General features: G+C 72.6%; 97 protein-coding genes, 1 pseudogene and 1 riboswitch (2 of these 99 running past the window's edge). Of the genes and pseudogenes, 37 read left to right on the top strand and 61 right to left on the bottom strand.

Annotated features, from left to right (window positions below; genetic code table 11):
• The 3 genes from FB563_RS09955 to FB563_RS09965 all read right to left on the bottom strand — a co-directional run.
• On the bottom strand, positions 1-1,232 hold the 5' portion of the coding sequence (locus tag FB563_RS09955; protein ID WP_142218603.1) for a helix-turn-helix domain-containing protein. The gene continues 352 nt to the left of window position 1, outside the view; only the first 1,232 of its 1,584 coding nucleotides appear in the window; its start codon is at positions 1,230-1,232; its stop codon lies beyond the left edge, outside the window.
• 502 nt (positions 1,233-1,734) lie between these two features.
• A complete protein-coding gene (locus FB563_RS09960) occupies positions 1,735-2,226 on the bottom strand; it encodes a DUF3017 domain-containing protein (protein ID WP_142218604.1) in 492 nt (163 codons plus the stop codon).
• Complete coding sequence (locus FB563_RS09965) at positions 2,216-3,070, bottom strand: bifunctional methylenetetrahydrofolate dehydrogenase/methenyltetrahydrofolate cyclohydrolase (protein ID WP_055710169.1); 855 nt, start codon at positions 3,068-3,070, stop codon at positions 2,216-2,218. The genes FB563_RS09960 and FB563_RS09965 overlap by 11 nt, the downstream gene beginning before the upstream one ends.
• Positions 3,071-3,332: 262 nt before the next feature.
• Between FB563_RS09965 and FB563_RS09970 the strand changes: the two genes are divergently transcribed.
• The 4 genes from FB563_RS09970 to FB563_RS09985 all read left to right on the top strand — a co-directional run bounded on the left by FB563_RS09970 (position 3,333) and on the right by FB563_RS09985 (position 6,933).
• Positions 3,333-3,899 carry a hypothetical protein gene (locus tag FB563_RS09970; RefSeq protein WP_055710168.1) on the top strand — a complete coding sequence of 189 codons (567 nt, stop codon included), beginning with the start codon at positions 3,333-3,335 and terminating at the stop codon, positions 3,897-3,899.
• A 153-nt stretch (positions 3,900-4,052) separates the two neighbouring features.
• Positions 4,053-4,808, top strand: coding sequence for an FHA domain-containing protein (locus tag FB563_RS09975; RefSeq protein ID WP_055710167.1), 756 nt, complete (start codon positions 4,053-4,055; stop codon positions 4,806-4,808).
• Positions 4,805-6,346 (top strand): protein kinase domain-containing protein, encoded by a 1,542-nt coding sequence (locus FB563_RS09980; protein ID WP_142218605.1) that lies wholly within the window; start codon positions 4,805-4,807, stop codon positions 6,344-6,346. Before FB563_RS09975 ends, FB563_RS09980 begins: the two co-directional genes overlap by 4 nt.
• A gap of 116 nt (positions 6,347-6,462) precedes the next feature.
• Positions 6,463-6,933: a hypothetical protein gene (locus tag FB563_RS09985; protein WP_055706961.1), complete on the top strand. Its 471-nt coding sequence runs from the start codon at positions 6,463-6,465 to the stop codon at positions 6,931-6,933.
• A 67-nt stretch (positions 6,934-7,000) separates the two neighbouring features.
• Here the strand turns inward: FB563_RS09985 and purH are convergent, their stop codons facing one another.
• Positions 7,001-8,581, bottom strand: a complete 1,581-nt coding sequence (gene purH, locus FB563_RS09990) for a bifunctional phosphoribosylaminoimidazolecarboxamide formyltransferase/IMP cyclohydrolase (protein WP_055706932.1) — start codon at positions 8,579-8,581, stop codon at positions 7,001-7,003.
• A complete protein-coding gene (gene purN / locus FB563_RS09995) occupies positions 8,578-9,216 on the bottom strand; it encodes a phosphoribosylglycinamide formyltransferase (RefSeq protein ID WP_055706933.1) in 639 nt (212 codons plus the stop codon). The genes purH and purN overlap by 4 nt, the downstream gene beginning before the upstream one ends.
• Positions 9,217-9,520: 304 nt before the next feature.
• Between purN and FB563_RS10000 the strand changes: the two genes are divergently transcribed.
• Positions 9,521-10,360: a hypothetical protein gene (locus tag FB563_RS10000; protein ID WP_079048832.1), complete on the top strand. Its 840-nt coding sequence runs from the start codon at positions 9,521-9,523 to the stop codon at positions 10,358-10,360.
• 364 nt (positions 10,361-10,724) lie between these two features.
• On the opposite strand, the gene FB563_RS10005 is transcribed toward FB563_RS10000, so the two are convergent.
• Positions 10,725-12,875 (bottom strand): cell division protein PerM, encoded by a 2,151-nt coding sequence (locus FB563_RS10005; protein ID WP_244329014.1) that lies wholly within the window; start codon positions 12,873-12,875, stop codon positions 10,725-10,727.
• 96 nt (positions 12,876-12,971) lie between these two features.
• On the opposite strand from FB563_RS10005, the gene FB563_RS10010 reads away from it, so the two are divergent.
• Positions 12,972-14,039 carry a transcriptional regulator gene (locus tag FB563_RS10010; RefSeq protein ID WP_055706937.1) on the top strand — a complete coding sequence of 356 codons (1,068 nt, stop codon included), beginning with the start codon at positions 12,972-12,974 and terminating at the stop codon, positions 14,037-14,039.
• Positions 14,040-14,142: 103 nt separating this feature from the next.
• Here the strand turns inward: FB563_RS10010 and sucD are convergent, their stop codons facing one another.
• From sucD to FB563_RS10050, 7 genes are all read right to left on the bottom strand, one after another.
• The gene (sucD, locus tag FB563_RS10015) at positions 14,143-15,027 is read right to left on the bottom strand and encodes a succinate--CoA ligase subunit alpha (RefSeq protein WP_055706938.1); all 885 of its coding nucleotides are present in this window, start codon (positions 15,025-15,027) and stop codon (positions 14,143-14,145) included.
• A 28-nt stretch (positions 15,028-15,055) separates the two neighbouring features.
• On the bottom strand, positions 15,056-16,234 hold the full coding sequence (gene sucC / locus FB563_RS10020) for an ADP-forming succinate--CoA ligase subunit beta (RefSeq protein WP_055706939.1): 1,179 nt from the start codon (positions 16,232-16,234) through the stop codon (positions 15,056-15,058).
• Positions 16,235-16,660: 426 nt separating this feature from the next.
• Positions 16,661-18,793: a hypothetical protein gene (locus FB563_RS42840; RefSeq protein ID WP_055706940.1), complete on the bottom strand. Its 2,133-nt coding sequence runs from the start codon at positions 18,791-18,793 to the stop codon at positions 16,661-16,663.
• Positions 18,794-18,997: 204 nt separating this feature from the next.
• Complete coding sequence (locus tag FB563_RS10035; protein ID WP_063797089.1) at positions 18,998-19,915, bottom strand: hypothetical protein; 918 nt, start codon at positions 19,913-19,915, stop codon at positions 18,998-19,000.
• Between the two features lie 128 nt (positions 19,916-20,043).
• Entirely contained in the window at positions 20,044-21,222 is a 1,179-nt protein-coding gene (locus FB563_RS10040; RefSeq protein ID WP_055706942.1) for a VWA domain-containing protein, read from the bottom strand.
• Positions 21,219-23,687, bottom strand: coding sequence for a DUF5682 family protein (locus FB563_RS10045; protein WP_055706943.1), 2,469 nt, complete (start codon positions 23,685-23,687; stop codon positions 21,219-21,221). The genes FB563_RS10040 and FB563_RS10045 overlap by 4 nt, the downstream gene beginning before the upstream one ends.
• On the bottom strand, positions 23,684-24,847 hold the full coding sequence (locus tag FB563_RS10050; RefSeq protein ID WP_055706944.1) for an ATP-binding protein: 1,164 nt from the start codon (positions 24,845-24,847) through the stop codon (positions 23,684-23,686). The genes FB563_RS10045 and FB563_RS10050 overlap by 4 nt, the downstream gene beginning before the upstream one ends.
• 141 nt (positions 24,848-24,988) lie before the next feature.
• On the opposite strand from FB563_RS10050, the gene FB563_RS10055 reads away from it, so the two are divergent.
• Positions 24,989-26,344, top strand: a complete 1,356-nt coding sequence (locus FB563_RS10055) for an SWIM zinc finger family protein (protein ID WP_055706945.1) — start codon at positions 24,989-24,991, stop codon at positions 26,342-26,344.
• A gap of 55 nt (positions 26,345-26,399) precedes the next feature.
• Positions 26,400-28,094 carry a DUF5691 domain-containing protein gene (locus FB563_RS10060; protein ID WP_055706946.1) on the top strand — a complete coding sequence of 565 codons (1,695 nt, stop codon included), beginning with the start codon at positions 26,400-26,402 and terminating at the stop codon, positions 28,092-28,094.
• Here FB563_RS10060 and icmB read toward each other — a convergent pair.
• Positions 28,073-28,492, bottom strand: coding sequence for a coenzyme B12-dependent isobutyryl CoA mutase small subunit (icmB, locus tag FB563_RS10065; RefSeq protein ID WP_055706947.1), 420 nt, complete (start codon positions 28,490-28,492; stop codon positions 28,073-28,075). The two genes, FB563_RS10060 and icmB, sit on opposite strands and share 22 nt — an antisense overlap.
• A gap of 225 nt (positions 28,493-28,717) precedes the next feature.
• Between icmB and FB563_RS10070 the strand changes: the two genes are divergently transcribed.
• Complete coding sequence (locus tag FB563_RS10070; RefSeq protein WP_055706948.1) at positions 28,718-29,569, top strand: esterase/lipase family protein; 852 nt, start codon at positions 28,718-28,720, stop codon at positions 29,567-29,569.
• Positions 29,570-29,789: 220 nt separating this feature from the next.
• Positions 29,790-31,301 carry a M23 family metallopeptidase gene (locus FB563_RS10075; RefSeq protein WP_055706949.1) on the top strand — a complete coding sequence of 504 codons (1,512 nt, stop codon included), beginning with the start codon at positions 29,790-29,792 and terminating at the stop codon, positions 31,299-31,301.
• Between the two features lie 64 nt (positions 31,302-31,365).
• Here the strand turns inward: FB563_RS10075 and pcrA are convergent, their stop codons facing one another.
• Positions 31,366-33,858 carry a DNA helicase PcrA gene (pcrA, locus tag FB563_RS10080; RefSeq protein WP_055706950.1) on the bottom strand — a complete coding sequence of 831 codons (2,493 nt, stop codon included), beginning with the start codon at positions 33,856-33,858 and terminating at the stop codon, positions 31,366-31,368.
• Between the two features lie 211 nt (positions 33,859-34,069).
• Positions 34,070-34,239: riboswitch (cyclic di-AMP (ydaO/yuaA leader) on the top strand.
• Positions 34,240-34,246: 7 nt separating this feature from the next.
• On the opposite strand from pcrA, the gene FB563_RS10085 reads away from it, so the two are divergent.
• Positions 34,247-35,425, top strand: a complete 1,179-nt coding sequence (locus FB563_RS10085; RefSeq protein ID WP_055706951.1) for a C40 family peptidase — start codon at positions 34,247-34,249, stop codon at positions 35,423-35,425.
• Positions 35,426-35,548: 123 nt separating this feature from the next.
• A complete protein-coding gene (locus tag FB563_RS10090; protein ID WP_411573191.1) occupies positions 35,549-35,884 on the top strand; it encodes an SLAC1 family transporter in 336 nt (111 codons plus the stop codon).
• Between the two features lie 3 nt (positions 35,885-35,887).
• Here FB563_RS10090 and FB563_RS10095 read toward each other — a convergent pair whose 3' ends face one another.
• Positions 35,888-36,241 (bottom strand): hypothetical protein, encoded by a 354-nt coding sequence (locus tag FB563_RS10095; protein WP_055706953.1) that lies wholly within the window; start codon positions 36,239-36,241, stop codon positions 35,888-35,890.
• Between the two features lie 429 nt (positions 36,242-36,670).
• Between FB563_RS10095 and FB563_RS10100 the strand changes: the two genes are divergently transcribed.
• A complete protein-coding gene (locus FB563_RS10100) occupies positions 36,671-37,735 on the top strand; it encodes a C40 family peptidase (protein WP_079048835.1) in 1,065 nt (354 codons plus the stop codon).
• 17 nt (positions 37,736-37,752) lie between these two features.
• Here the strand turns inward: FB563_RS10100 and FB563_RS10105 are convergent, their stop codons facing one another.
• A complete protein-coding gene (locus FB563_RS10105; RefSeq protein WP_055706955.1) occupies positions 37,753-38,496 on the bottom strand; it encodes a LuxR C-terminal-related transcriptional regulator in 744 nt (247 codons plus the stop codon).
• The gene (locus tag FB563_RS10110) at positions 38,493-39,785 is read right to left on the bottom strand and encodes an ATP-binding protein (RefSeq protein ID WP_055706962.1); all 1,293 of its coding nucleotides are present in this window, start codon (positions 39,783-39,785) and stop codon (positions 38,493-38,495) included. The genes FB563_RS10105 and FB563_RS10110 overlap by 4 nt, the downstream gene beginning before the upstream one ends.
• A 211-nt stretch (positions 39,786-39,996) precedes the next feature.
• Here FB563_RS10110 and FB563_RS10115 point away from each other — a divergent pair, with 211 nt between their 5' ends.
• Together FB563_RS10115 and FB563_RS10120 are read left to right on the top strand one after the other, a co-directional pair.
• Complete coding sequence (locus tag FB563_RS10115; protein WP_055706956.1) at positions 39,997-41,448, top strand: PspC domain-containing protein; 1,452 nt, start codon at positions 39,997-39,999, stop codon at positions 41,446-41,448.
• Positions 41,435-41,644 (top strand): hypothetical protein, encoded by a 210-nt coding sequence (locus tag FB563_RS10120; protein WP_055706957.1) that lies wholly within the window; start codon positions 41,435-41,437, stop codon positions 41,642-41,644. Before FB563_RS10115 ends, FB563_RS10120 begins: the two co-directional genes overlap by 14 nt.
• An 86-nt stretch (positions 41,645-41,730) precedes the next feature.
• Here the strand turns inward: FB563_RS10120 and FB563_RS10125 are convergent, their stop codons facing one another.
• The 3 genes from FB563_RS10125 to FB563_RS10135 all read right to left on the bottom strand — a co-directional run bounded on the left by FB563_RS10125 (position 41,731) and on the right by FB563_RS10135 (position 43,901).
• Positions 41,731-42,261, bottom strand: a complete 531-nt coding sequence (locus tag FB563_RS10125) for a DoxX family membrane protein (RefSeq protein WP_055706958.1) — start codon at positions 42,259-42,261, stop codon at positions 41,731-41,733.
• Between the two features lie 142 nt (positions 42,262-42,403).
• Positions 42,404-42,598 carry a hypothetical protein gene (locus tag FB563_RS10130; RefSeq protein WP_142218606.1) on the bottom strand — a complete coding sequence of 65 codons (195 nt, stop codon included), beginning with the start codon at positions 42,596-42,598 and terminating at the stop codon, positions 42,404-42,406.
• Between the two features lie 22 nt (positions 42,599-42,620).
• The gene (locus tag FB563_RS10135; protein WP_055706959.1) at positions 42,621-43,901 is read right to left on the bottom strand and encodes a hypothetical protein; all 1,281 of its coding nucleotides are present in this window, start codon (positions 43,899-43,901) and stop codon (positions 42,621-42,623) included.
• Positions 43,902-44,091: 190 nt separating this feature from the next.
• Here FB563_RS10135 and FB563_RS10140 point away from each other — a divergent pair, with 190 nt between their 5' ends.
• Positions 44,092-44,979, top strand: a complete 888-nt coding sequence (locus FB563_RS10140; protein WP_055706960.1) for a DUF4429 domain-containing protein — start codon at positions 44,092-44,094, stop codon at positions 44,977-44,979.
• A gap of 15 nt (positions 44,980-44,994) precedes the next feature.
• Here FB563_RS10140 and FB563_RS10145 read toward each other — a convergent pair whose 3' ends face one another.
• Positions 44,995-45,789 carry a class II aldolase/adducin family protein gene (locus tag FB563_RS10145; RefSeq protein WP_142218607.1) on the bottom strand — a complete coding sequence of 265 codons (795 nt, stop codon included), beginning with the start codon at positions 45,787-45,789 and terminating at the stop codon, positions 44,995-44,997.
• Between the two features lie 149 nt (positions 45,790-45,938).
• Here FB563_RS10145 and FB563_RS10150 point away from each other — a divergent pair, with 149 nt between their 5' ends.
• Positions 45,939-46,403 carry a pyridoxamine 5'-phosphate oxidase family protein gene (locus FB563_RS10150; protein WP_055710461.1) on the top strand — a complete coding sequence of 155 codons (465 nt, stop codon included), beginning with the start codon at positions 45,939-45,941 and terminating at the stop codon, positions 46,401-46,403.
• A 21-nt stretch (positions 46,404-46,424) separates the two neighbouring features.
• Here FB563_RS10150 and guaA read toward each other — a convergent pair whose 3' ends face one another.
• The gene (guaA, locus tag FB563_RS10155; RefSeq protein WP_055710462.1) at positions 46,425-48,005 is read right to left on the bottom strand and encodes a glutamine-hydrolyzing GMP synthase; all 1,581 of its coding nucleotides are present in this window, start codon (positions 48,003-48,005) and stop codon (positions 46,425-46,427) included.
• Between the two features lie 1,185 nt (positions 48,006-49,190).
• Between guaA and FB563_RS10160 the strand changes: the two genes are divergently transcribed.
• Entirely contained in the window at positions 49,191-49,469 is a 279-nt protein-coding gene (locus tag FB563_RS10160) for a chorismate mutase (RefSeq protein WP_055704756.1), read from the top strand.
• A 743-nt stretch (positions 49,470-50,212) separates the two neighbouring features.
• Positions 50,213-51,250: an LAETG motif-containing sortase-dependent surface protein gene (locus FB563_RS42845; RefSeq protein ID WP_063797035.1), complete on the top strand. Its 1,038-nt coding sequence runs from the start codon at positions 50,213-50,215 to the stop codon at positions 51,248-51,250.
• Between the two features lie 83 nt (positions 51,251-51,333).
• Here FB563_RS42845 and FB563_RS10175 read toward each other — a convergent pair whose 3' ends face one another.
• The 4 genes from FB563_RS10175 to FB563_RS10190 form a co-directional block, all read right to left on the bottom strand.
• Positions 51,334-53,139, bottom strand: coding sequence for a GMC family oxidoreductase N-terminal domain-containing protein (locus tag FB563_RS10175; RefSeq protein ID WP_055704754.1), 1,806 nt, complete (start codon positions 53,137-53,139; stop codon positions 51,334-51,336).
• Positions 53,140-53,197: 58 nt separating this feature from the next.
• Positions 53,198-54,811, bottom strand: a complete 1,614-nt coding sequence (locus FB563_RS10180; RefSeq protein ID WP_055704753.1) for a succinic semialdehyde dehydrogenase — start codon at positions 54,809-54,811, stop codon at positions 53,198-53,200.
• Positions 54,812-54,947: 136 nt separating this feature from the next.
• Entirely contained in the window at positions 54,948-55,865 is a 918-nt protein-coding gene (locus tag FB563_RS10185) for a serine/threonine-protein kinase (RefSeq protein ID WP_055704752.1), read from the bottom strand.
• A 78-nt stretch (positions 55,866-55,943) separates the two neighbouring features.
• Positions 55,944-56,846: an MBL fold metallo-hydrolase gene (locus FB563_RS10190; RefSeq protein WP_055704751.1), complete on the bottom strand. Its 903-nt coding sequence runs from the start codon at positions 56,844-56,846 to the stop codon at positions 55,944-55,946.
• A gap of 144 nt (positions 56,847-56,990) precedes the next feature.
• Here FB563_RS10190 and FB563_RS10195 point away from each other — a divergent pair, with 144 nt between their 5' ends.
• Entirely contained in the window at positions 56,991-57,923 is a 933-nt protein-coding gene (locus tag FB563_RS10195) for an AraC family transcriptional regulator (RefSeq protein WP_055704750.1), read from the top strand.
• Positions 57,924-58,053: 130 nt separating this feature from the next.
• Here the strand turns inward: FB563_RS10195 and FB563_RS10200 are convergent, their stop codons facing one another.
• The 5 genes from FB563_RS10200 to FB563_RS10220 all read right to left on the bottom strand — a co-directional run bounded on the left by FB563_RS10200 (position 58,054) and on the right by FB563_RS10220 (position 68,906).
• Positions 58,054-60,021: a serine/threonine-protein kinase gene (locus FB563_RS10200; RefSeq protein WP_142218609.1), complete on the bottom strand. Its 1,968-nt coding sequence runs from the start codon at positions 60,019-60,021 to the stop codon at positions 58,054-58,056.
• Positions 60,022-60,107: 86 nt separating this feature from the next.
• Entirely contained in the window at positions 60,108-61,832 is a 1,725-nt protein-coding gene (locus tag FB563_RS10205) for a serine/threonine-protein kinase (RefSeq protein WP_055710278.1), read from the bottom strand.
• 149 nt (positions 61,833-61,981) lie between these two features.
• Positions 61,982-64,702, bottom strand: coding sequence for a protein kinase (locus tag FB563_RS10210; protein WP_142218610.1), 2,721 nt, complete (start codon positions 64,700-64,702; stop codon positions 61,982-61,984).
• 163 nt (positions 64,703-64,865) lie between these two features.
• Positions 64,866-66,986, bottom strand: a complete 2,121-nt coding sequence (locus tag FB563_RS10215) for a serine/threonine-protein kinase (protein WP_199832943.1) — start codon at positions 66,984-66,986, stop codon at positions 64,866-64,868.
• A 210-nt stretch (positions 66,987-67,196) separates the two neighbouring features.
• Complete coding sequence (locus tag FB563_RS10220; RefSeq protein ID WP_079048977.1) at positions 67,197-68,906, bottom strand: glycerol-3-phosphate dehydrogenase/oxidase; 1,710 nt, start codon at positions 68,904-68,906, stop codon at positions 67,197-67,199.
• 280 nt (positions 68,907-69,186) lie between these two features.
• Between FB563_RS10220 and FB563_RS10225 the strand changes: the two genes are divergently transcribed.
• Both FB563_RS10225 and FB563_RS10230 read left to right on the top strand, forming a co-directional pair.
• Positions 69,187-70,395 carry a nucleotide sugar dehydrogenase gene (locus FB563_RS10225; RefSeq protein ID WP_055708670.1) on the top strand — a complete coding sequence of 403 codons (1,209 nt, stop codon included), beginning with the start codon at positions 69,187-69,189 and terminating at the stop codon, positions 70,393-70,395.
• 169 nt (positions 70,396-70,564) lie between these two features.
• Complete coding sequence (locus FB563_RS10230) at positions 70,565-71,128, top strand: hypothetical protein (RefSeq protein ID WP_055708669.1); 564 nt, start codon at positions 70,565-70,567, stop codon at positions 71,126-71,128.
• A gap of 67 nt (positions 71,129-71,195) precedes the next feature.
• Here FB563_RS10230 and FB563_RS10235 read toward each other — a convergent pair whose 3' ends face one another.
• From FB563_RS10235 to FB563_RS10250, 4 genes are all read right to left on the bottom strand, one after another.
• Entirely contained in the window at positions 71,196-72,320 is a 1,125-nt protein-coding gene (locus tag FB563_RS10235) for a GuaB3 family IMP dehydrogenase-related protein (RefSeq protein WP_055708668.1), read from the bottom strand.
• 145 nt (positions 72,321-72,465) lie between these two features.
• Entirely contained in the window at positions 72,466-73,971 is a 1,506-nt protein-coding gene (gene guaB, locus FB563_RS10240) for an IMP dehydrogenase (RefSeq protein WP_055708667.1), read from the bottom strand.
• 164 nt (positions 73,972-74,135) lie between these two features.
• A complete protein-coding gene (locus FB563_RS10245) occupies positions 74,136-74,723 on the bottom strand; it encodes a sigma-70 family RNA polymerase sigma factor (protein ID WP_030641278.1) in 588 nt (195 codons plus the stop codon).
• Between the two features lie 936 nt (positions 74,724-75,659).
• Complete coding sequence (locus FB563_RS10250) at positions 75,660-76,271, bottom strand: response regulator transcription factor (RefSeq protein ID WP_003948568.1); 612 nt, start codon at positions 76,269-76,271, stop codon at positions 75,660-75,662.
• Positions 76,272-76,651: 380 nt separating this feature from the next.
• Between FB563_RS10250 and FB563_RS10255 the strand changes: the two genes are divergently transcribed.
• Positions 76,652-76,981: a WhiB family transcriptional regulator gene (locus tag FB563_RS10255; protein WP_055708666.1), complete on the top strand. Its 330-nt coding sequence runs from the start codon at positions 76,652-76,654 to the stop codon at positions 76,979-76,981.
• A 157-nt stretch (positions 76,982-77,138) separates the two neighbouring features.
• Here FB563_RS10255 and FB563_RS10260 read toward each other — a convergent pair whose 3' ends face one another.
• The gene (locus tag FB563_RS10260; protein WP_055708665.1) at positions 77,139-78,038 is read right to left on the bottom strand and encodes a LysR family transcriptional regulator; all 900 of its coding nucleotides are present in this window, start codon (positions 78,036-78,038) and stop codon (positions 77,139-77,141) included.
• Between the two features lie 80 nt (positions 78,039-78,118).
• Here FB563_RS10260 and FB563_RS10265 point away from each other — a divergent pair, with 80 nt between their 5' ends.
• The 5 genes and pseudogenes from FB563_RS10265 to FB563_RS10285 all read left to right on the top strand — a co-directional run bounded on the left by FB563_RS10265 (position 78,119) and on the right by FB563_RS10285 (position 81,994).
• Entirely contained in the window at positions 78,119-78,787 is a 669-nt protein-coding gene (locus FB563_RS10265) for an MOSC domain-containing protein (RefSeq protein ID WP_055708673.1), read from the top strand.
• A gap of 432 nt (positions 78,788-79,219) precedes the next feature.
• Positions 79,220-79,432: a hypothetical protein gene (locus tag FB563_RS10270; protein WP_142218611.1), complete on the top strand. Its 213-nt coding sequence runs from the start codon at positions 79,220-79,222 to the stop codon at positions 79,430-79,432.
• 21 nt (positions 79,433-79,453) lie between these two features.
• Positions 79,454-79,834, top strand: a pseudogene (locus FB563_RS45440) (histone H1-like repetitive region-containing protein); the annotation flags it as partial.
• A gap of 192 nt (positions 79,835-80,026) precedes the next feature.
• On the top strand, positions 80,027-80,800 hold the full coding sequence (locus FB563_RS10280) for an SDR family NAD(P)-dependent oxidoreductase (RefSeq protein ID WP_055709055.1): 774 nt from the start codon (positions 80,027-80,029) through the stop codon (positions 80,798-80,800).
• Between the two features lie 486 nt (positions 80,801-81,286).
• Positions 81,287-81,994 carry an ester cyclase gene (locus tag FB563_RS10285; protein WP_055709057.1) on the top strand — a complete coding sequence of 236 codons (708 nt, stop codon included), beginning with the start codon at positions 81,287-81,289 and terminating at the stop codon, positions 81,992-81,994.
• A 76-nt stretch (positions 81,995-82,070) separates the two neighbouring features.
• Here FB563_RS10285 and groL read toward each other — a convergent pair whose 3' ends face one another.
• The 4 genes from groL to FB563_RS10305 form a co-directional block, all read right to left on the bottom strand.
• Positions 82,071-83,696 carry a chaperonin GroEL gene (groL, locus tag FB563_RS10290; RefSeq protein WP_055709056.1) on the bottom strand — a complete coding sequence of 542 codons (1,626 nt, stop codon included), beginning with the start codon at positions 83,694-83,696 and terminating at the stop codon, positions 82,071-82,073.
• A 125-nt stretch (positions 83,697-83,821) separates the two neighbouring features.
• On the bottom strand, positions 83,822-84,130 hold the full coding sequence (gene groES / locus FB563_RS10295; RefSeq protein ID WP_039652762.1) for a co-chaperone GroES: 309 nt from the start codon (positions 84,128-84,130) through the stop codon (positions 83,822-83,824).
• Positions 84,131-84,488: 358 nt separating this feature from the next.
• Positions 84,489-85,265 (bottom strand): polysaccharide deacetylase family protein, encoded by a 777-nt coding sequence (locus FB563_RS10300; protein WP_244329046.1) that lies wholly within the window; start codon positions 85,263-85,265, stop codon positions 84,489-84,491.
• A gap of 80 nt (positions 85,266-85,345) precedes the next feature.
• Positions 85,346-86,260, bottom strand: coding sequence for a polysaccharide deacetylase family protein (locus tag FB563_RS10305; protein ID WP_055708845.1), 915 nt, complete (start codon positions 86,258-86,260; stop codon positions 85,346-85,348).
• 91 nt (positions 86,261-86,351) lie between these two features.
• Here FB563_RS10305 and FB563_RS10310 point away from each other — a divergent pair, with 91 nt between their 5' ends.
• Complete coding sequence (locus FB563_RS10310) at positions 86,352-87,521, top strand: class I SAM-dependent methyltransferase (protein WP_055708846.1); 1,170 nt, start codon at positions 86,352-86,354, stop codon at positions 87,519-87,521.
• A gap of 12 nt (positions 87,522-87,533) precedes the next feature.
• On the opposite strand, the gene FB563_RS10315 is transcribed toward FB563_RS10310, so the two are convergent.
• From FB563_RS10315 to FB563_RS10330, 4 genes are all read right to left on the bottom strand, one after another.
• The gene (locus tag FB563_RS10315) at positions 87,534-88,811 is read right to left on the bottom strand and encodes an RNA polymerase sigma factor (protein ID WP_055708847.1); all 1,278 of its coding nucleotides are present in this window, start codon (positions 88,809-88,811) and stop codon (positions 87,534-87,536) included.
• A 43-nt stretch (positions 88,812-88,854) separates the two neighbouring features.
• Entirely contained in the window at positions 88,855-89,211 is a 357-nt protein-coding gene (locus FB563_RS10320) for a YciI family protein (protein WP_055708848.1), read from the bottom strand.
• Between the two features lie 133 nt (positions 89,212-89,344).
• A complete protein-coding gene (locus tag FB563_RS10325; RefSeq protein ID WP_199832957.1) occupies positions 89,345-90,388 on the bottom strand; it encodes an LCP family protein in 1,044 nt (347 codons plus the stop codon).
• Between the two features lie 250 nt (positions 90,389-90,638).
• Entirely contained in the window at positions 90,639-91,676 is a 1,038-nt protein-coding gene (locus FB563_RS10330; protein WP_055708849.1) for a LacI family DNA-binding transcriptional regulator, read from the bottom strand.
• Between the two features lie 131 nt (positions 91,677-91,807).
• Between FB563_RS10330 and FB563_RS10335 the strand changes: the two genes are divergently transcribed.
• Positions 91,808-94,117: a beta-xylosidase/alpha-l-arabinosidase gene (locus FB563_RS10335; protein WP_055708850.1), complete on the top strand. Its 2,310-nt coding sequence runs from the start codon at positions 91,808-91,810 to the stop codon at positions 94,115-94,117.
• A gap of 149 nt (positions 94,118-94,266) precedes the next feature.
• Positions 94,267-95,157: a COG4705 family protein gene (locus tag FB563_RS10340; RefSeq protein ID WP_234357917.1), complete on the top strand. Its 891-nt coding sequence runs from the start codon at positions 94,267-94,269 to the stop codon at positions 95,155-95,157.
• Between the two features lie 201 nt (positions 95,158-95,358).
• On the opposite strand, the gene FB563_RS10350 is transcribed toward FB563_RS10340, so the two are convergent.
• Genes FB563_RS10350 through tsaB form a run of 4 tightly spaced genes read right to left on the bottom strand, consistent with a single transcriptional unit; the run spans position 95,359 to position 97,862 of the window.
• The gene (locus FB563_RS10350) at positions 95,359-95,616 is read right to left on the bottom strand and encodes a hypothetical protein (protein ID WP_055708851.1); all 258 of its coding nucleotides are present in this window, start codon (positions 95,614-95,616) and stop codon (positions 95,359-95,361) included.
• A complete protein-coding gene (gene tsaD, locus FB563_RS10355) occupies positions 95,613-96,701 on the bottom strand; it encodes a tRNA (adenosine(37)-N6)-threonylcarbamoyltransferase complex transferase subunit TsaD (protein ID WP_055708852.1) in 1,089 nt (362 codons plus the stop codon). Before tsaD ends, FB563_RS10350 begins: the two co-directional genes overlap by 4 nt.
• Entirely contained in the window at positions 96,694-97,188 is a 495-nt protein-coding gene (gene rimI / locus FB563_RS10360; protein WP_055708861.1) for a ribosomal protein S18-alanine N-acetyltransferase, read from the bottom strand. The genes tsaD and rimI overlap by 8 nt, the downstream gene beginning before the upstream one ends.
• Positions 97,189-97,205: 17 nt before the next feature.
• Positions 97,206-97,862: a tRNA (adenosine(37)-N6)-threonylcarbamoyltransferase complex dimerization subunit type 1 TsaB gene (gene tsaB, locus FB563_RS10365; RefSeq protein ID WP_055708853.1), complete on the bottom strand. Its 657-nt coding sequence runs from the start codon at positions 97,860-97,862 to the stop codon at positions 97,206-97,208.
• Between the two features lie 123 nt (positions 97,863-97,985).
• Here tsaB and FB563_RS10370 point away from each other — a divergent pair, with 123 nt between their 5' ends.
• Positions 97,986-98,537, top strand: coding sequence for a hypothetical protein (locus tag FB563_RS10370; RefSeq protein WP_055708854.1), 552 nt, complete (start codon positions 97,986-97,988; stop codon positions 98,535-98,537).
• Here FB563_RS10370 and FB563_RS42850 read toward each other — a convergent pair.
• From FB563_RS42850 to FB563_RS10405, 7 genes are all read right to left on the bottom strand, one after another.
• Positions 98,534-98,707 carry a hypothetical protein gene (locus FB563_RS42850; RefSeq protein WP_167528481.1) on the bottom strand — a complete coding sequence of 58 codons (174 nt, stop codon included), beginning with the start codon at positions 98,705-98,707 and terminating at the stop codon, positions 98,534-98,536. The two genes, FB563_RS10370 and FB563_RS42850, sit on opposite strands and share 4 nt — an antisense overlap.
• A 123-nt stretch (positions 98,708-98,830) precedes the next feature.
• Positions 98,831-99,343, bottom strand: a complete 513-nt coding sequence (gene tsaE, locus FB563_RS10375) for a tRNA (adenosine(37)-N6)-threonylcarbamoyltransferase complex ATPase subunit type 1 TsaE (RefSeq protein WP_055708855.1) — start codon at positions 99,341-99,343, stop codon at positions 98,831-98,833.
• Positions 99,309-100,565: an alpha/beta fold hydrolase gene (locus FB563_RS10380; protein ID WP_055708856.1), complete on the bottom strand. Its 1,257-nt coding sequence runs from the start codon at positions 100,563-100,565 to the stop codon at positions 99,309-99,311. The genes tsaE and FB563_RS10380 overlap by 35 nt, the downstream gene beginning before the upstream one ends.
• Positions 100,566-100,761: 196 nt before the next feature.
• Positions 100,762-101,925, bottom strand: coding sequence for an alanine racemase (gene alr, locus FB563_RS10385; protein WP_055708857.1), 1,164 nt, complete (start codon positions 101,923-101,925; stop codon positions 100,762-100,764).
• 54 nt (positions 101,926-101,979) lie between these two features.
• Positions 101,980-102,909 carry a L,D-transpeptidase gene (locus FB563_RS10390; protein ID WP_244329015.1) on the bottom strand — a complete coding sequence of 310 codons (930 nt, stop codon included), beginning with the start codon at positions 102,907-102,909 and terminating at the stop codon, positions 101,980-101,982.
• A gap of 311 nt (positions 102,910-103,220) precedes the next feature.
• On the bottom strand, positions 103,221-104,654 hold the full coding sequence (locus tag FB563_RS10400; protein WP_142218613.1) for an NAD(P)H-hydrate dehydratase: 1,434 nt from the start codon (positions 104,652-104,654) through the stop codon (positions 103,221-103,223).
• Between the two features lie 44 nt (positions 104,655-104,698).
• A complete protein-coding gene (locus FB563_RS10405) occupies positions 104,699-105,070 on the bottom strand; it encodes a holo-ACP synthase (protein WP_142218614.1) in 372 nt (123 codons plus the stop codon).
• Positions 105,071-105,176: 106 nt separating this feature from the next.
• Between FB563_RS10405 and FB563_RS10410 the strand changes: the two genes are divergently transcribed.
• The gene (locus FB563_RS10410; protein ID WP_055707781.1) at positions 105,177-105,956 is read left to right on the top strand and encodes an SDR family NAD(P)-dependent oxidoreductase; all 780 of its coding nucleotides are present in this window, start codon (positions 105,177-105,179) and stop codon (positions 105,954-105,956) included.
• Between the two features lie 31 nt (positions 105,957-105,987).
• On the opposite strand, the gene glmS is transcribed toward FB563_RS10410, so the two are convergent.
• The gene (glmS, locus tag FB563_RS10415) at positions 105,988-107,835 is read right to left on the bottom strand and encodes a glutamine--fructose-6-phosphate transaminase (isomerizing) (protein WP_055707782.1); all 1,848 of its coding nucleotides are present in this window, start codon (positions 107,833-107,835) and stop codon (positions 105,988-105,990) included.
• 222 nt (positions 107,836-108,057) lie between these two features.
• On the opposite strand from glmS, the gene coaA reads away from it, so the two are divergent.
• Entirely contained in the window at positions 108,058-109,026 is a 969-nt protein-coding gene (coaA, locus tag FB563_RS10420) for a type I pantothenate kinase (protein ID WP_055707791.1), read from the top strand.
• 22 nt (positions 109,027-109,048) lie between these two features.
• Complete coding sequence (locus tag FB563_RS10425; protein WP_055707792.1) at positions 109,049-109,996, top strand: DUF389 domain-containing protein; 948 nt, start codon at positions 109,049-109,051, stop codon at positions 109,994-109,996.
• Here FB563_RS10425 and FB563_RS10430 read toward each other — a convergent pair.
• From FB563_RS10430 to rplM, 4 genes are all read right to left on the bottom strand, one after another.
• The gene (locus FB563_RS10430; protein WP_142218615.1) at positions 109,993-110,526 is read right to left on the bottom strand and encodes a hypothetical protein; all 534 of its coding nucleotides are present in this window, start codon (positions 110,524-110,526) and stop codon (positions 109,993-109,995) included. The genes FB563_RS10425 and FB563_RS10430 overlap by 4 nt on opposite strands.
• Before the next feature lie 157 nt (positions 110,527-110,683).
• Positions 110,684-112,042, bottom strand: a complete 1,359-nt coding sequence (glmM, locus tag FB563_RS10435; protein ID WP_055707784.1) for a phosphoglucosamine mutase — start codon at positions 112,040-112,042, stop codon at positions 110,684-110,686.
• Positions 112,043-112,192: 150 nt separating this feature from the next.
• Entirely contained in the window at positions 112,193-112,705 is a 513-nt protein-coding gene (gene rpsI / locus FB563_RS10440; protein ID WP_030601145.1) for a 30S ribosomal protein S9, read from the bottom strand.
• 42 nt (positions 112,706-112,747) lie between these two features.
• Positions 112,748-113,191 carry a 50S ribosomal protein L13 gene (gene rplM, locus FB563_RS10445; protein ID WP_003998796.1) on the bottom strand — a complete coding sequence of 148 codons (444 nt, stop codon included), beginning with the start codon at positions 113,189-113,191 and terminating at the stop codon, positions 112,748-112,750.
• A gap of 256 nt (positions 113,192-113,447) precedes the next feature.
• On the opposite strand from rplM, the gene FB563_RS10450 reads away from it, so the two are divergent.
• Positions 113,448-114,323, top strand: coding sequence for a hypothetical protein (locus tag FB563_RS10450; protein ID WP_055707793.1), 876 nt, complete (start codon positions 113,448-113,450; stop codon positions 114,321-114,323).
• A gap of 70 nt (positions 114,324-114,393) precedes the next feature.
• On the top strand, positions 114,394-115,343 hold the 5' portion of the coding sequence (locus tag FB563_RS10455) for a glycoside hydrolase family 26 protein (protein WP_055707785.1). 418 nt of this gene lie beyond the right edge of the window; only the first 950 of its 1,368 coding nucleotides appear in the window; its start codon is at positions 114,394-114,396; its stop codon lies off the right edge, out of view.

A 115,343-nucleotide genomic window follows, 5' to 3' on the forward strand; every position in this document is an offset into this window, starting at 1 on the left:
GCGGTGGCGCTGGGGGACGGCCGCTTGCCGGCGTTCGCGTGCTTGGCGCCGCCCCGGTCGGTGAAGAAGAAGACGGCGCCGATGACGACGAGCACGCCGACGAGCCCCGCGAGGAACATGATCACCCGCTGCCGGCCGGCCTTCCCCGGTGCCGGGGTGCCGACGCCGGTGGGGCCGGGCTCAGCCGGCCGGCCGTCGTACGGGCTCGGGGTGGCCGCGGTCCAGCCGGGGCCCTCGGGCGAGCCGGCGGGCCGCGCACCGTTCGCGGCGGTGGCACCGGCCCCCGCGCGCGCCCCGGCTCCGGGGCGGGCGCTCGCCTTGGACGGGCCCTGATACCCGGCCAGACCCCAGGAGTTGGCGCCCGCGGCCCCGCCGCGCCCGGCGCCGTCCCGGCCGGCCGGACCCGGGCCCGCGTCGCCGGCCGGCCCCCGCCCAGCCGCATCGGCCGTCCCCCGGCCCGCTCCGTCGGCTGTACCCGGACCTGCCGCGTCGGCGGTCCCGAGGCCCGAGCCGCCGCCCGGCACCCCGGCCGCACCGCTCCCCGAACCGTCACCGGCCGAGCCACTACCCGAACCGTCGACCGCCCCGCGCCCCGCACCACCGGCGGAGCCACGACCGGAACCGCCGACCGGGCCACGCCCAGAACCATCGGCCCGACCAGAACCCTCGCCCCGACCGGAGCCGTCGGCCCGATCACGCCCCCCGGCCCGATCAGGACCTGCCGCCCGATCACGGCCGTCGCCCCGCTCACGCCCCGCGCCCTCCCGCGCGTCGGCGTCAGGGGCCGTCGGCTGGGCGGGGATCGTCGGGGAGACACCGGCCGGACCGGCGATCCCCGTGGCCGCGCCGGCGCCCTTGCGGCCGGACGGGCCGCCGGTCGCCTCCGCCGCGCCGAACTCCCCGAGCGCGGCGCGCGCCTGGGAGATGCGGATCGCCTCCATGGTGCGGTCGTGCCGCATCTCGGCCCGGCTCCAGGCGCGTTCGGCCAGCTCCCACATCGTGGTCAGATGCACCAGGTTGGTGCCGGTGACCTCGGCGAGCGCGACGATCGCCCCCTTGGGCGCGAGCAGCCGGCCGCCCAGGTAACGCTCCCAGGACGTCTTGCTGTAGCCCGTGCGGTCGGCGAGTGCCGCGACGCTCAGGCCGCTGCGGTCCACGAGCCGCCGCACCTGCTGGGTGAACTCCTTGATCTGCGGATCCAGTTCCTCCGGCAGATCTTTCCAACGAGGCATCGCTTCCCCCCTACTTTCCCCCGTCCTGGCTACCCACAAGGATGCACTCCCTAAGGATCCCAGTTCCCGGAGTGGGGGCGCGCGGGAGCACGGACGGCGCGCGGACACCGTAGCGGAACGGTCACTTCCGTGCCACAGCGCAAGGACAGCCGTTGAACAGGGGATTCACGGGCGGAAGGCTGAGTACGGCGGCGGTTCGCCTCCCTTCGGGGGTGGGGGCGAGCTGCCGCTCAGCCGCCCGGGCTCACCGTCCATCACGAGCGGGCGGGGCGTCAGCGGTCGCATCGCCGCAGGGTAACGCCCGAGGCCGGAGGCGGGAGTCAACCCTGGGGGGTAGTACGGAAGTTGCAGCGACCGGCGGCCCGCCACCCGGGGTGGTGGGGGAGTTCGGTCCGCCGGTGGACGCGGGGCCCGGGCGGGCGGCCGTACCGTCGGGGTACGGGGGAACGCCGGTGGCCCGCGTCCCGGGGGGAGGCGCGGGCCACCGGCGTCGCGGACTCGGCTATTTGTTGCTGATCGTGACGTGCAGGAGATCCTTCAGGAACGGGATCTCGAGCCACGGTTTGGGCTGGGCCATCATCGCCAGCAGGACGATCGCGAGGCCGAGGACGCCGTAGGTGGCGATGTCCGTGAAGCGGGAGCGTACGGCGAGCATGCCGACGCTCGGAAGTATCCAGCGCAGGACCGCGCCGGCCAGCAGGGCCGCGCCGATCAGCAGGGTGCCGGCGCGGAACACGTCGAGGGCGGTCAGCAGCAGACCGCACGCGACCCCGCCGAGCACCACGAGCAGGGGCCACTGCCGTGCCGGGGCCGGGGCGTCACCGGACGCGGCCCGGCCGCCGCCCTCGGGCCGCGCGGTGTCCCTGGTGATCCGTGGGAAGCGGCGGGTGGTCCGCTCCGGACGCTCCTCGGCGTCGTGCGCCCCGCGGGCGACCGCGCCCGCGCTCTGCGTGCCGCGGGTGACCGCCCCCGCGCGGGCTCCCTCAGCCGGCACTGCGCTCCGCCGCCTCGACCACGTTGACCAGCAGCTGCGCCCGGGTCATCGGGCCCACGCCACCGGGGTTCGGAGAGATCCAGCCGGCCACCTCGACGACGTCCGGGTGGACGTCACCCATGATCTTGCCCTCGGCGTTGCGGGAGACACCGACGTCCAGGACGGCGGCGCCCGGCTTGACGTCCTCGGCCCGGATCAGGTGCGGGGAGCCGGCCGCGGCGATGACGATGTCGGCCCGCCTCAGGTGGGCGGACAGATCGCGGGTGCCGGTGTGGCACTGGGTCACGGTGGCGTTCTCGCTGCGCCGGGTGAGCAGCAGCGGCATGGGCCGGCCGATGGTGACACCGCGGCCGACGACCACGACCTCGGCGCCCTTGATCTCCACCCCGTGGGCCCGGAGCAGGGAGAGGATGCCGTTCGGGGTGCAGGGCAGCGGGGCCGGCTCGTTCAGGACCAGCCGGCCCAGGTTCATCGGGTGGAGCCCGTCGGCGTCCTTGGCGGGATCCATCAGCTCCAGGATGCGGTTCTCGTCGATGCCCTTGGGCAGCGGCAGCTGGACGATGTAACCGGTGCAGGCCGGGTCCTCGTTCAGCTCCCGTACGACCGCCTCGATCTCCTCCTGGGTGGCCGTGCCCGGCAGCTCGCGCTGGATGGAGGCGATGCCGACCTGCGCGCAGTCGCGGTGCTTGCCGGCGACGTACTTCTGACTGCCGGGGTCGTCCCCGACCAGGATCGTGCCGAGGCCGGGCGTGACGCCCTTCTCCTTCAGCGCCGCCACGCGGGCGGTCAGATCGGACTTGATCGCGGCTGCGGTGGCCTTGCCATCGAGAATCTGGGCGGTCATGCCCCCATCCTCGCGGATGACCCGCCCCCGGTTCCAATCCGGGTGGCCGGACGTCCTGCGGCATTGTCAGCAGATGATCGATGATGTTGCACTTGCACAACACCTGCGGTATCCGGCTGGACAAGTCAGGAACCGGTCAAGAACGATGGACATCACAGTGCAGCGGGCAGCTCGACGGGGGGACGGACCGCATCTGTAGAAACTCTCCTCCGTGCAGTGCCGCGCCTCGTCCCCGCACTAGAGCAACGGAGGAACCACCACCATGAGCTTCGGCGACCCGAACAATCCCTACGGCCCCCCGCAGGGGCAGCAGCAGGGATACGGCTACCCGCAGGGCCAGCAGCCCCAGTACGGCTACCCCCAGGCACCGCCCGTCCAGCAGCCGTACGGCGCCGGCGCCCCGATGACCGCCATGCCGGGCAACGTCAGCGCGGCCCGCGTGATGATGTGGGTGATCGTCGGCCTGCAGGTGATCGGCGTGGCGCTGTTCGCGTTCTACGCGGCGGTCGTGAACCACGCGAAGAACGACAGCACCATGCAGAACGACGCCTCTTTCCAGAAGGTCATGGACTACGGGACCGGCGTCCTGGTGGCCTTCGCGGTGTTCGCCCTCGCCTGGGGTGTGTTCGCAGGCGTACTCGCGGCGAAGTTCAACACCGGCGGCAACGGCGTCCGCATCACCACCATGGTGTTCGCCATCATCACCGCGGTCCTCGGCCTGTACCCGTTCGTCGTCGTGGGCCTCGTCCACACGGTGCTGGCCATCCTGGTCGCCTGCTTCGTCGGCGGCTCCAACGGCAAGGCGTGGTTCAACCGCCCGCGCTACTGAACCCGCCCGCGCGACGGAACAGTTCGCGCCATTTCAACACCGAGGGCCGTGTCTCACCCGTCCAGGGGGAGGCACGGCCCTGGTGTGTCCCCCTAGGCTGGCCGGTGCGGCCAGACCCGGCCGGGGTGGCCGTCAGGCACGGGGAGACGCACCTTGTACAGCATCATCGTCGTACCTCCGCCGACCCCGGAGGACCGACAGGACCGCACCACCCAGATCCGGCTCGCACCCGGTGAGCGCCTCAGCTTCGGACGGGCGTCCGGCAACGATCTGACGATCCCGCACGACGGGGTCTCCCGCCGGGCCGGGGAACTCAGCGCCCAGGGCGCGTTCTGGATACTGAGCAACCTGTCCGCGCGGCAGACCTACGTGGTGGAGAACCCGGAGGGCGCCGGCGAGCACATCAAGGTCGGCCCGGGCCGGCTGGACGCGCCGATCCCCTTCGAGTTCTCGCGGATCGTGCTGCCCGCCGCCGGTGACCTGCTGACGATCGAGGTGTGGGCGCCGCGCCACGACTATCTGCGGGAGGGGGCCGGGCCGGACGGGGACACCACCGCGCCCGCCTTCTCCGTCGACCGCACCAAGCGCTACTTCGCCGTCCTGGCCGCCCTGTGCGAACCCCGGCTGCGCGGCGATCCGCACGCCCCGCTGCCCACGGTCGACCAGGTCGTCGACCGGCTGCGCCCCGCCTGGCCGGCCGCGTCGCGCACCTCGGTGCAGTGGAACATCGACTACCTGGCGGTGAAGCTGCGGCTCAAGCCCGGCCCGGAGACCGCGGACACCGGTCCCCGCCTCAACGGCAAGAAGGAGTCCCTGGTCTCCCTGGCCCTGCGCTTCGATCTCGTACGGGAGGACGACCTGGTGGTGCTGTCCGCCGCCTCCGCCGACGCCGGCCGTACGACCCGGTGACCGAGCCGTACGCCGTACCGGTGCCACGGGGCTACCGGGTCGGCGCCTGGGAGGTGCGCGAGCCGATCGCGACGGGCGCCTTCGGCAGCGTGTACGCGGGCCGGCGCACCGGCGGCCCGGCGGAGCTGCCCGCCACCGCCGCGCTGAAGTTCCTGCCCACCGGCACCGGCACCCCGCGCCAACTGGCCCATCTGCGCGACCTCATCGAGCGCGAGATCGACCTGCACCGGCGGCTCAGCCGGCCGCGGCTGATCCGGATGTACGAGTCGCTCGTCGTCGACGACCCGGACCGCCCCGAACTCGACGGCGCCACCGTCCTCGTCCTGGAGCGGGCCGAGGGCTCCCTGTCCGCGCTGCTCGCCGCCGCACCGCGCCCGGCCGCCGGTCCCGCCCTGCTCGCCCAGGTCTGCGAGGGGCTGGCCCAGCTGCACCGGGCGGGCTGGGTGCACGGGGATCTGAAACCGGCCAATGTGCTGCTGATGGCGGACGGTTCGGCGCGGCTCGCCGACTTCAACATGGCCGCCGAACTGGAGGGCACCCACGCCTACACCCCGGCCTTCTCCACCCCCGACTACACCCCGCCCGAGCTGCTGTGGGCGGAGATCGGCGAACGGGGCCGCCGTATCCGCCCGTCCGCCGACGTCTGGGCCTTCGGCGTGCTCGCCCATCTCGTCCTCACCGACTCCTTCCCGCTGTCCGGCGCCACCCCGACGGCCCGCCGCGACGCGGCCGCCGCGTATGCCCGCGGCACCGACGAACTGCGCCTGTCCCCCGAACTCCCCGACGCCTGGCGGGAGATCGTGCGGCACTGCCTGGCCCGCACGCACGCGGCACGCATCGGCACCGAGGCGCTGCTGCGGCGCGTCGAGGCGGCCGCCGGTACGGGCCGCTCGCCGCGCCTGCCCCGGCTGTTCCCGCGCCGCGGACGCCGGCGGGCGCTGGTCGCGGGCGCCGCGGCCGCCACCGCAGCCGTGGCGGCCCTCGGCTACGGCATCAGCACCTGGGCCGCGGGCGGCGGCCACGACACGCACGGCAACGCCCGCGACGCGTCCTACGGCGCCTCGGAACTGCGCACCGACCAGGGCATCCCGGTCGTCTACCGCAGGCTCGTCGTGGACTCCGCCCACGCCTGCCCCGAGCCCGACGTCACGCCCGCGCTCATGGCGGCGATGCTGAAGGCCGAGAGCAACTTCGACCCGAACCTCTCCGACCCGGCCAAGCACGAGTTCGGCATCGCCCGCTGGACCCCCGCCGTCCTGCGCTGGTACATGCGCGACGACGGTGTCCCCGCCTCGGCCACGCCCACCCCGCCCCTCACCCCCTCCGTCTCCATCCCGGCCATGGGCCGCTATCTCTGCTTCATCGCGCCCCACCTGAAGGCCGGCCTGCCCGGCGACAAGCGGGTGCTGCTCGCGGCCGCCTACCGGACGTCGTACGCGAAGGTGAACGACGCGGGCGGAGTTCCCCCGAAGTACCGCGACTACTGCGCCCGCGTCGCCCACTACCTCAAGGAGTACGCGCCCGAGGGCAAGAAGTGACCCTGAGACTTCCGAGGTACCGGCGCAGGGGTACGGCTGCGACGGTGGAACCACTCCGCCACGGACCACTCGGCCCGGCGGAACGACCGACACCGTTCGTTCACATGGGGGAACACGTGAACATCGCCAAGCCCGCCGCGCTGCTCGTCGCGGCCACCGCACTGCTCGCCGGCTCCACGGTCGCGGCCACCGCGGCCGCACCGGACGGCACCCGGGTCACCGGCGTCCAGCAGGTCGCCGACCAGGTCCTCGCGGGCCACCCGAAGCCCCTTTCGGCCTCCGCCGAGCAGGTCCGCTACGACGGTCTCACCCTCACCAAGGCCCCGAAGGGTCTGGCCGCCAAGAAGGACCTGGACTGCGCCTACGGCCACCTGTGCATGATCGTCAGGGGCACCAAGTTCGACTTCTACAAGTGCCAGACCTGGAACGTCACCAACTGGACCGGTGACGGCCCGTTCACCAACAACCAGACGCCGGGCACCGTCGCGAAGTTCTTCAACCAGGACGGCAGCGTCCGCTGGACCTCGACGGCGTACGAGGCCGGCACGGCGACGTGGGACCCGATCTGGTCCCTGCGCCCCTGCTGACCCGGACAGGCCGACGGCCTCCGGCTCCCTCGGGGGAGGGCCGGAGGCCGTCACGCGTACAGGGTGCTCAGTGGAAGAAGTGGCGCGTGCCCGTGAAGTACATCGTCACGCCCGCCTTCTTGGCGGCCTCGACGACCTGCTCGTCACGGATCGAACCGCCCGGCTGGACGATCGCCCGGACACCGGCGTCGATGAGGATCTCCGGGCCGTCGGGGAAGGGGAAGAACGCGTCCGAGGCGGCGTAGGAGCCGCGCGCCCGCTCCTCGCCGGCCCGCTCGACGGCCAGCTTGCAGGAGTCGACCCGGTTGACCTGTCCCATGCCGACGCCGACCGAGGCGCCGTCCTTGGCGAGCAGGATGGCGTTGGACTTCACCGCGCGGCACGCCTTCCAGGCGAAGGCCAGCTCCTTCAGCTCCTCGTCGCTCAGAGCCTCGCCGGACGCCAGCGTCCAGTGGGCCGGGTCGTCGCCCTCGGCCTGGAGCCGGTCGGTGACCTGGAGCAGGACACCGCCGTCGACCTGCTTGGCCTCGACCCGGTTGCAGGGCGCGCCCGGAGCCTTCAGGACCCGGATGTTCTTCTTCTTGGTGAGGGCCTCCAGGGCCCCCTCCTCATAGTCCGGGGCCACGATGACCTCGGTGAAGATCTCCGCGACCTGCTCGGCCATCTCCCGGCTCACCGGCCGGTTGACGGCGATGACACCGCCGTACGCGGAGACCGGGTCGCAGGCGTGCGCCTTGCGGTGCGCCTCGGCGACGTCCGAACCCACCGCGATACCGCAGGGGTTGGCGTGCTTGATGATCGCGACGCACGGGTCGTCGTGGTCGTACGCGGCACGGCGGGCGGCATCCGTGTCCGTGTAGTTGTTGTACGACATCTCCTTGCCGTGCAGCTGCTCGGCGTCCGCGAGCCCGCCGCTGCCGTCGACGTACAGGGCGGCCGGCTGGTGCGGGTTCTCGCCGTAGCGCAGCGTGTTCTTGCGCTCGTAGGTGGCACCGAGGAAGTGCGGGAACCGCGACTCGTCGACGGGGGCGTAGGAGGACGCGAACCAGCTCGCGACCGCGACGTCGTACTCCGCCGTGTGCCGGAACGCCTCGGCGGCCAGCCGCTTGCGGGCGGCGAGGTCGAAACCGCCGTTCTGCACGGCCGAGAGCACGTCGGCGTACCGCTCCGGGCTGGTGACCACCGCGACGGAGGGGTGGTTCTTGGCGGCGGCACGGACCATCGACGGGCCGCCGATGTCGATCTGCTCCACGCACTCGTCGTCCGAGGCGCCGGAGGCGACCGTCTCGCGGAACGGGTAGAGGTTGACGACGACCAGGTCGAACGGCTCGACGCCCAGCTCGGCGAGCTGCTCGCGGTGGCTGTCCAGCCGCAGGTCGGCGAGGATACCCGCGTGCACCCTGGGGTGCAGGGTCTTCACCCGGCCGTCCAGGCACTCGGGGAAGCCGGTCAGCTCCTCGACCTTGGTGACGGGGACGCCGGCGGCCGCGATCCGGCCTGCGGTGGACCCGGTGGAGACGAGCTCGACACCGGCCTCGTGCAGCCCGCGCGCCAGGTCTTCCAGCCCGGTCTTGTCGTAGACGCTGACGAGCGCGCGGCGAATGGCCCGCTTGGTGCTCTCGGCCGTGACTGTGCTCTCGGCGGTCACTGGATTACTACCTTTCGTCCCTCAATGCGATAGCCGTGGCGGGCGAGCCGCCCCACGACCTCGACGAGCAGCCTTCGCTCGACTTCCTTGATGCGCTCGTGCAGCGCGCTCTCGTCGTCCTCGTCCCGGACCTCGACCACGCCCTGGGCGATGATCGGGCCGGTGTCGACGCCGTCGTCGACGAAGTGGACGGTGCAGCCGGTGACCTTGGCGCCGTACGCGAGCGCGTCGCGGACGCCGTGGGCCCCCGGAAAGCTGGGCAGCAGGGCGGGGTGCGTGTTCACGAACCGCCCGCCGAAGCGCGCGAGGAACTCCTTCCCCACGATCTTCATGAACCCGGCGGAGACCACGAGGTCCGGCTCGTACGCGGCCACGGCCTCGGCGAGGGCGGCGTCCCACTCCTCGCGGCTCGCGTGGTCCTTGACCTTGCACACGAAGGTCGGCAGCCCGGCCCGCTCGGCGCGGGCGAGCCCCTCGATGCCGGCGCGGTCGGCCCCTACGGCGACGATCCGGGCGCCGTACTCCTCGGCTCCGGTGCGCTCGATCTCGTCCAGGAGCGCCTGCAGATTGGTGCCGGATCCGGAGACCAGCACGACGAGGCGCTTGACCGCTGGGCCGGCGGGGGTGGCGGCCACGATGGGGCCCTTTCTGGGGTGGCGACGGTTCGGGCCGGCGCTTTGTACATTCGTACGAATGCGTTACGCCCCTCGATACAGGGAAGTCTACGAAGCGGCCGACCGTCAGCAACGATACCGGCACTCGGGAAGGCCCCCACGGGACGGGGGCGTGGCCGGAAGGTAGCGTTCGCAGGGAATCACGCAAGGATCACGAAGGGCAGCCTCGGGAACGCGGTCGTCGTACGGTGCGTTGTCGGGGTGGAAGCTCATTTCGGACAGGCGTGTGCACAGCCGTATTCACCTAGGGGAAGACGCTCTTTTGATGCCCGATCGCAGCCTGCGAGTCCTCACGTTCCCTCTCGGCCCGAACCGGGGAGGCGAGCGTGGCACCGTGCTGCGAGAGCGGCCGGCCTCGCCGCCGGAGGCTCCCCGTGGCGGACAGGGCGGGCACTCGGGTTCCGGCGGGCACGGCGGCCCTGCGGGGCACGGTGCCCCGGGTGGTGACGGACGCGGCGGTGGGCGGCAGGACGACAACCCCTTCGCGCCGCCGCCCGAGGGCGCCCCGGACCGGCCCTGGCAGCCCCGCCACCCCGAGGGCTCCCAGGGCTCCGGTCACGGGACGGGCCCCGGGGGCGGCTCCCCGTGGGGCAACCAGTGGAGCGACCGCCAGCCCGGGCGCTCCCCCGGCGGTTTCGGCGAGCGGCCCGGCGGCGGCCCCCAGGGTCCCGGCGGAGGGGCCGGCCCCGGCGGCATGCGCTGGGATCCCACCGACCCCGCCCAGCGCCGTGCGCGCTACGCCCTGCTGTCCGGCATGTGGGCCGTCTTCTTCGCCCTGTTCAGCTGGCCCTACGTCTCCCTGCTGCTGGGCGCACTGGCCCTGTACTGGGGCGTCAGCGCCCTGCGCGCCAAGCCGCGCAGCGCGAACCCCGACACCCCGGCGCCTCCGCCGGGCGCGGGCCGGCCCCAGGTCACGGCAGCCGTCGGCGGCCTGGTCACGGCATCCCTGGCCCTGGTGCTGGTGGCCTCGACGTTCACCATCCAGTTCGTCTACCGCGACTACTACACCTGCGTGACCGACGCCTTGACGCACGAGGCGAAGCAGTCCTGCGACCGGCTCCTGCCGCAGGAGCTGCGCGGCGTCCTGGGAGCCGGGAACAGCTGAGGCTCCGCTTGGGGGCGCGGGTTGGGTCCAGTGGTGCTGGGGGCTGGATGGGGTCCAGATCCGCTGGGTGCCGGTGGGGCGAGGTGGGTCCCACAGGGCTGTTTGACCGCCGGTGGATCCGGCGGGGCCAGTCGGGGCTGCGGGTCCGATAGCGCCGGTGGCTCCGGCAGGGGCAAGGGGGGCCGATGGAGCCCCGTGAGTGTGACAGGCCCAGTCGGGGCTGCGGGCCCGATAGCGCCGGTGGCTCCGGCAGGGGCAAGGGGGGCCGATGGAGCCCCGTGAGTCTGGCAGGGCCAGTTGGGGATCCGATGGAGCCCGTGAGCCTGGCAGGGCCAGTTGGGGCCCTGGTGCCGGTCCAGCCGGGTCAATGAGGGGTCGCCGTGTCCGGGGGTTCCGGAGTGCCGGGGGATGGGTCGGCGAGGTCCGGCTGAGAGGCCGGCGAGGGTGTTGGCTCCGCGCCAGGGGTTGGCTCTGCAGGGGGCGTCGGCTCTGCGCAAGGCAGTGGCTCCGAAGGGTGCGGTGCCCCCTCGCGAGGCGTTGACTCGGCCAGGGGCTTTGACTCCGCGCGAGGCGTTGACTCGGCCAGGGGCTTTGACTCCGCGCGAGGCGTTGACTCGGCCAGGGGCTTTGATTCCGCGCGAGGCGTTGACTCCGCGCGGGGCGCCGGCTCCGCAGGAGGCCTTGACTCCGCGCGAGGCGTTGACTCCGCGCGGGGCGCCGGCTCCGCAGGAGGCCTTGATTCCGCGCGAGGCGTTGACTCCGCGCGGGGCGCCGGCTCCGCTACCGGCGCCGAAGGGTCTGCGGGGGCGGGTAGGTCGCGGGAGGCGGCTGCCTCTCGCAGGGCCGCCCAGCGTGACGCGCGGGCCAGGTCGTCGTGCCAGTCGGGCGGGAACGGGTCGTCGGTCGGAAGGACGTCGTACAGCTCCTCTTCGTCGGGCGCGGACACCTCCGGCCGGATGGCAGGGCTCCTGCTCTTGCCGGACTCGTTGCCCTGGGCCGATTCCTTGGCCTTCGCCGATTCCCTGCCCATGCCCGCCAGACCCTTGCCCTTGCCGTTGGCGGTCCCCTCGTCCGGCTCCGCCTTCTTGCCCTCGGCCGTGATCTTCGCCTGCGTCGTCCCCTGGTCCCTTCCGCTCCCGGAGTTCCCCGTCTCCGCCCCTGTCCCCTGCGTCGGGATCGCGCCGCCCCGAGCGCCGCGCCCACGCCACAGCCGCCACGCCCGTACGATCAGCGCCACCGGCATCCCGAACAGCGCCGTCCACGCCCCCGCCGCTCCCCCCGTCTGCCACCACACCGGTCCGAAGCGGGCCAGCGCGGACACGCCGAGCGGGCCGCCGGACAGGTCGGCGAGCAGGGCGAGAGCCGCCGCGCAGAGCACCGCGGTCAGCAGCACCATCCCGGCGGTACGGGCGGCCGACCAGCGGGCCGACGCCGGCGCGCCCGGCTCCGGCCGCCGCACCGCCCCGCGCGCCACGAACCACCCCGCCGTCATCCCCGCCGCCACCGGCACCAGCCCCGCCGCCCAGTTCGGCAGCGTCCCGGCCCCCGCGTCCGGCACCGCCGCCAGCAGGGGGAACGGTGGCAGCAGCGGGGCCGGGTCGGAGGCGAAGGGCTGCACCCCGTGCCCGACACCGAGCAGGAAGCCGGGGCCGAGGGCGTAGGACGCGGCCCACACCGCCGCGTTGGGGATGAGCGCGATGCCGAGCAGCAGCACCGCGAACCGTCCCGTCCAGCCCTCCGTCAGCAGGAGGAAGGACGCCTGCGCCACCCCGCCGTGCCACACCAGCGACACGGCGAGCGCCAGCGCCCCGCCGCCGAGGAGCACCGCCGTGGCCGCGCCGGTGGCCCGTACGGCCGTACCCAGCCGGGCGCGTGCGTCCTCGCCGAACACCATCCGCCGCACCGGTCCCGGCAGCACCACCAGCGCACTGAGCACCGGCTCGCGCGGACGGTCGTACGCCGCCCACACCCCGGCCGCCGCCGAGCCCGCCGCGACCAGCGGAAGACACACCGTCACCCACGACCAGGAGGGCTGCAGTTCACCGCCCGAGCAGTACAGCGCGACCGCGCCGCCGACGCCGAGGTAACCGAGGACGACCCCCGTCCACACCGTGTACGCCGGAACCGGCGGCGGTCCGTCGGCGTCGGCGGGGGCGTCCACCGCGTCCCTGGCCGCCCGGTACACCAGCCACACGGGCAGCGCCAGCAGCAACAAGGGGGTGACACCCACCGGCATGGGCGCGCCGGAGAGCGTGTCGGTGCGGACCAGTTCGACGCCGTGGGCCAGCAGCCACAGCGCGCCGGCGACATGCAACGCGCCGCCCGGACCGCTGTCCGGGTACGGCGAGCTGACCCACAGCACCATCAGCAGCGCGGCGAACGAGGCGAAGCCCAGTCCGGCCGCGACGGCGCCGCCCAGCAGGCTCGCGGCCAGTCCGGGCTCGCGGTCCCGCATCCAGGTCAGCAGGGGCGACAGCGAAGGTCGGCGAACGGTCATCGGGATCACGCACGCCATGCTCCCAATGACACACGCTTTCCGGTCGTAACAGGCGAACTTCCGTAGTGTCGCTCAAAATACGATTATGTTCTATTTCTCACGGAAGGGTGTGCGGTGACGACGCAGAGCACCGCCGGTCCGCTGCCACCGCCGAAGGAGCGCCGACGTCTGCGCCGTTCCCGGTCGCTGACACAGGCTCAGTTCGCCGCGCGCGTCGGCGTCCGCCGCTCGACGCTGCGCGCGTGGGAATCCGGCCGCCGCGTCCCGCAGGGCAGCGAGGGCGCGGCGTACGCCGGACTGCTGGCGACGTTCGCCCTCCAGGAGACGGCCGAGAGGGCGACAGCGGCCGACGCGGGCCGGGAGACACCCCCGGCCGGCACGCCCGGTCCCCTGACGCCCGCTCAGGCCTTCGACGAGCTGTACGCGTTCTGCGCCCCCGCCCTCGTACGCCAGGCCTATCTGCTCACCGGGCGCCGGGAACTGGCCCGCGAGGCCGTGGCGCGGGCGTTCCAGCTGGCCTGGCAGTGCTGGCCCGAGGTGGCCCGGGACCGGGATCCGGGAAGCTGGGTGCGGGCGGCGGCGCACGACTGCGCGCTCTCGCCCTGGCACCGCTTCCGGCCCCGGTACCGGCACCCGGAGCCGCCGCCCGCCGGCCCGGCCGACCGGGCGCTGCTGTGCGCCCTGCTGGACCTGCCGCCGACGTACCGGCGCACGCTCGTCCTGTACGACGGTGTGGGCCTCGACCTGCCGGAGACGGCGGCGGAGACGGAGGCGAGCACACCGGCCGCCGCGAAGCGGCTGACCCACGCCCGCGAGGCGCTCGCGGCGCGGCTGCCGGAGCTGGCGGACCCCGCCGAGCTGCATCGCCGGCTGCGGGCACTGGCCTCCGCGGAGCGCCTGCACGCCGCCCTGCCGGAGCCGGTGCGGCGGGAGGGCGAACGGCGGAACGCGTGGTGGAGCCGGGCGGCGATCGCGTCCACGGTGACGATCGTCGGCGCGACGACGCTCACGCTGTGGTCGGCGCCGACGCACTACGAGGCGCCGCTCGCCCCGGCGCAGGCCGTGCAGGGGGTTCCGCCGGTGGGGGTGATGGGACCGCTGTCGCGGGAGGAGCAGCAGCTGCGTGCGAAGTTGCGGGGGGCCGCCGAGGGGCCCGAAAGGCTGACACCGCAGCCCCGGTGAGCGCCGTGTCCCTGCGGGCGGACGAGAACGCCGGTGGGCCCGCCCCAGCCAAGGGAACGGGCCCACCGACGTTCAGCTCAGAGGCTGAGCGGCACTACGAGGTTCAGCCGCCCAGGATCTCGCGGGCGAGCTTCGCCGTCTCGGTCGGGGTCTTGCCGACCTTGACGCCCGCGGCCTCCAGGGCCTCCTTCTTGGCCTGTGCGGTGCCGGAGGAGCCGGAGACGATGGCGCCGGCGTGACCCATGGTCTTGCCCTCGGGCGCGGTGAAGCCCGCGACGTAACCGACGACCGGCTTGGTCACGTTCTCCTTGATGAACGCGGCCGCCCGCTCCTCGGCGTCGCCGCCGATCTCACCGATCATCACGATGAGCTCGGTCTCCGGGTCGTCCTGGAACGCGGCCAGGGCGTCGATGTGGGTGGAGCCGATGATCGGGTCGCCACCGATGCCGACGGCGGTCGAGAAGCCGATGTCACGCAGCTCGTACATCATCTGGTAGGTCAGCGTGCCGGACTTCGACACCAGGCCGATGCGGCCCGGCTTGGTGATGTCGCCCGGAATGATGCCGACGTTCGACTGGCCCGGGGTGATGATGCCGGGGCAGTTCGGGCCGATGATGCGGGTCTTGTTGCCCTTCTTGCCGGCGTACGCCCAGAAGGACGCCGTGTCGTGCACGGCGATGCCCTCGGTGATGACGACGGCCAGCGGGATCTCGGCGTCGATGGCCTCGACGACCGCGTCCTTGGTGAACTTCTCCGGCACGAAGATGACGGAGACGTTGGCACCGGTCTTCTCGATGGCCTCGGCGACGGTGCCGAAGACGGGTACCTCGGTGCCGTCGAAGTCCACGGTCTGACCCGCCTTGCGCGGGTTCACGCCGCCCACGACGTTGGTGCCGTCACCGAGCATGAGCTTGGTGTGCTTCATGCCGGTGGAGCCGGTCATGCCCTGGACGATGACCTTGCTGTCCTTGTTGAGCCAGATAGCCATGGTGTGTTGGTGTCCTCGTCCTGAGTGCTTACTTGGCGGCGGCCAGCTCGGCGGCCTTGTCGGCCGCGCCGTCCATGGTGTCGACGCGCTGCACCAGCGGGTGGTTGGCGTCGGTGAGGATCTGCCGGCCCAGCTCGGCGTTGTTGCCGTCGAGGCGGACGACGAGCGGCTTCTCGACCTTCTCGCCGCGGTCCTCCAGGAGCTTCAGGGCCTGCACGATGCCGTTGGCGACCTCGTCGCAGGCGGTGATGCCGCCGAAGACGTTGACGAAGACGGACTTGACGTCCGGGTCGCCCAGGATGATCTCCAGGCCGTTGGCCATGACCTGGGCGGAGGCGCCACCGCCGATGTCCAGGAAGTTGGCGGGCTTGACGCCACCGTGCTTCTCACCGGCGTACGCGACGACGTCCAGGGTGCTCATGACGAGACCGGCGCCGTTGCCGATGATGCCGACCTCACCGTCGAGCTTGACGTAGTTGAGGTTCTTCTCCTTGGCGGCGGCCTCGAGCGGGTTGGCCGCGGCCTTGTCGTGGAGCTCCTCGAAGTCGGGGTGACGGAACTCGGCGTTGTCGTCGAGCGACACCTTGCCGTCGAGGGCGATGACATCGCCGGAGGCGACCTTGGCCAGCGGGTTCACCTCGACCAGGAGGGCGTCCTCCTTGATGAAGGTGTCCCACAGCTTGACGAGGACGTTCGCGACCTTGTCCGCGACCTCGGCCGGGAACTTCGCGGCCGCGACGATCTCGCGGGCCTTGGCCTCGTCCACACCGTCGATCGGGTCGATCGGCGTCTTGGCGACGGCCTCCGGACGGGTGGCCGCCACCTCCTCGATCTCCATGCCGCCCTCGACGGAGGCGATGGAGAGGAAGGTGCGGTTGGCACGGTCGAGGAGGAAGGAGACGTAGTACTCCTCGAGGATCTCCGGAGCGGTCTCGGCGATCATGACCTTGTGGACCGTGTGGCCCTTGATGTCCATGCCGAGGATGTCCGTCGCGCGGGCGACGGCCTCGTCCGCGGAGGCGGCCAGCTTCACGCCACCGGCCTTGCCGCGACCACCGACCTTCACCTGCGCCTTGACGACGGACTTGCCGCCCAGACGCTCGGTGATCTCGCGCGCCGCCTCAGGCGTGTCGATGACTTCACCGGCCAGCACCGGTACATCGTGCTTGGCGAAGAGGTCCCTCGCCTGGTACTCGAACAGGTCCACGCGCTTCCGTCCCTATCAGTGATCTCGCGGTTCGTTGGATGCGTGGGCGTGCCGCGAAGGGCAACGTGACGTCCGCTTGTCACTAGGGGGGCGCACACGGTGTCCGAGCGCGCGGCATGTCCGTCTCGCAGGTTATCGCCGGTTGCGGGGGCTCCCTAAATCGAGGGTCACACCCGAGCGGTGATACCTGTCACATGATGCCGGGTTTCCTGACACGCCGTGCCGCAATCGGGGTGGTGTGCGAGGCCTCACCGGGCTGGGGTTGACCCGGTGAGGCCTCTGGGGCGGCCCCGGTGGTGCCGGGGCCGGGGCGGTTGATCCCCACCCCAATGGGGACCACCCGCCCGGGCCGCGGGGCCCCGGCCGGACGCGCCGACGGCATTCGGCCGTCCGGGTCCGGACACCCCGCGGAGCGGTTCGGGGCACTCAGCCCTGGTACTGGATGCCCTGTGCGGCGCCCGGCACGCCGTACCCGTCCGGGACACCCCGGAAGTGCGGGAGGTCCGGCTGCTCCCGGAGGCCCTGGAGGCTTGGGAGGCCGCGGGAGTCCTGGAGGTACGCCGGTACGGCCGTACGGGTGACCCCTGCGCCCCCGTCGACGGCGTGCCCCGCCAGCGAGCCGCCGGCGTCCCGCACCGTGCCATGGACGTCCTGGGCGAACCCTCCGGCCCGCTGGACGACCGGAGCTGCCGTACCGGCGACCCCGGCCACGAAGGGCCCGGTCCCGCCCGCGACGCCATGAGCCAGCCCGGTGGTGCTCCCGGCGACGCCGTCGGCCACCGGCAGCACGGTCCCGCCGACCTGACCGGCCACGGGAGCCACGGTCCCGGCCACCTGGTACGCGGTGCCCGTCGCGGTCCCGGCCACCTGGTACGCGGTGCCCGTCGCGGTCCCGGCCGCCTGGTACGCGGTGCTCGTGGCGGTGTCCGCCGTCTGCGTGACCGTGGACGTGACGGTGCCGGTGAGCGGGGCCGTCGCGCCGGTGACTCCGGCCGCGAAGGGCGGCACCTGAGCGGTGACGCCGCCGGCGAAGGCTCCGGTCTGCGCGGTCAGACCGTGCGCGAGCGGGGGTACGGCGCCGACGGCACCGCCCGCGAAGGGCTGGACATCACCGGCCACACCGTGGCCGAGGGCGCCCGCGTCCGCGACGGCCTGCCCGGCGACCGGCACGACCCCGTGCACGGCACCGGCGGCCACCGGCGGCAGCACCGCGTCCGTGGCGTCCTGCGCGACCTGCCCGGCCAGTCCGCCGGCGTACGCCGTGGCACCCGCGGCCACCGGCCGCACATCGCCTGCGGCGCCCAGGGCGACCCCGTGCACCCCGGACACGGCGCCCCCGGCCGTCCCGTACGCACCGGACACAGTGCCCCCGGCAGTCCCGTACGCACCGGGGGCGGTGTGCGCGGCGGTTCCGTATGCCCCCGACACGGCGGCCCCGGCGGTCCCGTACACCCCCGATACTGCGCCCTCGGCGACGCCCAGTGCCCCGGAGACCGTGCCCCCGGCGGCCGAGTGCACGGCGGGCACGGCGTGCCCGACGGTCCCGTACCCGCCCGCCGCCGCGTGCGCTGCCGTGCCCCGCAGGCCCGTCACAGCCTGGCCGGCGACCGGCACCGCACCGTTCAGTGCCGTGGCGGCCACCGGGGGAAGGGCGGCGTCGGTCGTCTCGTCCACCACCGGGGTGACCGCACCGGGCACGGCCCGGACCGTGCCGACGACCCGCTGCGCGGCGCCCGTGGCCGTACCGGTGATGTGCGCGGGCACACCCGCGACGGAGGCCTCGGCCGCGCCGGCCGCCCCGGCCGCCATTGCGCTCACGGCGTGCGCGGCACCGGCGGTCCGGCCCTGCGCCGCGGCGACGGTCTGCTGCGCCGTCGTCCGTACGGCGCCCTCGACACCCTGCGCCTTCAGGCGGGCGGCCGTCTGGGCGGCCTGGAGCTTGGTCTGGGCGGCGGCCAGCGCCTGCTCCAGCTCGGGCGCGAAGGAGGAGAGCGGGCCGAAGAGGTAGTCGATCTCGTCCTGCGGGGTGACGTGGGGGACGGCCCGGGAGGCGGTCCGGGCGGCGTGCGCAGCCGTGTGGGCGGCATGGGCGGCGGGTCCGGTGACGTGCGTGCCGTCGGCCTGGACACGGGCCTGCACGTGCGGCTGCGCCTTACGGGCCGCCTGAGCGCCCTTGACCGCCTCGGCACCCCGGATCTTCGCGGCGGCCGGGACCTTGGCGTCGACGTAGCGGCGGGCCTGGTCGGCGGTGCCGGTGGCGGTGGACGCCGTCGAGGTGAGCGAGGTGGAGGAGGCGGCCGGGGCGGCGGGGGTGGCCGCGGTGGCCGTGCCGGTCAGGCCGGAGACGGTGCCTGTGACGGTGTTCTGAACTCCGGACACGGTGTCATGGACGCCGCTGAGGACGCCGTCGACCGTCCCGGCGACGCTGTCGGTGCCCGCGTCCGGGACGGAGACGGAGCTGGTGGACAGCTCGTCGGCGCTGGCGACGGCCGAGCCGAGCGCCCACGCGCCGGTGACACCGGCGGCTATCACGATCGAACGGCGGATGTTCTTGTTCATTGCGTGCGTCAAGTCCTTTGGACATGGCCGGAAACGGCCGGGATCGGCTGGGGGTGCCGTCCGGAGACCGCTGAACGCCGGTCGCGCTGACGCTTCGACGGCTGACGGTGCTCGACAGCGCTGATCGCTGGAGGGTCCGGACGGACGGGCAGACCTGTTCCGCCCCCGCTCGACAGGTCCGTGGCGGGAGGTCGGCCCTGCTGCCTAGCCGGGGAAGACGGGGATGTCCCGGTGCCGGTCCCGGGTGCGGGGCGCGTCGACGCGCGCCGTGGCGCCGGGCGCGAGCCGCAGGGGCGCCCGGTCGTCGAGGGTGACGGCGTGCGCGTCGCCGTGGCGGGACGCGCTGCCGTCAGCGGCCTGCTTGCCCAGCACGCCGTCGGAGTCTCCGCTGGGCGCGGGCCGGCCGGGAACGCCCGGGACGGCGGCCCGGTGGCGCGCGAAGGTGCGCGCCACGCGCTGCGGCACGGCGACGGCCACCGGGCCGTACACGCCGCCCGGCGCCGGTGCGCCGACGGCCGTACGACCCTGGGCGCGGGCATGCCCCTGCTTCGGCCGCTCCACCGGAGCGGGCGCCGTCGTACCGCTGGGCCTTTGCGGGCCCGGCGCCGTGGACTTCGGCCCGGGCGCCAACCGGGTCGGCGCGCCGGCGACTTGAGCGAGGCCGGGCAGGGGCAGGGAGGGCGCCGAGGTCCTGGGCCGGTCGGCCACGGCCACGGCTTGGGCGGCCGAGGCCTCGACAGACCGGGAAACGGTCGTGAGCACGTCGCGTACGGGGGTGACGGCCTGTCCGCCGACGGTGGGGACCTGCACGGTGCCCCGCTCGACCGCCGTGCGGACCACCTGCACCGCAGGTACGGCCCGCACCGCAGGTACGGCCTGTACTGCCGGTACGGCCTGTGCCACACCCTCGTGCCCGGCGGTCCCCTCGGACCGCGCGGAGGCCGCCTGCTGCGGCGACGACGCCGGTGCCGGCGCCCCGTCGGCCGCGTGCGCCTGTTCGCCGCAGAGGAAGCCCAGCGCGAACAGTCCACCCACCAGCAGCGTCAGTTGGAGCGCACGCCGCCCGGCCGCCGTACGCAGCACGCGCACGGTGGTACCAAGGAGGGCTGCTGGGAAGGTCAAGGAGCTGAATCCTCGGCTCGGCACGACATGGGCTCCGCCGATCCTTGCACGCGACGCCGGAGCCCGCGCAAGCCCCCTGTTACCGATGGGTAGTCATGTCCCTTTTCTCGCCCCTTTCGTGTCCGGAGTCACACCGTGTCCGGTATGGGAAGCGGCCGCTTCTCCAGTGCGGCGGCCATGACCTCGGGGAACAGGTCCGGTGTGCACGCGAAGGCCGGTGCGCCGAGCGCGGCGAGCGCAGCCGCGTGCTCCCGGTCGTACGCGGGCGCGCCCTCGTCCGACAGCGCGAGCAGCGCCACGAACTGCACCCCGGACGCCTTCATCGCCGCCACCCGCTTGAGCATCTCGTCGCGGATGCCGCCCTCGTAGAGGTCGCTGATCAGCACGACCACGGTCTCGGCGGGCCGGGTGAGCTGTGACTGGCAGTAGGCCAGCGCCCGGTTGATGTCCGTGCCGCCGCCGAGCTGGGTGCCGAACAGGACGTCGACCGGGTCGTCCAGCTGGTCGGTGAGATCGACCACCGCCGTGTCGAAGACGACCAGCCGAGTGCTGATCGACCGCATGGAGGCGAGGACCGCACCGAACACGGACGCGTAGACCACGGACGCGGCCATCGACCCGGACTGGTCGATGCAGAGGATGACTTCCTTCTTCACGGACCGGGCGGCCCGCCCGTATCCGACGAGGCGTTCCGGCACGACCGTGCGGTACTCGGGCAGGTAGTGCTTGAGGTTGGCGGCGATGGTGCGGTTCCAGTCGATGTCGTGGTGGCGCGGGCGGCTGATCCGCGCGCTGCGGTCGAGGGCGCCGGTGAGGGTGGCCCGCGTACGGTTCGCGAGCCGCTTCTCCAGGTCCTCCACGACCTTGCGCACGACCGCGCGTGCCGTCTCCCGCGTCGTCTCCGGCATCGCCTTGTTCAGCGAGAGCAGCGTGCCGACCAGGTGCACGTCCGCCTCCACCGCTTCCAGCATCTCCGGCTCCAGCAGCAGGGCGGCGAGGCCGAGGCGGTCGATGGCGTCGCGCTGCATGACCTGGACGACGGAGGACGGGAAGTACGCACGGATGTCCCCGAGCCAGCGCGCCACCGACGGCGCCGAGGCCCCGAGCCCCGCCGAACGGCCGTGCCCCGCCTGCGGCTTGTCGCCCTTGCCGTAGAGCGCGGCCAGCGTGCCGTCCATCGCCGCGTCCCGCCCGGACAGCGCGCATCCGGTGCCGTCCGCCTGCTCCCCACCGAGCACCAGCCGCCAGCGCCGCAACCGCTCCCGCGCCGGGTCGAGCACCTCGGTCGATGTCGGTCCGGTCGTCATGTGCCCACCTCCACAAGGCGTTTGGCGTCTGCCGTCTCGGGCTGTCCGTCCAGGCCGAGCAGCAGCCGCAGTACCGGTAGTACGGCGTCGGCGCGCCCGGTGTCCGGCTCGGCGGCGAAGCCGGGGGTCACGGCTCCGTGGGCCGCCTGGTCCCCCGGTCCGCGCCGGACCAGTTCGCCGAGCGTTCTGCGCACCCCCGGCTCGTACGCCGCGAACGTGCGCCGCAGCAGCGGCAGTACGTCCGTGAACGCCTCCGCCGGCACCCCGGTCAGCCAGCCGTCCACCAGGCCTAGCAGCCGCTCGTCGTGCACCAGCAGCAGTCCGCCCCCGCCGCCGACGAAGCCCTCGATCCAGGCGGCGGCGTCGGCGGGCGGCGTCCCCGGCGACAGCGCGAGCCCCATCAGCCGCGCCGCCTCCTCGGGTCCCAGCTCACCGTCGTCCAGCAGCAGCCGCACCGCCCGCCCCCGGAGCACCCCGGGCACACTGTCACGCGAGGACAGGATCCGCAGCACCGCTCGCCAGCGGCCGCGCAGTTCACCGTGCCCGGCACCGGGGACGGCACCGCCATCCGCACCGCCCCCGATACGCCCACCGGCCCCGGCGCCGGTCGCGGTCGGTGTCTCCGCCAGCAGCCCCACCGCTGTGTGCACGCCGTCCACATGGCCGCGCATCTCGTTGGCCGCGTCCGTGTCGAGCGCGGCGCACGCCGGGGGCAGGCCGACGAAGACGCGTTCGGCGAGGCCCACGGCCACGCCGGCCAGCGCGCGGGTGTCGGTGCCGCGCACGTCGCCGTACCGCAGGGAGCGGACCAGGGCGGGCAGGGCCTGGGCGAGATGGCCCACGTCGGCGTCGAGCGCGGCCCGGTCGGCGAGCACCCGCATGACCACGGGCAGGGCGTCCGGCAGCCCGGCGAGCAGGCACTGCTCGGCGAGCGCGGTGACGTCGGCGAGAGTGCGCGCGGCCGTCGCGTCCGCCTCGGCCTTCGCCTGTGCCGCGCCCAGTACGGTCGTCCCCCACACGCCCGCCTCGGCGACCCGCACCGACAGCTCGGGTTCCCAGCGCAGCCGCCACGTCTCCCGGAAGGTGCCCGTGCTCCCGCGTGACCGCGTCGGCTCGCCCCAGTCGACGCCGAGCAGCCGGAGCCGGTGCAGCAGCCTGCTGCGGCCGGCGTCGGTGTCGCCGCGCAGGTCCAGCTCGAGTTCGCGCTCCAGCGCCTCGGGTTTGAGCCGCAGCGAACGCTGCTGCCGCGTCAGGTCGCGCTGCAGCGGCACCGCGGGCGCCGACTCCGGGACCTCCCCGAGGACGTCCCCGACCACCAGCCGGTCGTGCACCAGCGCCAGCGGCACGTCCGAGCCGTCGCCCATCACCGCGCGCACCGCGTCGGTGGTCTCACCCAGGCCGGGCAGCGGGCGCCCGCGCAGTGCCGCCAGGGTCTCGGCGAGCCGGACGGCCTCGATGACGTGGGCGGAGGACACGATCCGGTCCTCCTCGCGCAGCAGCCGCGCCACCTTGGTCAGCCACCGCTCGACCGGCCGGTCGGGGGCGTGGAACAGATGGCCGTACCAGCCCGGCGAGTCGATGCCCGCGCCGTACCCGCTGGACCGGGCGAGCCTGCGGTGGGTCCAGGGCACCCAGGTCAGGTCCGCCTTGACCTTGGGCAGCCCCTTCAGCAGGGACCGGTCCGCGGTGACCGTGGTCCTCTCGCGCAGGGCGGGCACATGCCAGGCCCCGCAGACCACGGCCACCTCGTCACCGAACTCCTTGCGCGCGGCGCGCAGCCGGAGCCGCATGTGCGCCTCGCGGACCAGGTCCCGGGAGTGCCCGCCCACGCCGTACCGCTCGCGGAGGGCGCCCATCGCCTCCTCCAGTGCGCCGAAGGGCGAGAAGGGGTCCCGCTCCCCCGGGCCCCGGTGCTCGACCACGTCCTCCCACCAGCGTTCGGGATCGTCGTACCCGGCGGCCTCGGCAAGCACGGCGAGCGGGTCGACCCGGACCTGCTCACCGCCGTCCCGTCCGTCACCGGCGCGCTGCGGATCCTCCGCGGTGCTCTTCTCTTCCTCCCCCTCCCGCTCGCTCCCCCGCCTCTCTTTCTCCTCCCTCTCTCTTCCCTGCCATGCGAGCGTGTGCGCGGCCGGCAGGTCGATGAAGTGGGCCGGGACGCCGTGCCGCAGGGCCCAGCGGATCGCCACCCATTCGGGGCTGAACTCGGCGAACGGCCAGAAGGCCGAGCGGCCCGGCTCATCGACGGCATGGGCGAGCAGGGCGACCGGGGGCCGCAGTTCGGGGTCGGCGGCCAGCGGGATCAGCGCGTCGGCCTCGGGCGGCCCCTCGATCAGGACGGCGGCGGGCCGGGCGGCGTCCAGGGCGCCGCGCACCGCGCGGGCGGAGCCGGGGCCGTGGTGCCGCACGCCCAGCAGGAGCGGTCCGCAGCCGTGCGCCCTCGGCCAGCGCGTGTCGTCGGTCATGCGCTCACCTCCCGGCAGGCGCGGTAGAAGTCCGTCCAGCCCTCGCGCTCGCGGACGACCGTCTCCAGGTACTCCTGCCAGACGACCCGGTCGGCCGCCGGGTCACGCACGACGGCACCGAGGATGCCGGCGGCGACATCGCCCGGCCGCAGCACACCGTCCCCGAAGTGCGCGGACAACGCCAGACCGTTGGTGACGACGGAGATCGCCTCTGCCGTGGACAGCGTGCCGCTGGGCGACTTCAGCTTGGTGCGGCCGTCGGCGGTGACGCCGTCGCGCAGCTCACGGAAGACGGTCACGACCCGGCGGATCTCCTCGATGCCGTCGGGCGCGGCCGGCAGGTCCAGCGAGCGGCCGATCTGCTCGACCCGGCGGGTGACGATGTCGACCTCGGCGTCGGCACTCTCCGGCAGCGGCAGCACCACGGTGTTGAAGCGGCGGCGCAGTGCGCTGGAGAGGTCGTTGACCCCTCTGTCCCGGTCGTTGGCGGTGGCGATGAGGTTGAACCCGCGGACCGCCTGGACCTCCTGGCCCAGCTCCGGGATGGGCAGGGTCTTCTCGGACAGGATCGTGATCAGCGTGTCCTGGACGTCGGCCGGGATACGGGTCAGTTCCTCCACGCGGGCTGTCATGCCCTCAGCCATGGCGCGCATGACGGGGCTGGGCACGAGGGCGTCGCGGCTCGGCCCGTGCGCGAGCAGCTGCGCGTAGTTCCAGCCGTAGCGGATCGCCTCCTCCGGGGTGCCGGCCGTGCCCTGCACCAGCAGGGTGGAGTCACCGCTGACGGCGGCCGCGAGGTGCTCCGAGACCCAGGTCTTGGCGGTGCCGGGCACGCCGAGCAGGAGCAGGGCGCGGTCGGTGGCGAGTGTGGTGACGGCGACCTCGACGATCCGGCGCGGGCCCACGTACTTGGGGGTGATCACGGTGCCGTCCGGCAGGGTGCCGCCGAGCAGGTACGTCGCCACCGCCCACGGCGACAGCTTCCAGCGAGCCGGGCGCGGACGGTCGTCCTGCGCGGCGAGTGCGGCGAGTTCGGCGGCGAAGGCGTGCTCGGCGTGCGGTCGCAGCGCCTGCGCGGTCCCGGACGCGCCCTCACCGGCGGTCGGTTCGGCGGTGGTCGGTCGCACGGGCGCAGACGCAGACGTGGCAGAAGCAGACATGGCTGACATGGCTGAGGCCCCCTCCAGCTCGGCCGGTTCGGATCTGGCATCCACCGTGCACCACGCCACTGACAATCGCCCTGACCTGCGCAAACGCCCACGTCGGACGGATTGTCAGTGGCGGGACCTACCGTCGGAGACATGACTGAGCAGGGGGTGCGCTGGACCGCGGACCAGGTGCTGTCACTGGCGCCTGACGCCGCGTCACGCAAAGCGGGAGGCAAGCTCGGCACGGCCGGTCCGTGGTCCGAGGCGGGGAGCGGAGAGGGGACGGTGTGGGGGCTGTGCAAGGGCAGCGGCAGCAGGCCTTACCAGACGGTGGTCGATCTCGCCGACCCGGCCGGACCGGCGTACAAGTGCAGTTGCCCGAGCCGTAAGTTCCCGTGCAAGCACGCGCTCGGACTGCTACTGCTGTGGACGGGAGACGACGGCACGGTGCCTGCGTCCGCCCAGCCGCCGGACTGGGCCGAGCAGTGGCTCGCGGGCAGACGCAGGCGCGCCGAGAACAAGCAGGGCCCGGGCGAAGGCAGTTCCGCGGGCGGGGCCGCCGATCCGGAGGCGGCCCGGCGGCGGGCCGAGCGCCGGGCCGAGCGGGTCACCGCGGGTGCGACCGAGCTGGAGCAGCGCCTCGCGGACCTGCTGCGCGGCGGCCTGGCCGCAGCCGAGCAGGCGGGGTACGGCCTGTGGGACGAGACGGCGGCCCGCATGGTCGACGCCCAGGCCCCCGGACTGGCCTCGCGGATCCGGGAGTTGGGCGCGATCCCGGCATCGGGCGCGGGCTGGCCGGCCCGGTTGCTGGAGGAGTGCGCGCTGCTGCACCTGCTCGACCAGGGCTGGTTGCGCCGCGACCACCTGCCGGACGCCCTCGCGGCCACGGTCCGCTCCCGGCTCGGCCTGCCCGCCGCGGCGGACGGTGCCCCTCTCCGCGACCGCTGGCTGGTCCTCGCCCAGTACGACACGGTGGACGCGAAGCTGACGACCCGCCGGGCATGGCTGTACGGAGCCGGCTCGGGCCGCACCCGGCTGCTGCTGTCCTACGGCGCGGCCGGCCGGGCTCCGGAGCTTTCCCTGCCGGTCGGGCTGGCCCTGGACGCGGAGCTGTCCGCCTATCCGGGATCAGGCCAGTCCCGGTCCGCCCTGGGCGAGCGGTTCTCCCCGCCCGCACCGGCGGCGTTCCGCCCGCCGGGCACAAGCACGGCCGAGGCGGCGGCCCGGTACGGCGAGGCGCTGCGCGACGACCCCTGGCTGGAGTCCGTCCCGGTGACCCTGGACCGGGTGATACCGGTCCCGGACGGCGACGAGTGGCAGCTCGCCGACGCCGACACCGACCTTGCCCTGCCGCTGACCCGTGCCGCCCGCTCCCGCCCCGGCCTGTGGCGGCTGGTCGCCCTGTCCGGCGGCGCCCCGGTCACGGTCTTCGGCGAGTGCGGCCACCGCGGCTTCACCCCGCTCACGGCCTGGCCGGGCGGCACGGGCGAGGCGGTGCCACTGTGCTGACCGGCATGCCGGAACGCGCTCACACCCCTCGCAGACTCCCAGGAAAGGAAACGCGATGAACGGGACGGCCTCGACCGGCGTGAACACCATGGCACCCGCAAGCTCCTGGGAAGACCTCGTCACCACGGCTCTCCTCGGCACCGACCGGCGCCCCCCGGCGTACGCCCGGTCCGGCCGGGAGGCGCCCCTGGCGCTGCTCGACGAGGCCGCCGTGGCGACCGTACGGCGGCGCGCCGGGCTGCGGCCCGCGCGGGCGGCACGCCGGCCGGACCCGGCGCCCGAGGACCCCCGCCCGGCCCTGCCCCCGGCGGCGGCCCGCAGACTCGCCACACTGCTGGCCGACCGTTCCGGCGGCGGAAGCGGTGGCCGCCGGGGCAGCTCACCGGACCTCATGGAGCTGCTCCCCCAGTGGCTCGCGGCGGCCAACGCGCACGGATACGCGGCACCTCCGCAGACGCTCCCCGCCCTGCTGGACGCGGCCCGGGGCCGTACGGACCTGCGCCCGGCGGCGCTGGCGTTCGCGGGACCGCGGGCGCTGTGGCTGGCCCGGCTGAACGCGGACTGGCGCTTCGCGCTGCGCGCGGCCCCCGGCGGCGGTGCCACGCTGCCCGGGCCCGGCGACACCGAGGCGGTGCGCAGGCTGTGGCAGGAGGGGCTGTTCGCCGAGCGGGTGGCCCTGCTGGGCGCGCTGCGCGCCGCTGTGCCCGCGCTCGCGCGTGAGCTGCTCGCGTCGACCTGGCCGACGGAGCGGGCGGAGGACCGGCTGATGTTCCTCGACTCGCTGCGCACGGGCCTGTCCGCCGCGGACGAGCCGTTCCTGGAGCAGGCCTTGGGCGACCGCAGTCGCAATGTGCGTGCTACGGCGGCGGAACTGCTGTCGGCGCTGCCCGCTTCGGCCCTCGCCGCGCGCATGGCCGTACGGGCTGCGGCGTGTGTGGCCCTCGATCACGCGGGGAACTCGCCGGCGATCGTGGTGGAGGCGCCGCTCGAGTGCGACTCAGGCATGGAGCGGGATGGTGTGGTGGCCACACCTCCCGCGGGCAGAGGGGAACGGTCATGGTGGCTGGGGCAGTTGGTGGAGGCGGCGCCGCTGGGCACGTGGCCGGGGCGGCTCGGCGGACGTACGGCGGAGCAGATCGTGGCGCTGCCGGTGACGGACGGCTGGCAGGGCGAACTGCACGCGGCCTGGTGCCGGGCCGCCGTGCGGCAGCGGGACGCCGAGTGGTCGAGGGCGCTGCTCGGCTCACCGTCGGCGCCCGAGGCCGGCGGGCCGGGCGCGGTGTCGCTGGCGGAGCGCGCGAAGCTGCTGGCCACCCTGGACCGGGCGGAACGGGCCGCGTGGGTGGCCGGGTTCATCGCCACGCACGGACTGTCGGAGGCGTTCCAGCTGCTCGGGGTGTGTGCGGTGCCCTGGGCCGCGCCGCTGGGCCGGGCTGTCGTCGACGCGCTGAACATCGCGCGCGACGCGGGCAGTTACCCCTGGAGCTTCAGCGGAGTGATGGGGCTGGCCGAGCGCTGCCTGGACCCCGCGGAGGCCACCCGGCTCGAGGCGCTGCTGGCGATACCGGACGAACGGGAGGACGCCGCGCCGGGAGCCGGCGGCTACTGGGCGGAGGCGTTCCAGCGGCTGGTGACCACGCTGCGGCTGCGGGCGGAGATGGCCGCGGAACTCGCCCCGGGCCGCTCCCCGCTCACCGGACCGTCGGCCCGACCGCCGCAGGCAGCCGATCAGCCGGACGCGGCGGGCTGACGGACGTTCTCCCGCACCCACTCCACGATCGACGCGGTCGTCGCGCCCGGCGTGAAGATCTCCGCGACGCCCTTCTCCTTCAGCGGCGGAATGTCCTCGTCCGGGATGATGCCGCCGCCGAAGACGAGGATGTCCTCGGCCTCGCGCTCCTTGAGCAGGTCGATCACCGCGGCGAACAGCGTGTTGTGCGCGCCGGACAGGATGGACAGGCCGATCGCGTCGGCATCCTCCTGGATCGCGGTGTCCACGATCTGTTCCGGCGTCTGGTGGAGCCCGGTGTAGATGACTTCCATGCCGGCGTCGCGCAGGGCACGCGCGATGACCTTGGCCCCCCGATCGTGGCCGTCGAGCCCCGGCTTGGCGACGACCACGCGGATCGGACCGGCTGCCACACCCATCACTGCCTCCATCAAACGACCACGGAAGCGATCGCTTCCGTCCGTAACGACAAGTACCGCACTTTTGGCGCGTTCCGCCACCCGTCGCGAAGTGAACGAACGTTATCTCCAGCATCCCGCAACCGGCAGTTTTACGGTGCGCAGCGAGGGGGAAATCACATGGTGGGACATGAGGGCACACGGGGGATCGAGCCGTCCTCCGGCGTGCCGACAGGAGGTCGGCCCATGAAGGTCACCGGAGTACTGCCACTCCTTCTCCCGTTCTGCCGGCGCCTGTGGCCCGGCAGAGTCGCCGGAATCTCCGTGGCGCTGCTCAAGGCGACCGCCCTCGAGGCCGCGATCCTGGCCGGTCATCTGCTGCTGTATCCGACCGGCCTCACCCAGGAGCGGCGCTCCCCGGTCCTGCCCGCCCAGGGCGGCACCGCCCGGCTGCCGGTCCGCCCCGGCCCGCCGGTGGTGCTGCTGCACGGTTTCATCGACAACCGCTCGGTGTTCGTGTTATTGCGCCGCAACCTCGCCCAGCATGGCAGGCAGCGCGTCGTATCGCTCAACTACTCCCCGCTGACCTGCGACATCCGCGCCGCCGCCGAGCTGCTCGGCCGGCACATCGAGGAACTCTGCGAGCGCACCGGCAGCGACCGGGTCGACATCGTGGGCCACAGCCTCGGCGGGCTCATAGCCCGTTATTACGTGCAGTGTCTGGGCGGTGACCTCCGGGTGCGTGTCCTGGTCACCCTGGGTACACCGCATGCGGGGACCAGCGCGGCACCGCTGGCCAACGCCCATCCGATCGTGCGCCAGATGCGGCCCGGTTCCGGGGTGATCGAGGAGCTGGCCCGGCCCGCGCCCGGCTGCCGTACCCGGTTCGTCAGCTTCTGGAGCGACCTGGATTCCGTGATGGTGCCACTGGAGACGGCCTGCCTGGACCACCCCGACCTCGACGTGCAGAACGTCCGGGTGACCGGCATCGGGCATCTCGCCCTGCCCGTGCACCCCGCCGTCGCGGCCGGGATACGCGAGGCCCTCGACTCCCCGCACCCCGAGGACCGGGTCACGGGCGGTCTGACAGTGGCGTGACGCCCGACGACCGGGTGACGCACAGGTGGCGAACAGCGACCGCACATCGAACGGCAATCGAACTCTCGGCCAAACTCGTGTCCGGCGCCCCCCGAAACGCCGCCGATTGCCCGTTTACGGCGGGCGCGAAACCACCCGAAGATTGTCGCGCCCAGGTACCGGCGGGTACAGTCGCCGCACTGCTCTGGCAGCCCCTGTTGTCGAGGCGAAAGAGAAGTTGGTGAACGACCGTCACCCGTCGGGGACCATGACCACCCCGGCTCCGGCTTCCGACGCCTCCACCGCGCACTACGCGCCGTACGGCACGTATGAAGCCCCCTACGGCGACCTCACCACGTACGGCGGCTACGGCACCACCGGTTTTCCGGACGGCACCGGCACCTTCTCCACGGACCCACTCTTCGGCAGCATGCCCGGCGAGCAGGGCACCGGCTCGTACGACAGCAACCAGTGGCAGACCGGCCAGACCCTGAACTACGACCCCTACGCCGCCCAGCACCACGCCGCCTACGACTCCGGCGTCCATGACTCCACCGCCTGGACGATCCCGGCCCAGGCGAGGGGCAACGACATCAGCGGGCAGTGGGACACGAGCGCATGGTCGCCGCCCGAGCAGTCCGGCATCGCCGACCCCACCCAGCAGTGGTCGTGGGGCACCCAGACCTTCGAGTCGGGCACGTTCGACGCCACCCAGTGGAATTCCGGCGGCCAGGCCGTGCCGGCAGAGGCCGGGCACGCTGCTGAACCGTTCGGCCAGCAGCCGACCGGCGCCTTCGACCGGGTCGGCGACCCGCAGGCGACCGCGGCCTACCCGCAGGTGCCGTACGACCAGACCCCCTACGAGGACGAGGCGCCGTACGAGGGCACCGCGTTCGGTGAACAGCACACCGAGGACGAGGAGTCGGGCGCCCCGGTCGAGGCGCCCGCCGGGCCCGGTCTGCTGGACGACCAGGAGGAGAGAGCGCCGGCGACCCGGGCCGGCGCGCGCAGCGCCGCGCGCTCCCGCCGTCGTACGACCGCCAAGCGCTCCGCGCTGCTCACCGTCGCCGTGCCCTCGGCCTGTGTGATGGGCGTCGCCGGCATCGCCGCCGCCTCGATCGGTGCGCTGAGCGACGACAGTCAGGACACCACCGCCACCGCCTCGGACGCGCACACAGTCAGGGCCTCGGTGGCCAACAGCAAGTTGGACACCCAGCTCAACACCCTGTCCGCCGGCGCCCATGACTTCGCCGACCGGGCGAGCCGTACGCAGGAGCGGATCGACCTCAAGAACCAGCAGGAGCTGGAGAAGAAGAAGGCCGCCGCGGCGGCCGCACTCAAGGAGCGGCTGCGCCCCAAGTTCGTGCTGCCGGTCACGCAGAAGGGGCTCAGCGCCTATTTCGGCCAGGCGGGCGTGAACTGGATGTCGGTGCACACGGGCATCGACTTCCCCGTCGCCTACGGCACCACGGTGATGGCCGCCACCGACGGCACGGTCACCACCAAGTGGAACAGCGCCTACGGCAACATGATGATCGTGACGGCGAAGGACGGTACGCAGACCTGGTACTGCCATCTGTCCAGCTACCGCGTCGCCTCCGGGACGGTCGTCAAGGCCGGCGACCCGATCGCCTACTCCGGCAACTCCGGCAACTCCACCGGCCCGCACCTGCACTTCGAGGTACGGCCCGCGGGCGGGGCGGCCATAGACCCGCTGCCGTGGCTGCGGAGCCATGGCCTCGACCCGACGTAGGGATTCCGCGTCGGCGTAGGAATGCCGGAAGGGGCCCGCGCTGTCCGGCGAGGGCCCCTTCGGCCTACAGCTTCTCCACCGGCGCGTACCGCAGCAGCAGCCGCTTCGGCTTGGCGTCGCCGAAGTCGATCGTCGCCTCCGCGTTCGCGCCCGTGCCCTTCACGGCGACGACCGTGCCGAGCCCGAACTGGTCGTGCGTGACCCGGTCCCCCACAGCCAGGGCGACCACCGGCTTCTCCGAGGTGCGCCGGGTGGCAAACCCGGACGCGCCCGACGCCGAGGAACGCGAGCGGGTCGAGGACAGCGAGGCCGCGATCCCGGATGCGGGACCGGACGAGACCGGTGCCGTCGCTCCCGTCCGCTTCCAGTCCACATGGGTGGGCGGGATCTCCTCCAGGAAGCGGGAGGGCGGGTTGTACGACGGCTGGCCCCAGGCGCTGCGCATGGCCGACCGTGTGAGGTAGAGCCGCTCCCGCGCGCGCGTGATGCCGACGTACGCCAGGCGCCGCTCCTCCTCCAGCTCCTTGGTCTGGCCGAGGGCGCGCATGTGCGGGAAGACGCCGTCCTCCATGCCGGTCAGGAAGACGACCGGGAACTCCAGGCCCTTCGCGGTGTGCAGGGTCATCAGGGTGATGACGCCGGAGCCCTCCTCGTCCTCGTCGGGGATCTGGTCGGAGTCGGCGACCAGGGCCACCTGCTCCAGGAAGTCGGCCAGCCCCACTGACTCGCCCTCACCGCGCTCCTGCTCGAACTCCAGGGCCACCGCCGCGAGTTCCTGGAGGTTCTCGATGCGGGTCTCGTCCTGCGGGTCGGTGGAGGTCTGCAGCTCGGCCAGATACCCGGTCCGTTCGAGCACCGCCTCCAGCACGGTGGCCGGACCGGCTCCGGACTCCACGATCGTACGCAGGTCCTCCATGAGCGTGTTGAACCGCTTGACGGCGTTGGTGGAGCGCGCGGCCATGCCGTACGCCTCGTCCACGCGCTTGAGCGCCTGCGGGAAGCTGATCCTCTCGCGCTGGGCGAGGGCGTCGATCATCGCCTCCGCGCGCTCGCCGATGCCCCGCTTGGGCACGTTGAGGATGCGGCGCAGCGGCACCGAGTCCTCCGGGTTGGCGAGCACGCGCAGGTAGGCGAGGACGTCCCGGACCTCCTTGCGTTCGTAGAAGCGGACCCCGCCGACGACCTTGTAGGGCAGGCCGACGCGGATGAAGACCTCTTCGAAGACACGGGACTGCGCGTTGGTGCGGTAGAAGACCGCGACGTCGCCCGCCCTGGCCTCGCCCGCGTCGACCAGACGGTCTATCTCGTCGGCGACGAACTGGGCCTCGTCGTGCTCGGTGTCCGCGACGTAACCGGTGATCCGGGCGCCCTGCCCGGCGTTGGTCCACAGGTTCTTCGGGCGGCGGGACTCGTTGCGCTCGATGACCGCGTTGGCTGCCGACAGGATGGTCTGCGTGGAGCGGTAGTTCTGCTCCAGCAGGATCGTCGTCGCGTCCGGGTAGTCCTCCTCGAACTGGAGGATGTTGCGGATCGTCGCGCCCCGGAAGGCGTAGATCGACTGGTCGGCGTCACCCACGACGCACAGCTCGGCGGGCGGGATGTCGTACGCGCCGGGCGGGGTGTCGCCCTCCTCGGCGGAGCGCTCTCCCGTGCCGACGAGTTCCCGTACGAGTGCGTACTGGGCGTGGTTGGTGTCCTGGTACTCGTCGACCAGGACGTGCCGGAAGCGGCGGCGGTAGTGCTCGGCGACGTCCGGGAAGGCGCGCAGCAGGTTGACCGTCGTCATGATCAGGTCGTCGAAGTCGAGCGCGTTGGCCTCGCGGAGCCGCGACTGGTAGAGCGCGTAGGCCTGGGCGAGGGTCTTCTCGAAGCCGTCGGTGGCCTGGGCGGCGAAGTCCTCCTCGTCGATCAGCTCGTTCTTCAGGTTGCTGATCTTGGCGCTGAAGGACTTCGGCGGGAAGCGCTTGGGGTCGAGGTCCAGATCGCGGCAGACCAGGGCCATCAGGCGCTTGCTGTCGGCGGCGTCGTAGATCGAGAACGACGACGTGAAGCCGAGCTTCTTCGACTCGCGGCGCAGGATGCGCACGCACGCGCTGTGGAAGGTCATCACCCACATCGCGTTCGCGCGCGGGCCGACGAGGTGCTCGACGCGCTCCTTCATCTCGCCCGCGGCCTTGTTGGTGAAGGTGATCGCGAGGATCTGGCCCGGGTGCACATGCCGCTCGGCGAGCAGGTACGCGATGCGGTGGGTGAGCACGCGGGTCTTGCCGGAGCCGGCGCCGGCGACGATGAGCAGCGGGGAACCGGCGTGCACGACCGCCGCGCGCTGGTTGTCGTTCAGCCCCTCCAGCAGCGCCGCCGAGTCGAGCGCGGGGCGGGGCGCGCCGTCGCGGTAGTGGGTGTCCCGGTCCGGCGGCATGTCGAACTTCCCGCCGAACAGATCGTCCGGAAGCGGCTCCGGAGCGTGATCGTCCTCGGGCGGCGGCGGGGGCTCCTCCTCGCGCCCGCGAGGGGGCTGGAGGTCCGCCAGGAAGCTGTCGTCAAAGAGGCTGCTCATCGCTCTCCGAGTCTAGGGCGCCCCACCGACAACCGGTCGCCGTCCCGGGAAGATGGCCGCCGCGGCCCGCACGGGAAGGCCACTCACCGTGCGGAATCGTCCGATGACGGGAACGTGATTTCAGCCCCAGATCACGAAAATGTATCGGACATATCACGCACCAACCTTCACACTAGTCACACGAGTTGGCTAGGTTGCCGTCAGGCCGCGTGCGCGGCCTCCGCCGAGTCCGGTGCGCCCGAGTGGTGCCCGGAGCCGGGGACCCACCGATCCTGGGGTGAATCGGCCGACTCCCGCCCGGGACGACGCCGTAGGGCAACCCTTCCGAACCGCCGCCCGAACCCGACAGCTAACCCGGTAGGCGGCCCATTGGAAGGAGTCGCCTCCCTTGGCGTCGCACCGCAAGCCGCGCCCCGGCGGAACCACCGGAGCCGGTCTCCGCACCCCCGCTTTCGCCACCGCCGCCCTCACCTCCATGGCGGTGTTCTCGCAGACCGCCGGGGCCGCTCCGAGAACCGATCACACCAGGCCGAGCCTGGAGGAGGTCGAGAAGAAGGTCGACGACCTCTACCGCCAGGCCGAGTCGGCCACCGAGAACTACAACGCGGCCAAGGAGCGCGCCGGCAAACAGCGGGGCCGCGCCGACGCCCTGCGCGACGAGGTCGCCCGGCGCACCGCACGCCTCAACACGGCCCGTGAGGAGCTGGGATCCTTCGCCGCGGCCCAGTACCGCACCGGCACCGCCGCTCCCGACACGGCCACCTTCCTGCTGGCGAACGACCCGCAGGACTACTTCGACCAGACCCAGCTGATGAACCGGCTGACCTCGCGGGAGAAGAGCGCGGTCGACGACTACATCGGCGAGCAGGCCGCGACCATGAAGAAGCGCCGGGAGGCCGCGGAGAGCCTGCAGACGCTGACCAACTCACAGCACGACCTGCAGACCGCCAAGGCCACCGTGCAGAGGAAACTGGCCTCGGCGCGCGAGCTGCTGTCGCAGCTGACGGCCCAGGAGAAGGCGCGGCTGGCCGCCATCGAGCGGGAGAAGCAGCAGGAGGCGGCCCGCAAGGCGGCCGAGCTGGCCAAGCAGCAGGCGGCCCAGCAGCAGGCCGGCTCGTCGTCGTCCTCGTCCACGGGGTCGGGGCCGGGATCCGCATCCGGCTCCGGTTCGACGGGCTCCGGCTCGACCGGGTCCACATCCAGCTCGAACACGAAGGCCGAGAAGGCGATCGCCTTCGCCCGCGCGCAGCTCGGCAAGCCGTATGTGTGGGGCGCCACCGGGCCCGACTCCTACGACTGCTCGGGTCTCACCCAGGCCGCCTGGAAGGCCGCCGGCGTCACGCTTCCGCGCACCACGTACGACCAGGTCAATGCCGGTACCACGGTCTCGCTCGCCGACGCGCGGCCGGGTGACCTGATCTTCTTCTACGACGACGTCAGCCACGTCGGCGTCTACATGGGCAACGGCATGATGATCCACGCCCCCAAGCCGGGTGCGTACGTGCGCGAGGAGTCGATCTACTACGGCGGCGAGTCGATCATCCACAGCGTGGTCCGCCCGGGCTGACCGCCCACCCGTGACACAGGCGGCCGCCTGTCGACGCACGGCAACTGCTGGACGGGGGCGGGCGACCACTGGATCGCGGGCGGTGCGCTCGCGATCTCGGCGCCGGCCGGGGCGAACCTGCTCATCGCCGGGGACACGGGCATGTATCTGTGGCACAACGGCGACCGGAGCGTGCTGCGCAGCCTGACAGTCGGGCTGCTCGTGCTGGAGCCGGTCGGGTACGTCGTACTGCCGGCCGCCGAGGCGGCGCGGCCACGGCCCGGCTACCACGTGCTGCGGTGGGCGACAGTGTTCCCGATGGGGATGACGGCGGTGGCGCCGACGGCCGTCGCGACCGCTCTCGACGTCCCGTGGCTCGACTGGCCCGGACGGGTGCTGCTGTGGGTGGCGGTGGCGGTGTGGCTCGCGGTGGCCGCCGGTGCGGTGCTCACGGCCCGCGCCGGCGGCAGGGACGGATGACCGTCAGGTCCACAGGACGGCGATGAAGATGTTCGCCATGGTCAGCGTGCCGACCAGTCCGAACATGCCCTTGTCGATCCTCTCCTCGTCACGCTTCACGTAGACCAGCCCGAGGATCACGATCAGCAGGGCCAGCTTGACGCCGATCTTGATGGTGTTGACGTGGTGGTCGTCGGCCTGGTTGAGGCCGACCAGGGCCACGCCGGTGACCAGCATGGTCAGCGCGCCGTGCAGCATCCCGGGCACGAACCGGGCCGTGCCCTGGCCCATCGCCTTCATCTGGGTGAGGAAACCGCCGAGCAGCGCGGCGATGCCGATGATGTGCAGGCCGACGAAGAGATGGATGAGTGCGTCCATGAGCCCGGAGCCTAACCAGGGGCCCCACGGCCTCCTGCCACCGGCCCCCGGCCACAGCGGTCGCGCGCACGCGGGTGATCTTGCATATATGCGCCCCATAGCACCCCACGTCTCCTGTCCGTCCCGCTTTCCGCGCTTCGGTCACCACGCTGCGTGAAGCAAACGACTCCAGAACGCTCATGCGGTCACTTCCGGTCACCTCCCGGTCGGTCAGGGCCAGTTCCGTACACCGCGTTACCTACTCGTCACAGTCGGGCCTAGCGTCCTCCCCCAGGTGACCGGCTCCCCACCGCCGCCCGGGCCAGGGGCGGCCGTCGGCCACCACCGCCGAGAAAGGTCCGGCGGCGGCCCGTTTCCCCTGTGCGGGCAGCCGCCGGACGCACGGACCCCTCGGCCGTGCGAGTCGTACGGAAGGACGTGACGGTCCAGGTGGCAGCGCACCGCAAGCCCCGGCAACGCTCGATGGGCGGCCATACGGCACGGACGGCCGCCACGATCGCCCTGGCGGGGGCGGCCACCGCGGCGGGGTTCGACGGGACGGGACACGCCGAACCACAGCAGACGCCGGCGCAGGTGAAGGCCGAGGTGGACAAGCTGTACCAGGAGGCCGAGACCGCGACCGAGAAGTACGACGGCGCGAAGGAGAAGGCGGACACGGCGCAGCGGCGGCTGAACGCGCTACGGGACGAGACCGCCCGCAAGCAGCAGAGGCTCAACTCGGCCCGGGAGACGCTGGGTTCGTTCGCGGCGGCGCAGTACCGCGAGGGCGGCTTCGCACCGACCTGGCAGCTGGCCCTGTCCGGCGACCCCGACCGGTACCTGGACGATGCCGCGTTCGCGGAGCGGGCCGGTGACCGGCAGGCCGCCACCGTGTCCCGCGTGCGCGGACAGCTGCGGGAGATCGAGCAGTTGCGGGGTGCGGCACGCATCGAGCTGACGTCGCTGCGGTCCCGTCAGGCCGAGCTGCGACGGCAGAAGAAGACCATCACGGGCAAGCTGGACGAGGCCCGGCGGCTGCTGGCGCGGCTCACTCCGCAGCAGCGGGCCGAGGTGACCGGCGACGGCAGCGCGCCCGGTCGGGCCTCCCGCTCGGCCTCGGACCTCCGGGACGCGCTGGAGCAGGCCGGGTCGGCCGGCGACCAGAACTCGCGCGCCGAGGCGGCCGTCTCCTACGCCTTCGCCAAGCTCGGCAGCCCCTATGTGTGGGGCGCGGCCGGCCCGAACGCCTTCGACTGCTCGGGGCTGGTCCAGGCCGCCTACCGCTCCGCCGGCATCTCCCTGCCCCGCACCACCTACGCCCAGATCAACGCGGGCCGGCGCGTTTCCCGCTCCGAACTTGAGCCCGGTGACCTGGTGTTCTTCTACTCCGGGATCAGCCACGTCGGCATCTACGTGGGCAACGGGCAGATCATCCACGCCCCGAACCCCTCGGCACCGGTCCGGCTGGCCCCGGTCGACCTGATGCCGTTCGCAGGGGCGACCCGGGTGGTCTAGGGGCTGGTCCGTACGGGTCAGACCAGGCGGCGGGCCGTCGCCCAGCGGGTCAGCTCATGGCGGTTGGACAGCTGGAGCTTGCGCAGGACCGCCGAGACATGGGACTCGACCGTCTTGACCGAGATGAACAGCTGCTTGGCGATCTCCTTGTAGGCGTATCCGCGGGCGATCAGACGCAGTACCTCGCGCTCGCGCTGGGTGAGGCGGTCCAGGTCCTCGTCCACGGGCGGGGCGTCGGTGGAGGCGAAGGCGTCCAGGACGAACCCGGCCAGGCGCGGGGAGAAGACGGCGTCGCCCTCCTGGACGCGGAAGATGGAGTCGACCAGGTCGCTGCCGGTGATGGTCTTGGTGACATAGCCGCGGGCGCCGCCACGGATCACCCCGATCACGTCCTCCGCCGCGTCCGACACGGACAGCGCGAGAAAGCGGACGGGCCGCTCGGTGTCCGCCATCAACGCCGCGCACCGGCGCAGCACTTCGACACCGCCGCCGCCCGGCAGGTGCACGTCCAGGAGGACCACCTCGGGCCGGGTGGCGGTGATGACGGTGACCGCCTGGTCGACGTCCGCGGCCTCGCCGACCACCTCGACGCCGGTCTGGGCGGTCTGCCCGATCTCGGCCTGGACGCCGGTGCGGAACATCCGGTGGTCGTCCACCAGCACCACCCGTACGTGCCGCCCGCCGGCGCCGCCGTCGGCAGCCCCGGACCCGGCCCCCTCGGGGGTGCCCGCCGTGCCGTTCGCCTCGGTCGCGTCGCTCATGACGTCTTCTCCGCCCTCTCCATCTCCAGTTCGACCTCCGTGCCACCGCCCGGCACCGACCGCAGCCGGGCCGTGCCGCCGTTGCGCTCCATGCGGCCGATGATCGATTCTCTGACGCCCATGCGGTCGGCGGGTATCGAGTCGAGGTCGAAGCCGGGGCCGCGGTCGCGCACGGACACGAAGACCGTCCTCCCCTCGACTTCGGCATAGACCTGTACGGCGCCGCCCTCGCCACCGTACTTGGCGGCGTTCACCATCGCCTCGCGCGCGGCCTGCATCTGCGCGCCGGTTCTCTCGTCGAGCGGGCAGTCGCCGACGACGACGACCTCGATGGGCACCCCGTGCTTGTCCTCCACCTCGGCGGCGCTGCGCCGGACCGCCTCGGCGACCGTGTCCGGCTCGTCGGCCTCGTCCTTGCCGGTGCCCTCCGGCTTGTACAGCCAGGTGCGCAGGTCGCGCTCCTGGGCGCGGGCCAGGCGGCGTACCTCTCCCGCGTTGTCGGCGTTGCGCTGGATCAGGGTGAGGGTGTGCAGTACGGAGTCGTGGACGTGGGCGGCGACCTCCGCGCGCTCCTGGGCGCGGATGCGCATCAGGCGTTCCTCGGACAGGTCCTGGGTCATGCGGACCAGATACGGGCCGGCGAGGAGTGTGATGCCGACGAGGACGGCGAGGGCCGCCTGCAGCACCGCGCCGAGATGGGCGGCCGAGCCCTGCAGCCAGAAGATGGCGGTGACACCGGCCGTGACGAGCAGGACACCGCCGGCCGCGCGCAGCAGGGTGAGGGTGCGGCGCCGGCGGCCGACCTCGACCCAGCGGGCCCGGCGGGCGTTGTCCGCCTGGCGCCAGACGAGGGCGACACCGGCCGCGACGAGGACGGCGGGCAGCAGATACACCTTGGCCGCGCCGCCGAGATTGACGCTGCTCACGAAGACCACGGACACGACGACCATGAGCAGCAGCGCGACGATCTGTCCGCGGTCCGGCTTGCGCCCCACGAGTCTGCGGCGGCCGTCCGGCGCGGTCTCCGTGGCGACGAGCGACGGCGGCTTCTGGTCGCCGACACCACCGACGCCCAGCGGGACGAAGAACCAGAACGCCGCGTACAGCAGCGCTCCGAACCCGTGCGCCATGAACAGGCCGACGAAGGCGAGCCGCACCCAGACGACCGGCAGCCCGAGATGCCCGGCGAGGCCCCGCGCCACTCCACCGAGCCAGCGTCCGTCGCTGCTGCGGTAGAGCTTGCGCGGCGGCCGCGGGTCGTCGACTGGCAGGGTTGCGGCTTCCGGCATGCCAACGATGGTCACATGCCGGGCGGGGCAGGGCATCAGGGTCGGCCCCCGAGACGCCCCTGATCTTCCTCGGGGCCGGGTCGGGGAGCACCGGGCAGGGATGGCCGCATGCGGCTCGAACGGTTCCCCGCCTGGTCTCAGGGCCGATTTCAGGGTTCGGCCAGGGTCGTCCCGACTGCCGCGGCGGCGGCCGGACCGTCACCATGGACGCATGACGGATCACGAGCACGCCGCGACGGGTCCGGGACCCGGCACCGGCCCGCGCCCGGCTCCGGGCACCGGGCCGACGGATGCCGCGCCCGCCGCGACGCAGAAGACGGGAGCGGCCGGCACCGGCACACCCGCCGGCACACAGCGGCAGGAGCAGGAGCAGCCCGGCGCCGAAGCCCCCGACCGGTTCCGGCGGGACCGCCGGCACAAGATGATCGCGGGCGTGTGCGCGGGCCTCGGCCGGCACACCGACATGGACCCGGTGATCTTCCGGATCACCCTGGCGGTGCTGTCCGCGACCGGTGGCATCGGCCTCATCTTCTACGGCTTCGCCTGGCTGCTGGTGCCGTACGAGGACGAGGAGGAGAACGAGGTCCGCAAGCTGCTGACGGGCCGGGTCGACGGCCAGGCGCTCGCCGCCGTGCTGTTCGCCCTGGTCGGCTGCGGGGTCCTCCTGACCATGCTGAGAAACGGCGGGGTGCTGACCTTCGCCGTGGTGCTCTCCCTGTTGCTGTCGGGCGCCGGGTACTGGTCGCGGCGCCGCGGCGCCACCGACCCCGACCCGCTCGCCGCCCAGGCAGCCGCCGACGCGCCGCCGGAGGCCCAGGCGCCGCCGGTCGTCACCTACCCGTCATGGTGGCGGGACCCGATCGTCAAGGACGGCAGCCATGTCGGCGGCACCGGCTATCTGTGGGGGCCCGGCGACGCCCGCGACCGGGACGTCGCCTCGCTGATCGACATCGGCATCGCCACCCCCTGGACGCACCACGGCCACCAGGGCTCCATACAGCCGCAGCCCAGTGCGCCCCCGAGACCTCGTGGCCCGCGCTGGATCGGCGGCTGGGTGTTCCTGCTCGCCCTGGTGGCGGGCGGCCTGGGCACTGGGCTGACCTGGGACACGCACCCGTTGGGCACGAGTCTGCAGACCGGTCTGGCGTGCGCGCTGGCGGTCTTCGGCCTGGGCATCACGATCAGCGCGTTCCTGGGCCGCACGGGGGCCGGGACGGTCTTCCTGGCGCTCGTCACCGCGGCGTTGCTCGCCGGGGCGGCGGCCATGCCCAAGGACATCACCACCCACTGGAGAGACATCTCCTGGGCGCCCGCCGCGGCGGCGCGGGTGCGGCCGGCGTACGACCTCGGCACCGGGCGCGGCACGCTGGACCTGAGCCGGGTGCGTCCGGGCAAGGGGCGGACGGTCGCGACGGACGCCCATGTGGGGGCGGGACAGCTGAAGGTGATCGTGCCGGCGGACGCGAGGGTGCGGATGAACATCGAGGTGGGCGTCGGCGACATCCGGTTGCCGGGGGACAGCAGGAAGGACGTGGACGTGCAGCCGCGCAGGCTCAAGAACGTGACGCTGGCGCCGGCCAAGGGCGCCAAGGACACCGGCACGCTGGACCTCACGCTCAGGGTCGGCGCGGGACAGGTGGAGGTCGATCGTGCTGCGTCATGAGTTCCAGCCGGGGAAGCTGATCGCCGGGCTCTTCCTCACCGCGACCGGCGTGGTCTTCGCGGGTGACGCGGGCGGCTTGTGGGAGACGCCGTGGTTCGCGGTGGTGCCGCTGATCGTGGGCGGCCTGTTCCTCGCCGGTGCCACGGCGGCCGTGGCCCGGGGCATACGCAGACGGGGCGACGCCAGGAGCGGCTGACGCTCGGAGTTCGGCGGTCGAGGTTTCAGCGGGCCGCAGGGTGTCCGGTCGACGGGTGGTGTCCCGGTTGCCGGGGTGTCCGGCCGCTAGCGGTAGCCGCCCAGTCGCTGCCGACGGCGGGCTCGCCAGGCCGCGTCCACGGAGAGGTAGGGGGCACCGGCGAGGATCAGGGGGATCCAGGCCATGAAGTAGGCGAGGTCGTTGCCGTAGTAGTAGGGGGTCGTCGACCAGCTCACCGTCATCCACAGGCTGAACGAGATCAGCGCTCCGCCGAGCGCGGCCAGCCGGGCAAGCAGACCGAGCAGGGTGCCGATGCCGACGGCCAGTTCACCGAGGGCGATGGCGTAGCCGAAGCCGACCGGGGACTTGAGGGCCAGGTCGACCAGGGCGGGGATGGCGGCGGAGTCGCGGGCCGAGCGCATGGTGTCGCCGACGGAGCCGGCCCCGCCGGACTTCAGGAAGGAGCTGCTGGTGAGCTTGTCCAGACTGGCGTAGATGAAGGTGACGCCGAGGAAGACGCGCAGCGGCAGGAGGGCGTAGTGGGCGGCGGTGTCGCGCCATCCGCCCGAGCCGTTCAGCCGGTTCATGTGCGTGTCCGTCCGAATGCCGTGAGTCATCGCCGCAAACCGCCCTCTCGCCCGACATCCCGCCCCTCACTTGACCATACGTACGACGAGGAGGCGCAGTTCAATCCCAACCCGGATGTTTTTCCGGATTTCGGCCCCTCGTGCGAAGAGGCCGGCGGGCGCCCGTCGGACCTCACTCAGACGGGTCCCCGGTGGTGGGGAGCCGGCGCAGTGCGGGCAGCCGATGGTCAGCAGGTTCGAGCCGCGGTAGATCGTCGGAAGGGCCGGAGACCAGCTCCAGAAGCAGGGCCGCGGGACGCTCCCAGGCGTCCGGTGCCGGCTGCCGGTGCGGGGCGCTCGGTGTCACCGGCAGGATGCGGTCGCTCACCGCAACGCCGCTCCCCCGCCGCTCACTCCGTCACCTGGACGATACAGCGGTTGGTCGCCACCCCGGCCGCGGTGACCACCTGCACCTCCACCGCGCCGGGCTCGACGTCGGCCGGTACGGGCACGGTCAGGACGCTGTCGGTGGGATTGCTGAAGCCGCCGGTGACGGGGACCAGCGGGACGTGCACGTCGACACTGCCGATGCGGACGACCATGCGGGAGAGCCGGTCCGCGCTCTGCGCGCCGGGCGGCACGAAACCGGCGCCACGGATCTCGATGTCGTCGCCGGTGCGGATCGGCCCGTCCAGGTCGCCGGGTTCTCGGGCGCGGACCACGGAGAGGACGACCGGGCGGCCGCCCTCGGCGTACTTGCCGGCCAAGTAGGTCATGGCCGAGATCAGCACCACCACGCCCAGTGCCCAGGGCAGGTCCGGCAGTTGGTCGGGGCGGCGGGCCAGCCGTACGGCGGCGAACAGCAGGGCGACGGCGCTGACGGCGACGTACTGGATGTCGGTGAAGGCGCCTCGGCCGGAGTCGTCGGTGAGCAGGTCGGCGGCGCGCGGCCGGTTGGCCGGCACCTTCTGCAGCCGCTGCGCGAGGATGCGCAGGCCCACCACCCGGCGGACGAGGACGGCGATGCCGCACACCACGGCGAGGACGGTCACCACACCCGCGCCGCGCGCGAGGTCGAGGCCGGAGATCAGCGCGTCGCGTTGGGCGTGGTCGGAGGCGGCGGCCAGGCGTGCGGCCAGCAGGAGGACGGCGTAGCCGACGAACAGCACCCAGCAGGCGGCGACGGTACGGGAGGTGGACATGCGGTTGTCCTCGCCGATCACCGGGGCCAGCGCCCCGCCGCGCGCCCGGTGCAGCCAGGAGGCGGCGCCGAGCACACCGGCGACGACGAGCGCGGCGATCAGGGCCGCGGTGCGGGCGCCGGTCCAGCCCGCGCCGACCGCGGTGAGCGCCTCACCGAGCAGCAGCGCGAGCACCGCGCCCCACACGACGCACACCGTGCGCAGCCACAGCCGGGCGAGCCAGGCCTCGCCCTCGGCGCGGCCGCGTTCGGCGACGGTCTCCGCCCGCTGGGTCAGTTCCTCGGAGACCCACTGGCGGGAGGCCGAGGCCGAGTGCGCCACGGCCACCGGCAGGCCCTGCCCGGCCGCGAACTCGTCGCGTCGGCGCAGGAACGCGGCGACGGCCCGCCGGTGTCCCTCCCGGGCGCCGTGCGGGCAGTCCCCGCAGCTGCAGCCGCCCTGGTGGATCCCCTCGGCATCCGTGCCCTGTCTCGCCTCCTGCACCGCCACGACCGGCGCCCGCCTTCCCCACGTCCTTCCGGCACGGCCGGCGGGCCCTCGTGGGAAGGCCCGGCTGCCGCGCAACTGCCCTGCGTCGACAGCGAATTGTGCCCTACGCCGAGCCGTCCGGGACCGTCGGACCGGGTCACGGCGGGTGAAGTACGGGCCGCCGTGTTGACCCGGCTGCGAGAATCTCCGTATGGCCGAGATCATCCAGCGGGACGGGACCTGGGCCTTCGACGGCAGCACGATCCGGATCACCCCCGGACTGCACCGCTGTGTGCCGCTGTTCCGGCAGACGTACGGGGAGATCTCCGTGCCGCTGGAAGCCGTCTCGGACGTGGTCTGGGAACCCGAGCGCAAGCGTGGCCGGCTGCGGATGCGGCTGCGCGAGGGCGCCGACCCGCTGCTACAGGCGACGGGCGGGCGGCTGCCGGAGGCGGCCGACCCCTACCGGCTGACGGTGGATGCGGACCGCGGCGGGGTCGCGGAGTACGTCGCCGAGGAGATCCGGCACGCCCTGCTGCTGGACCGGATCCCCAAGGAACCCACGACCGCCTATCTGCTGCCGGGTCCGCCGGTGCCGGTGTCCGTGCGGTCCTCCGACGGCACGGTCTCCTTCGACGGCACGCAGGTGCGCATCGACTGGGCCGACACCTCCGACCGGGTCAAGCGCGCGACCGGCCCGCGGATCATCACCCTCGGCGCCCTGGTGCAGGTGGAGTGGCTGCCCAACTCCGGGTTCGAGGACGGCTTTCTGCGGTTCGTGACCCCGGAGACGGTGTTCTCCAAGCTGCCGCCCGAGCGGGACCCCTACACCCTGGACCTGTGGGGCAGCGTGCGGCGGGATCTGCTGACCGCGCTGATCGCGACGGCCGTCACCGCCCGGCTGCCGCATCCCTCCACCCGCACGCGTGCCGGGTACGACGGCCGGGACCGGCGGCGCGGGACCGTACCGGGGCAGGCCGACCAGCATGACGTACTGCTGCGCCGGCTGCGGGAGTTGGGCGAGCTGCACCGGGACGGGGTGCTCACGGACGAGGAGTTCGCGATGACCAAGGCGGCGGTGCTCAGGGGGTTCGGCTGAGTATGCCCGGCGGGTTCAGCTCAGCAGGTCCGGCTCGCTGCGGCTGATGTCCTGCCACAGGGGCTGGTAGTTGATCCAGGCCACCAGGTCGCCGCCGAGCTGTTCGCGGGTGGCGACGGCCGGCTTGTGGTCGATGAGGACCGGGCGGCCGGCCGCCCTGGCCGTCAGCTGCACCTGGCAGCACCGCTCCATGGACAGGAACCACCAGGCGGCGGCGTCCACCGAGTCGCCGACGGTGAGCGTGCCGTGGTTGCGCAGCACGAGCGCCTTGCGGGAGCCGAGGGCCCCGGCGATCCGGCGGCCTTCCTCGATGTCCACGGTGACGCCGGTGTAGGCGTCGTAGAGGGCAACGTCCTCGTAGAAGGCGCAGCTCTCCTGGGTGATGGGGTCGATCAGCTCGCCCAGCGCGGCGAGGGCGCGGCCGTACACGGAGTTGCAGTGGGCGACGGCGACGACGTCCGGGCGGGCGGCGTGGACCTGGGCGTGCACGGTGAACGCGGCCTGGTTAACGTGATAGCGGCCCTCGACGACCTGACCGTCCTGGTTGGCGAGGACGAGATCGCTGACGGTGACGTGCCTGAACGGCATCCCGAACGGGTTGACCCAGAAGCAGTCGGTGAACTCCGGGTCGCGGGCGGTGATGTGCCCGGAGACCCCGTCCTCGAGGCCCATCCGGCCGAAGATCCGCAGCGCACCGGCGAGCCGCTCCTTGCGGTGCCGGCGCTCGTCCGCCACCGAGTCGAACATCGGCGGCATGGCGAACCGCAGCTGGTCGGTGGGCAGCGGCAGGGGCGGGGTGGGCCCGTGCATAGGTCCTCCAGCACTGGGATTGCTCTACGAGCCGGAAGTTACCGCCGGTCAGCGCAAAAGGGCAGAGCCGTTTTGTAAAGATGACGTACGCGACGCAAACCCGACAGAAGATGTCGGGTTTGCCGGTGAGACTGGCGCGCATGACACGGATGAACTGGGCGGCCTTCAGCTCCGCCGAACCCGAGCTGGCGGCGACCGTCGAGCAGCGGTTTCGTGCCTTCCGGCACCACGTCCTCGCCACCCTCCGCAGGGACGGCTCGCCGCGCACGTCCGGCCTGGAGGCCGACTTCCGCGGCGGCGAGCTGTGGTTCGGCATGATGGCGGGCTCGCGGAAAGCCCTCGACCTGCGGCGCGACCCGCGTTTCGCGCTCCAGGCGAACCCGGGCGAGGGCACGGGGATGGGCGGCGGGGACGTACGGATCGCGGGGCGGGCGTACGAGGTCGAGGGCGAGCGGAAGTCCGGATACGCGAAAGAGGTGGAACCGCCGGAGCCGTTCCACCTCTTGCGCACCGAGTTGACGGAGGTCGTGCGGACCTACGTCGAGGACGACCGGTACCTGGTCGTCCAGGTCTGGACGCCCGGTGAGCCCGTGCGCATGATCAGGCGCACATAGGGGCTGCGGGAACCGTGGGGATCACTCCCACTCGATGGTGCCCGGCGGCTTCGAGGTCACGTCGAGGACGACACGGTTGACGTCCCGGACCTCGTTGGTGATCCGGGTCGAGATGCGGGCCAGGACGTCGTACGGCAGCCGGGACCAGTCGGCGGTCATGGCGTCCTCGGAGGACACCGGGCGCAGCACGATCGGGTGGCCGTAGGTGCGGCCGTCGCCCTGGACGCCGACGGAGCGGACGTCGGCGAGCAGCACCACCGGGCACTGCCAGATGTCCCGGTCGAGGCCGGCCGCGGTCAGCTCCTCGCGGGCGATGGCGTCGGCGTCGCGGAGCAGGTCCAGGCGCTCCTTCGTCACCTCGCCGACGATGCGGATGCCGAGGCCGGGGCCCGGGAACGGCTGGCGCTGGACGATCTCCTCCGGCAGGCCCAGCTCCTGGCCGACCATGCGGACCTCGTCCTTGAACAGCTTGCGCAGCGGCTCGATCAGCTTGAACTCGAGGTCCTCGGGCAGGCCGCCGACGTTGTGGTGCGACTTGATGTTCGCGGTGCCGGTGCCGCCGCCGGACTCGACCACGTCCGGGTACAGGGTGCCCTGGACCAGGAACTCCACGGCCGGGCCCTCGTCGGCGATGATGTCCGCCTGCGCCTGCTCGAAGACGCGGATGAACTCACGGCCGATGATCTTGCGCTTCTCCTCGGGGTCCGAGACGCCCTTGAGGGCGGTCAGGAAGCGCTCCTCGGCGTCCACGACGACCAGCTTGACGCCGGTCGCGGCCACGAAGTCCTTCTCGACCTGCTCGGTCTCGCCCTTGCGCATCAGGCCGTGGTCGACGTACACGCAGGTCAGCTGGTCGCCGATGGCGCGAGCGACGAGGGCCGCGGCGACGGCGGAGTCCACGCCGCCGGACAGACCGCAGATCGCGCGCTTGTCGCCGACCTGCTCACGGATCGCGGCGACCTGCTCCTCGATCACGTTGCCGGTCGTCCAGTTCGGCTTCAGGCCCGCGCCGCGGTACAGGAAGTGCTCCAGCACCTGCTGGCCGTGCGTGGAGTGCATGACCTCGGGGTGGTACTGGACGCCGTAGAGCTTCTTGTCGTCGTTCTCGAAGGCGGCGACCGGGACGACGTCCGTGGACGCGGTGACGGTGAAGCCCTCGGGGGCGGCGGAGCAGGCGTCGCCGTGCGACATCCACACGTGCTGCTCGTCCGGGGTGCCCTCGAAGAGGGTGGAGGACGTCCTGGAGACGTGCAGGTCGGTACGGCCGTACTCGCGGGCGCCGCTGTTGTCGACGGTGCCGCCGAGGACCTGCGCCATCAGCTGGAAGCCGTAGCACATGCCGAAGACGGGGACGCCGGCCTCGAAGATCTCGCGGTCGAGGCGGGGGGCGCCTTCCTCGTACACCGAGGAGGGGCCTCCGGAGAGGATGATCGCCGCCGGGTTCTTGGCGAGCATCTCCTGGACCGGCATGGTGCTCGGCACGATCTCGCTGTAGACCCGGGCCTCGCGGACGCGACGGGCGATGAGCTGGGCGTACTGCGCGCCGAAGTCGACGACCAGGACGGTGTCGGGGGTGGCGGCAGCGGAGGTCGCTGATGACACGATGTGCCTTCCGGCGGTTTGGGCGGGGGTCTGTGCTACCGATTCTAACGGGGTGTGCGCGGGGACAACTCAGGTCACCGCGGGCTCCGCCCCTGACCCCCGGCACCTCTGACCACCCGGTGGCCCGGCACGCGGGCCGCGGCCCGTCGGCCGGGGAGCGGGGCGGGGGTGGCTCGGTGGGCCGAGGCGTGGGTGAGGCAGCTCGGCGGGGCCCGGGGTTTTTGGGGGCAGCTCGGCGGGCCGGGTCTGGGTGGCGTGGTTCGGTCGGCAGGAACGGGGTGGAACGGCTCGGCCGGGCAGGTGCCGGGGTAACCCGACCGGGCACGGACAGGGACCACTCGGCCGGCCGGGAAGGAGCCGGGCGACTCAGCCGGCCAGAAACGAGGTGGAACGGCTCGGCCGGGCAGGTGCCGGGGTAACTCGACTGGGCAGGGGCAAGGGCGACTCGACCGGCCGGGAAGAGGCCCGGGCGGCTCAGCCGGCAAGAAACACGGAGTCGGACGGCTCGCTCGGACAGCGACAGGGAGCCCCTCGGCCGGCCGGGAAGGAGCCGAGGCGGCCCAGTCGGGGGCCGGCGGCTCGGTCCGCCAGGGGCAGGGACGGGCACTCGGCCAACCGGCAAGAGACCCCGGCAACCCAGTCGGGCAGAAACGGCGCGCGACCGCTCGCTCCGCCACGGACAGGGAGCCCCTCGGCCGGCCGGGAAGAGGCCCGGGCGGCTCAGCCGGCCAGAAACACGGAGTGGGACGGCTCGCTCGGACAGCGACAGGGAGCCACTCGGCCGGCCGGGAAGGAGCCGAGGCGGCCCAGTCGGGGGCCGGGCGGCTCGGTCCGCCAGGGGCAGGGACGGGCACTCGGCCAACCGGCAAGAGACCCCGGCAACCCAGTCGGGCAGAAACGGCGTGCGACCGCTCGCTCCGCCACGGACATGGTGAGCGGTCGGCCCGGAGGGGGCCAGGCCCTCGGTCGGTGGTAGGTGGGCCGTGGCATACTGGGCGCATGCTTCAGCACGCGACCTTCGTCTTTACCTATGGCATCCGGCCCGCCGGCTGCCATGGTCGTGCTGCTTGAGCGCAACGCCAAGCGACTTCCCAGGCGCCCCGGGCCGACAAGGCCCGGGGCGTCTGTCGTTTCCGGGTCCTGCCGTTCCGGGGCGTCCCGCCACCTTCACCAGGAGCCCCCGACATGACCACCACCACCCCGGAAGAGACCGTCTCGACCCCGGAAGAGACCATCGCCGACGCCCGTGAGCGCATCGACGTGCTCGACGACCGGATCATCGGTCTCATCCAGGAGCGGATGGCCGTCTCCGCCGTCGTCCAGCAGACCCGCATCGCCTCCGGCGGACGCCGGGTGCACCTCTCCCGTGAGATGGAGATCCTCGGCCGTTACAGGGAGGCCCTCGGCAAGCCGGGCACCGGCCTCGCCATGACCCTGCTCGAGCTGTGCCGGGGCCGCATCTGAGCGTCGTGTCCGAGCCGCACCGTGTACGAGAGGCGTGTCCGATCGTCGCGTCCACGCGCCGCGTCCGCGCGTCGTATCTGAGTTCGGGCGCCGTCTCACCCGTACGGCGCGTGACCGGCTCGCGCGGCGCTTCGTTGAGCGGGGTGTCCGTGCCAGCCAGGGGCGGGCCCGACAGAACCACGCGTGGCTCGCTGGAGCGATGAGGCGTACGGGTCGTGCCGTACGCCGTGGGACCTCGCTCCAGGGAAGTGACCGGACGGCAGGGGACAGCAGCCCGGTCACCCATGAGAACGGTCGGCTCCGGGGACGCCCGGGGCCGACCGGCGGAAAACTGCACATGCGCACCAGTGCCACGTCCCCGCACCGAGTCCCCGCACCGACAACGGCACGGCTGCACACCGTCCACCCCTCGGGAGCAGGACCACCCACCCCTCGGGATCAGGACCAAGGACCAGCGGCGCACCCCCCGGCGCCGCCCCGGGCACCGGCGCTGCCCTGACGCCGGTGCTGACCAGAAGAAGGGCCCCGCGGTCTCTCCGTCCCGCGGGGCCCTTCGTCACGCCCCGGCACACCGGGGAGCGTGTGGCCTACTTCACATCAACATCCCGTCGGATGACGCACAACCCTCCTCACGTGTCACGGGTCTCACCTACGCAACCAACGGCCATGCCCGTGCCCCACACACGCAGGCCTCCGACACGTGCTGCCGCGCGGCAGCACGCGAGCCCCACAAGAGGTCCTCGATGAAGCTTCGCCGCGCCATGACGACCGCGGCTGCGACGGCTGCCCTCGCGCCGTTCGCCCTGGTCTGCGCCCCTGCCGCGTTCGCCGACGACTCCCCGAGCGCCACGGTCAGCAGCCCGGACGCGACCGAGTCGACGCCCGCGGCCGACCCGAGCAGCAGCCCGGCCGCCGACACGAGCTCGCCCGCCGCCACGGCGTCGGACAGCCCGGCCGCCTCCGACTCGGCGAGCACCGGCACCTCGGCCTCCGCCTCCGCGTCCGAGTCGGCATCCGCGTCCGCCTCCGCGTCCACCTCCACCAGCCCCAGCGAGAGCGCCGAGCCCAGCGACGGGCCGACCACGCCGTCCGGGGTCTGCGAGGAGGACGACGCCCACTACAAGTCCAAGATCCACGCCTCGCTCAGCGGTCTGCCCGGCGAGATCGCCGTGGGCAGCGGCTGGCACCCCTTCACCCTCAGCGTCAAGAACCCGACGTCGAGCAACCTGAAGGACGTCATCTTCTACGCGGGTGTCGGTCCGAGCGACCCCAACGCCCAGTACGCCTTCCGGACCAGCCAGGTCCAGCTCCAGGTGAAGTACGACGGGGCCTGGTACGACGTCGAGGACGGCGCCGGTCACTCCAACGGCTACCTCGACCTCAGCAACATCAAGGCCGGCCAGACGGTCAACTACCAGCTCCGGCTGAACGTGAAGGCGGGCGCCCCGGTCGGCGAGGGCCTGACCATCGGTGGCGGGATGTACTTCGACGACGAGGAGAACTGCATCGGCACCGACCAGGCCAGCTACCTGATCAAGATCGTCAAGGCCGGTACGGACACCGACGGGACGAAGCCCCAGGAGGGCGGCCAGGTCCCGGTTCCCACCCAGAAGCCGAGCAAGACCAACACCCAGGACGTCACCGGCTCGCTCGCCGAGACCGGTTCCAGCTCCATGCTGCCGACCATCGGTCTGGTCGGCGGTGTCGCCGTCGTCGTCGGCGCCGGAGCGGTGTTCACCGTCCGCCGCCGCAAGGGCGCCGGTTCGAACACCGCCGCGTAAAGCGACGCCGCCGCGCAAGCGCGGTCGTATGCCGAAGGGGCCTGCGCCAGGAGGGGGGCGCAGGCCCCTTCGGCGTACCCGCGCTACTTCTTCGGCGGTACCGCCGGCATCCCCAGGAACGGCAGGCGCAGCGCGCCGAACGCCTCCGGGGGAACCGCCGGGGCCTCGGGCTCCACCGGCTTCAGCCGCTCGTACGCCGCCCCCTGTGCCGGACGCGGGTCCTCCTCCCCCTTGTTCGGCCAGAAGGACATCGCGCGCTCGGCCTGCGCGGTGATGGTCAGCGAGGGGTTCACGCCCAGGTTCGCCGAGACCGCGGCGCCGTCCACGACGGAGATGCCCGGGTGGCCGTAGAGGCGGTGGTAGGGGTCGATCACGCCGGTCTCCGCGGAGTCGCCGATGGGGCAGCCGCCGAGGAAGTGCGCGGTGAGCGGGGTGCCCATCAGCTCGCCGACGTTGCTGCCGGCGAAGCCGTTGATCTCGGCGGCGAGCGCGGAGGCGGCCTCGGTGGCGGCCCTGATCTGCTTCGGGTTCGGCGCGCCGTGCCCCTGCCGCGCGGTGAGCAGGCCCTTGCCGACGCCGCCGGGCTTCAGATACGTCGTCAGGGAGTTGTCCAGCGACTGCATCACCAGGCCGATGATGGTCCGCTCGGACCAGCGCCGGTTGGACAGGGAGCGCAGGACCAGGAGCGGATGCCGGGCCGCGTTCGCCAGCCAGGCCAGCGCGCGGGAGGAGCCCTCGGCGTAGGGGACCTGGAGGATGGACAGGCCGCCCATCGAGTTGGAGCCCTTGCCGTAGCGGACCGGCTCGATGTGGGTGTTCTCGTCGGGGTGGATCGAGGACGTGATGGCCACGCCCCGCGTGAAGTCGGCCCTGGGCTCGCCGGTCGCCTTGCGATAGCGGCGGTCGTCGGTCTGCGCGCCCACCAGCGCCTCGGAGTTGGTGCGGGTCAGGTCGCCGAGCCGGGCGGAGAGGTACGGCAGCCGGCCGCCGGCCTTCATCCGGTGCAGCAGGGTCTGTGTGCCGTAGGTGCCGGCCGCGAGGACGACGCGGCGCGCGGTGAAGAGCCGGCCCTCGCCCTTCTTCTTCCGGTCCGTCGGCAGGGTCGCCACGGCGTACCCGCCGCGTGAGTCGTCCGTGACGGACACGACCGTCGTCATGGGGTGGACCACCGCGCCCGCCTTCTCGGCGAGGTGGAGGTAGTTCTCGTTCAGGGTGTTCTTCGCGCCGTGCCGGCAGCCGGTCATGCACTCGCCGCACTCGGTGCAGGCGTTGCGGGACGGACCGGCGCCGCCGAAGTACGGGTCGTTCACCTGCTCGCCGGGCCTGGCCTTCGCCTTGCCGTCCGCGTCCTTGCCGTCGCCGAAGAACACGCCGACCGGGGCGAGATGGAAGGTGTCGCCGACGCCCATCCGCTCGGCCGCCGCCTTCAGGTGCACGTCGGAGGGCGTCATCGTCGGGTTGAGCCGTACGCCGAGCATGCGCTGGGCCTGGTCGTAGTACGGCTTCAGCTCCTCCTGCCAGTCGGTGATGTCCCGCCACTGGGGGTCGTCGAAGAAGGCCTTCGGCGGTACGTAGAGGGTGTTGGCGTAGTTGAGCGAGCCGCCTCCGACGCCTGCGCCGGCGAGGACCATGACGTTGCCGAGCAGGTGGATGCGCTGGATGCCGAACATGCCGAGCCTGGGGGCCCAGAGGTAGTTCTTCAGGTCCCAGGAGTTCTTGGGCAAGGTGTCGCGGGTGAAGCGGCGGCCTGCTTCGAGCACGCCGACCCGGTATCCCTTCTCGGTCAGGCGGAGGGCGGACACGGAACCGCCGAACCCCGATCCGACCACGATGACGTCGTAGTCGTACCCGTCCTCGTCCCGGGTCTGGACAGACTTCTCCTGCGACACGTGCTCTCCTCGTCGAGAACGGGGGGTTTGCGAACGGGGTTGGCGGGGATCGGGACTTCTAGCGGAACCGGAATGTCTTCATCAGGCGCAGACTCGTGCTCATGAAGCGGGCGTACGCCTCGTCCGTCATGCCCAGCGACGGCGCCATCGGCAGCAACCGCTGCTGGGCCACCGTCTGGGCCTCCGTGTACTTGAGGATGCCCTCGGAGCCGTGGCGGCGGCCGAGACCGGAGTCCTTCATGCCGCCCATCGGGGACTGGACGCTGCCGTAGGCGGGGGCGTAGCCCTCGTTGACGTTGACCGTGCCGGTGCGCAGTCGGGCGGCGACCTCGCGGCCGCGCCGGGCGCTGGTCGTCCAGACCGAGGAATTGAGGCCGTACGGCGTGGCGTTGGCGCGCTCGATCGCCTCGTCGTCGCTCTTGAACCGGTAGATGGAGACGACCGGGCCGAAGGTCTCCTCCTCGCAGACGGCCATGGAGTCCTCGACGCCGTCGAGGATGGTCGGCTCGAAGAAGTAGGGGCCGATGTCGGGGCGGGCCCGGCCGCCCGCGAGCACCTTCGCGCCCTTGGCGACGGCCTCCTCCACATGCCGCTCGACGGTCTTCAGCTGGCGCTCGCCGACCAGCGAGCCCATGTCGGCGCCGTAGGCGAGGGAGTTGCCGAGCCGCATGGCCCTGGTGCGGGCGGCGAAGCGCTCCAGGAAGGCGTCGGCGACCGACTCGTGGACGTACAGCCGCTCGATGGAGATGCAGAGCTGGCCGGCGGAGGAGAAGCAGGCGCGCACGGCTCCGGCGGCGGCCTTCTCGATGTCGGCGTCGTCGAGGACCAGCATGGCGTTCTTGCCGCCGAGTTCGAGGGACACTCCGACCAGGCGGGCCGCCGCTCCTTGCGCGACCTCGCGCCCTGTGCGGGTGGAGCCGGTGAAGGAGACGTAGTCGGCGTGCCGGACGACCTCCGGGCCGACGACCGGGCCCTCGCCCAGCACCACCTGGAAGACGCCCTCGGGCAGACCGGCCTCGATGAGCAGGTCGCGGGCCCACAGCGCGGTGAGGCAGGTCTCGGTGTCCGGCTTCATCACGACCGCGTTGCCGGCGACGAAGGCGGGCAGCGCGTCGCCGACCGACAGTTCCAGGGGGTAGTTCCAGGGGGCGATCTGGCCGATGACGCCGCGCGGGTGGCGGAGTTCGGTGACCTTCGTGAGTGTCGGGACGGCGCCGGTGTGCCGCCTGGGCCGCAGGTAGGCGGGGGCCTTGCGGCCGTAGTGACGGGCGGCGACGGCGACGGCCTGCACCTCCTCGTGCGCGTGCAGCCGGGCCTTGCCGGTCTCCAGCTGGATCAGGTCGAGCACCTCGGCCTGACGCTGCAGCACCAGGTCGTGGAAGCGGAGCAGGACGGCGGCCCGCTGCCGTACGGGGGTCTTCTCCCACACGGCCTGGGCGGACCGGGCCGCCTCGAAGGCCTTCTGTACGTCCTCGGGGGTGGACTCCGGCAGGTCGGCCAGCTTCTCGCCGGTGAACGGGGTGTGGTTGGCGGTCCGGCCGGAGCCGACGACGCCCTTGGTGAGCTGGGCCACCAGTTCCGGGGTGACCACGTCGGCGGCGGTGCGGACGCCCTCGGGGGCGGGCGCGAGCGGGTTGGTGCCGGTGCTGTCCGGGGCCTGCGTGTCCGTCATGACGCGCAGGGTATGCCGCGGCGCAGCCTTTGTGTACCCGTCGGTAACGGGGATTCACCGAGTGCTCACACACTGCCAGTGATCACTGGCAGTGAATGTGCTGATCAGGGCGTTGGCGTCGTGACCCGCAGAAGGATCAGCCGAGTCCGGCTTTTTTCGCGAGGAGCAGTCCGAGTGCGGTCCTGGGGGTGCGGCGAGGGGGCTCGGGGGACGGGTGCGCGCTCGGGTCGGAGGACGGGCACTCAGGGGGGTCGGTGAAGGGTGGCGCAGGCCGCTCGGGTGCGGGTTCGGGCGCCGGTTCCGGTACGGGTGTGAGCCCCAGGTACTCCCGCAGGGCCGCCGCGACCTCCGCCGCGCCGGGGCGGGCCTCCGGTGCGTCGGCGTGCAGCCGGTCCAGCAGCGGACCCAGCGGGCCGGGGTCCGCGCCGGCGAGGGCGACGCGGAGCAGGGCACCGAGGGACCACAGGTCGGAGGCCGGGCCGGCGCCGGGCCCCGCGGCGCGCTCGGGGGCGACGAAACCGGCGGGCGCGTCCTCGGTGTGTCCGTCGCCGGTCCCGAAGTCGGTGACGACCACCCGCCCGGTGCCGGACTCCAGCAGGACGTTGGCCGGTTTGACGTCCCGGTGCACGATGCCGACGGCGTGGGCGGCGCGCAGGGCACCGAGCACGGCGAGCCCGATCCGGGCGGCCTCGGCGGGCGGGAGGGGGCCGCGCCGCAGGGCCTCCCGCAGCGACTCCCCCGCCACCAGCTCCATGACGATCCAGGGGACTTCGCCCTCGGTGACGACGTCGTACACCGTGACGGCGGAGGGATGGCGGACCCGGGCCGCGGCGCGGGCCTCCCGGAAGAGCCGGTGGGCGATACGGCGGCTGTCCTCGTCGTCGGCCGGATCGCCGGGCAACTGGGGCTCCTTGACCGCGACCAGGCGGCCCGGCTGCTGTTCGTCCGCGGCCCGCCAGACGGTCCCGGTGGGCCCGGACCCGAGGCGTTCGGCCAGCCGGTAGCGGCCACCGATCAGACGTGCGTCGGGCGGGTGTTCGCCGTCTCCACTCATGTCACATGAGTACCGTGCGCACCACGCTCTTGTCGAAGCGGGGCACAGCGAAGCGGTCGGCTCGCGGGAAGCGGGCGGTCAGGCGGCCCAGCGGTGCAGGGTGAAGCCGTGGCGCGCCTTGCGCACCTCCACCGCTCCGGCACCGGCGAAGTGCGCCGGGACGACCAACTCCCTTTCCTCGGCGGCGCGTTCCAGGACACGCCGACGGGTCGCGGCCGCCTGCCGCGGGTCCAGGCAGAAGCAGCTGCTGCACTCGGGGCGCAGGATCTGCACCGGGCTGTGCAGGAGGTCGCCGACGAACACGGCCCGCTCGCCGCCGGATTCGACCCGCAGCACGGAGGAGCCCGGGGTGTGGCCGGGGGCGGGCTCCAGGACGAGGTGCTCGTCGATCCGGTGGCCGTCCTCCCACAGCACGGCCTGTCCGGCGCGGTGCACGGGCGCCACACTGTCCTCGTACAGCAGCCGGTCGTCCACGCGCACCCCGCCGGCGTATCCGCCCTCGGGGCCGAAGTGGCGGTCGTCGGCGGCCGGCAGAAGGTACCGGGCGCGTGGGAAGGTCGGCACCCACTCGCCGTTGACGTCATGGGTGTTCCAGCCACAGTGGTCGGCGTGGATGTGGGTGTTCACCACGAGGTCCACCTCGCCCGGGTCCACCCCCGCCCGCCGCAGCCGCCCGGGGAGGTCGCCGGGGCGCCGGTGGAACAGCGGGTTGCCGGGCCGCTCCCGGTTCCGGCCCACCCCGGTGTCGACCAGGACGGTCCGCCCGGCGCTGCGCACCACCCAGGTCTGCAGCGCCGAGACCGCCATGTCGGTGCCGGGCTCCCAGTGTTCGGGGGCGAGCTGATCCTCGTACTCCTGCCACAGCCCGGGACCGGAGTCCGGGACGAGCCGCCGCGCGGGGGCGAGGGGCCCCTGCCACTCGACGATGCGGAGCACCTCGACGTCCCCGACCATGAACTTCTGCACGCTGTCTTCAGCCATGCCTCCAGCCTAGGAGCCCGCGACGAGCATCCCAATGCTTCTCCGGCTCGATCGAATACGCTGGAGTCTCACAGACCGCCTCGCGGTCCGTCTCACAGCCGGTTCTCACAGGCGGTCCCGCAGGCCGTTCCGGGGAGGTGTCCGATGGACGTGGTCAGCGACGCGATCTCCGCCGTACGGGTGGGGCGGCCCTCCTCCAGCCGGCTGCGGGTGAGCGGCGACTGGGCCGTGCGGCTGGCGCCGTACGAGGGGGCGGGCTTCCATGTCGTGCTGAGCGGCGCCTGCACCCTGCTGCCGGACGACGGCGGCGCACCGGTGCCGCTCGGTGCCGGCGACGTGGTGCTGGTGCCGCACGGCGCCGGGCATGTGCTGGCGGACGCGACGGCGGGACCGGACGCGGCGCGCCGGGCACGGCCCTTCGAGGAGGTACGGGAGCCGGACCGGCCGCTCGCGGGAGCCGGGCCCGAGGTGCGGCTGCTGTGCGGCAAGTACCGCCTCGACCGCAGCCGGACGCACCCCCTGCTGGCCGAGCTGCCCGACCTGGTGCACCTGCCGGCGGGCGGCGGACACTGCCCCGAACTGGGTGCCGCCGTGGGGCTGTTGGCCCGGGAACTGGACGGTGACGCCGGCCGGCCGGGCACCGCCCTGGTGCTGCCCGGGCTGCTGGACCTGCTGCTGGTCTACATGATCCGCGCCTGGGCGGCCCGCGCCCGCACGGGCAGCTGGCCCGCGGCCCTGGCCGACCCCGTGACCGCCTCCGCCCTCCACGCCCTGCACTCCGATCCGGCGGCACCCTGGACGAACGACCTGCTGGCCGCCCGCGCCGGTGTCTCCCGCGCCACCCTCGCCCGCCGCTTCACCGCCCAGGTCGGCCGCCCGCCGATGGCGTATCTGACCTGGTGGCGGCTGACCCTGGCGGCGAGACGGCTGCGCGAGACGGACGCGCCGCTCGCGACGGTGGCCCGGGAGACGGGGTACGGCAGCCCGTACGCCCTCTCGCACGCCTTCAGCCGCGAGTTCGGCACCACCCCGGGCCGGTACCGGGGCCGCGGCGCCCCCGAGGTCAGAGCTTCCTGATCTCCAGCTTCGCGATCGCCGCCCTGGCCACGTCGCGGCCGCGGGCCGTGAAGTCGCCCTTGCCCGGTAGCCGCGCGCCCACAGCCACGGGGAAGGCGAACCGGTCACACACCCGTGACCGAGCGGCCGTTCAGGATCCCGCCCGGAAGGTGTCCACCGCCACGTCGAAGTACTCCCGCGCCTCCCGCACCTTGCCGACCGGCGCCGACACCCACACGTCGTACATCCGCCCGGCCTCCTCCCAGCACAGGTCGTAGGTGTGGCGCGGCCCCTCCGCCGCGCTGAAGCCGTTCCAGGTGAACTCCCAGAGCGCCGCCGGGTGTCCGTCGTGGCCGGTGGGGGTGACCCGGCCGTCGTGGTAACCGGGGTTGGTGGCAGGTCCGTCGGCGGCCGACCGGTTCATCACCGCCCGCGGGCCCCCCGGCTGGGGATCGGCGACCTTGATGCCGAGGCGGAAGGTGCCGCCCGGTGAGAGGTAGAAGACGCGCTCGCCCTGCGGACTGCGGGTGAAGTCGTCCGGTACGGCGAGGGAGAAGCCGGCCGGGTCCCGGGCCGTGCGGTAACCGGAGGGCGCGGTGCGCGAGCCCCCCGAGGCCGTCGGGGCCGTCCCGCTGGGCAACGGGCCGGGGGAAGCGAGCGTCGGGGACAGGGACGGCCGCGCGGACGGGCGCGTGCCGGTCCCGGTCGCCGGGGAGGTCGCCGTACCGCCGGGGCTGCCGCCGCCGTGCCCGCTCCCGTGCAGCAGCAGCGCCGCCGCCGACACACCGGCCCCTGCCAGCGCGGCGACGAGCAGCGCCGCGACCAGCACCCCGCGCGTGGACGTGCGGGCCGGGGGCTCCGCCGCCGTCCCGGAGACGGTGGGCGGCGACTGGGGACCGCCGTGCGGAAGGTCCTGCTGGGTCGGCGTGTATCCCGCGACGCCCTCCGGGGTGCGGCTCCCGGCCGCATCGGACCGGGGTGCGCGCCCCGAATCCGCATCGGCTCCCGGGGCACGCGCCCCGGCCGCATCAGCCGTACGGTCCCGGGCCCCGTCGGACCTCGGCGTACGCCCCTGTGCCGCATCGGATTCCGAGGGACGCCCCCCCGCCGCCCCGGCCCCCGGCGTACGGCTCCCCACCGGACCGGAGCCCGGGAAGCGGCTCCCCGCCGCCCGGGATCTCTGCGTCCAGCTTCCCGTCACCCCCGGCCTCGGTGTCCGCCCCCCGCCGATCCGGTGGCCGCGCCCGGAGACCGGCGCGCCGGGCGGGCCCGGTGCCTCGGGGGTCCGGCCCGTCTCCAGGAACGTCCGCAGCATCTGCTCGGCCTCGGCCGCGCCGAGCCGCCGGTCGGGGTCGCGTTCCAGCAGCCCCCGTACGACCGGCAGCAGCGGCTCGGCCTCGGCGGGGGGCCGGATCTCGGCGGCGACCACGGCGTGCAGGATGCCGCCGAGCGAGTCGCGCCGGAACGGCGACTCGCCGCTGAGCACCGTGCACAGCAGCGCGCCCAGCGACCACAGGTCGGACTCCGGGCCGGTGCGCAGCCCCGACATCCGTTCCGGCGCGGTGTATTCGGGCGAGCCGACGAAGGAGCCGGTCTCGGTGAGCGTGGTGGCGCCCGCGACCTGCGCGATGCCGAAGTCGGTCAGCACGACCCGGCCGGTGTCCGACTCGATCAGCACGTTCGCGGGCTTGATGTCCCGGTGCAGCACCCCTGCCTCGTGCGCGGTACGGACCGCGCCGAGCAGGGCGATGCCGATCCGCGCGGCCTCGGCGGCGTCGACCGGGCCCTGTTGGGAGATGCGGTCGGCGAGCGAGCCGCCCTCGATCAATTCCATGACCAGGTACGGCCGTTCGTCCTGCTCCACCACGTCGTGCACGACGATGATGTGCGGATGCCGCAGCTGGGCGACCGCCCGCGCCTCACGGAACGTACGGTCCCGGCGGCGCCGCGCGTCGCCCTCGGCGAGGGAGTCGTCCGGGAGGAGTTCCTTGACCGCGACACGCCGGCCCAGCACCTGGTCCTCGGCCCGCCACACGACGCCCATGCCGCCGCGCCCGATGCGTGCCTCCAGACGGTAACGGCCCGCGATCACCCGGAAGTCGGCGCCCTCGGTCCCCATGCGCCCCATCATGCCGCACCGGACCCGCCCGCTCCGGGGCACCGATCAGCCAAGCCGCCCCGATCGACCAGCCATTTTCGGCCGTATCAGCCCTCGTTCGGCTCCTGCCAGCTCTGCAGGACCCACTTGAACTGCTTGCTGGTCTTCACCCAGTCCTGTTCCGGCGTGGACATGTAGATGGCGTACTCGGTGCCGGAACGCGCGAAGTACGTCTCCTCGATCGCATGCCGCGGACCGGCGACGTGCGGCGGGTCCTTCTTGAGCGCGTACCAGGTGTACTCCCACACCGAGCCATTGCGGTCGCGGTAGTTGTTCGCCTTCAAGGCCACGCGCTTGTAGTCGACCAGTCCCTGCAACTGCTGTTCCAGGTCCAGCTGGTGCTGGTAGGCGTCCTGGAAGTCCGGCGACGGGTCCATGGCGATACGGACGAAGTGATAGCCGCCGTCGGGCGTGTAGTCGACCTGCTTGAGGCCGCCGGGGACACCGGGAACGCCGACGACCTTCCGCTGCCAGCCCTTGGGCAGGTAGACGGTGAAGCCCCAGGGGTCGTGGTACGCCTTCCACGAGGCGAAAGCCGTACCGCCGGGGGCCGACGCGGCGCTGCTGCTCCCCGAGGGTGAGGTCGTCGCCGGGCCCGCGCCCCCGCCGGACGCGGTGTTCTGCTGTGTGCCGCCCCACTGCTGGTAGGCCACCGCGGCGCCGCCGCCGAGTACGGCCGCGACGGCGACGACGAGGGCGAGGGTCCGCAGCCGGCGGCGGGGGCGGGGCCGTGCGCGGCCCGCGTCGGACGGCGTGGGGGCCACGGCCGTCGGACCGGTCATGGAGCGGCCCGGGCCCGCTGGGGCTCCGGGGCCGTGGACGGTGCCCGTGGAGCCGGTGCCGGAGGCGGGTCCGTAGCCGGAGGTGGGTCCCGTGGGGCTGTGACCCGAGGTGCTCGGCCCGCCGGTGTGCAGGCCCGAGCCCTGGGTCGGGATGAAGGCCTGGGCCGTGTGCGGGCGGCGGCCCTCCACCGCCTCGGCGAGCATCTGCTCCGCCTCCTCCGCGCTCGGCCGGCGCTCCGGTTCCTTGCGCAGCAGGGCGGATATGACGGGGCCCAGCGCTCCGGCGTGGCGCGGCTCGTCGGCCTCCTCCTCCACGACCGCCTGCATGGTGCCCAGCGGTGAGGTGCGGCGGAACGGCGAACGGCCCTCGACCGCCGTGTACAGCGTGGCGCCGAGCGCCCACAGGTCCGAGGCCGGGCCGGGATCGTGGCCACGCACCCGCTCGGGCGCGAGATAGTCGACCGAGCCGACGACCTCGCCGGTGCGGGTGATGGTCGAGTCGCCTTCTATCTGCGCGATGCCGAAGTCGGTGAGCAGCACCCGGCCGTCCCGTCCGAGGAGGACGTTGCCGGGCTTGACGTCCCGGTGCAGCACCCCCGCGGAGTGCGCGGCACGCAGCGCCCGCAGCACCCACAGCCCGATCCGGGCGGCCTCCGTCGGCTCCACCCGCCCCCGCTCCTTGACCGCGTCGGCCAGTGAGTTGCCCTCGACCAGCTCCATGACGATCCACGGGCGGCCGTCGTGTTCGAGGACGTCGTGCACGGTGACGACGGCGGAGTGGTTGATGCGCGCCGCGGCGCGGGCCTCGGCCCGGGTGCGGGCGAGCAGCACGGCCCGATCACTGTCCGAGACGTAGAGCGCGGCGGTCAACTCCTTGACGGCGACCGTCCGGTGCAACACCTCGTCGTGGGCGCGCCACACCCGGCCCATGCCGCCGCTGCCGATGGAATCGGCGAGCCGGTAGCGGCCCGCTATCAGCAGGCCCTGCATCTGATTCACGTTGCCCCGCAATGCTCTTGACAGGGTCAGACTAAGGACCGGTCAACCAACTGGGAACCAGCGGGGTGCCAAGGTGACAGCACTGTGACGGTTGTGGCCGCACGAATCGGCCAGGATCGGTCAACCGGTATACGGGGCGCTCAACCCGTGTAGCGGTACGTCGCCGTGGCCTGCTCGTAGAACTGTGTCACCGCGTCCCGCTGGGACTCCGGGCCACGGACCTGGATGATGTGGTAGCGGCCGTTCAGCAGGATCGCCATGTTGCGCACGAACAGGTCGCGGCCCTGGCCGTCGGTCCAGGTGAACTGCCCCTCGGCCATGGTCCGCCCACCCACCTCGATGGTTCTCAGGCCGGTGGCCGTGGCCCAGCTGGAGTCGCGGTACGGCTGGAGCTCGCTCTCCTTGTCCCGCTGGTAGGTCATCGGGTCGCCGCCGTAGGCCGAGGCGCTGTCCCGGCCGGGCACGAGGATCAGCTCGAAGTTCCCGTGCGCGTAGACCACCTGGCCGCTGCCGTTCTTCGGGGCGCGGTCCCATCCCTGGGCGACGGCGACCTGGAACCCCTCGGGATCCCTGCGCAGTGTGAAGCCGTCGGCGACGGACGCGTCGCCGCCGGTCTGTGGCTCGGTGGCGGGCGCGGACGCGGAGGGGCTGCCGCCCTGCTCCGAGGGGATCGGCGTGGCCGAGGGCGCGGCACCGACCTCCCCGGCGTTCCCCGTGCGGTCCGGGCTGCCCGCGGCCCCGCTCGCCCCCTGCTTGGGCATGAACAGCATCGCGTACGCGATCGCGCCGGCCAGCAGGAGCAGGATCAGCAGAAGCAGGGTCCGGCCGAGACTGCGCGGCGAACGCACCTCCTCCCGGCCCCGGGCACGCTTGTGCCGGCCGTGCGGATGAACCTCGGGCAGCCCGGCACGCCGCCGGCGCAACCGCACCAGTTCGCCGCGGCGCCGCACGACCGGCAGCCGGCTCGGGTCGGCGGGCGGCACGGGTACGACATGGGTGCCGGCGTCCGGCTCGGGCGCGGAGCGCACCAGCGAGCGCAGCCAGCCGTTCAGCTCCTCGAAGTCCAGGCGATCGGTGGGGTCCTGGCGCAGCAGCGACTCGACGACCGGCCGGAGCGGGCCGCACTCCTCGGCGAAGGCGGGCGGCTCGGCGCACACCAGCTGCACCAGCTCGGCCGTCGACTCCTCCGGATACGGCGCGTGTCCCTGCACGGCCCGGAACAACAGCGCGCCCAGCGCCCACAGATCGGTCGCCGGCCCGATCGGCGCCGCCAGCTGCCAGTTCTCGTGCACGGGCCCCGCCTGCTCCGGCGCCCACCGCTCGGTCACCGGCCCGACGACGGTCATCCGCACCTGCCGCGCCCGCTCAGCCGCCAACGCACTTGCGGTCCCCCGCCGAACACCGGCCGCTCCCGGCTCGTTCCAGCGGGGGTGGGCGGGGTCCGCACCGGTCCCGGGAGTGGCGGCGGGGCCGGTGGCGTACGGGGGCAGGGTCGGGACGGTGCCGTGGGGAGGCGGTTCTGAGCCCCGGTGGCCGGGGGTGGTGGGGTCCGTGGCGGGGGACTGGGCCGGGACGGACGGGGGTGCGTGGAGCGGGTCCGTCGAGGGGAGTCCGGGGCGCTGCGGGGCGCCGCTCAGGGCCGGTGAGGTGCCGCCGGCGGCAGGGCGCGGTGAGGCGCCGTGCCAGGGGGCGCCCTGCACTCCGTAGGGGTCGGCGATCCGTCCGGGCGGGGTTGTGGCGCCCGGGCCGCCGGAGTACGGCGACTGCGGCGTGCCGTCGGCCCGGGCGGCACCGGCGTCGCCCTCGGCGGGCGGCCGGGCTCCGGGCAGCGCGGGGCGCCCGCTCTCCCGGACCTCCTGCACCCGGGCGGCGGCGCGGGCACCCGCACGGTACGCGGCGATGGCCCCGGCGCGGGCGGCACGGATGTCCGTGCCGTTCTCCAGGGGCCGTTGCGCCGCCGGGCCGGTCCCGCCGGACGCCCCGTTCATCCCCGGCACCGCCGGCCCTCCGGCCGCCCTTGCCTGGATCGCGGCCCGGCGTGCGGCCTCGGGATCGACGTCCGGGGAAGGCACCCCGCCCGCTCCCAGGGGCACAGCGGGGCCACCGCCCGCCCCCGGAGGAACGTCCAGGCCGCCGCCGGCCCGAGTCGCGGGACCGGGAACCGCGCCCGGACCGGCCGCCTCGGTCCCCGCACCTCCGACGGCCCCCTCTGCCGGCCCTTCCTGGCGCGGCACCGGGTCGTACCCGCACAACGCCTCCTCCGCCGCGCCGACGGCCAGGCCGGTCAGCATCACGCGGCCGTCGTCGCAGACGAGCACCGTGCGGGCGGTGATGTTGCGGTGCACCCAGCCATGGCCGTGCAGCACCCGGAGCGCCATGAGCACGTCCGCCGCGACCTCGGCCGCCCGGTACGGCGACAGCGGCTGCTCGGCGAGCAGCGCGGCCAGCGGGCGCGCGGCCACCAACTCGCTGACGATCCACAGCGAACCGCCCTCGGCGAACACGTCGAAGACCTGGTCGAGGCGCGGATGGTCGGGAATGCGGGCCGCGGCCTGCGCGGCCTCCACGGCGCGCCGCACGGCCGGGTCGGCGGGCCGCCGGGTGGCGGTCCGGGCGTCCGCCGTCCGCCGGACCCCGGCACCGACCCCGGTCCCGCGCTCACGCGCGGTGAAGCCCTCGGGCAGGCCCTCCGCGTCGAGCACCTCGGCCTCGACGACCTCCGGCAACGGCACCTGCCGGACGAGCACTTCCTGGCCGCTGTAGGTGTCGAAGGCGCGGGCCTCGGTGAGTTCGTACTCGTCGGAGGGCGGCAACGGCAGGCGGTAGCGGTCGGCGAGCACCCGGCCCGCGTAGTCGTCCACATTGCCTCCCCCGGCCGCCCGGTCGGTCACATCCGTTCGCCTCACGACCCGTTTCGCACGCACTTCCGGCTGCGTACGGTCCGCAACCATTCACGATACGTGCCAGAGGCAACCCGCACCGAGTGGATGACGGATTCTCACGCCCCAAACCGGCGTCCGGCGTCTACGACTTGGGCTCGAAGGAACCCGTGAGCGTCTTCCACGTGTCCTTGCGCAGCGTGCTGTCCCAGTTCGCAGCCTTCGCCGTGTACATCAGTCCGTAGCCGAGGTGGCCGTCGACCACGAACCCGCGGTCGATGGTGCGGCACTCGGTGCCGCCCTCGACATAGGTGAACTCCCAGTCGGCCGTGTTCCAGCTGCGGTAGCCGACTTTCTCTATACGGATCCGGTGGTACTGGGAGCGGACCATGAAGTGCTCCTGGTTCTCCCAGTCCGCCACCGGGTCGCTCTTGGGGCTGCCGGTCCAGCCGACGAGCAGCTTCTGCCCGTCGGGACCGGTGTAGCGGTCACCGGCACTTCCGGTGGACTGGTACTTCCAGCCCTTGGGCAGCCCGATCGAGTACCCCTGGCCGCCTTTGTGGGTCGACACCACCGGTGCGCTCCCGCCGCCCTGGGAACCGGACGCGCCGGAGGAGCCCGAGTCACCGGTGGACGCGCTCGCGTCGACGGCCGAGCCCGACGTGGCACCGGCGCCGCCGGAGGACGGGTTCCCCCCGTCCGCCCGTGCCCCGCTGCCCGTGCTCTTGCCGCCCTTGTCCTGCTTGGTGGAGGCACTGGCGCTCGCCGCAGCCCTGGCCCCGCTGCTCTTGCTGTCCTTGCCGTCATCGCCCAGGACGAGGGTCAGGATGGTGCCGAGCACGGCGAGCAGCACGACCACCGCGATGATGACCAGCGTGCGCTTGGGCACCACGTCGGTCAGGGGCGCCCTCGGTACCTGCCTCGGCGGCAGGTCCAGGTCCGGCGGCGGCACCACGGGCCAGCCGGAACTGGGCTTGGGCGCGCTGGAGTTCGGCCCACCCGAGGCACCGGAGGCACTGGAGGCGCCGACGGCAGGACCCGCCTGCCTCCCGGCGGATCCGGCACCGGCCCCGCCGGGGGAAACCGGTCGCGCCCCACCGGTGGAAGCCGGCCGCGCCCCAGCGGAGGAGGCCGGTCGCGCTCCGCCCTTGCCGGCAGGGCGGGCCCCGCCGGCGGTTGCGCCGCCCGTACCCGTGGCTCCACCGGCACCCGGCGCGGCCGTGCCGCCGCCGCTCTTCGTCCGGACGGCCGCGGCCGCCGTGGCCGCCGTGGCCGCCTTGCGCACCGAACGCAGCGCGCCACGCAGCTTCTCCCCGGCCTCCTCGCCCCGCCTGCCCTCGGACGCGCCCGGCTGCGGCGGCAGCGGCACCACCCGCGTGGCGTCCATCGGCTCCGGCTCGGGCGCGTGGATCACGGCGTTGAGCATGGCCCGGGCGCCCGCGTCGTCGAGCCGCTTGGCCGGGTCCTTGGTGAGCAGGCCGTAGATGACGTCCCGCAGCGGGCCCGCGTTCTTGGGCTCCTCCAGCGGCTCGGTCATCACCGCGGTGAGCGTGGCGATCGCCGAGCCCTTGTCGTACGGGGGCACGCCCTCGACCGCCGCGTACAGCAGACCGCCGAGCGACCACAGGTCGGCCGCCGGGCCCGGCTTGTGGCCGCGGGCCCGCTCCGGAGAAATGTAGGAGGGGGCGCCGACGAGCATGCCGGTGGAGGTGATGGACGGGTCGCCCTCGACCTGTGCGATACCGAAGTCGGTGAGCACGACCCGGCCGTCCTCGGCGATGAGCACGTTCGACGGCTTCACGTCCCGGTGCAGGATGCCCTCGCGGTGCGCGGAGCGCAGCACGTCGAGGATGGCGAGCCCGACCTCGGCGGCGCGCTTCGGCTCCAGCAGGCCGTCCTCGCGGATGACCTCGGCGAGGGACTTGCCCTCCACCAACTCCATGACGATCCAGGGCCGGTCGTCCTCGTCGACCACGTCGAAGACCGTCACCGCGCTGTTGTTGCGGATCCGGGCGATCGCCTTGGCCTCGCGCAGGGTGCGCGTGATCAGGCGCCGCTTCTCCTCCTCGTCGATGTTCGACGGGAACCGCAGCTCCTTGACGGCGACCGTCCGGCCCAGGGTCTCGTCCTCGGCGCGCCAGACCGTGCCCATCCCGCCCCGGCCCAGCACGTCTCCCAGCCGGTACCGCCCGGCGAGGAGACGACGCTCGCTCTTGTCCTGACGAGTCCCCTGACGAGAAGTTCCCGCCCGCTCCGCCTCCGACATGCGTCCCCTCGATACAACCCGCCCTGACAGAGCCTCCATTGTCTCTCACCCGACAAGTGCCACGTGCCCAGGGTGCCCCTCGTCGGGCGGGCCCAACCTGCCGGAAGCCGGGCGAAGTGCACGTTCCGCTCGCGGGAGTGACGGCCCGTTCGGCCATCGGCACTCACGGCTGTCCCACGGCCGCGCGGGGGGACCGGGGCGGGGGCCTCCTCAGCTGAGCGGAACGATGTCCGGTGCGCCCAGCCGCGCCGCGTCCGCCGTCTGGTCGTCGGGCTGGAGTTGCGACTCGCGTTCGGCCTCCACCCGCTTCTCGTAGTGCTCGACCTCGCGCTCGATCTGGTCCTTGTCCCAGCCGAGGACCGGTGCCATCAGCTCGGCCGCCTCACGGGCACTGCGGGTGCCCCGGTCGAAGGTCTCGATGGAGATGCGGGTGCGGCGGGTGAGGACGTCGTCCAGGTGCCGGGCGCCCTCGTGCGAGGCGGCGTACACCACCTCGGCGCGCAGATAGTCCTCGGCGCCCTGCAGGGGCCGCCCCAGGGAGGGGTCGGCGGCGACGAGGTCCAGCAGCTCCTCGGCCAGGGAGCCGTACCGGTTCAGCAGATGTTCCACGCGGGCCGCGTGCAGACCGGTGCGGGCGGCGATCCGGGCGCGTGCGTTCCACAGCGCCTGGTACCCCTCCGCGCCCAGCAGTGGGGTCTCCTCCGTCACGCAGTCGGCGACCCGCATGTCCAGGCCGTGCACCGCCGCGTCGACCGCGTCCTTGGCCATCACGCGGTAGGTGGTGTACTTGCCGCCCGCCACGACCACGAGTCCCGGCACCGGATGGGCGACCGTGTGCTCGCGGGACAGCTTGCTGGTGGCGTCGGACTCGCCGGCGAGCAGCGGGCGCAGACCGGCGTACACGCCCTGCACGTCGTCGCGGCCGAGCGGCACCGCGAGCACCGAGTTGACGTGCTCCAGCAGGTAGTCGATGTCGGCGCTGGACGCGGCCGGATGGGCCTTGTCGAGGTTCCAGTCGGTGTCGGTGGTGCCGACGATCCAGTGCCGGCCCCAGGGGATGACGAAGAGGACGGACTTCTCGGTGCGCAGGATCAGGCCGGTGGTGGAGTGGATGCGGTCCTTGGGCACGACCAGGTGGATGCCCTTGGAGGCGCGGACGTGGAACTGGCCCCGCTCCCCCACCATGGCCTGCGTGTCGTCGGTCCACACCCCGGTCGCGTTGACGATCTGCTTGGCGCGGATCTCGTACTCCCCGCCGCCCTCCACGTCCTTCACCCGGGCGCCCACCACCCGCTCGCCCTCGCGCAGGAACCCGGTCACGCGCGCGCGGTTGGCCGCCTTCGCGCCGTAGGAGGCGGCCGTGCGCACCAGCGTGGCCACGAAGCGGGCGTCGTCCATCTGGGCGTCGTAGTACTGCAGGGCGCCGACCAGGGCGTCCTTCTTCAGGCAGGGGGCGACGCGCAGGGCGTGACGGTGGCTCAGGTGACGATGTATGGGCAGGCCCCGGCCGTGGCCGCGGGCCATGGACATCGCGTCGTAGAGCGCGACGCCCGAGCCGGCGTAGAGCCGCTCCCAGCCCCTGTGCTGCAGCGGGTACAGGAACGGCACCGGCTTGACCAGGTGCGGGGCGAGCCGCTCCAGGAGAAGTCCGCGCTCCTTCAGGGCTTCCCGTACGAGGGCGAAGTCGAGCATCTCCAGATAGCGCAGCCCGCCGTGGATCAGCTTGCTGGACCGGCTGGAGGTGCCGGACGCCCAGTCGCGGGCCTCGACCAGGCCGGTGGACAGGCCGCGCGTGACGGCGTCCAGCGCGGTACCCGCGCCGACGACTCCGGCACCGATCACCAGCACGTCCAGTTCCCGCTCCGCCATCGCCGCCAGTGCCTCGGCGCGCTGGGTCGGCCCCAGAGTCGCTGTCCTCACGCTGCCTCCCGCTGTCGCAGACTCGCTCGCGTCGGCCGCACCCGGTGGGCGAAGCCCGGTTCATCCCCTCCTCATGCCCAAATTCTGACCGGGTTGCCCGACTTCAGCCACCACGGGTTCCCAACCTGTGGACAACTCGAGCACAACCCTTGCAAGACACACGAACAGAATCACACATGACGGTCATATGTGTACCTAGTCTGACATTGCACTCGCGCACCCTGTCCACAGCGTTTGCGCACCTGTCCCGCTTCGGCTACTGGGAAGGACGGCCCACGCCATGCCCGCAGACCTCGCCGTCATCGGACTCGGCCCCTACGGCTTGCCGCTCGCCCAGGCCGCCGTCGCCGCAGGCATCCCCACCATCGGTTACGCCACCGGCCCCGAGGCGGGCTCGCTCAGCGCCGCCGAGCTGCGCCGGATGCACGCCGCGGGCTTCCGGCCCGGCACCGACCCGGCCCAGCTCGGCCGGGTGCGCACCGCGGTGATCTGCGCGCCGACCCCGCGCGGCGCCGACGGGGGACTCGATCTCGGCCAGGTGGAGGCGGCAGCCCGCGCCCTCGCCCAGCAGCTGCGCCCGCACACCACGGTCATCCTGGAGTCGCCGGTGCTGCCCGGCACGACCGAGGAGTTCCTCCGCCCCCTGCTGGAGGAGGGCTCGGGGCTGCGAGCCGGCCGCGACTTCCACCTCGCCTACTCGCCCAGCCGGGTCGACCCCGGCAACCGCGACCACTCCCCCGCCAGCACCCCCAAGGTCATCGGTGGCCTCACCCCCACCTGCACCGAGTCGGCCGCCGCCTTCTACGGCCGGCTCACCGACAAGGTGGTACGCGCGCGTGGACTGCGCGAGGCGGAGACCGTGCAGCTGCTGGAGACCAACTTCCGGCACGTCAACATCGCGCTGGTCAACGAGATGGCCGTGCTCTGTCATGAGCTGGGCGTCGATCTGTGGGACGTGATCCGGTGCGCCGAGACCAAGCCCTTCGGCTTCCAGGCGTTCCGCCCCGGGCCCGGCGTCGGCGGGCACGGCGTCCCCCAGGACCTGACGGGGCACGCCACCCGCACCCTGCGGATGGTGGAGCTGGCCCAGCAGGTCAACAGCCGGATGCCCCGGTACGTCGTCCAGCGCGCGGCCACCCTCCTCAACGAGCACGGCAAGTCCGCCCGCGGCGCGCGCGTGCTGCTGCTCGGCGTCACCTACAAGCCCGACCTCGCCGACCTGCAGGGCACACCGGCCCAGGAGATCGCGATCCGGCTGATGGAGCTGGGCGCCGCCGTCAGCTACCACGACCCCCTCGTGGCCTCCTGGAACGTCCTCGACCGCCCGGTCCCCCGCGCGGACTCGCTCTACGAGACCGCCGCCGACGCCGACCTGACGATCCTGCTCCAGCAGCACCGCACGTACGACCTGCAGGGGCTGTCGGTGAAGGCGCAGTTGCTGCTGGACACGCGCGGAGCCACACCCACGGGGGCGGCGCACCGGCTCTGAGCGCGGTCACGAACGGAAAACGGCCGGGGGTGTTGTCGTCCCCGGCTGTTAGTCTCCCCCGGACTCGCCGCACACGTGTACGGCGAGCGCACGCGCGCGTGCGCGCGGTGCCGTTTCCGTTTCCGTTTCCGTCCTTTCAGTCGTGCTCCATATCGGGGGGATTTCTGTCATGAGCCAGTCAGCTCCACCGCCTCAGCCTTCGCAGCCCGGTCCGGTCGAGGGCAACCCGTACGCGCAGCAGGCCCCGGCCGACGCGCCGTACCCGCCGCAGCCGGGGGCGCAGGTGCCCCAGCCGGGCGCGTTCGCCCCGCCGGCGCCGCCCGCGCCGGGCCGGAACAACCTGGTCCTCGGCCTGGTCGCCGCGGTCGTCGCCGCCGTGGCCGCCGCCGCGCTCTACGGCGTCATCATCGGCGCCACCAAGCACGAGATCGGCTACGCGGCCGTCGGTGTCGGCTTCGTCGTCGGTGTCGCGGCGGGCAAGGCGGGTGGCCGCAACCCCGTCCTTCCGATCGCGGCCGTCGTCCTGTCCCTGGCCTCCGTCTACTTGGGCCAGCTGGTGGGCGAGGCGATGATCGGCGCCAAGGCGAGCGGGCTGAGCTTCTCCACGGTCTTCTTCGACCACTTCGACATCGTCCAGAAGGCCTGGAAGGAAGAGGCCGACCCGCTGACCTTCGTCTTCTTCGCCATCGCCGGGTTCGCCGCGTTCTCCGGCACCAAGAAGGCCGCCCTGTAACGCCTTCCCGCAAGGGGCAGGGCCCGGCCACCTCGTCGGTGGCCGGGCCCTGTATGCCGTCCGCGCGTCAGCGGCGGTGCTGGCTGTCCGCGACGGTCACCTCGACCCGCTGGAACTCCTTCAGCTCGCTGTAGCCGGTGGTGGCCATCGCGCGGCGCAGGGCGCCGAAGAGGTTCATCGAGCCGTCGGGGGTGTGGGACGGGCCGGTGAGGACCTCCTCGATGGTGCCGACCGTGCCCAGGTCGACCTTCTGGCCTCGCGGCAGCTCCTCGTTGACCGCCTCCATGCCCCAGTGGTGGCCCTTGCCGGGCGCGTCCGTGGCGCGGGCGAGCGGGGAGCCCATCATCACCGCGTCGGCGCCGCAGGCGATCGCCTTGGGCAGGTCGCCGGACCAGCCGACGCCGCCGTCCGCGATCACGTGCACGTACCGGCCGCCGGACTCGTCCATGTAGTCACGGCGGGCCGCGGCCACGTCGGCGACGGCCGTGGCCATGGGGACCTGGATGCCCAGGACGTTGCGCGTGGTGTGCGCGGCGCCGCCGCCGAAGCCGACCAGGACGCCGGCCGCGCCGGTGCGCATCAGGTGCAGGGCGGCGGTGTAGGTGGCGCAGCCGCCGACGATCACCGGGACGTCCAGCTCGTAGATGAACTGCTTCAGGTTCAGCGGCTCGTGGGAGGACGAGACGTGCTCCGCCGAGACCGTCGTGCCACGGATGACGAAGATGTCGACGCCCGCGTCCACGACCGCCTTGGAGAACTGGGCGGTGCGCTGCGGGGAGAGCGCGGCCGCCGTGACCACACCGGAGTCGCGCACCTCCTTGATCCGGGCGCCGATCAGCTCCTCCTTGATCGGCGCCGCGTAGATCTCCTGGAGGCGGCGGGTCGCCCGCTCGGCGGGCAGCTCGGCGATCTCGTCCAGCAGCGGCTGCGGGTCCTCGTACCGCGTCCACAGGCCCTCGAGGTTGAGGACGCCCAGGCCGCCCAGCTCGCCGATGCGGATCGCGGTGGCCGGGGAGACGACCGAGTCCATGGGGGCGGCCAGGAAGGGCAGCTCGAAGCGGTAGGCGTCGATCTGCCAGGCGATCGAGACCTCCTTCGGGTCCCGCGTACGGCGGCTGGGGACGACGGCGATGTCGTCGAAGGCGTACGCCCGGCGGCCGCGCTTGCCGCGCCCGATCTCGATCTCAGTCACGTCTCTAGGCCTTTCCCTATGCGTTGCAGCGCCTTCCAGTATCGCCGACGGGTACGACAGAAGCCCGCCACGGGGACGACAACGGCGGCCCCGGAGGTTCCGGAGCCGCCGTCGATGGCCGTCACGCGCCCGTGGGGACGCCGTTTCAGCTCTTGTTGCTGTAGTTCGGCGCCTCGACCGTCATCTGGATGTCGTGCGGGTGGCTCTCCTTCAGGCCCGCGGAGGTGATCCGCACGAACCGGCCCTTGGACTCCATCTCCTCGATGGTGGCGGCGCCGACGTAGCCCATGGTCTGGCGCAGGCCGCCGACGAGCTGGTGCAGGACGTTCGCGAGCGGGCCGCGGTAGGGCACCTGTCCCTCGACGCCCTCGGGCACGAGCTTCTCGTCGGCGGTCACGTCGGCCTGGAAGTAGCGGTCCTTCGAGTACGACTTGCCCTGACCGCGGGACTGCATGGCGCCCAGCGAACCCATGCCGCGGTACGACTTGAACTGCTTGCCGTTGATGAAGAGCAGCTCGCCCGGCGACTCCTCACAGCCGGCCAGGAGGCTGCCCAGCATCACCGTGTCGGCGCCGGCGGCGAGCGCCTTGCCGATGTCACCGGAGTACTGCAGGCCGCCGTCGCCGATCAGCGGGATGCCGGCCGGACGGGCCGCGAGGGACGCCTCGTAGATGGCGGTGACCTGGGGGACACCGATGCCGGCGACCACACGGGTGGTGCAGATGGAGCCCGGGCCCACGCCCACCTTGATGCCGTCCACACCGGCGTCGATCAGCGCCTGGGCGCCGTCGCGCGTGGCGACGTTGCCGCCGACCACGTCGACGCCCACGCTCGACTTGATCTTCGACATCCAGCTCAGGGCGTTGCTGTTGTGGCCGTGCGAGGTGTCCACGACCAGGAAGTCCACACCGGCCTCGGCGAGCGCCTGGGCCCGCTCCAGCGCCTCCGGGCTGGCGCCGACCGCGGCACCGACGAGCAGCCGGCCCTCGGCGTCCTTCGCGGCGTTGGGGTACTTCTCGGCCTTGACGAAGTCCTTGACCGTGATCAGGCCCTTGAGCACGCCCTCGTCGTCGACCAGCGGCAGCTTCTCGATCTTGTGCTTGCGCAGCAGCTCCATGGCCTCGGGGCCGGAGATGCCGACCTTGCCCGTGACCAGCGGCATCGGGGTCATGACCTCGTGCACGCGGCGGGTGCGGTCGCTCTCGAAGGCCATGTCGCGGTTGGTCACGATGCCGAGCAGCTTGCCGGCCGGATCGGTGACCGGCACGCCGCTGATGCGGAACTTGGCACACAGGGCGTCCGCCTCGGCGAGCGTGGCCTCCGGGTGCACCGTGATCGGGTCGGTGACCATGCCGGACTCCGACCGCTTCACCAGGTCGACCTGGTTGACCTGGTCCTCGATGGAGAGGTTGCGGTGCAGCACACCGACCCCGCCCAGCCGGGCCATGGCGATCGCCATGCGGGACTCGGTCACCTTGTCCATCGCCGCCGACAGCAGCGGGATGTTCACCCGGACATTGCGGGAGATACGGGACGAGGTGTCGACCGCGTTGGGCAGCACCTCGGATGCGCCCGGCAGCAGCAGCACGTCGTCGTAGGTCAGCCCGAGTGTCGCGAATTTACCGGGCACTCCGTCGACGTTTGCAGTCATGACACCTTCCCCAAATGGCCTTGATCGGTGCGGATGTCCATGCTAACGGGAAGCATCGCTAGCAAATTCCACGGTACGGGGTCACTTCAGGCTTCGTATGTTCGTACGGAAACCGAAGCACGCCTGTTCAGCAAAGGGACCTGCAGGTGCTTCGTACAAGGGTGTTACTGCTCGGCGAGCGCGCGCAGGCGACTCAGTGCCCGGTGCTGGGCGACCCGGACGGCGCCGGGTGACATTCCCAACATCTGCCCCGTCTCCTCCGCGGTCAAGCCCACGGCGATCCGCAGCAGGAGCAGTTCGCGCTGGTTCTCGGGCAGGTTGGCCAGCAGCTTCTTGGCCCACTCGGCGTCGCTGCTGAGCAGGGCGCGCTCCTCGGGGCCGAGGGAGTCGTCGGGCCGTTCCGGCATCTCGTCGGAGGGCACCGCCGTCGAACCCGGGTGGCGCATGGCGGCCCGCTGCAGGTCGGCGACCTTGTGGGAGGCGATGGCGAAGACGAACGCCTCGAAGGGGCGGCCGGTGTCGCGATAGCGGGGCAGCGCGAGCAGGACCGCGACGCAGACCTCCTGGGCGAGGTCCTCGACGAAGTGACGCGCGTCGCCGGGCAGCCTGGACAGCCGGGTGCGGCAGTAGCGCAGCGCCAGCGGGTGGACATGGGCGAGCAGATCGTGCGTGGCCTGCTCGTCACCGTCGACGGCGCGATGGACGAGCGCACCGATCGCCCCATGGGCCGTGCCCGCCTCGTCGTCGCGCATCGGTCCATGGTGCCTTGTGGCCGTCCGGTCCGTCGCATTGTGCTCGTGGTTGTGCACCGAAGCGTTATGAGCAGGTGCGCCGGCACTCATCTCCTGCGCCCTCCCCTTCCGCTCGACCGACTCGTCCCCGAGAGACTCCACATCTCAAGGATGCGGCATCCGCGCCGAAACGAGCAGCGCGCGTCCGGCGGGCCGACGTACGCACCGCCCGCCGCAGCGCCACCCGGAACTCGTACGCCCGGGGCGCGGACCGCCCGGCCGTGAGGGTCCCGCGCCTCACCGCGCGGCGCCGACCACGGGTGTTCATGAAGTGGATCTCCGTCGGCCCGGTCGGGCGCCCGGCCGGCCGACCGCCTGCCGCGCGGCTCCCCGGGTGTGACCGGGTCCACGCCGCGAGGGCCCGTCACGACCGCTGCCACGGGCAACCGGAACACCCGTCAAGGTGTTTCACCGGCACCCGACCTCCTCCGGTGAAAGGGGACCTGGACCGGGCCCGGGGCCTGCCGGGCCGGACGGCCGCGCGCACCACGCCCCCGCAGGGGCGATCGTCCACCCGGCGCACCGGCGCCAGGACAGGTGCGGGCGCCGGAGCCGGGCAGGGCACGCCGGTACGGCGGCGGAGCCGCAGGGCACTTGCGCGCACGCGCGCGTGCCGCCGAGACACACCGGTACGGCCAGGGACCGACGGCCAGGACCGACGGCTTCGACCCCGGTACCGACGGCCACGACCGCCGTACCGACGGCGCCGCCCCAGGCCGCCCTCGTCCAGGCCCGCGCAGGGCCGGGACACGGCGCCCGGACGCCTCGGCCCGAGGGCTGCCCGAAAGGGCCGGTGAGACGTCCCGCTGCTGCCGTGGGAGGCGGACACACGTCCGGCTCCGGGTGTGATGCCCGGCGCCGGGCGGGCCCCGCCTGCCCCGCAGGGCTGGGCACTGTCTACCGGACCAGTCCCCAGCGGAAGCCGAGCGCCACCGCGTGGGCCCGGTCCGAGGCGCCGAGCTTCTTGAACAGGCGCCGCGCGTGCGTCTTGACGGTGTCCTCGGACAGGAAGAGCTCGCGACCGATCTCGGCGTTGGACCGGCCGTGGCTCATGCCCTCCAGCACCTGGATCTCGCGCGCGGTGAGCGTGGGCGCGGCGCCCATCTCGGCCGAGCGGAGCCGACGCGGGGCCAGCCGCCAGGTCGGGTCGGCGAGGGCCTGCGTCACCGTGGCGCGCAGCTCCGCGCGTGAGGCGTCCTTGTGCAGGTAGCCCCGGGCACCGGCGGCGACCGCGAGGGCCACGCCGTCCAGGTCCTCGGCGACGGTGAGCATGATGATGCGCGCGCCTGGGTCGGCGGACAGCAGACGGCGCACGGTTTCCACGCCGCCCAGGCCGGGCATGCGCACGTCCATCAGGATGAGGTCGGAGCGGTCGGCGCCCCAGCGGCGGAGGACTTCCTCGCCGTTGGCCGCCGTCGTCACGCGCTCGACACCGGGCACGGTCGCGACCGCGCGGCGGAGCGCCTCTCGGGCAAGCGGGGAGTCGTCGCAGACGAGGACGGATGTCATGACCGCCCTCCGCAGCTGATGCGCGTCACCTTGAGCCTCCAGGCTGGTACGGAATCGTCACCTGTGCGGTCGACCGCCTCGGACGCCTGCCCGAGCGCTTGTGTTTTCAACCGCCTCCGCACTCTCAACGACGGTCACTCGAAAGAGTTACGGGGCTACGTGCCGTCTTCGGCACTCTACGTGAGGGGCTCGACACGGGGCAGACACGCACAACAGACCCTCAACTTTTCATCACAACTATGCCCCTTTCGGCCCCTTTTCTTCCCGTTTCACGGTGTCTGAGGCTAGATTCGCAATGAGTCATATTTTCATCTCCTTAGACCGGAGATGTACGGTCGATGGCACCGTATCCGCTCAGAACGGCTACAAGGGGTCACGTAATGGCAGATTTCTCCCGCCTTCCCGGACCGAACGCGGACCTGTGGGACTGGCAGCTGCTGGCTGCCTGCCGCGGCGTGGACAGCTCGCTCTTCTTCCACCCCGAGGGCGAGCGCGGGGCGGCTCGGAGCGCTCGCGAGAACTCGGCCAAGGAGGTCTGCATGAGGTGCCCTGTCCGCGCGGAGTGCGCGGCGCACGCACTGGCGGTACGCGAGCCGTACGGCGTGTGGGGCGGCCTGACCGAGGACGAGCGTGAGGAGTTGATGGGGCGTGCGCGCAACCGTCTGGTGACGGCCTCGGCCGCCGGCGCGGATACCACCCCGAACCATTGAAGGAACGTTTCTGCACCCACCTTCCTCCGGGTGCGCCATTTCCCTCCGCCAGGGCACGCCGCGTCACCACGCGCGTGCCCTTGATTCTGCCGCCGCCCGGGGGCCACGATTCCCCGCCGTACGACCGCGGCCCGGGCGCCCGGCCGCCCTCCGCCCCCTAGCCGCGCCCCGCTGCCCGGGCCAGCTGTTCCAGGGTCGCCGCCACGGCCGGCACCTGGGCCAGGTCGGGGAGGGTGAGGGCGACGATCTCGCGGCGTACCGCGGGTTCCAGCCGTACCGTGCGCACGCCTCTGGGCCGTACCGACTCCACCGCCAGCTGGGGCAGTACGGCGACCCCCAGGCCCGCGCCGACCAGGCCGACCACCGCGGGATAGTCGTCGGTGGCGAAGTCGATGCGCGGGGTGAAACCGGCCCCCTCGCAGACCTCGACCAGCTGGCCGCGACAGCGCGGGCAGCCCGCGATCCAGGGCTCCTGAGCCAGCTCGCCGATGGCGACGCTCTCCGCGCGCGCGAGCCGGTGCCGCTCGGGCACCAGCGCCACCAGGCGGTCCATCAGCAGGCGCCGTACGACCAGGTCGTCCCACTCCTCGGCGACCGCCGCCCCCTCGTAGCGGAAGGCCAGGGCCAGGTCGCAGTCGCCCTCGCGGAGCAGCTCCACCGACCTCGGGGGCTCGGCCTCCTCCAGGGAGACGCGGGTGCCGGGGTGGGCGGCGCGCAGGGCGGCCAGGGCGGTGGGGACCAGGGTGGAGCTTCCGCTGGGGAAGGAGACCAGCCGGACCCGGCCGGCACGCAGGCCCGCGATGGCGGCGACCTCCTCCTCGGCCGCGGTGAGCCCCGCGAGGATGCCGGAGGCGTGCCTGACCAGGGCCTCCCCGGCCTGGGTCAGCCGCATCTCGCGGCCGCTGCGGACCAGCAGCGGAGTGCCGACCGAGGTCTCCAGTGCCTTCATCTGCTGGCTGACGGCGGGCTGGGTGCAGCCCAGTTCGCGCCCCGCCGCCGAGAAGGAGCCGGTGGCGGCGACGGCGCGCAGGACACGGAGATGACGGGCCTCGATCACCCCTTGAGCATAAGGGCAGCTTGGGGATGGTGCGCGATATTCGCTCGACGCTTTGAGGTGTGGTCCCGTACCGTGCGGTCATGAAGCTCCTCTCGGTCAATCTGGGCCGTCCGCAGCCGGTGCCGTACACGGACCAGGCGGACGGCGTGACAGGCATCGACAAGAAGCCGGCCGACGGGCCGGTGCGGGTGGCGGCGCCGGGCCCCAAGGGCGTCGGTGCGAGCGGGCTGGCCGGTGACGCGGTGTGCGACCTGCGGCATCACGGCGGGGACGAGCAGGCGGTGTACGCCTTCGCGCGCGAGGACCTGGACGAGTGGGAGCGCGAACTCGGCCGACCGTTGGCCAACGGCTGCTTCGGGGAGAACCTGACGACGGACGGGGTGGACGTCTCCGGGGCGCTGATCGGCGAGCGCTGGCGGATCGGTTCCGGGCTGGTCCTCGAGGTGACCTCGGGTCGGATCCCGTGCCGTACGTTCCAGGGCCATCTGGGCGAACGGGGCTGGGTCAGGAGGTTCACACAGAAGGGCGCAACCGGTGCCTACCTCCGGGTGATCGAACCGGGTGAGATACGGGCGGGCGATCCGATCGAGATCGTGCACCGGCCGGACCACGGCGTGACGGCAGCGCTGCAGTTCCGCGCGGTCACCACCGAGCGCGAGCTGCTGCCGCGACTGCTCGCGGCGGGCGAGGCCCTGCACTCGGAGTCCCTGAGGCGGGCTCGCAAGTACGTGGAGGAACAGCCGGGCTGATCAGCCGTCAGCCGAATCCGACGGCGAACTGACCGGACCGGGGGGCCGGGCCGGGAGGGGTGGGGCCGGGCGCTGACGGGCCGGGGGGCTGAGCAGGCCGGGGGCTGGCGGCCGGGGAGCTGGCGGGTCGGGGGGCTGAGCGGGCCGACCGTGTCGACCAGGCCGGGCAGGCCAACCGAGCCGGGCAGGCCAACCGGGACAGCCGGGCTGAACAGGCCAAGCAGGCTGATCGGGCCGACCGGAAGGTCGGCTGGAAGGTCGGCTGGAAGGCGGTGCCCAGGAGATGGTCGGCCGGGAGGCGGGCAGCCGGGAGGCGGTCGTCCGAGAAACGGGCAGCCGGAAGACGGCCCCTGCAAGGCGGGCAGCCGCAAGACGTGCAGCCACAAGGCGGGCAGCCGCAAGACGTGCAGCCACAAGGCGGGCGATCGGCAGGTGGACAACCGGAAGACGGGCGACCGGAAGACGGTCAGCCGCGCGGTCGAGCGGGAGGCGGACAGCCGCAAGACGGGCGTACGGAAGACGGCCCCGCAAGGCAGGCAGCCGGAAGACGGCCTCCGCAAGGCGGGCAGCCGCAAGGCGGGCGACCGGAAGACGGGCAGACGCGCGGTCGACCGGGAGGCGGACAGCCGCAAGGCGGGTGACTGAGAGGCGGGCAGCCGCAAGGCAGGCAGCCGCAAGGCAGGCAGCCGCAAGGCGGGCGACCGGAAGGCGGTCAGCTGCAAGGCGGTCGTCCGAGAGGCGGTCGTCCGAGAGGCGGGCAGCCGGAAGACGGTCATCCGGAAGGCAGGCAACCACAAGGCGGTCGACCGGCAGGCGGTCAGCCACAAGACGGGCAGCCGGAAGACGGTCATCCGGAAGACGGTCATCCGGAAGACGGCCCCCGCAGGGTGGTCGGCCGCCAGACGGTCGGCCGGAAGAAGGGCAGCCACAAGGCGGGCAGCCGGAAGACGGTCAGCCGCAAGGCGGTCGACCGAGAGGCGGGCAGCCGGAAGACGGTCATCCGGAAGACGGCCCCGCAACGCAGGCAGCCCCAAGGCAGGCAGCCCCGAGGCAAACAGCCGGCAGGCGGGCAGCCGCAAAGTGGGCGGCCTTGTGCGGGTTTGGGTTCGCTGTGGGGGGCCGGCCCTGCGAGGGCCGCGTTCGCAGGGCCGCGGGGGCCGTCGTACCGGGACACGCGGCGGCCAACTCCCTTGGTCGAGGGGAGCGGACGCGGGCGCTCCGGGTCAATACCCTTGGGCCATGACAACGGCTCTGATTACGGGATCGACCGCGGGGATCGGTGCCGCGTTCGCGCGGCGGCTGGCGGCTGACGGGCACGACCTCGTCCTGGTGGCACGGGACACCAGGAGGCTGCGCGAACAGGCGACCGAACTGCACGACCGGCACGGCATCGAGGTGGAGGTGCTGACCGCCGACCTGTCCGAGGACAAGGGCATCGAGACGGTGGCCGACCGCCTCGGCGACCGGAAGAACCCGGTCGACCTGCTGGTCAACAACGCCGGCTTCGGCAACAAGGGCCGCTATCTGGAGGTCCCCATGACCGACGAGCTCAGGATGCTCAAGGTGCACTGCGAGGCGGTGCTCCGGCTGACCTCGGCGGCGACCGAGGCGATGCGCGAGCGGGGCCGGGGCGGAGTCGTCAACGTCGCCTCCGTGGCCGCCTTCGTCCCCCGGGGCACCTACGGCGCTTCCAAGGCCTGGGTCGTGCAGTTCACGCAGGGCGCGGCCAAGGACCTGGCCGGCAGCGGTGTCCGCCTGATGGCCCTGTGCCCCGGATTCGTGCGCACCGAGTTCCACCAGCGGGCCGGGATGGGCACGGACAACATCCCCGGCTGGATGTGGCTGGACGCCGACAAAGTGGTCGCGGCGGCCCTGTCCGACCTGGCCCGCGGCAAGTCCCTGTCGATCCCCGATCCCCGCTACAAGGCGCTGATGGGCCTGGTCAAGGTCACCCCGCGGGGGCTGCTGGGCGGAGTCACTTCGAAGACGGGGCGGAAGTACGGGCCCCAGTAGGCTCCCGGCCGGCGACACGGACAGGCCGGACACCCGTCCGGAGCACGTCCGCCGTGAGCCGCCCGGCCTGACCGGCGTCCGTTGTCGTACCGGCGAATCCGCGGGAGCGAGGTACTCGCACCGTCGGCCGGCGCGACCGCGGCCTCGTCGTTGTGTGCTCCGACGCGTGCCGTCACGAAGCGGGCCGTCACGAAGCACCGCGCGATGCGTACGCCTTTCGGCGGGTGGAGCACGCACCTGACCATCGGCTCGGCCAACTCCTGCAGTCGGGCGGCCGGTTCGCGCGGAGTGCGCGACGGGCCCGGCCAGGGTGAGCCGAGCATGGCGGCGGCGCCGGTGGCGCGGTCGTGATCGCCGGTGACGGCGACCGGCCCCGTCCCGCTCCCTCGTCCCACTCCCCCGTGCCGGAAGAACCCCAGCGGGACGTAAGTGGCGTACAAGAATAAAATGGGCGTGACGATCTCTGCCGGCCTGGGAGGCGGCGTCATGACCTTCGTACAGCTCATCGAGTGCAGGACGAGCCGGCTGGACGAGATGAACCGGCTCATGGACGACTGGGTCGCGCAGACCAAGGGGAAACGGACGGCGACGCACGCGCTGGTCGGCAAGGACCGGTCGGACGCGTCGCACATCGTCGAAGTGGTGGAGTTCCCGTCGTACGACGAGGCGGTGCGGAACTCGAAGCTCCCGGAGACCGACAGGATCTTCCAGGAGCTGGTCGCGCTGTGCGAAGAGACGCCGACGTTCACCGACCTGGACGTCGTGCGGGACGAGCGGCTGGCCGAGGACACCGTGCGGCGGTTCTACGAGACTCTCGCGACCGCGGGTGAACTGCCGCCCCTCAACGACCTGCTGGACGAGGACATCCACAGCCACGATCCGGTGAACCCGCAGGACACCATCGGCCTGGACAACGTCCGCGCGGAGTACCGGATGTGGCGCGGCGCCTTCGACTTCACGTTCACGCTCGAGGACGTGCTCACCCAGGACGACCGGGCCTGCGCACGCTGGACCTGGAACGCCACGCACAAGGGCGACTTCCTGGGGATCCCGCCGACCGGGAGGAAGGTCACCATGACCGGGACGACGCTGTTCCGCTTCGGTGACAACGGCAAGATCGCCGAGACCTGGTGGCAGGAGGACCAGCTGGGGCTGATGCAACAGCTGGGCGCGCTGGACGAGTTGGAGCAGTAGGAGGCTTCTTCACCGGCCCGGGCAGGCAGAAGGCCCGGCACCCCCGAGGGCGCCGGGCCTTACGCAGTGAGCTGCCTCAGTGGGCGTGGCCGTGGCCGTGGCCCGCGGCGGCCGGCTCTTCCTCTTCCTTCTTCTCGACGACCAGGGTCTCGGTCGTGAGCAGCAGGGAGGCGATGGAGGCGGCGTTCTCCAGGGCCGAGCGGGTGACCTTCACCGGGTCGATGACGCCGGCCTTGACCAGGTCGCCGTACTCGCCGGTGGCGGCGTTGTAGCCCTGACCCTTCTCCAGGTCCTTGACCTTGGAGACGATGACGTAGCCCTCCTGGCCGGCGTTCTCGCCGATCCAGCGCAGCGGCTCGACCACGGCGTTGCGGACGACCGCGACACCGGTGGCCTCGTCGCCGGCCTTGTCGAGGTTGCCCTCGAGGACCTTGGAGGCGTGGACCAGGGCGGAGCCACCACCGGAGACGATGCCCTCCTCGACCGCGGCGCGGGTCGCGGAGATGGCGTCCTCCAGACGGTGCTTCTTCTCCTTCAGCTCCACCTCGGTGGCGGCGCCGACCTTGATCACGCACACGCCGCCGGCCAGCTTCGCGAGGCGCTCCTGGAGCTTCTCGCGGTCCCAGTCGGAGTCGGTGTTCTCGATCTCGGCCTTGATCTGGGCGACGCGGCCCGTCAGGTCCTCCTGCTTGCCGGCACCCTCGACGATGGTCGTGTCGTCCTTGGTGACGGTGACGCGGCGGGCGGAGCCGAGCACGTCCAGGCCGACCTGGTCGAGCTTGAGGCCGACCTCCTCGGAGATGACGGTGGCGCCGGTGAGGATCGCCATGTCCTGCAGCATCGCCTTGCGGCGGTCACCGAAGCCGGGAGCCTTCACCGCGACGGCGTTGAAGGTGCCGCGGATCTTGTTGACGACCAGGGTCGACAGGGCCTCGCCCTCGACGTCCTCGGCGATGATCAGCAGCGGCTTGGAGGAGCCGGCCTGGATGACCTTCTCCAGCAGCGGCAGCAGGTCCTGGATGGAGGAGATCTTGCCCTGGTTGATGAGGATGTACGGGTCCTCCAGGACGGCCTCCATGCGCTCCTGGTCCGTCACGAAGTACGGCGACAGGTAGCCCTTGTCGAAGGCCATGCCCTCGGTGAAGTCGAGCTCCAGACCGAAGGTGTTGGACTCCTCGACGGTGATGACACCGTCCTTGCCGACCTTGTCCATCGCCTCGGCGATGAGCTCGCCGACCTGCTGGTCCTGGGCGGACAGCGCGGCGACGGCGGCGATGTCGGACTTCTCGTCGATCGGGCGGGCCGAGGCGAGCAGCTCGTCGGAGACGGCCTTGACGGCGGCGTCGATGCCCTTCTTCAGGGCGGCCGGGGAGGCACCGGCGGCGACGTTCTTCAGGCCCTCGCGGACCAGCGCCTGGGCGAGCACGGTGGCGGTGGTGGTGCCGTCACCCGCGATGTCGTTGGTCTTGGTCGCCACCTCCTTCACCAGCTGCGCGCCGAGGTTCTCGTACGGGTCCTCGATCTCGACCTCGCGGGCGATCGTGACACCGTCGTTGGTGATGGTGGGGGCGCCGAACTTCTTGTCGATGACGACGTTGCGGCCCTTGGGGCCGATCGTCACCTTCACCGTGTCGGCCAGCTTGTTGACGCCGCGCTCGAGGGCGCGACGGGCGTCCTCGTCGAACTTCAGGATCTTCGCCATGACAGCGGGAGCCCTCTCGGAAATCTTATGGGTGGTAAGCAACTGCGCCCCGGGCGCCCGGCTTCGTTATCGGTCGCGGGGGCCAGGGGCGCAGCTCAAAAGCAATGAATTGCTTCGAGGTGGTCTTACTTCTCGATGATCGCGAGCACGTCGCGAGCCGAGAGGACGAGGTACTCCTCGCCGTTGTACTTCACCTCGGTGCCGCCGTACTTGCTGTACAGGACGACGTCGCCGACCTTGACGTCGAGCGGAAGGCGCTCGCCGTTCTCGAACCGGCCCGGGCCCACGGCGAGGACGGCGCCCTCCTGGGGCTTCTCCTTCGCGGTGTCCGGGATGACCAGGCCAGAGGCCGTGGTCTGCTCGGCGTCCAGCGGCTGGACCACGATGCGGTCCTCGAGCGGCTTGATGGCAACCTTGGAGCTGGCGGTCGTCACGATCCGACCTCCCCCTTCGGAGATCTCACGGGGTTAACTGTCTGAGGTGGCGACCAGGTCGATCCGTCGTCGCGGGTGCCGGACCTGCCCGTCGCTTTGTTGGCACTCTCACCTGCGGAGTGCCAGAGCCGAGACTATGACCGGGGTTAGCACTCGGTCAAGCGGAGTGCCAATGCCGTGCGGCGCGTCGGCCGGATCTTTGCCGGCGCCTGGGTTGTTCGGTGGCCCTGAGTTGCCCCGCCGCCCTGGGGGCTGCCGCCCCCGGACCCCCGCTGTCGGGCCTGGCGGCCCTCGCCCTCGAACGCCGGACGGGCTGGTTCTTGCCGACCCTCGCTGAAACACCGGCAAACCGAAAGTCCTACAGGTAATCCTCCAGCCGCCCCACCGTCAGCCCCCTCTGCTGCACCCTCCGCAGCACCCGCGCCGTACGTTCCCTGAGGCTCGGGCCCGTCGTCTCGTCCGGGCCGACCAGGATGACGTCGCCGGGGCGGAGGTGGTGTTCGCCGTGGGTGTAGACCAGGTCGGTCGGGGTCATCGCGGCGCGCCAGAGGACGACCGTGGAGATGCCGCAGCCGGCCGCCGCGCGCAGGGTGGTGTGGTCGTACGAGCCGTACGGCGGGCGGAAGAGGCGGGCGGTGAGGCCGAGGCGGGATCTGAGCCGGTCCTGCTGGCCGCAGATCTCGGCGCGCTGCCCGGCGTACGGCAGTCCGGCGAGCGCGCGGTGGTCGAGGGTGTGGTTCTGGATGCCGGCGCCGAGCCGGTGCAGGCGGGCGAAGTGGCCGTAGGCGGGGCCGGCGACGCTGTCGGTGAGGAACATGCTGACCGGGAGCCGGAGTTCGCGGACCATGTCGACGAAGCGGGGGTCCTGGTCGGCGCCGTCGTCGTAGGTGAGGAAGACGACCCGGTCGTGGGTGGGGACGTGGTCCACGACGCGGGGCAGGGTGCGGCCGCCGGTCTGCGGGGTGAGGGCGAGGGCGTGGGCGGCGGGCTGCGGCGGGCGGGCGAGGGGCTCGGTCAGGCCCCAGCGGCGGTAGGTCTGGTCGGGGGCGGCCCCGTGCGGGCGCACCCCCTCGGCGGCCTTCTTGCCGAGGCGTTCGATGGGGTCGACGGACTGGGCGCAGCCGCTGAGGAGCAGGGCCGAGGCGAGGAGCGCACCGAGGTACCGGCCCGGGCGGCGCCGCTCGGAGCCCGCTCTGCGGTACCCCGCCCCCGGCCTCACAGGTAGTCCTCCAGGCGGGCCACGGCGTAGCCCTCACGGGTGACCTTGTTCAGGAAGCGGCGCATGTCGTCGACCATCGTGCCGTTCCAGTCGGAGCGGCCGCGGAAGTGGGTGAGGACGATGTCGCCGCGGCGCATCTTCTGGTCGTCCTCGCGGTACTCCCAGTGGTCGACGTAGACCTCCTCGTTCCAGATCGGCGCGTACTTGATGCCGCAGGCCTTGGCGGCGCGCAGGGTGTCCTGGTTGTAGTTGCCGTAGGGCGGGCGGAAGACCGTCGGACGCTTGCCGAACTGCTTCTCCATGATGTCCTGCATGCCGCAGATCTCGTCCTTCTGCTCCTCGTAGGACAGGCCCGGCAGGTAGGGGTGGGTCAGCGTGTGGTTGTTCAGGGTGTGGCCGTAGGACTGCATCCTGCGGAAGTAGCCGTAGTCGTCCTTGACCAGGTAGTTGCTGAGGAAGGCGGTGTAGGGGATCTTCAGGTCCTGCATCATCCGCAGGAACTTCGGGTCCTTCTCCGAGCCGTCGTCGATGGTAAGGAAGACGATCTTCCGCTTGGTGGGGATCGTGGTGAAGACGGGCGGCAGGTCCCAGTCCTCCTGGTGGCCGACCTCGAATCCGGCCCGCGCGGTGATCTCCGGTTTCGTCCTGGGGGGCGGGGGTGGCGTCAGTGGGACCCGGTCGAGGCCCCAGCGCCGGGCCGCGGCGACGAGGCGGGCGTGTTCGGCGGCCTGGCGGTCCTGGGGACTCAGGACGTGCACGGGGCCCTGAGCGGGCGTGGGGCGGGTCGTCGTGCGGGAGGAGCCGACACAGCTGGACAAAAGGGCGCAGCAGGCCAGCGCGGCGGCTCCGAAGCCGATGAACCGACGCCCACACCGGGCCCAATTTTTATCGTTTTGTACGACTACTCGCATGGTCTCGGATACTCCCAGCCCGGAGCCCGCCCCCCGGGCCGACACCGCCGCCGGAAGGCGCACGATCCACCGACTGGCCCACAATGACCCGGTGAACGACCTCGCTCTCCTCCTCACCCCCGAAGGCCGTGCCCTCCTCGACGAGGTCCGCGACACCGCCCCGGCCGACGAGCTCGCCGTCGCCACCCGGCTGCGCCGGGACCACCCCGCCGAGCTGGTGTCGGCCGCGCTCGGCCAGGCCCGGCTGCGGCAGCGGGCGGCGGCGAAGTTCGGGGCGGCGGACGCGGGGCGGATGTTCTTCACGCCGAACGGGGTCGAGCAGTCGACGCGGGCGAGCGTCGCCGCCCACCGGGCCGAGCGGTTCAGGAGCCTCGGCGTGACCTCGGTCGCCGACCTGTGCTGCGGGATCGGCGGGGACGCGATCGCGTTCGCCCGGGCGGGGATCCGGGTGCTGGCCGTGGACCGGGATCCGGTGACCGCCGCCGTGGCGCGGGCGAACGCCGACGTGCTGGGCCTGGGCGAGTTGATCGAGGTGCGGGAGGCGGACGTCACGGAGGTGGACACGGGCGGTTACGACGCCGTGTTCGTGGACCCCGCCCGGCGGGGCGGTCGCGGCAGGGTCTTCGACCCCGAGGCGTACTCCCCGCCCCTGTCCTGGGCCATCGGGGCCGCCCGCCGGGCACCCCGCGCGGCGCTGAAGGTGGCGCCCGGCATTCCGCACGAGGCCGTGCCCGGCGACGCCGAGGCCGAGTGGATCTCGGACGGCGGGGACGTCAAGGAGGCGGTGTTGTGGTTCGGCACCGAACCGGGCGCGGTGCGCGCCACCCTGCTGCCCGGCCCGCGCACGCTCCTCGGCAAGGGGCTGCCCGACCCGGATGTCCGCCCGGTGGGACGCTATCTGTACGAGCCCGACGGCGCCGTCATCCGCGCCCATCTGGTCGCCGAGGTGGCCGAGCAGCTGGACGGCGGGCTGATCGACCCCACCATCGCCTATGTCACCGCCGACGAACCGCGCCCCACGGCCTACGCCTCGGCCTACGAGATCACCGACCAACTCCCCTTCAATGTCAAGAAGTTGAAGGCGCTGCTGCGGGAGCGCGAGGTCGGCACACTGACCGTGAAGAAGCGCGGGTCGGCCGTCGAGCCGGAGGAACTGCGCAAGAAGGTCAAGCCGCAGGGGCCGAACTCCGCGACCGTGTTCCTGACCCGGGTGGCGGGGGCACCGACGATGCTGATCGGGGCGCCCGCGACCCCTCAGTGACCGGGAGACCCCTCAGTGCCCGGGAAGGGACCGGATTCTCGACAGCAACAGCTCCCGTTCCCGCTCGTTGCACGCCAGGCCCGCCGCTCGTTCGAACTCCGCCCTGGCCTCCGTCGTACGGCCGAGGCGGGCCAGCAGGTCGCCGCGGACGCTGGGGAGGAGGTGGTAGTCGCGCAGGGTGGGTTCGGCGGTCAGGGCGTCCACCAGCTCGAGGGCCTCGGCGGGGCCGTCGGCCATCGACACGGCGACCGCGCGGTTCAGCTCCACCACCGGGGACGGGGCGCGGGCGGCCAGCAGGGCGTACAGCGTGGCGATGGTGCGCCAGTCGGTGTCCTCGTACGTGTACGCGTGCGCGTGGCACGCCGCGATGGCCGCCTGGAGGGCGTACGGGCCCGGCGGCCCGGTCGCCGCGGCGCCGGCCCGGTCGAGGGCATGGACACCGCGGGCGATGAGCATGCGGTTCCAGCGGCGGCGGTTCTGGTCCTTCAGCAGCACCGGCTCGCCCTCCGGCCCGGTGCGGGCGGCCGTGCGGGAGGCCTGGAACTCCAGCAGCGCGGTCAGGCCGTGCACCTCCGGCTCCTTGGGCATCAGCGCGGACAGGACGCGGGCCAGACGCAGCGCGTCCTCGCACAGGCCCGGACGCAGCAGGTCGGCGCCGGCGGTGGCCGCGTACCCCTCGTTGAAGATCAGGTAGATGACGTCCAGGACGGAGCCGAGGCGGGCCTCGCGGTCGGGGCCGTACGGCACTTCGAAGGCCACGTTCCTCGTGGCGAGGGTCCGCTTCGCCCGTACGATGCGCTGGGCGATCGTCGGCTCCGGGACCAGGTAGGCGCGGGCGATCTCGGCCGTGGTCAGGCCGCCGAGCAGGCGCAGGGTGAGCGCGGTGCGCGCCTCGGGGGACAGCACCGGGTGGCAGGCGGTGAAGACGAGGCGGAGCAGGTCGTCGTCGATGTCCTCGGGGTCGGCGGGGTCCTCGAACGGCGTCGTCTCCGAGAGGTCGCGGCCGATCTCCGCGAGCTTGCGGGCGTAGGTCTCGCGGCGCCGGATCAGGTCGACGGCGCGGTGCCGGGCGGTGGCCATGAGCCAGGCGCCCGGGTTGTCGGGCACGCCGTCACGCGGCCATTGCTCCAGGGCGGCGACCAGCGCGTCCTGCGCCAGTTCCTCGGCGATGCCGACGTCCCGGACGATCCGGGCGACACCGGCGATGACCCGGGGCGACTCCAGGCGGTAGACGGTCTCGATGGCGTGGGCCGGGGAGGGCTGTGGCGGGGTGGGCCGTGGTTCTTCCACAGCCCACCATGCAACACCCTGCAAGGGCCCGGCGCCAGAAGACTCAGGCCTCGGCGATCTCCCGGACCTCACAGGTCACGGTCCAGTACTCCTCGTGGGTCTGCAGGAACCGCTTGGTCCACTCGATCGCCTCGTCCATGTCCTTGCACTGCATGAGCGCGTAGCCGCCGACGACCTCCTTGGACTCGGTGAACGGCCCGTCCGTGACGGCGAGCCTGCCGCCCTCCCAGCGGACCCGCTTGCCCTGGGCGTGCGGGGTGAGACCGGCGGTGTCGAGCATGACGCCGGCCTTGGTGATCTCCTCGATCAGGGCGCCCATCCGCTTCATCAGCTCGGGGCTGGGGCCCTCGGGCGGAGCGGTGGTCTCGTCGACGCGTACGAGCGACAGATAGCGGGGCATGGTGACTCCTTGCGGCACGGGCGGCGGGGCCTCTCCCCGCCGCTCACCCATGCGTCGAACCGGAGACACCCGGATCGACACGCTCACCGGAGTTTTTTCCGATGCCCCCCGCTCCCTCACCTCGAAACGGTTCTCAGCGCAGGGACGCCCACAGCTCGCTCGCCGCGGGTTCCTCGGCGATCACCCGGTTGGGGTCGGAGGGGGCGGTGACGACGGGCATCATCACCGTCTTCACGCGGTCGGCGGTCAGGCCCTTCAGGCTCTGGCCGAGCCGCATCAGCTCGCCCAGGGAGTCCAGGCCGGTGTCGGTGGTGAGGCTCGCGGTGACCGCGTCGGCGACCCGGTACAGCTTGGCGGGGTCGGTGAGCAGGTCGGTGGCGGCCATCTGTCGCAACAGGTCCTTGACCAGCATCTGCTGCAGCCCTATGCGGCCGAGGTCGCTGCCGTCGCCTATGCCGTGCCGGGTGCGGGCGAGCGCGAGGGCCTGGGTGCCGTTCAGGTGGTGGGCGCCGGCCTTGAGGTGCAGATGGCTGTAGTCGTCGTCGATGTCCTTCGTGGTGGTGACGTCGACCCCGCCGAGCGCGTCCACCAGCCTGGCGAAACCGGAGAAGTCGATCTCCATGTAGTGGTCCATGCGGACGTCCGTGACCGACTCCACGGTCTTCACCGCGCACACCGGCCCGCCCAGCTCGTACGCGGTGTTGAACATCGCGCCGTGGGCCACCGCCGTCGAGCCGCCGGAGGCGAGCGGGCAGGACGGGCGGGTGACGAGGGTGTCGCGCGGGATGCTGACGACGGTGGCCTTCGTGCGGCCCGCGTCGATGTGCACGACCATCGCCGTGTCCGAGCGGGCGCCGGAGCTGTCGCCGCCGCCGAGCTCCTGGTTGGCCTGGCCGCTGCGCGAGTCCGAGCCGAGGACCAGGATGTTCAGGGATCCGGTCGGCAGCGGGGAGGCGGCGGCCGAGGGGGTGACCACCGCTCTGGCCGGCCGGTCGTCGCCCAGTGCGCTGTTGATGTCGACGCTCTTGATGTTGTTGTTCAGATGCCAGTACGCGTAGCCCGCCAGCGCCGCGCCCAGTACCAGGGCACCCGCCAGGGTGAGGCCGACGGCCTTCAGCGCTCTCGACCGTCGGCCCACCCGTCTGCCGGCGTCGCGTTGCTCCTCTTGTCGCGTCACGACAGGAACGTAAGTCCGAATTATTAGGGGACTGTTAGCAGAACTTGTGAACGCCGGATTTCTTGGGAGATTCTCATGCAGCGGCTCAGCCCTGCGTCACCGTGGGGACCGTGGCGTGGCCGGCGAAGCCAGGGATGCGAGCGGTAAGCCGATCGGGGCTCCGAAAGTTTCGGTCGAGGAACCGATTGGCTTCGGAGGAGTGTGGGGGCGCTCCCCCACCCGTCAACAGGTCACCTTCCTGTCAACGCCGTCACCCGGCCACGGCCACGGGCGCCGCGGTGCTGCTGCGGACGACGAGGCTGGTCGCCAGCTCCACCCGGGTCGCCGTCCGCTCCTCCGGCTCGCGCCCCAGCTCCAGCACCAGGCGGGCCGCCGCCTCGGCCATCTCGGTCAGCGGCTGCCGTACGGTCGTCAGCGGCGGGCCGACCCAGCGGGCCACCGGCAGATCGTCGAAGCCGACGACGCTGAGGTCCTCCGGGATGCGCAGCCCCAGCTCACGGGCGGCCTCGTACAGGCCGAGCGCCTGCAGGTCGTTGCCCGCGAAGACGGCCGTCGGCCGGTCGGGGCGGCGCAGCAGCTCCAGGCCCAGGCGGTAGCCGGCGTCGTGGTGGAAGTCGCCGGCCACGATCAGCGAGGGGTCGACGGGCAGGCCGGCCGTCTCCAGGGCGGCGCGGTAGCCGTCGACGCGCGCCCGGCTGCACATCATCCGGGACGGGCCGCTGATCGCGCCGATGCGGGTGTGGCCGAGCTCGACCAGATGGCGGGTGGCGGCGAGTCCGCCCTGCCAGTTGGTGGCGCCGATGGACGGCACGTCCGGGCCCGGGTCGCCGGCCGGGTCCATCACCACGAACGGGATGGAGCGGCTGGTCAGCAGCGCCCGCTGGGACTCGTCGAGCCCGGACAGCACCAGCACCACGCCGTGCGGACGGCGCGCGGCCACCTGGTCGGCCCAGGTCCGGCCGGGGGTGAGCCGGCCGGCCGACTCGGACAGCACCACGCTCAGCCCGGCGTCCCGGGCCACGTTCTCCACGCCCCGGATGACCTCCAGCGCCCAGGCGCTCTCCAGCTCGTGGAAGACCAGGTCGAGCAGCGGGGAGCGGGACGCCTCGGCGCGGCGGCGGCGGTAGCCGTGGGCGCGCAGCAGCTCCTCGACCCGGGTGCGGGTCGCGGGCGCCACGTCGGCACGGCCGTTGAGCACCTTCGAAACAGTCGGAGCCGACACCCCGGCCTCACGGGCGATCTCGGCGAGGGTCGCCGTCTGCGCTTCTGCGGACTTCGAAGGCTTCATGCCCGCGATCGTATCGTCGCGGGCCCCCTTGACGAAGGCCCGCGCGCGCCATAGGTTCCCCGGAACATTCGATATCTTCTCCGAAACATTCGAGAACATTCGTGAGCGACAGTCAGAGTGACGGGAGTTCCATGACCACCGCTCCTTGGCGCGACCCCACCCTGCCCGCCGACGCCCGCGTGTCCGACCTGCTCGCCCGGATGACCCTTCAGGAGAAGGCCGCCCAGCTGTACGGCGTGTGGGTGGGTGCCGCCACGGACGGCGACGGGGTCGCCCCCCTGCAGCGCGAGATGACCGCCGACGTCGACTGGGACGAGCTGATCAGCCACGGCCTCGGCCAGCTGACCCGCTCCTTCGGCACCGCCCCCGTCGACCCGGCGCTCGGCGCACAGGCCCTGGCCCGCGCCCAGCGCCGGATCGCCGCCGCCGGCCGCTTCGGCATCCCGGCCGTCGCCCACGAGGAGTGCCTGGCCGGTTTCACCGCCTGGCGCGCGACGGCCTACCCGGTGCCGCTGGCCTGGGGGGCGGCCTTCGACCCGGCGCTGGTGGCCCGGATGGGCCGGCGCATCGGCCTCGACCTGCGCGCCTCCGGCGTCCACCAGGGCCTCGCCCCCGTCCTGGACGTGGTCCGCGACCCGCGCTGGGGACGGGTCGAGGAAACCATCGGCGAGGACCCGTACCTGGTCGGCACCATCGGCACGGCCTACGTACGGGGCCTGGAGTCGGCCGGGGTCGTCGCCACGCTCAAGCACTTCGCCGGGTACGCGTCCTCGGCCGGCGCCCGGAACCTGGCGCCGGTGCGGGCGGGCGTACGGGAGTTCGCGGACGTCACCCTTCCCCCCTTCGAGATGGCGCTGCGCGAGGGCGGGGCCCGCTCGGTGATGGCGGCCTACACCGAGACCGACGGCGTGCCCGCCTCCGCCGACCCGCGCCTGCTGACCGGGCTGCTGCGCGAGGAGTGGGGCTTCACCGGCACGGTGGTCGCCGACTACTTCGGCATCGGGTTCCTCCAGACCCTGCACCGGGTGGCGGCGGACGAGGAGGAGGCGGCGCACCGGGCGCTGGCGGCGGGCATCGACGTCGAGCTGCCGACCGTGAAGTGCTACGGCACCCCGCTCGTCACCGCCGTGCGCGAGGGCCGCATCCCTCAGGCGCTGGTGGACCGGGCGGCCCGGCGTGTGCTGCTGCAGAAGTGCGAGCTGGGCCTGCTCGATCCGGACTGGCGGCCGGAGCCGGAGGGCCCGGTGGACCTGGACTCGGCGGAGAACCGGGCCGTGGCCCGGCGGCTGGCCGAGGAGTCGGTGGTCCTGCTGGACAACCCCGACGGGCTGCTGCCCCTGGCCCCCGACGCCCGGATCGCGGTGGTCGGGCCGCGCGCGGCGGACGCGCTCGCCATGCTCGGCTGCTACTCCTTCCCCTCCCATGTCCTCACCCACCACCCCGAGGTCCCGCTCGGCATCGAGATCCCCACGGTCCTGGACGCCCTGCGCGCCGAACTCCCGGACGCCAAGGTCACGTTCGCTTCAGGCTGCGGCGTCCTGGACCCGGACACGGCCGGCTTCGAGGAGGCGGTGGCCCGGGCGGCGGAGGCGGACGTGTGCGTGGCGGTGCTCGGCGACCGGGCGGGACTGTTCGGCCGGGGCACCTCCGGCGAGGGCTGTGACGTGGCTGATCTCCAACTGCCGGGTGTACAGGCGGAGTTGCTGGACCGGCTGGTGGCGACCGGCGTCCCGGTGGTGCTGGTCCTGCTCACCGGGCGGCCGTACGCCCTGGGCCGCTGGCACGGCCGGCTCGGCGCGGTCGTCCAGGCCTTCTTCCCCGGCGAGGAGGGAGGACCCGCGGTGGCCGGGGTGCTGTCCGGCCGGGTGAACCCCTCCGGGCACCTCCCGGTGAGCGTGCCGCGCGTGCCCGGCGGCCAGCCCTGGACCTATCTCCAGCCCCCGCTGGGCCTGGCCGGCGAGGTCAGCAACCTGGACCCGACCCCGCTGTACCCGTTCGGGCACGGCCTCTCCTACACGACGTTCGCCTGGGAGGACGTCCACGCCCCCGAGGCCGGGATCCCGACCGACGGCTCCTGCGACCTCTCCCTCACCGTCCGCAACACCGGCGACCGCGCCGGGGCCGAGGTGGTCCAGCTGTATCTGCACGACCCGGTGGCGAGCGTGACCCGGCCCGACGTACGGCTGATCGGGTACCAGCGGGTGGAGCTGGACCCGGGCGCGTCCCGCCGCCTCACCTTCCGCTTCCACGCCGACCTGTCCTCCTTCACGGACCGCACGGGCGCACGGGTGGTGGAGCCGGGCGCGCTGGAGCTGCGGCTGGCCGCGTCGAGCACGGAGGTACGGCACCGGGTGCGGCTACGGCTGACGGGGCCGGTCCGGGTGGTCGGCCCGGAGCGGCGACTGCGGTGCGATGTGGAGGTGTCCCAGGGAACCGATTGAACGTCAGGGGCCGGGTGGAACGTATTGAGCCACGGCGGAAGCACACCGAACGCGCTTCCGCAAGACCCCTGACACGGGCGTTCAGGATGCTTTCAGGTTGCCCCTGACAGGGTCGTTGATCACCTGACACCCCCACACAGGAGCACCACTTGACGCTCTCGACGACACCCTCCACGACGAAGTCCGTCATGAAGAAACTGCCCGAGGTCACCCTCGCTTTCTGGATCATGAAGATCGCGGCGACGACCCTGGGCGAGACCGCGGGCGACCTGTTCGCCCAGACCCTCAAGCTGGGCTACTTCCTCACCACCGTCGCCCTGTTCCTGGTCTTCGTGGTGACGCTGGTGGTCCAGCTGCGCTCCGCGCGCTACAACCCGTTCTTCTACTGGACCGTGATCCTGTCGACCTCCATGGCCGGCACCACCATGTCCGACTTCATGAACCGGGACGCCAGCGCCAAGTACCTTTCGAACGGCGCGACGAAGCTGGGCTGGGGCCCGCAGGGTCTCGGCCTCGGCTACCCGGAGGGCGCCGCGATCCTGATCTCGATCCTGCTGCTGATCTTCCTCGGCTGGAAGCTGAGCGGGATGACCTTCCAGATCACCGAGATCGTCACCTTCCGGGGCGAGGCCCTGTTCTGGTCGGCGATCCTGGTCTCCAACACCCTCGGCACCTCGATGGGCGACTTCCTGTCCGACAGCTCGGGTCTGGGCTATCTGGGCGGCGCTGCCCTGGTGACCGGCGTGCTGCTCGTCCTGGTCGCCCTGATGAAGGTCCCGGCGGTGCCGAACGTCCTGCTCTTCTGGATCGCGTTCGTGCTGACCCGCCCGCTCGGCGCCACGGCCGGCGACCTCCTCACCAAGCCGGTCGCCAAGGGCGGCCTGGACCTCGGCACGGCCGGTTCTTCGGCGGTGCTGCTCGCGGTGCTGTTCGGCCTGATGGGGTACGCCCAGGTCAAGGAGCGGCGGGCGGCCACGGCCCGGGAGTTCGCGGCCGTCGAGACGGAGGCGGGCCGGCGGCAGGAGGAGGCGCGCCGGTAACGCGAAACCCCGCCTCCGGGAGATCCGGGGGCGGGGTTCCTGTGGAGCGCCGGGCAGGCCTTGCACCTGCATCTCCCCGCAGGAAGCGGGGCGTCTTTCCTTGGACCACCAACGCACTGCGTCCGAGTCGTCTTCCGACTTCCGGGTTCCGGCCGTTCGCTGTGTGATGATCATAGCCCAGGTCGGGGGGATCTTGGCAACTCAGCCGTCCGCGACCGGCTCGAACCGCCAGCGGTGCACGGCCCGCGTCACCAACTCGTCCGCCGGCTCGGGCAGTTCGGGCAGTGCGGCGTCGTACGGCGCGTCCCACCAGGTGATGACCAGCACCCGGTCCTGCGGCGCACGGAAGGTCTCGCGCCTGAGCGGCTCCTCCGTCAGGCGCTGTCCGCGCACCCAGGCCAGCAGCTCCTCGCCCCGGCCCGCGGCGGCCCGGGCCTCCCACATCAGCGCGACGGTCACGAGTACAGGTTCTCCTTGCTGACCTCGTGCACATGGTCGTGGTTGCCCGGCACGTGCGGGTCCGTGACCGGCAGGGAGGAGTCGGCGGACAGGTCCCAGCCGGAGGCGGCCCGGTTGCGTGCGACCATCTCGGCGCCGAGCGCGGCGACCATCGCGCCGTTGTCCGTGCACAGCTTGGGGCGCGGCACGCGCAGCCGGATGCCGGCCGCCTCGCAGCGCTCCTCGGCGAGCGCGCGCAGCCGGGAGTTGGCCGCGACACCGCCGCCGATCATCAGGTGGTCGACGCCCTCGTCCTTGCAGGCGCGGACGGCCTTGCGGGTCAGGACGTCCACGACGGCCTCCTGGAAGGAGGCGGCCACGTCCCGCACCGGGACCTCCTCACCGGCCGCGCGCCTGGCCTCGATCCAGCGGGCCACGGCCGTCTTCAGGCCGGAGAAGGAGAAGTCGTAGGCGGGGTCGCGCGGGCCGGTCAGGCCGCGCGGGAAGGCGATCGCCTCCGGGTCGCCCTCGCGCGCGTAGCGGTCGATGACCGGGCCGCCGGGGAAGCCCAGGTTCAGCACCCGGGCGATCTTGTCGAAGGCCTCGCCGGCCGCGTCGTCGATCGTCGAGCCCATCGGGCGGACGTCGGAGGTGATGTCCGCGGACAGCAGCAGGGAGGAGTGCCCGCCGGAGACCAGCAGGGCCATCGTCGGCTCGGGCAGCGGGCCGTGCTCCAGCTGGTCGACGCAGATGTGCGAGGCGAGGTGGTTGACGCCGTACAGGGGCTTGCCGAGGGCGTAGGCGTACGCCTTGGCCGCCGAGACGCCGACGAGCAGGGCGCCCGCGAGACCGGGACCGGCGGTGACGGCGATGCCGTCGAGGTCCTTGGCGCTGACCCCCGCCTCCTTCAGCGCACGGTCGATGGTCGGGACCATCGCCTCCAGGTGCGCCCGGGACGCCACCTCCGGCACGACACCGCCGAAGCGGGCGTGCTCGTCCACGCTGGAGGCGACGGCGTCCGCCAGCAGGGTGGTGCCGCGGACGATGCCGACGCCGGTCTCGTCGCAGGAGGTCTCGATGCCGAGGACGAGAGGTTCGTCAGTCATTGATCTCGGTTCCTTGTGCTGATGGACCCGCGGCGGAGCCGCTGTCGGGTTCTGTCGTCAGGCGCATGACCAGGGCGTCCACGTTGCCCGGCTGGTAGTAGCCGCGTCTGAAGCCGATGGGCTCGAAGCCGAAGCGCTCGTAGAGCTTCTGGGCGCGGACGTTGTCGACCCGGCATTCGAGCATCACCTCGTGGCACTCGAACGCGGTCGCCGCCCGCAGCAGCTCGGCCAGCAGCCGCGCGCCGAGGCCGGTGCCCTGGTGGTCCCGCGCCACGGCGATGGTCTGGACATCGCCCTGCTCACCGGCGGCGACCAGTCCGGCGTAGCCGACGATCCGGCCGTCGGTCTCGGCCACGAGATAACGCCGGGTCGCCTCGGCGCCCCGGGAGTGCGCCAGCTCGGACCAGAACATGCCCCGGGACCAGGCGTCCTCGGGGAACAGGTCCTTCTCCAGCTCCAGGACCGGGTCGATGTCCCACCAGCGCATCTCGCGCAGTCGTACGGTCACTTCGGGGTGACCACCTTGTAGTTCTTGGGCACCTGGGCGTCCGGGCGGCGCAGATACAGCGGCCGGGGTGCCGCCAGTTCCTCGCCGGCGGCCAGCCTCGCCACGGCCAGCGAGGCGAGGGCGGCGGCGGAGACGTGCTCGGGCTCGTGGGCGCTCGGGAACGTGTCCGGGTAGAGCAGCGCGCCCGCGCCCACCGCCGGGAGCCCCGCGACCTGCTCGGCGATGTCGGCCGGCCGGTCCACCGCCGGGTCGGTCAGCCGGGTGCGGGAGTCGGCGTACTTCGCCCAGTAGACCTCCTTGCGCCGGGCGTCGGTCGCCACGACGAAGGGACCCTTCTCGATGTCGGCGGCGTAGGCGAGAGCGTCCAGCGTGCACACGCCGTGGACGGGGACGCCCAGCGCCAGGCCGAAGGTGTCGGCGGTCATCAGGCCGACCCGCAGGCCGGTGTACGGCCCCGGGCCGATGCCGACGGCGATGCCGGTGACGGCCTCCAGCTTGAGCCCGGCCTCGGCGAGCACACGGTCGACGGCCGGCAGCAGCAGCTCTCCGTGCCGGCGCGCGTCCACCTGACTCGACGAGGCGATGACGTCCGTGCCGTCGTGCAGCGCGACGGTGACAGCGGGGGTTGCGGTATCCAGAGCGAGCAAGAGCACGCGAACAGCCTACGGCGCCCGCGCCGCGCGCACGGCCGTCCGGGGCAGACCGTCACTGACTGCTACGGTCTGTACGAAGTACTGACATATCGCATGAGGAACACGAGGAAGAGGTGAGCGCACATGGCAGGGACCAGCTCGCTGATCGTGGCCGGCCTCACCGCGGCGGCCCTCGGAGCCGTCGGCTTCCTCGGTTACGAGGCCCGGACGACCGCGCCGGCGCACCTGAGCGGCAGCCCCGGCCCGAACGCCTCGGCGAGCGCGGGCACGGTCCCCGGGGGCCGGCACAGCCCGTCCTCCGTGCCGCGCGGGTCCGGTACGGGTGAACGGGTCGTGTACTCGGTGGACGACGACCGGGTCTGGCTGGTCGACGGCACCAACCGGCTGGAACGCTCCTTCAAGGTCGCCCCCGGCACGGTCGACCCCCCTCCGGGCATCTACTGGGTCACGTCCCGGTCGAGCGCGACCACCGGCACGGACGGTGTGCCCGTCGAGCACGTCGTCCGCTTCACCAGCGTGAACGGGCTGACGATCGGGTTCAGCGCGGCGGTCGCCCAGCGGGCGGCCGCCGCCGATCCGAGCGGGCGGACGGGAGGGATCCGGGAGACCCGGGCCGATGGCGATGCGATGTGGATGTTCGCGACCGTCGGGGTGAAGGTGGTGGTGATTCGTTAGGCGGCGTCGGGGTGCCGTGCCGGATCGTCGTCGTTCGGCTGCGGGTCCGTCGCGGCTGCCCCTTCGGGGCGCTCCTCAGGTGCCCTCGGGGGTGTGGAGATCGCGTCTGCCGCCTCGCACGACGCCAGCAGGTCGTGCATGGACACCCCGATGGGGCCGGCTGCGGTCATGGCGCCTCCTGAAGAGCGGGGGCGGGTAGTTAGGCATGCCTAACTACGGGCTGGGTACCATGTGACCACGCCCGGGACGTCCTGCGCAACATGTTGCCGACGGCTTGTCGGAATCCCGGCCGCTCAGGCCGTGAGCGTCTCCAGACCCGCGTCCGACCAGCGCTCCCCCAGCCCCGTCACGGTGACGTGCCGCACCTCGTCGGTGGTGTCCCCCACCGCGCGGTGGATGACGACCTGGAGGCGGTCCTCGGTCAGCTCCTCGACCTTGCCCTCGCCCCATTCCACGACGATCACCGAGTCGGGCAGGTTGACGTCGAGGTCCAGGTCCTCCATCTCGTCCAGGCCGCCGCCGAGCCGGTAGGCGTCCACGTGGACGAGGGGCGGGCCGTCGCCCAGGGACGGGTGCACCCGGGCGATCACGAAGGTCGGCGAGGTGACCGCGCCGCGCACCCCGAGTCCCTCGCCGAGCCCGCGGGTCAGCGTGGTCTTGCCAGCGCCGAGCTCGCCGCTGAGCATCACCAGGTCGCCGGCGCGCAGCAGTTTGGCCAGCCTGCGGCCCAGCTCCCGCATCTGCTCGGGCGAGGTGATCGTCAGCCGGGTCTCAGTGGGGTCCTGCGGTGCTGCTGGTGCTTCCATAGCCCATAACCGTAGCCCCTGCGGGCACCGCACCCGCGCGGGTGAGCAGGTCGGCGAGGCGGTCGGTGACCACTTCCGGGTGTTCCAGCATCACCAGGTGCCCGGCGTCCGGGACGAGGACCAGCTCGGCGTCGGGCAGCAGGTCGGCTATGGCCTCGCTGTGCTCGCTCGGTGTGACCAGGTCCTGGACGCCGGCCAGGACCAGCACCGGCATGTCCCGGAAGCAGGCGAGCGCCTCGGTCTTGTCGTGGTCGGTGAAGGCGGGGTAGAACTCGGCGACCACGTCGATCGGCGTGGACTCGATCATCCGCTCCGCGAACCGCTCGACGGCCGGGTCGATGTCCCGCCCCGCGAACGAGTACCGCTTGATGATCCCGGCGAACAGGTCGGCGGTGGCCCGGCGCCCCTTCTCCACCAGCTCCGCCTGCTGTCCGAGCGCCTTCAGCACGCCGGGCAGGATCCGGCGCACCGCGTTGACGCCGGCGACCGGCAGCCCGAAGTTGACCTCGCCCAGCCGCCCGGACGACGTACCGACGAGGGCGGTGGCGACCACCCGCTCCTCGATCAGCTCGGGGAACTGGGCGGCGAGCGCCATGATCGTCATCCCGCCCATGGAATGGCCGACCAGCACGATCGGGCCCTGGGGTACGGCGGCGTCGAGGACGGCCTTGAGGTCGCGGCCGAGCTGGTCGATGGTGACCGGCACCCGGTCCCGGGTCTGGGCCACGCCCCGCCCGGAGCGGCCGTGGCTGCGCTGGTCCCAGTGCACGGTCCGTACGACCCCGCGCAGGGCCGCGCGCTGGAAGTGCCAGGAGTCCTGGCTGAGGCAGTAGCCGTGACAGAAGACGACGGTCACGGGTGCGGGGGCCTTGCGGCCGAACAGGCGGCGTCGGCGCGGGGAGACGTTCGGTCCCGGGTCGGGCTCGACCTCGTCGACCTCGTAGTACAGCTCGGTGCCGTCGTCGGCGACCGCCTTGCCCGGGATGCCGCGCAGGGTGCCGTAGGGGCCCGCGGAGTCCAGCGCCAGCCGGGCCTTCCGGCGCATCCCGCGCCCCACCGTCATCCGCTCTATGGCGACACCGGCCGCCGCTCCCGCGGCGAGCACGCCTATCGCGGCACCGGCGAGGCCGGTCGCCCTGCGCCAGCTTCCGGCCGCTCCCGCGGCGGAGGCGGAGGCCGAGGCGACGACGTCCGCCACGGCCTCCGCACTGCTCTCGCTCACGTACCGCTCCTCTTCGCCGTACTGCAGTTCGCCAGGTGGGTGCGACGATGGTGCCTGTGCTGCCGCCGCAACGGGTATGACCGGAGTTACACGTGATCCGGATCGCGGCTCTCGAACGGGTTACCGAAGTCCTTCCCCGTTCACATGAACTCGGTCACACGGATGCATTTACACGGACGCACTTACGCAGACGCATTTACGCAGACGCATTCACATAGACGCGTGGAACCCGGGTTCCGATCCGCGTGACGATCTCGTACGCGATCGTGCCGCAGGCCTGCGCCCAGTCCTCGGCGGTGGGCTCACCGCGGTCGCCGGGACCGAACAACACCGCCTCGCTGCCCACCTCGGGGGCGTCGCCGCCGAGGTCCACCACGAACTGGTCCATGGCCACCCGGCCGGCGACCGTGCGCCACTTGCCGTCGACCAGCACCGGACCGGTGCCGGAGGCGTGCCGGGGGATGCCGTCGCCGTAGCCGATGGGGACGAGGCCGAGCGTGGTCTCGCCGGGGGTGACGTAGTGGTGGCCGTAACTGACCCCGTGCCCGCCCGGGACGTGCTTGACCAGCGCCAGCGAGGCGCTGAGCGTCATCACCGGGCGCAGCCCGAAGTCGGCCGGGGTGCCCAGCTCCGGGCTGGGCGAGATGCCGTACATGGCGATGCCGGGGCGGACGAGGTCGAAGTGGGTCTCGGGCAGGGTGAGCGTGGCGGGCGAGTTGGCGATGTGCCGCACCTCGGGGCGCACGCCCTGTTCCTCGGCGTACGCCAGCATCTCGCGGAAGCGGTCGAGCTGGGCGGCGATGGAGGGGTGGCCGGGCTCGTCGGCGCAGGCGAAGTGCGACCACAGCCCGGTGACCTTCACCAGTCCCTCGGCCTCGGCGCGCAGGGACTCGGCGACCAGCTCGGCCCAGTCCGCCCCGGGCTGGCAGCCGTTGCGGCCGAGCCCGGTGTCGGCCTTGAGCTGCACGCGCGCGTGCCGCCCGGCCTCCCTGGCGGCCGCGACGACCTCCCGCAGCGCCCACATGCCGCTCACCGACACGTCGATGCCGGCCTCGACGGCCTGCCGCCAGGGGCCGCCCGGCACCCACAGCCAGCACAGAACGGGGCCCGGCAGTCCGGCCGCGCGCAGCGCGAGGGCCTCCTCGGGCGTGGCCGTGCCGAGCCAGGTCGCGCCCGCCGCGAGGGCCTCGCGGGCACAGGGCACCGCCCCGTGGCCGTACCCGTCGGACTTGACGACGGCCATCAGGGCCGCGCCCTTCGCCCGGGCACGCAGGGCACGCACATTGGCCCGCAGGGCGCCCAGGTCGATCTCGGCACGGGCGCGCAGGGGGGCGGTCGGCACAGTCGCAGTCTCACTCATCGCGCCCCCAGTGTCTCAGAGGGCCGTCACGGCCCCGGCCGCAGTCTCCGGACCTCAGGTACCCGGCCGCCTCCCCCATACGTAGACGTGGTCGCCCTTCTTCAGCACGTCCCACAGGGTGCGCGCGTCGGAGAGCTTCAGGTTCACGCATCCCATGGAGCCGACGGTCGTGTAAATGCTGCCGTAGACGGCGTGGAAGGCCTGGCCGCCGTCGAAGAACTGGGCGTACGGCATGGGCTGGTTGTAGAGGGTCGAGACGTGGTTCTTGTGCCGCCAGTAGATGGTGTGCCAGCCCTTGCGGGTGACGTACCCCTTGCGTCCGCTGCGCATGGGCACCGGCCCGAACACCACCTTGGAGCCCTGCTGCACCCAGGTGAGCTGCCGGTCCAGATCGACGCAGGCCACCTTGTACGAGCGGACGGGGCACTTCTTGGCGGCGTTCGGGTTCTTCCTCGCGGCGACGAGCATCATGGTCGACCAGGTGACGGGCCCGGCGAACCCGATGGCGGGCTTGATCTTGTACTTCAGCTGGAAGGCGCGGATGGCCTCGCAGTCGGCGGTGGACTGCCTCCCGTCGACCTTCAGCTTCAGCCACGCCTCGACCTGCCGCTGATAGGGCCCGGCCTGCTTGCTGCACGTCGTCTTGCCGACCGCGTCGGACAGCGGCACGTACTCGATGAGGTCGTACGTCCCCGGCGCCGCGGCCCTCGGCTCCACGGCGTCCTCGGCCTTGGTCGGCGTGTACACCCGCGGCGGCAACGCCTGGTCGGGCGTGTCGATCTGCCACGGCTGGGCAGGCCCGGGGGCGACACCGGGCACCAGCTCGGGGGCGGCGGCGGGCGGTACGGGGGCGGCGGCCGCGTGCACGCTCGCCGCTGGGGCCCCGGCCGCGGGGGAGGCCATGGCGGTGCCGGTCGCCGGGAGGGCCGTCGCGGTGGCGAGCAGCACGGCGACGCCTCTGGACGCGATTCGTCTGCTGATCATGCGATCAGCCAAGCGCGCGGCTCCGCCGGATCAGGGGTGCCGCGCGGGGGAGGTCACCCGGGGGATGGAGCTGGGTACGTCGGTCGTCGGCCGGGTGCGGGTGCGGGTGCGGGTGCGGGTGCGTCGGCGGGTCGGATTCGGTGGGGGCGGGGAACCGCTGTCGTCCGGCTGCGGGTGCGTAGGGGCTGGTCGCGCCCACGCGGCGGAGCCGCATATCGACACAGCCCCGCGCCCCTTCGGGGCGCTCATCGGCGGCACCCCGCCGGCGCGGGCAAGCGACACCCACGCCCGCCCAGCCGAAGCACGGCCGGCTACAGCGCACGCACGTCCCGCCACGCCTCCGGAATGTGCGCGGCGACGTCGTGCGCTCCCACCGGCGCACCGTTCGCCGCGAAGCGGCCGGCGAGGCCGTGCAGGTAGGCCGCCGCGCTCCCGGCGTCCAGCGCGGACAGCCCCGCCGCCAGCAGCGACCCGCCGAGCCCTGACAACACGTCACCGCTGCCCGCGGTGGCCAGCCAAGGGGTCCCCGTGGCGTTGACCCGCACGGCCCCGCCCCCGGCGTCGGCGACCAGGGTGGTGGACCCCTTCAGCAGCACCGTCGCCCGGTACGCCGCCGCCAGCTCCCGCACCGCGCCCAGCCGGGCCTCCTCGACCTCCTCCCGGCGTACGCCCAGCAGCGCGGCGGCCTCCCCGGCATGAGGCGTCATCAGGGTCGGCGCCGTACGCCCGCGCACCGCGTCCCGCTCGGCCAGCCGCAGCCCGTCCGCGTCGAGCAGCACCGGCACGTCCGCCGCGAGCACCTCGGCCACGGTCGCGGCGTCCTCCCCGGCGCCCGGCCCGACCACCCAGGCCTGTACCCGCCCCGCCTTCGCCGGTCCACGGTCGGACACCAGTGTCTCCGGGAAGCGGGCGATGACCGCCTCCCCGGCCGGTCCGACGTACCGCACGGCGCCCGCCCCGCCCCGCAGCGCGCCGGAGACGGCGAGCACGGCGGCGCCGGGATAGCGCGCGGACCCGGCGGCGATGCCGACGACCCCGCGCCGGTACTTGTCGCTCTCCCCGGCGGGCACCGGCAACAGCCGCGCCACGTCGACGTGTTGCAGAGCCTGGAGCTCGGGCCCGGCGGGAGGTTCCAGGCCGATGTCGACGAGCCGGACGACCCCGGCGTACTCCCGCGCCGGATCGATCAGCAGGCCCGGCTTGTACGTCCCGAAGGTCACCGTCAGATCGGCCCGGACCGCGGCCCCCCGCACTTCTCCGGTGTCCGCCTCCACCCCGCTCGGCAGGTCCACGGCCACCACGGCGGCCCGGGACCGCTCGGCGGCACCGGCCAGGGCCTCCGCCTCGGGCCGCAGCCCGCCCTTGCCGCCGATCCCGACGATCCCGTCCACGACGAGGTCGGCCCGCTCGATCAGCCCGTCGGCGGAACCGGCCCCGGCGACCGCGCCTCCTGCCCGCCGCAGAGCGGCCAGCCCGCCCGCGTGCGCCCGCTCGGGCGTCAGGAGCACGGCCGTGACCCCGGCCCCGCGCCGGGCCAGCCGTGCCCCGGCGTACAGCGCGTCCCCGCCGTTGTCACCGCTGCCGACGAGCAGCACCACCCGGCTGCCGTACACCCGGCCGAGCAACTCGGCACAGGCGGCGGCCAGCCCCGCGGCCGCCCGCTGCATCAGGGCACCCTCCGGCAGCCGCGCCATCAGCGCCCGTTCGGCCGCCCTTACCGTCTCCACGCCGTACGCATTCCGCATGGCACCGAGTCTGCCCCGCAACGGCCGTCACCCACACCCGGGACTCAGCCCTCGGCGACCACCACGGCCGAGGCGACGCCCGCGTCATGACTGAGCGACACATGCCAGGACCGCACGCCCAGCTCGGCGGCCCGCGCCGCCACGGTGCCCGTCACCCGCAGCTGGGGCTGCCCGCTGTCCTCGACGTACACCTCGGCGTCCGTCCAGTGCAGCCCGGGCGGCGCCCCCAGCGCCTTCGCCAGGGCCTCCTTGGCGGCGAACCGGGCCGCGAGCGAGGCGATCCCGCGCCGTTCCCCGCTGGGCAGCAGCAGTTCCCGCGCCACGAACAGCCGGTCGGCCAGCCCGGGCGTCCGCTCCAGCGACGCGCGGAACCGGTCGATCTCGGCGACGTCGATCCCGACTCCGATGATGCTCATGCCGGGCAGCCTACGGTCGCGGCCCCGGCGGCACCCGCCCACCCGCCACCTGCCCGCCTGTCGAAACCCAACTGCCGTCCGCGCGCGTGCGGTCTAGGCTCCGCCCATGACGTCCCAGGACTACCTCTCCGACCTGTTCTCGCTGGACGGCCGTGTCGCCGTGGTGACCGGAGGCAGTTCCGGCATCGGCCGGGCCATCGCCGGGGCGCTGGCCCGGGCCGGCGCGAGCGTGGTGGCCGTGGCCCGCTCCAAGGGTCAACTGGAGGAAGCCATGGGCGAGTTGACGGCCTCGGGCTGCCGGGCCGCCTGGGTCGCCGCCGATCTGGGGACCCGCGACGGCGTCCGCGCGGCGGCCGAGGAGGCAGCCGCCGTCTTCGGTGAGCCGGACATCCTCGTCAACTCCGCCGGGATCAACCTGCGCCCGCCGATGGGCGAGCTGGGCGAGGACGTGTGGGACGCCACCATGTCCGTGAACCTGGAGGCGCCTTTCCTGCTGGGGCAGCGCTTCGGGCCGGGCATGGCGGAACGCGGCTTCGGCCGCATCATCCACATCACCTCCCAGCAGGCCCACCGCGCCTTCGTGCAGAGCGGGGCCTACGGCGTCTCCAAGGGCGCGCTGGAGTCGCTGGCCCGCTCGCAGGCCGAGGCCTGGTCGCCGTACGGCGTCACCGTCAACACCCTGGTGCCGGGCTTCGTGATGACACCGCTCAACCGGCGCCTGTCCGCCGACCCGGACAAGGTGGCCGCCCTCGCCGCCCGCACCCTGACCGGCCGCAACGGCCTCGCCGAGGACTTCGAAGGCGCGGCCGTCTTCCTGGCGAGCCGCGCCTCCGCCTACGTCACCGGCCAGTCGCTCTTCGTGGACGGCGGCCTGTCGGTCCACTGAGCAGCCGCGTGGCCGCTGCCGGTGTCCGGCCCTACTCCACCGTCACCGACTTCGCCAGATTCCGCGGCTGATCCACCTCGTTCCCCCTGGCGGTGGCCAACTCGCACGCGAAGACCTGCAGCGGCACCGTGGCCACCAGCGGCTGCAGCAGGGTCGGGGTGGCCGGGATGCGGATCAGGTGGTCGGCGTACGGGACCACCGCCTCGTCCCCCTCCTCGGCGATGACGATCGTGCGGGCTCCGCGCGCCCGGATCTCCTGGATGTTGGAGACGATCTTGTCGTGCAGGACCGAGCGGCCGCGCGGGGACGGGACGACGACCACGACCGGCACGTCCTCCTCGATCAGCGCGATCGGGCCGTGCTTCAGCTCGCCCGCCGCGAAGCCCTCGGCGTGCATGTAGGCGAGTTCCTTGAGCTTCAGGGCGCCTTCGAGGGCGACCGGGTAACCCACGTGCCGGCCCAGGAACAGCACCGTGTTCTTCGCGGCCAGGCTCCGGGCCAGCTCGCGGACCGGCTCCATCGTCTCCAGGACCCGCTCGACCTCCACCGAGATGCGGGACAGGTCCTTGATCACGGCCTGGATCTCGTCGCCCCACTTGGTGCCGCGCACCTGGCCGAGGTACAGCGCCACCAGGTAGCAGGCGACCAGCTGGGTCAGGAACGCCTTGGTGGAGGCGACCGCGACCTCCGGGCCGGCGTGCGTGTACAGCACCGCGTCCGACTCGCGCGGGATCGTCGAGCCGTTGGTGTTGCAGATCGCCAGCACCTTGGAGCCCTGCTCGCGGGCGTGGCGCAGCGCCATCAGGGTGTCCATGGTCTCGCCGGACTGGGAGATGGCGATGACCAGGGAGCGGCCGTCCAGGATGGGGTCCCGGTACCGGAACTCGCTGGCGAGCTCCACCTCGCACGGGATCCGCGTCCAGTGCTCGATGGCGTACTTGGCGATCAGGCCGGCGTGGAAGGCCGTACCGCACGCGACGATGACGACCTTGTCGATCTCCCGCAGCTCGGAGGGCGAGATACGGACCTCGTCCAGGGTCAGCGAACCCGACGGGTCGATGCGGCCCAGCAGCGTGTCGGCGACCGCCTTGGGCTGCTCGGCGATCTCCTTGAGCATGAAATAGTCATAGCCCCCCTTTTCCGCGGCGGAGGCGTCCCAGTCCACGTGGTAGCGGCGGACCTCGGCCGGGCGGCCGTCGAAGCCCATGACCGTGACGCCGTCACGGCGCAGCTCCACGACCTGGTCCTGGCCGAGCTCGATCGCGGAGCGCGTGTGGGCGATGAACGCGGCGACGTCCGAGGCCAGGAACGCCTCACCCTCTCCGACGCCCACCACCAGCGGCGAGTTCCGCCGCGCGCCGACGACCACGTCCGGCTCGTCGGCGTGCACCGCGACCAGCGTGAACGCGCCCTCCAGCCGCCGGCACACCAGCCGCATGGCCTCCGCGAGGTCCGCGCAGGAGGAGAACTCCTCGGCCAGCAGGTGGGCGACGACCTCGGTGTCCGTCTCGGAGTTCAGTTCGTGGCCGCGCTCGGCGAGTTCGGCCCGCAGGACCGCGAAGTTCTCGATGATGCCGTTGTGGACGACGGCGACCCGGCCCGCGTTGTCGAGATGCGGGTGGGCGTTGGCGTCCGTGGGTCCGCCGTGCGTGGCCCAACGGGTGTGGCCGATGCCCGTCGCGCCCGTCGGCAGCGGCCGCTCGGCCAGTTCCTTCTCCAGATTGACCAGTTTCCCCGCCTTCTTCGCCGCGGCCAGCCCGCCGTCGGCCAGCACGGCGACACCCGCCGAGTCGTAACCCCGGTACTCCAGCCGCTTCAGCCCGGTCATCACGACCTCGAGCGCCGACTGTGACCCTACGTATCCAACGATTCCGCACATGGGCCGCAGCCTACGACCCGGGAACGGCCAGAACTGGCCTCCGTCTGCCCGAAATCGGAAATTCCCGCCGCCGTACGAGAGCTGTTTCGGGCTCGAATGCTCCGGTGAGCAAGCGTCACCGTCCCGCCGAGGGGCCACGGGGACCGGCGGGCGTGACGGACCCCACCCGCCGCGCTGTTCAAACTCCGTTAACAATGGACTGTGATCTCACCGGTCTCCTCGATGCCCCGGAGCGCCCACCGGCACAGGCCGGAGGCGACTCCCTACGTCGACCTCACCCGCGCCGAGTGGAGTGCGCTGCGCGACAAGACGCCGCTGCCGCTCACCGCCGAGGAGGTGGAGAGGCTGCGCGGCCTGGGCGATGTGATCGACCTGGACGAGGTGCGGGACATCTACCTCCCGCTCTCCCGGCTCCTCAACCTCTACGTCGGCGCCACGGACGGCCTGCGCGGCGCGCTGAACACCTTCCTCGGCGAGCAGGGCTCCCAGTCCGGTACCCCGTTCGTGATAGGGATCGCCGGTTCCGTGGCCTGCGGCAAGTCGACCGTCGCCCGTCTCCTTCAGGCCCTCCTCTCCCGCTGGCCCGAGCACCCGCGCGTGGAGCGGGTGACCACCGACGGCTTCCTGCTGCCGACCAAGGAGCTGCAGGCCCGCGGCCTGATGTCGCGGAAGGGTTTCCCCGAGTCCTACGACCGCCGGGCCCTGACCCGTTTCGTCGCCGACATCAAGGCGGGGAAGGACGAGGTCACCGCGCCCGTCTACTCCCACCTGATCTACGACATCGTCCCGGGCGAGAAGCTCGTCGTGCGCCGCCCCGACATACTGATCGTCGAGGGCCTGAACGTCCTGCAGCCCGCCCTGCCCGGCAAGGACGGCCGTACCCGCGTCGGTCTCGCCGACTACTTCGACTTCAGCGTGTACGTCGACGCGAACGCCGAGGACGTCGAGCGCTGGTACCTCAACCGCTTCAGGAAGCTGCGCCAGACCGCCTTCCAGGACCCGAACTCGTACTTCCGCAAGTACACCCAGGTGTCCGAGGAGGAGGCCCTCGACTACGCCCGCACACAGTGGCGGACGATCAACAAGCCCAACCTGGTCGAGAACATCGCCCCCACCCGCGGCCGGGCCACCCTGGTGGTCCGCAAGGGCCCGGACCACAAGGTGCAGCGGCTGAGGCTGCGCAAGCTGTGACACCCCCTGTTGGATGGGCGGCATGCTGCATCTGCGCCTGATCACCCCCGCCGAGAAGACGGACGAGGTGGTGCGGCTGATCGAGAAGACGGTCGGCACCACCCACCTCGTGGTAATGCCAGGGACCGCCCGCAATCCCGTCGGGGACGTCGTCATGTGCGACGTGGCCCGTGAGGCGGGCGACGAACTCATCCACGGTCTGCGCCGGATGGGGCTCGACGAGACCGGCTCGATCGCCGTGGAGGACATCGACCTCATGCTCTCCCGGCGCGCCGACAAGGCCGAGGAGGAGGCGCCGGGCGAGGGCGCGGACGCGGTCCTGTGGGAGGGGCTGACCGAGGCGACCCACGAGGAGTCGACGCTGTCGGTCACCTATCTCGCGTTCATCACCCTGGCCACGATGATCGCGGCCTGTGGTGTCGTGCTGGACAACGCCGTCCTGATCGTCGGCGCGATGGCGGTGGGCCCGGAGTTCGGTCCGCTGGCGGGGGTGTGCACCGCCCTGGTGCGACGGCATCCGCGCCTCGCCCTGCGGTCACTGACCGCGCTGCTGGTGGGCTTCGGGGTGGCGATGGCGGTGACGGTCGGCTTCAGCCTCTTCATGGACGCCATCGGCCTCTTCGACAGGTCCCAGCTGGAGGGCAAGCGGCCCAACACGGCCTTCGTCTACGCCCCGGACGCCTTCTCGTTCATCGTCGCCGTCCTGGCCGGCATCGCCGGCACCCTGTCCCTGACCTCCGCCAAGTCGGGCGCCCTGGTGGGCGTGGCCATCTCGGTGACCACGGTCCCGGCAGCCGCCAACGCGGCCGTGGCCCTCGCCTACGGCGACACCGGCCAGACACTCGGCTCCACCGACCAGCTCCTGCTGAACCTGCTGGGCATCGTCCTGGCCGGCACGCTCACGCTGCTGGCCCAGAAGTGGCTGTGGGCGAGACAGCGCGAGCGCACGGCGCAGGCGGGCGGTTTCTAGAACACTCTTTCGCAGTTGACGACGACGTCGCCGTTGTCGCGGTACACCGTGTCAGAGTCGCCGGTCGGCGGCCGGCTGCCGCAGTCCACGAAGTCGCCAGGGGCGTTGTCCTGCACGCCAACCGTGTCGTTGCCGGCACCGGTCGTCACCATGTCGATGCCCGTACCGGCGTCGACGGTGGTGTTGATCGGAGCCGCGGAACCGTCGAACTTGTCGTTCCCGTCGCCGAGTTGGGCGGCGAAACTGGTGGCGACGCCGCAGTCGGCGGTGTTGGGGGACAGCCGAGTACAGCCCGGACCGACCGCCAAGCCCGTGCTGTCGGTGACGTACAGATGGTGGGTCACAGGGTCCACCGTCGCCGTGACATTGTTCGCCACGCCGGCTCGCGCCTGGAGCACAGCGAGGCTGCCGAAGAGGCGGAACACCGTGGAACCCGGTGGTGTCTGGGCGGCGGCCGGGGTGGCGGCCGAGGTGACGAGAAGACCCGCCACCAGGGCCGGTCCGACCGCTCGCTTCAGGGTACTGCTCACGATCTTCATGCTGCGTTTTCTCACTTCCGTCGAGGGGGGCTCGCCACACGGGACGGCCTCGTCGGAAGGCATACCGACAGCGATCGATTACGCATCCTTTATTACGTTCATAGGGTGAGCCGCGTCGCACGAAAGGGTGCACACGTGGCCCGCTGGGCTAACCCAGCGCCGACTTCACCGCGTCGGCCAGCCGCCCGGCCACCGAGCGGGCCTGGTCGATGTCGGCCGCCTCGACCATCACCCGCACCAACGGCTCGGTGCCGGACGGCCTGAGCAGCACCCGCCCGGTCTCCCCCAGCTCCCGCTCCGCCTCGGCGACGGCGGCCGCGAGGTCGGCCGAGGTCTTCACCCGCGCCTTGTCCACGTCCGGCACGTTGATCAGCACCTGCGGCAGCCGCTCCATGACGGACGCCAGCTCCCGCAGCGAACGCCCGGTCTCGGCGACCCGCGCCGCCAGCAGCAGCCCGGTCAGCGTGCCGTCACCGGTGGTCGCGTGGTCGAGGATGATGACGTGCCCGGACTGCTCGCCGCCCAGGGCGAACCCGTGCTCCTTCATCTCCTCCAGCACATACCGGTCGCCGACGGCGGTCTGCACCAGGTTGATCCCGGCCTTCTCCATCGCCAGCTTGAAGCCCAGGTTGGACATCACGGTGGCGACGACCGTGTCGGCCCGCAGCGCGGAGCGCTCCCGCATGGCCAGCGCCAGCACGGAGAGGATCTGGTCGCCGTCGACCTCCTCGCCGGTGTGGTCCACGGCCAGGCACCGGTCGGCGTCGCCGTCGTGGGCGATGCCGAGGTCCGCGCGGTGCTCGACGACCGCGGCCTTCAGCCGGTCCAGATGCGTGGAACCGCAGCCGTCGTTGATGTTGAGCCCGTCCGGCTCCGCGCCGATCGTGACGACCTCGGCGCCCGCCCGGGAGAACGCCTCCGGCGAGACCCCCGAGGCCGCGCCGTGCGCTTCGTCCAGGACGATCTTCAGCCCGTCGAGCCGGTTCGGGAGGACGGACAGCAGGTGGACGACGTAGCTCTCGAAGCCCTCGTCGTAGGACCGCACGCGGCCCACGCCCGCGCCCGTCGGCCGCTCCCACGGCTCGCCGTGACGGTGCGAGTCGTAGACCGCCTCGATCCGGTCCTCCAGCTCGTCGGCGAGTTTGTGGCCGCCGCGGGCGAAGAACTTGATGCCGTTGTCCGGCATGGCGTTGTGGCTGGCGGAGAGCATCACGCCCAGGTCGGCGCCGAGGGCGCCGGTCAGATGGGCCACCGCGGGTGTCGGCAGCACGCCGACGCGCAGGACGTCCACGCCCGCGCTCGCGAGGCCCGCGACCACGGCCGCCTCCAGGAACTCCCCGGACGCCCGCGGGTCCCGACCGACCACCGCCGTCGGCTTGTGGCCCTCGAAGGTGCCCGCCTCGGCCAGCACGTGGGCCGCCGCGACGGACAGGCCGAGCGCCATCTCGGCGGTCAGGTCCGCGTTGGCGACACCGCGCACGCCGTCCGTGCCGAAGAGTCGTCCCACTTGTCCTCCTGAGGAAACTGCGATCACACAAGCCGAAGAGCGGCTGAGCGTCTCGTGTCGTTATACGCCCTTGCCTGGGGTAAACGAACGCCCCGACGGCACAGGTGGCGTGCCGCCGGGGCGTTCGGAGTACGAGCAGGCAGCTGCTGATTAGCGCTTGCTGTACTGCGGAGCCTTGCGGGCCTTCTTCAGACCGGCCTTCTTCCGCTCGACCGCGCGGTCGTCGCGCTTGAGGAAGCCGGCCTTCTTCAGCGGGCCACGGTTGTTGTCGACGTCGGCCTCGTTCAGGGCGCGGGCCACACCGAGGCGGAGGGCACCGGCCTGACCGGAGACACCGCCACCCGCGATGCGGGCGATGACGTCGTAACGGCCGTCGAGCTCGAGCACCTTGAAGGGCTCGTTGACTTCCTGCTGGTGCACCTTGTTCGGGAAGTAGTCCTCGAGGGTGCGACCGTTGATCTTCCACTTGCCGGTGCCCGGAACGATCCGGACACGGGCGATGGCGTTCTTGCGGCGGCCCAGGCCGGCGGCCGGCTGGGGCTCACCGAAGCGCGAGGCGAGGGACTCGGAGGTGTACTCACCCTCCACCGGAACCTCGGACTCGGTGGTGTAGCTGTCGATGTCAAGCTCTTCGAGCGGCTGCTCGGCAGTGGTCTCGGCCACGATTCTCCTCAGATTCTGTTCAGTCTTAGGGGGTGGCCGGACTTACTGCGCGACCTGGGTGATCTCGTACGGCTGCGGCTGCTGCGCGCCGTGCGGGTGCTGGTCACCCTTGTAGACCTTCAGCTTCGAGAGCATCTGACGGCCCAGGGAGTTCTTCGGGAGCATGCCCTTGACGGCCTTCTCGATGGCCTTCTCGGGGTTCTTGTCGAGGAGCTCGTCGTAACGGACGGAGCGCAGACCACCCGGGTAGCCGGAGTGGCGGTACGCCATCTTCTGGGTCCGCTTGTTGCCGGACAGGTGCACCTTGTCGGCGTTGATGATGATGACGAAGTCACCAGCGTCGACGTGCGGCGCGTAGATCGGCTTGTGCTTGCCCCTCAGAAGGGTCGCTGCGGTGGTGGCGAGACGGCCCAGGACAACGTCCTGAGCGTCGATGACGTGCCACTGGCGCGTCACATCGCCGGGCTTGGGGCTGTACGTACGCACGGTTCGTAGCCTTCGCTTCGAGTGAATGGTCCTGAACAGGTCACCGAAACGATCACGACAGCCTGTACCGCACGGCGGCGACGCATACCGCGTAGTGGGGTCGCTGGTCATCGGCCCGGTGGACCGGTGTAAGGGCCCGTCCCGTGAGAATGAGCAAGCCAATACACAACGAACAAGCAGGATACCGGGGTCGCCGGTGAGGGTCAAAACGAGCGATCGGCGTGCTCACCCTCGCCCCCCGTCTAAGATGCGCCCCATGAGTTACGGGCAGGGGGGACCCCAGTCTCAGTGGGATCCCTGGAAACCGCATTCCCAGCAGTCCTGGAACACCGGCGGTGACGACGGGACCCCGGACTGGGCCGCGCTCGCCGAGGCCTCCGAGACCCGCAACAAGCGCCGCAAGCTGCTGTTCATCGGCGCCGGCGCGGTCGCCACGGTCGCGGTCGGCACGGCCGTGGCCATGGCCGTCGTCTCCGCGAACAGCGGCAACGACGCCCACGGCACGCCCACCAACCTGCCCGCCAGCGCCGCCGTGCCCAGCGGCTCGGCCACCCCCTCCTTCGCGCCCACCAGCGCCCCGCCGCCGCTGGACCCGAAGGACTTCATAGCCAGCGCCAAGAAGGACACGGCCCCGCTCAGCGCCGACACCCTCTTCCCGGGGACCCAGCTGACCATGGGCGACACCGTGTACAAGAAGGGCGCCACGGCCGACACCACGAACTGCGCCTCGGCCGCCAGCGCGAACCTGCCCAAGATCCTCACCGCGGGCGGCTGCACCCGCCTGATCCGCGCGACCTACACCAACGGCGGCGTCGCGATCACGGTCGGCGTCGCGGTCTTCGACGACCAGGCGCACGCCACCAAGGTCCGGCAGCAGGCCAAGAAGAACGCCGTGGTGCGCTCCCTGCCCGGCAAGGGCGTGAAGAACTTCTGCGACTCCGCGGTCTGCCTGACGACCACGAACTCCGTCGGCCGCTACGTCTACTTCACCACCGGCGGCTTCCTCAACGGCAAGAACGTCACCAACAAGGACACGAAGGTCTTCTCCGCCGGCAACGACCTGCAGCAGTTCATCTTCAACCAGATCTACCGCCGCGGCCAGGCCCAGGCGTCGGCGGCGGCGAACGGCTGACACCGGCAACGACCGGCCGCGCTCATGTGAGACGCTCCGCCTGATCACCGGCCAGGGGGGACAGATGCGGATGCGCGGGCGGGTTCGGCTCATCGGGGCCGGGGTCTCGGCCGCCCTGCTCGGCCCCGTGGCGTGGTGGGCCACCCGGCCCGGGGCCGCCGGGAGCGGCCCCCGCCCGGTCCCCACGGACCTGCGCGAGCGGGACCCGGCGGCGACCGCCGAGGCCCGCCGGGTGTACGCGCTGCTGGCGGGCCTGGAGAACCGGGCGCGGCGCGGCGAGGCGTCCCGGACGGTGATCGGGCAGCACGTCGAGCTGCACAACGAGCGCTACAACCCGGAGTACGGCGACTACCGGGGCACCAAGCAGCCCGGCTACTACTACAAGAAGGCCCGTGACATCACCGGGCGGCTGCCGGGGTTCGTGGAGGTGGACCTGGGGCCCGGGTACGGGCAGCCGGGGTGGGCGGTGGGCGAGCCGCGTTCGTACTCGGGCTCCTCGTGGCCGAGCTGCCGCAGGTGCTGGGGGTACGTGGAGGACGCGGTGGACCTGGCGCTCGGGGTGTGGGCGGGGCTGCCGCGCGCGGCGGACGGCTCGTACCGCCCCTCGGGTACGCACGTCGACTGCGCCTCCGGGACGCGGGTGAGCCTGCCGTACAACGGGGGCGGCCCGGCGGGCATCGTCGGCTTCTCCTTCCACCAGCCCTACCCGGGCAGCACCGTCAAGGGCTTCGAGCAGACCCGCTACGAGAACTCTCCGGCGGTCCGTGACAGCGGCTGGTTCGGCCGGGTGGTCACCGAGGGCACGGACGAGCACCGGGCGCTGCTGCACGACCTCGGTTACCTGGCCGACCACCTGGGCTACCTGGCCGGCCACGGCGTACCGGTGCTGCTGCGGCCGTACCACGAGATGAACACCCGGCCCGGCCACGGTTTCTGGTGGGCCGGGCAGGATCCGGCCGCCTACCGGAAGCTGTGGCGGATCACGTACGACTACCTGGTGGGCAGCCGCGGTCTGCACAA

The organism is Streptomyces puniciscabiei (assembly GCF_006715785.1).
GTDB lineage: Bacteria > Actinomycetota > Actinomycetes > Streptomycetales > Streptomycetaceae > Streptomyces > Streptomyces puniciscabiei.

Bases quoted from the DNA above. Each gene is read 5' to 3' on its own strand.
- FB563_RS09965 (WP_055710169.1), bottom strand. From the start codon at position 3,070: ATGACCGCCCAGATTCTCGATGGCAAGGCCACCGCAGCCGCGATCAAG.
- FB563_RS09970 (WP_055710168.1), top strand. From the start codon at position 3,333: ATGAGCTTCGGCGACCCGAACAATCCCTACGGCCCCCCGCAGGGGCAG.
- FB563_RS10000 (WP_079048832.1), top strand. From the start codon at position 9,521: ATGCCCGATCGCAGCCTGCGAGTCCTCACGTTCCCTCTCGGCCCGAAC.
- FB563_RS10005 (WP_244329014.1), bottom strand. From the start codon at position 12,875: ATGGCGTGCGTGATCCCGATGACCGTTCGCCGACCTTCGCTGTCGCCC.
- sucD (WP_055706938.1), bottom strand. From the start codon at position 15,027: ATGGCTATCTGGCTCAACAAGGACAGCAAGGTCATCGTCCAGGGCATG.
- FB563_RS42840 (WP_055706940.1), bottom strand. From the start codon at position 18,793: ATGAACAAGAACATCCGCCGTTCGATCGTGATAGCCGCCGGTGTCACC.
- FB563_RS10040 (WP_055706942.1), bottom strand. From the start codon at position 21,222: ATGACGACCGGACCGACATCGACCGAGGTGCTCGACCCGGCGCGGGAG.
- FB563_RS10045 (WP_055706943.1), bottom strand. From the start codon at position 23,687: ATGACCGACGACACGCGCTGGCCGAGGGCGCACGGCTGCGGACCGCTC.
- FB563_RS10050 (WP_055706944.1), bottom strand. From the start codon at position 24,847: ATGTCTGCTTCTGCCACGTCTGCGTCTGCGCCCGTGCGACCGACCACC.
- FB563_RS10055 (WP_055706945.1), top strand. From the start codon at position 24,989: ATGACTGAGCAGGGGGTGCGCTGGACCGCGGACCAGGTGCTGTCACTG.
- FB563_RS10060 (WP_055706946.1), top strand. From the start codon at position 26,400: ATGAACGGGACGGCCTCGACCGGCGTGAACACCATGGCACCCGCAAGC.
- icmB (WP_055706947.1), bottom strand. From the start codon at position 28,492: ATGGGTGTGGCAGCCGGTCCGATCCGCGTGGTCGTCGCCAAGCCGGGG.
- FB563_RS10070 (WP_055706948.1), top strand. From the start codon at position 28,718: ATGAAGGTCACCGGAGTACTGCCACTCCTTCTCCCGTTCTGCCGGCGC.
- pcrA (WP_055706950.1), bottom strand. From the start codon at position 33,858: ATGAGCAGCCTCTTTGACGACAGCTTCCTGGCGGACCTCCAGCCCCCT.
- FB563_RS10095 (WP_055706953.1), bottom strand. From the start codon at position 36,241: ATGGACGCACTCATCCATCTCTTCGTCGGCCTGCACATCATCGGCATC.
- FB563_RS10105 (WP_055706955.1), bottom strand. From the start codon at position 38,496: ATGAGCGACGCGACCGAGGCGAACGGCACGGCGGGCACCCCCGAGGGG.
- FB563_RS10110 (WP_055706962.1), bottom strand. From the start codon at position 39,785: ATGCCGGAAGCCGCAACCCTGCCAGTCGACGACCCGCGGCCGCCGCGC.
- FB563_RS10115 (WP_055706956.1), top strand. From the start codon at position 39,997: ATGACGGATCACGAGCACGCCGCGACGGGTCCGGGACCCGGCACCGGC.
- FB563_RS10125 (WP_055706958.1), bottom strand. From the start codon at position 42,261: ATGACTCACGGCATTCGGACGGACACGCACATGAACCGGCTGAACGGC.
- FB563_RS10140 (WP_055706960.1), top strand. From the start codon at position 44,092: ATGGCCGAGATCATCCAGCGGGACGGGACCTGGGCCTTCGACGGCAGC.
- FB563_RS10145 (WP_142218607.1), bottom strand. From the start codon at position 45,789: ATGCACGGGCCCACCCCGCCCCTGCCGCTGCCCACCGACCAGCTGCGG.
- FB563_RS10150 (WP_055710461.1), top strand. From the start codon at position 45,939: ATGAACTGGGCGGCCTTCAGCTCCGCCGAACCCGAGCTGGCGGCGACC.
- FB563_RS10160 (WP_055704756.1), top strand. From the start codon at position 49,191: ATGACCACCACCACCCCGGAAGAGACCGTCTCGACCCCGGAAGAGACC.
- FB563_RS42845 (WP_063797035.1), top strand. From the start codon at position 50,213: ATGAAGCTTCGCCGCGCCATGACGACCGCGGCTGCGACGGCTGCCCTC.
- FB563_RS10180 (WP_055704753.1), bottom strand. From the start codon at position 54,811: ATGACGGACACGCAGGCCCCGGACAGCACCGGCACCAACCCGCTCGCG.
- FB563_RS10185 (WP_055704752.1), bottom strand. From the start codon at position 55,865: ATGAGTGGAGACGGCGAACACCCGCCCGACGCACGTCTGATCGGTGGC.
- FB563_RS10190 (WP_055704751.1), bottom strand. From the start codon at position 56,846: ATGGCTGAAGACAGCGTGCAGAAGTTCATGGTCGGGGACGTCGAGGTG.
- FB563_RS10195 (WP_055704750.1), top strand. From the start codon at position 56,991: ATGGACGTGGTCAGCGACGCGATCTCCGCCGTACGGGTGGGGCGGCCC.
- FB563_RS10200 (WP_142218609.1), bottom strand. From the start codon at position 60,021: ATGGGGACCGAGGGCGCCGACTTCCGGGTGATCGCGGGCCGTTACCGT.
- FB563_RS10205 (WP_055710278.1), bottom strand. From the start codon at position 61,832: ATGCAGGGCCTGCTGATAGCGGGCCGCTACCGGCTCGCCGATTCCATC.
- FB563_RS10215 (WP_199832943.1), bottom strand. From the start codon at position 66,986: ATGTCGGAGGCGGAGCGGGCGGGAACTTCTCGTCAGGGGACTCGTCAG.
- FB563_RS10225 (WP_055708670.1), top strand. From the start codon at position 69,187: ATGCCCGCAGACCTCGCCGTCATCGGACTCGGCCCCTACGGCTTGCCG.
- FB563_RS10230 (WP_055708669.1), top strand. From the start codon at position 70,565: ATGAGCCAGTCAGCTCCACCGCCTCAGCCTTCGCAGCCCGGTCCGGTC.
- guaB (WP_055708667.1), bottom strand. From the start codon at position 73,971: ATGACTGCAAACGTCGACGGAGTGCCCGGTAAATTCGCGACACTCGGG.
- FB563_RS10245 (WP_030641278.1), bottom strand. From the start codon at position 74,723: ATGCGCGACGACGAGGCGGGCACGGCCCATGGGGCGATCGGTGCGCTC.
- FB563_RS10250 (WP_003948568.1), bottom strand. From the start codon at position 76,271: ATGACATCCGTCCTCGTCTGCGACGACTCCCCGCTTGCCCGAGAGGCG.
- FB563_RS10255 (WP_055708666.1), top strand. From the start codon at position 76,652: ATGGCAGATTTCTCCCGCCTTCCCGGACCGAACGCGGACCTGTGGGAC.
- FB563_RS10265 (WP_055708673.1), top strand. From the start codon at position 78,119: ATGAAGCTCCTCTCGGTCAATCTGGGCCGTCCGCAGCCGGTGCCGTAC.
- FB563_RS10280 (WP_055709055.1), top strand. From the start codon at position 80,027: ATGACAACGGCTCTGATTACGGGATCGACCGCGGGGATCGGTGCCGCG.
- FB563_RS10285 (WP_055709057.1), top strand. From the start codon at position 81,287: ATGACCTTCGTACAGCTCATCGAGTGCAGGACGAGCCGGCTGGACGAG.
- groL (WP_055709056.1), bottom strand. From the start codon at position 83,696: ATGGCGAAGATCCTGAAGTTCGACGAGGACGCCCGTCGCGCCCTCGAG.
- FB563_RS10305 (WP_055708845.1), bottom strand. From the start codon at position 86,260: ATGCGAGTAGTCGTACAAAACGATAAAAATTGGGCCCGGTGTGGGCGT.
- FB563_RS10320 (WP_055708848.1), bottom strand. From the start codon at position 89,211: ATGCCCCGCTATCTGTCGCTCGTACGCGTCGACGAGACCACCGCTCCG.
- FB563_RS10330 (WP_055708849.1), bottom strand. From the start codon at position 91,676: ATGAAGCCTTCGAAGTCCGCAGAAGCGCAGACGGCGACCCTCGCCGAG.
- FB563_RS10335 (WP_055708850.1), top strand. From the start codon at position 91,808: ATGACCACCGCTCCTTGGCGCGACCCCACCCTGCCCGCCGACGCCCGC.
- tsaD (WP_055708852.1), bottom strand. From the start codon at position 96,701: ATGACTGACGAACCTCTCGTCCTCGGCATCGAGACCTCCTGCGACGAG.
- rimI (WP_055708861.1), bottom strand. From the start codon at position 97,188: ATGCGCTGGTGGGACATCGACCCGGTCCTGGAGCTGGAGAAGGACCTG.
- FB563_RS10370 (WP_055708854.1), top strand. From the start codon at position 97,986: ATGGCAGGGACCAGCTCGCTGATCGTGGCCGGCCTCACCGCGGCGGCC.
- FB563_RS42850 (WP_167528481.1), bottom strand. From the start codon at position 98,707: ATGACCGCAGCCGGCCCCATCGGGGTGTCCATGCACGACCTGCTGGCG.
- tsaE (WP_055708855.1), bottom strand. From the start codon at position 99,343: ATGGAAGCACCAGCAGCACCGCAGGACCCCACTGAGACCCGGCTGACG.
- alr (WP_055708857.1), bottom strand. From the start codon at position 101,925: ATGAGTGAGACTGCGACTGTGCCGACCGCCCCCCTGCGCGCCCGTGCC.
- FB563_RS10390 (WP_244329015.1), bottom strand. From the start codon at position 102,909: ATGATCAGCAGACGAATCGCGTCCAGAGGCGTCGCCGTGCTGCTCGCC.
- FB563_RS10400 (WP_142218613.1), bottom strand. From the start codon at position 104,654: ATGCGGAATGCGTACGGCGTGGAGACGGTAAGGGCGGCCGAACGGGCG.
- FB563_RS10405 (WP_142218614.1), bottom strand. From the start codon at position 105,070: ATGAGCATCATCGGAGTCGGGATCGACGTCGCCGAGATCGACCGGTTC.
- FB563_RS10410 (WP_055707781.1), top strand. From the start codon at position 105,177: ATGACGTCCCAGGACTACCTCTCCGACCTGTTCTCGCTGGACGGCCGT.
- glmS (WP_055707782.1), bottom strand. From the start codon at position 107,835: ATGTGCGGAATCGTTGGATACGTAGGGTCACAGTCGGCGCTCGAGGTC.
- coaA (WP_055707791.1), top strand. From the start codon at position 108,058: ATGCCCCGGAGCGCCCACCGGCACAGGCCGGAGGCGACTCCCTACGTC.
- FB563_RS10425 (WP_055707792.1), top strand. From the start codon at position 109,049: ATGCTGCATCTGCGCCTGATCACCCCCGCCGAGAAGACGGACGAGGTG.
- FB563_RS10450 (WP_055707793.1), top strand. From the start codon at position 113,448: ATGAGTTACGGGCAGGGGGGACCCCAGTCTCAGTGGGATCCCTGGAAA.